This is a genomic window from Bradyrhizobium sp. USDA 223, from assembly GCF_044909005.1.
In the GTDB taxonomy this organism is placed as follows: domain Bacteria; phylum Pseudomonadota; class Alphaproteobacteria; order Rhizobiales; family Xanthobacteraceae; genus Bradyrhizobium; species Bradyrhizobium yuanmingense.
The window spans coordinates 1,647,518-1,758,353 of the sequence record NZ_JBIYDR010000001.1; the positions used below are offsets into that span (position 1 = coordinate 1,647,518).

The window sequence follows — 110,836 nt, forward strand, 5'->3', positions numbered from 1 at the left end:
GTTTATGCGGGCACGCTTGGTATCTGGTTCAAGCGCATCGGTTTGTACGCGCAGCATTATGGCGCCCATTTGCCGACCCTCGGGGAGCTGGCGAGCGGATGGAAGGCGTTCTTCGACGCCGGCTACAGGGACGTCGTGGCCCACGCGATCAGGGCGGCGATCCAGGTCCCGGCTCCCTTTATCCTGGCTGCGGTGCTCGTCGGCGTCGCATTGCTGCTACTTCGTCCCGGCACAGAGGCAACTGCACTCAGACGGGCGACCGCCTTGCCGCTCATCCTCGCCGTTGGTTTGTTCCTCGCGTTGTCCTCGCCCTATCTGATTGCCGGCCTGCGTCCCTCGTCCAAGCATTTCTACGAAAGCCGTCACCTGCTGCTGTTTGGCGTGCCGGCGGGGCTGGCGCTTCTCGCGTTCAAGCGTCAGGCCGAACGTTGGATCGGCCCGACCGCCGCCGTTGCGATGTTGTTCGGATTGGGCTCGATCCTATGGATCGGAATGCTGTGGAATGACTACGTCTTCATGCAGGCGAGAACGCTGAAGCAGGAGGCTCTGACGCGCAGCCTCGCCGACCGAATCCAGCCCACGGCGACGGTCTACGCGCTCGACGACCGATTCTTCGACTATCGGTCACGGGACGTGCCGTTCGGCCTGGCCGAAGTCACCGGTATGCTCCGGCTCGCCTGGGGCAATCAGCCCTTCTTTGGGTTTGCCTTGCGTGCCGAGCGGCCCGACATCCTCCAGGAAATGGAGTGGAAGCGGGCTGCTCCGGGAACTGCATTCCGTCATTTCGATCCGTCGGGACCGCAGGCGACGATCTCGTTGAAGGCGGGCGGCTCTGGAGCTGCGTCGGACCGGGCATTGGTACGAAAGTACTACGCGTGTCGGTTGCTGGCGCGCTGTGACGTTGCAGAGTTTCTGGCTCAACTCGCGGAGGTCAAGATCACGGTCGGCCCGATCGCTGGAATCTTGCCGCTCAACGGCGCCAGCGAAGATGTCTCACCTAGCCGCTAGCGCGCCGCTTCCAGATCGCTTCTGCAAGCGCGATGTCGGTCACCGAGTCTTGGCCAGGCGCAAGGGGCATCCGTCGTTCGGTAACATCGGAGACAAAGGCAGCGGCCTGGCGCCGAAATGCCCAGCTGGTTGCATGCTCGAGCTGCGTGGACTCGTCTTGATGATCGAGGATGACCCGTGCCTCCTCTTCGGCGAAGGGCGCGGGCAATTCGATGGTCAGGGCGCCGCGCTCGAAATCGATCGTCAGTCCCTCGCGCCAGGCTCCGTCGGACCCGTTCACGAGATCCAGCGTACAAGCGATGCCGTCGAAGTCGAGGGTGATGCGCGCGGCTCCCGAAATTTCGACGGAACTATCGGCGACCGTTGGCGATGATCCGAGCAGGTAGCGCGTCAGATTGATGATATGGCTGAAGACGTTCAGAAAGTTGTCGTAGCCGGCCCGCATCGCGCTCGGCATCCAGTCGGGACCGTCCTGCCAGAGCTCGATTCCGTCCGGCCGTGTTTCGCCGGTCATGACGAAGTTGTCGCGCGACCGGCCGGTGTCGCCGCCAAAGCACCAGCCCTTGGCGCGGACCACCCGACCAAGCGATCGGTCGTTGCGCAAGCGCGTCAGCACCTCGAGCGCGCGCGCCACACCGGCATCGTGACGCTTCATGTAGCCGATGCTGTAGACGAGGTTTCGCTGCCGCGCCGCTTCGACCAGCAAATTCGCCTGAGCCGTCGTATAGGCCATCGGCTTCTCCGACAGCACGTGGCGGCCGCTGTTCAACGCGTCCAGCACGATTGGACCGGTGGCTCGCCGCTTCGTCACGACCACGACAGCGGACACCGCAGCGTCCGCGAGCAGCTCCCGATGCGTGCCGTAGACCTGCGAGATGCCGAACTTCTGCGCTGCGGCGGCAGCGAGATCCGGCCGGAGATCGGCGATGGCGACGACGCGGCAGGCGGGATTGGCGACGAAATTGGCGAGGTGGCACATCTGGCCGACCATCCCGGTCCCGATGATGCCAATGCCTGGCCTCACGGCTATGATCCCTTGAAGCGCTTCCGGATGACGAGGAAATGCGCCGGCTGTCCCCAGGTGTTGATGAACGCCGGATCTGTCTGGGTCAGGGCCGTGACCGCGGGCGCATCGCGTCGCCCGATCGCGGCGAAGATGCGGTGGAAACTGTCGAGCGTCGCAACGATGGTTTCGATGTCGGAAGCATCGTCCGCGAGAATGTCCGTCGTTCGGATCGCCTCGCGTAAGGACGCAAGGCTCGCGATCACGCGCGGCAGGCTCTCGCCGAAGGGGGCGTCGATCATCGCGTCGACGTCGAGAACCAGCGTCTCGATCGATGTCGAAATCGCCGCCACGGCATCGGCCTTGCCGACCAGGTAGAGCTTGCGTCCGCCGAGGAAGCTGAGGCGGCTGCGGTCGAGATGGCGCGCCGCACGCCGCAGCTTCTCGTCGGCTGAGAGAACCTTCTTATGCCAGTAGACGTCCAGGCTGTCGCGATAGGCTGGCCACGCCGAATGGATGTCGAATCCCTCTTCATGCGCTGCCGTGCACAAGGCGGCTGCGTCGAGGAAGTACCGATGCCGGACGAACGGGTTCTCGAGCACGTCCATCAGCCAGGATTCGAAGCTGCGGGTGTGCGGAATGCTGTTCCATTTCGCGTCGAAAAGCGTCTTCGCGGTTTCGAGTGCGGGACGGCCCGACAAAGCCTTGCCGGCGGCATGGATTGCCTTGAGCGCGAGCTCGAAGAAGCCGCCATAGCGCTCGTAATAGGACACGACGGCGAAACCGTCGAGATTGAGCAGCCGATGGAAGACGCCGAGCCAAGTTTCGGTCGGCTGCACGGTGTAAATGAAACCTTCGGCATCGATGATGTCGTAGCGGCGCTCGCTGCGAAATCCCTCGACATCGGCCAACGCGAGTTCGCGCAGGCGCTCGCTCAGGCCAAAATGCGCGAAATAGGCCTCAATTTTCGGATGCGCATGCCGGTTCGGTTCGGCAAGCGCCATGTTCGCGCCCCAGCCGGCAAACACCAGCGCATTCTCACCGGAATCTGGACCGAATTCGAGCACCTCCGCATCGCGGAACAGCCGCGGCGGCAGCACGAGCTTGTCGGAAAACAGCTCGCGCCGCTGGCTGGCATATGCATCGAGTTCCGCGGCCGATTTGAAATTCCCGAACGTCGGTAGGACGTCCTGACGTTCGTAGTAATTGAAGAGCTTCTCGTCAGCCATGCCGCGTCCCTAACCCAAGGCCGCCTCGAGCCGGTCGAGCTCGCTCCAGATGTCGGAGGGCGCGAAAATCGAAACGATGTGCAGCGGCCGCTTCACGTTCTCGCGCAGCCGGCCGCTGACCTTGGCTTCGTTTTCCTGGTTCACGGCGAGAAGGCAGACGAGCGGCTCCGACTTGCCGACGAGCTCGTCCGGCGAACGGATCGGTATGCCGGTGCCGGGCAGGAACAGCCCCTGACGCTCCCTCTGGTCGTCGACCGACAGGTCGACGAGATCCGCCAGCTCATGCGCGTTGGTGAAGGTGCAGGCGCGGCAGCCCGCGCCGTAGATCGCGATCTCGGCGCCGCTCGCACGGGCCTTGGCGAGGACCGGACGCAGGCGCGCGCCGTACTCCCTTGCGCGCTGGCCGAATTTCTCACCGACGCCGGAGGGCGCAGGAGGCGGCGTCACGTCGCGGGCTGCACGACGGGCGGCGACCGCGAGGCTGCCGCCGCTGAAATTGTACTTCTTCACCGACACCGCCTCGAAGCCGTGGCGGGCCAAGAGCGCGAGCAGGATCGGCTCGGTGAAGTAGCTGACGTGCTCCTCCCACAGCACGGAGAGGTCTCCGGCCGTCGAACCGGGATCAAAGTCGGGCACGTCGATGAACAGCAGCCCTTCGTCGCTGAGCGCGATCTTCACGCAGTCGAAGAAGTTCTCGAAATCGACGATGTGCTCCAGCACCTGACGGGAGACGACGAGGTCGAACTTGCCGGCCTGGGCGACCGCGTCGTGACACAGCGCCGGGCTGATCATGTCGGCATAGACCTTGATGCCGCGCTCGCGGGCGATCTTGCCCGACACCGGGTTGGGCTCCACGCCCACCAGGACCTTCGCGCCGCGTTCGCGCAGCTTGTCCATGAACAGGCCGTCGTTGCATCCGATCTCGAACACGGATTGATGCTTGGAGAATTTCGCGATGGTGTCGAGCTCGTCGACCTGGTGCGGCTCCGGCTTCCAGCTGCTGAAATTGTAGTTGAACTGGCGATACAGGATGTCCGGATCGATCGGCTTGACGATCTGCGGCAGGCCGCAATCGCCGCAGGCGAGCACCTCGAACGGATAGCGTTCCTCCTGCTCGTTTCGGCTGTGCCGAAGGCGATGCGCAATCGGCATCAGGCCGAGGTCGATGACCGGTCGCAGGTCGGTCGAATGGCAGAGGCGGCAATGGTCGGTCACGGCTCTAGCTCTTGGCAGGACAAGCGAGGAACGTCGGCGCCTCGAAGCGATGTGGGCGCAATTGAAGCCTATATATGGCAACAGGCCGTGCCACAATTCTTAAGTTGCCACGGGCGGGCTATACACAACTGAAGCTGGTACCCCGGGGCCTCTATCGCAGGCTTCGATCTTGCCGAACATGCGCGGAACCGAGGCAATCGCACGCGAGACACGACTCAGTGGCAGGTGGAGAGCTGGTCGAGCGCCCTGATGTCTGCGCGCTGGCCGTCGGGAGGCAGGCGGTGCTTCACCACCTCGAACGGCTCGATCCCGTAGGCCTGCCGGTAGATGTCTTTCGACCTGGTTCGTAGCTCGGAAATACCGGCCTCGACTTGGGGGCTCAATGTTTGCTCGCCATCCCTCCACGTCAACAGCCAGTAGTTCGGGGTCTCGCTGAAAAGGGCGAACCGCTTCTGCAACTCGGCGCCCTGAAAGAGGTCAGAGAAGCCGTTGAGCCAGAAATCGCAATTCTGCTTTTGGACATAGAACAGCTTAACGCCGAGGGATCGAAGGGCGGCCTCTGCCGTGTCGGCGGTCCCCAGTGCGATCTTCCTGAAGTCGCGCGCAACGTCGCTCTCGTAGGTGTGGATGATCTTGCCGCGTGTGAGCAGAAGCGAAAAATAGCACGGCACCATCGCGCGGTAGCCATTAAGAGGGAGAATGCGGTCGGAGCCCGTCGTTTGCTGCAGTTCGTCACAGCGCTGCCAGTTCAGGGTGACGCGGGGCATCTGATCGAGGGGGCGCCCGCGCGCAAAGGCGATGGCCTGGTCCTCTTTGAAGCTCTTCCAGGGAAACGAGATTAATGTCCAGGCGCAAGCGACCAGCAGCGCCAAAATGGCGACACTGGGCGCAAAGCGCCCGACGAACAGCGCCGGGACCAGCCGCCGCACGATGACGAGCGCCCAGCAAGCGATTGCGACAGTTGCGAGCGGGAACAGCGCAGTGACGTGAATGGACAGTCTGATCAGACTCGGAATATTCAGCGTCATGTCCAGCAGTCGCACGCTGGCGATATAGGCGATAATGATGAAAAGTCCGGCAATGCCGGGCAATGCCCGCGATTTCGCGGCGCTGGAGCGATCAGGAAACCGCTTCGAGTCGACGAGAGCGATCGCACAGGTTACCGCCGCGAGGAGAGCTGCAACCAGGAGAACTGACTGGCTTTGCCTGCCGACGGCGACCAATCCCGACTTGCTGAGGAAGTCGGTGACCTCGATCGACTGCGCCACCACGAAGAAATCAAGAATGTCCAGGCTGCCGAATTGTGAGAAACGTTCGACCGACGCGACTTTTCGAAAGAGCGAGTATGGATTGGTCGCGGGGATTCCGAGATAGAAATAGTTGATGGCGAAAGCCAGGATGCATCCGGCAATCGCCCCGAACCCCAGCAGCAGACTAGTGACGAGGCCGGATCGATCTCGCTGAAGCGCCTTGGTGAGCACGCCCAGCGACGAGATCAGGAAGACGAAGGCAGCGTAGAGCGGATAGGAGCCGGCGACGGCAAAGCCACAAATGCCGGCGGCAAACCTGTCGCGACTCTGGGAGGACCGAATGACGACCAGCAGGAAATAGACGAAAAAGGCTGCCGTCTGAAGGTGGTATTTGCCGAACTCCATGATGTAGAGGCCGGCCAAGATGCTCGGCATCGTCCGTGGCCACGCAAGGCCGAGGATTGCCAATCCAAGTGCAATCGGTATCGCGGCGTCTTCCCAGCGGCGTCCAAGGGCCTGCAACGGCACAATGAGACGGGCGAGCTCAAAAACGACCGCGCCGATTCCGACGAAATAGAGAAACGAAATGATCTGGGCGACATGGGGCGGCAGGAACGCCGCCAGGAACAGATGCAGCCCGTTTCCGCGGCCGATCTCGAAGTCGGAAAAGATGGGATTGTCGGCCGCAAGCCAAATGCTGTGATTTCTCGCAACCTCCGCAAGATAGGGCGCGTAAAGCTGCTGAACGTCGGTCGAAATGACGTCGGGTATCACGGCGCGATCGAGGAACACCGTTGCCAGCAGCCAAAGACCCAGCAACAATGTTGCGACTAACGGCAAAGTCACCGTGAGCTTGCGCGGCGTCCTGAGGTCGCGGCTGTCCCACAGCAGAACCGCGATCGCAAATCCGAGAACGATTTGCGGATAGAGGATGGAAAGAGCACCGAGCCCGAATCCCGTCAGGATGAGCGTGGCCGCCCCGACAAAGAACTCGTCGACGCGCTGAGTGGGCTCGTGCCTGATAAGCGAGAACGTCAGGCGTCCGGTCGCCATGATGAGCCAGCCGAGATACGGTGTCAGGACAATCCAGGCGAGGACGTAAAATCGCGTCGTCCAGCCGCCTTCGAACAGCAGGGTACGGTAGGTGCCGGGCCGGTTCACGAACCAGATGGAAAGTGCGACAGGCACGAAAATGAGGATACGCCACCACCAAGCCTCGACGCTGGTGCGCAAACGCACTTCGGCAGTTGCCATCGCTTGTTCTTGTCCAGGGTTACTCATGCTAAACCGGCGCTGCATCCGTTCGCTCGGCGGTGGCCCGCGCCTGCTCGGGACTGAAGCCGGCGCGCTCGGGCGCGAGCAACCAAACCAGCCCGCCGAACAGCCCGACGATCAGGCCGCCAAGTCCAAGTAGGACCGATATTGCGAGCGCCTTGTCGGATCCGATTCCGGCGAGACCAAGCGCGGCCACCATCGCGCCTTCCCGAACGCCCCAGCCTCCGATCGAGATGGGAACCGCGGAAGACAGAATGACGAGCGGGATGAGCGCGAAGGCGTCGAGCGCGGAGAGGGGGGCCTGCAGCCCGATCGCGAGGAGATAGCAGGTCAAGACGGTGATCAGGTGGACGACAATGGCTGATACGACCAGCATGGCTCGCCCATCGGCTGCCAGCAACGGAGCCCGGATCAGCATCGCAAATTGCCTGATCCTGGCCGGCACCGCCGTGATCGGGCGCTGCGGCCAGCGGTTAAGCGTCACGAGGGCGATTGCGCCGAGGCATGCAGCCGCTAGAACGGCCAAGATCGCGAAAAGCAGCGAGTTGTCGCGGACGAGCGGCAGCAGAAACGGCATTCCCGCCAGCACGATGACGCCGAGAGCCAGCAACGCCAGGAAGCGATCGGCCACGATGCTGCTGATGGTCGGCGACCATTGCACGCCCTGCCGCCGCAGCATCCAGATCCGGACCGCGTCACCGCCCGCGGGCAGCACCTGATTGAAAAAGATGCTCACCATGAGAATGCGCCAGCCGGCCAGCCAATCGAGGGGCACGTTCATGGCGCGGAGGATCAGGATCCAACGGTGACAGAGCATGAAGGTCTGGGCGAACAGCAGCAGCACGGCAAGTGCCAGCATGTCCAGTTTGACGGCGAGAAGATCGGCTTGCAGGGACGACAAATCCTGGGCCCGCAGCAACAATGCGAGGATACCGATCGAGACCGCGAACTTGGCCAGAGTAACCAGTGCTTTTGCAGGCAGCTTCATCGGCTAGTGTCGTCCTCGATCATTCACGGATCGTCGATCAGCGACAGCAATCGAAGTCTATTTTCTCGCCAGATGCTCCGCGGCGAGCGTACCAATTCTCGTCACGTAGTCCTGCACCGCGGCAGCGTCGCTGCCATCAGGCGCCCAATCGGGAAATTCGGTGCGCGAAGGATCGAACGGGCCGGCGGTGGTTTCGTGAAATACCAGCCATTCCGAGGTGATCAGGATCGAGTGGAAGACCTGTTCCGGCATGCGATAATAGCAGCGCCTGCCCTGACCGTAAGGCGCCATCTCGAGCACCTCGCGTATGCGGCCGTCGTCCTCGAAGATCACGACCTGCGCGGTCCCCTCGATCACGTGGAACGATTCAGGTTTGCCAAGGTGCTTGTGCGGCCGCACATAGGCTTCGCGATGGTGCACGATCAGCATCTCGTGCAGTCCGGACGAGGGATCGGGATGCGTGCACAGCCGGCTGCGCAGGCGCGGGTTGCCGGCGGCGATGCGTTTCAACTCCGCGATCGTGGCGTCATCCGCGGTGACGATGGCGTCGTCCGAATAGTACACTTCCGGATTTTGCGCGCGCAACGAGGTCGGCCGGTGCAGGCCTGCCTCATTCGAAGAAGATGAACCCATGGTCGCCCCGATACCCGCATTTGTCGTAGATCCAGGCCCATGTTTGCGGACCGTGGAAGCTCAGGCAGGTGAGCTGCCAGTAAAGCAGATTGGCCTTCTCGCGCTCGTTGCGGAAGGATTCGACCATCAGATATTTCGAGGTGCCGCGTCCGACCCGCTCGATTTCAGGTACCGCGCGGAACACGTCCTGGAGCGGAAGGTTGTGCAGCACGCCGAGCGAGACGACGAGGTCGAAGCTGTGGTCGGGGTAGGGGAGCTCGACGGCGCTGCCGACCTTCAAATGCGGCCGCACCTCCTCCTTGGCGTTGGCGATGCCATACTCGGAGATGTCGATGCCGGCGATCCTGAGGTCGGGGACGAGCTGAGTGAACTCGTAGAGCAGGTAGCCCTTGCCGCAGCCGACGTCGAGCACGCTCATGCCCGGCTTGATGCCGTAGCGATCGATCAGGGTCTGGGCGAGCGGGCGCCACCGTCCGTCATAGCGATAGCCGCCGTAGCCGTAGCGCCGGTCGCCGTCCCAATAGTCGCGTCCCCATTGCCGCGCCACGGTGGCGGATTCCGCCTTGTCGTGCTCGACCACGCGCTGGACGTAGTCCCGCCTCGTCGATGCGTGCATCGGCTGGAGCAGGTTGATCTCGGTCATGGGGCCCAACTGCTCCGCGGCATCGTCACAGGATGGTTGCGAACTTGTTGACGAGCAGGATGTCCTCGACGGCCTGGATGTCCTTCTGAGACGCCAGCGTGATCTCCTCGACCGCTGCATGGAGATCGCAGCCCTCGCGCAGCACGCGGTCGTAGATCTGCCGCCGCCGAGCCTCGTCGGGCGGCAGCATGAAAATGCTGTAGAGGATCAGCCCACGCAGCTGCGGCAGCTCGTCCAGGATGTCTTCCAGCACCATGTAGCTGCCGGGCATGGTGTGCTCGGCGGCGCTCAACAGATAGTGCAGGTTCTTGCGCCGCGCATAGTCGCGGATCACGATGTTCTGGACGTGCTGAGGGGTGCGGCTGCCGTTCAGCGGCCTGGCGCCGATATAGCCGCGGTGGCCGGCTCGTTCAGCCATGGAAGCCTCCCGGCAGCTTGTATTGCATCCCGACCCGGGTTGCGGGGCGCAGCAGGATCGGCTCGAAGAACTCGCCGAAGCGCTTGTCTGCGTAGGGCGACATAATGCTCTTGAAGCGGCAGTTCATGCTCCAGCGCGTGCCGGCTTCCTCGTTGACGCGATTGCCGTGCATCAGGGTCTGGTTGAACAGCATGACGTGACCGTAGGGAATCTCGATGAAGGTCGCGTGCGGCTTGATGGTCTTGTAGAGCTCTTCGGCGCTGCGCAAGGCCGCCATCCGGTCCTGCATCTCGCCGTTCAGGGACGGCGGCAGCAGATACATCGACTTGGTGCGGTGGACATCGACCAGGGGCACCCACACCACGACCTCGAACGGCGAGTCGCCCGACCAGACGTCGGAATGGGTGGCGAGCAGCGAAGAGCTGTCGCCGGGAAGCTGGATGCTAAGATTGACGCGGCGCTGCATGCAGAGCTCGTTGCCGACGATGGTCTCGATCGTCGAGCGCGCCAGGCGGAAATAGGTCGGGCGGAACCAGGGCTCGGCGTTGAGGCCGTTGAAGACGTGCAGCCGCAATCCGTTGAGATCATCCACGCTCACCCGCGTGTGGATGGTGTCGAGCATCGCGTAGGGATCGTTGCTGTGCGGCAGCTTCAGGTAGTCGGCCGCGAGCTCGGCGGCACGACGCTGGATCCGGTCGAGCCCGGCGCGATCGTCGGCCGGGGTGGTGACGAAGCCATCGTCGATGAATCGCTGCGCCAGCGCCTGCTCGTCGGCGTGCAGGAAGTCCGTGTCCGTCATGCAAAATACTCCCGGGCGGTCGCGCAAATATAGCTGATGTCGGCGGCCGACAGGAACTGGTTGATGGGAAGCGTGAGGATCTGGTCCGCCTGCCGTTCCGTTACCGGGAAAGCGCCGCGGCCATGGCCGAGATGCGCCGCTGCCGGCTGCAGGTGGATCGGGACCGGATAATGGATTGCGGTCTCGATGCCTTTGTCGGCAAGATATTTCTGGAAGTCGTTGCGACGCTCAGTCTGCACCACGAAAGTGTGGAAGGTGTTGAACTCGATGTTCCTGCAGGGCGGAATGAACAGGGGCAGCCCGGCGAGCTCGGCGCGGTATTGCGCGGCGTTGCGCCGCCGGCGTTCGATCACGGAAGGAAGGTGGCGCAGGCGGATGCGCAGCACCTCGGCCTGGAGCGTGTCGAGCCGCGACACGATCCCCCATTCCCGGACGTCGCTGCGGTTGATCAGGCCGTGATTGCGCAGCCGTCGGATTCTTGCGGCAAGCTCGGCGTCGGCAGTGACGAGGAAGCCGGCATCTCCGGCGGCATTGAGATTCTTCAAGGGGTGGGCGGAGAAGCAGCCGAAGGTGCCGATGGTGCCGCTCATCCGGCCGTCATAGGTCGAACCGACCGCCTGGGCGCTGTCCTCGATCACGGCGAGCGCGTGCTTGGCAGCGATCGCCATCAGCGGAGCCATGTCGGCCATGCGTCCGGTCAGATGCACCGGCATGATCGCCTTGGTCCGCGGCGTGACGGCGGCCTCGACCGCGGCCGGGTCGATGTTCTGGTCCGGCAGCACGTCCGCAAACACCGGCGTGGCGCCGACCGCGATGATCGCGGCGGTCGATGCCACGAACGAATTTGGCGGCGTGATCACCTCGTCGCCGGGACCGATGTCGAGAGCCCGCATGGCGAGGATCAGCGCGTCGGTGCCCGAATTCAGCGTCACGACATGCGGTGAGCCGAGATACGCGGACAATTCTTCTTCGAGCTTTCCAACCGCGGCGCCGCCGATGAAGTCGCCGCGGGAAAACACGCCCTCGACCGCCTGCAGGATCTCGGTGCGCTCTTCCTCGAACTGCGCGGGAAGATTGACGTAGCCGATGCGCCGGCGGCCGGTGTCAGCGTCCATGGCAGAACTTCCTGACGGTCTCGATGACGCGGTCCTGCTGGGCGCGCGTCAGGTGCTGGTCGACCGGGAAGCTGATGACTTCCTTGGCGTGGCGGTCGGTGACCGGGAACGTGCCCGGCGCGTAGCCGAGATGCTTCAGGCCTTCCTGCTGGTACAGCGGGATGGGATAGTGGATCTTGGCCTCGATGCCGTTGTCCAGGCAATATTTGTAGAGCTCGTCGCGACGTTCGGCGAACACCATGTAGAGATGGTAGACGTGCTTCACGTTGGGACGGCGCGGCGGGACGCGCAGGCCGGGCAGGCCGGCGAGACCCGCGTCGTAATAGGCCGCATTTTCGATTCTGCGGCGCGTGATCTCGCTGGTCTGGCCGATCAGCCAGTTGCCGACCACGGCCTGCAAGGAATCGAGCCGCGAGTTGCAGCCGAGGATCGCGATCTCGTCGCGGTTCTTCATGCCGTGGTTGCGGATCAGGCGGAGCTTTTCGTTCATGCCGTCGTCATTGGTGACGACGACGCCGGCATCGCCCCAGACGTTGAGGTTCTTGAGCGGATGCAGCGAGAAGCCGGCCGCGATGCCGTGGGTGCCGGAGCGTTTTCCCGCAAACTCCGACAGGATGCCCTGGCAGGCGTCCTCGACCACCGGCAGGTTGTGGCGCTGCGCGATCGGCATCAGCTTGCCCATGTCGGTGACCTCGCCGGTCAACTGGACCGGCATGATCGCCTTGGTCTTCTCGGTGATGGCAGCCTCGACTTGGTCCACGTTCATGCAGAAGGAATCGTCGCAATCGACCAGGACGGGCGTCGCGCCGGTTTCCGCGATCGCGCCGACCGTGGCGATGAAGGTGTTCGCGGCGGTGATAACCTCGTCGCCATGACCGATGCCGAGCGCCTTGAGCGGCAGCTTGAGCGCGTCGGTGCCGGATCCGACGCCGATGGCATGACGGACGCCGATCAATTCGGCGAAGCGTTTCTCGAATTCGGCGACGGGCTTGCCAAGGGTGAAGTCACCGGTCGCAACCAGCCGGCCGATCTCGGCGAGGATCGGTGCGGGATCCGCGAATTGCTCGAGCAGATAGGAATATCGAACGTCGTACATGTGACCCGTCAGGTGGAATGAAGTTGAGGTGAGGGGGTGTGCGACGCCGCGAGCGCATGCTCGATCGAGGTCGCAATGGCGCCGGCGGAGAGCCCGTGCTTCTTCAGCAGCGAGTCCTGCGAGCCGTAATTGTGCATGAAGCGGTCGGGCAGCGACAGCCGCAGCATCGCAGGGAAACCGGAGCCGAGCTTGTCGATCAGCGCCTCCGCGACCGCGCTGCCGAGGCCGCCGGAGGGCACGTGCTCCTCCAGCGTTGCCACGAGCCTGGTGCCGCGGATAGCCTGCAGCAGCGCTGCGGTATCGAGCGGTTTCACGGTATGCATGTGCAGGATGCCGGCGCGAATGCCTTGCGCGGCCAGCAGGTCGGCTGCGGCGAGGGCGCGCTGGAGCATGATGCCGGTGGTCACCATGAGGACGTCGCCGGGCGGCCGCATCAGGATGGCTTTGCCGATCTCAAAGCCGTGCTCGGCCTTGGACACGATGGCATCGCCGCCCTTGCCGAGCCGGATGTAGATCGGGCCCTTCCAATCCAGCGTCTGCTCCATCATGCGCGCGGCCTCGTCGGCGTCGCACGGGCAGATCACCGTCATGTTGGGTAGCGCCCGCATGATGGCGATGTCCTCGATCGCCTGGTGCGTGGGACCGAGCGGCGCGTAGACAAGGCCGCCGCCATTGGCGATCAGCCGTACCGGCAGATTGTGCAGGCAGAGATCGACCGCGACCTGCTCGTAGCAGCGGCGGGTGAGGAAGGTCGCGATGGTGTTGACGTAAGGCACGAAGCCCTCCATCGCGAGACCGGCCGACATGCCGATGATATGCGCTTCCGAGATGCCCTCGATCAGGTGGCGCTTGGGAAACTCCTTGCTCATCGCGCGCAGCGTGCCGGCACCCGGATCGGAGCCGATGTAAAGCACACGCTCGTCGCGCGCGGCGAGCTTGTGGACCATGTTCATCGCGGTGTTGCGCATGGGGAGCCGATCAAAAATCGCCGACGGCGACGCGAATGGCGTCGAGCTCGCTGTCGGTCAGTTTGTTCTTGTGATGCCAATCGGCATTGGATTCCGCAGCCGGAAGACCCTTGCCCTTGACGGTATGGCAGATGATGGCGGTGGGCTTGCCGGCAACGGCCGGGAGCTGCTTCAGGACCATGCGCAGTGCGCCGACGTCGTGGCCGTTGACCTCCTGCACCGCGAAGCCGAAGCTGCGCCACTTGTCCGCGAGCGGCTCCAGCGGCAGCACGTAGTCGGTGGGGCCGTAGCTCTGCAGCTTGTTGTAATCGATCAGCGCGACGAGGTTGTCGAGGCCGTGCTTGGTCGCGCCCATCGCCGCTTCCCACACCGATCCCTCGTTGATCTCGCCGTCGCCGAGCAGCACGAAGGTGCGGTAGCTGCGCTCGCGCATGCGGGCGGCGAGCGCAAGGCCGACGCCGATCGAGAGGCCATGTCCGAGCGCGCCGGTCGAGGCCTCGACGCCGGGCACCATGCCGTATTCGGGATGCCCGCCCAGAATGCTGTCGGGACCGCAAAAGCCGTCCAGCTCCGACAGCGGGAAGAAGCCGCGGTCGGCCAATAGCGCATAGAGCGCCAGACATCCGTGTCCCTTGCTGAGGATGGCGCGGTCGCGATCGGGATCGCCCGGGTTCTTCGGGTCGATCCGCAGCACGTCGTCGTAGAGCACGCGGACCATCTCGATCAGCGACAGGGCAGGCCCGACATGGCCGCGTCCTGCGGAGCGGACCGAACCGAGGACCAGGCGGCGCAAATAGAGGCTCCGCTCGTCCAGCGTGCAGGTGAGAGCAGCTTCAGCGTGGGGTGAGATCTGGATCACGTTGGCAAATCGTTTGGTGGAGCCGACGGGCTTTGTCGAGCTGGCCGGCAAGGCGGACCGTCAGATCGCCACCTTGCGCAGCCAGGGCACGCCGGGAGCGGCTTTCCGGCAAATAGGCATTCAGGACAATCAGGCACCAAATCGCCCCGAACACAGGATACAGTACGTCAAGGCGGACCGCAAACGCGTCATCCCCAGCCGCGAAGGCGCGCGAGAGCCGCTCGATCAATCGGTTCGCATCGGCCACGGGCAGACCGCTGCCGGGGTGAATCGCGGTGTCGGACACGAGCTTGACCGGGTCGTCCCAGCCGAAATACTCGAAGTCGATGAAGCGCAATTTGCCGTCGTCGGTGCGCAGTGCGTTGTGCAGTCCGCAATCCGACGGGCTCAATGCACGTTGGGCGGGCGCAAGGTCCGCGGCGGGATCCAGGCCCCGTTCCGCATAGCGCCGCCGGAGTTGCCGGATCGCGACGGCAGCGGTGGGAACAAGGCTGCCGTCCATGAACGCGCGCAAGTGCGGATGATCATCCGAAGCCCGCCTCAGGTCGTCGAGGCGTTGCTCGTACTGGGCGATGGCCGCCTCGGCCGAGAAGATGCTGGCTGACGCATTCCGCAGAGTCTGTGCGCCTTCAGCGTCGTACAGCTTTTGCAGCTCGATCAGGAAATCGGCCAACTGGTCGGCGTCGTCGGGCTGCGGATGCAGGACCGCGGGTTCACCGTCTAACCATTGATACAGCGCACAGAACGCGGCCGGATCTTTTGCGATCGGCCGCGGCGTCGCATTGATGCCGTGGCGCGAGAGAAACGAGAGCGCGTCATACTCCTGTCCCAGCCGATCGCGCCCGTCGGACGGGTAGTGCTTGAGGGCGAGGGGCGGGCCTTCCGCCATCTCCAGCCGAAACACCCGGTTGTTGCCGCCGGCCCGCGCCGGTTGCGCCGCCGCGACCCGCGCCCCGGAGAGGCGGCTGCCGATCGAGACCGCATCCTGTACGCTGAGGTCCGGCTGGCTCATGCCCCGAACACTCCGCGGTGGATATCGGCCCAGGTCGCGAGCGGCTCGCAATGCGCCGGATACGGCGGCTGCGACTGCGTGAACAGGATCGATCGCGTCGCCTTCGGAAAATGCGGCTGCTCGAAGACGTCGACGAGATCGTCAATAAAGATGTCGAGCTGTAGGCTTGCCAGCCGCTCGACCTTGGCCGCCAGCGTGTCCTCGAAATGGACATTGCCCGCCGAGATCGCCGCGTCGGCGGTGTCGATGAGGCCCGCGCTCTTCAGCCAGCCACGCGCAGCCTCGCGCAAGTCGACCCGATCGGGATCCTGATGGCCGAACTGCGTCTTGTGGCTGACGATATGGACGCTCGCGCCGGCCTTTCGGCACGCGGCAAGGAACTCGCGGACGCCAGGGTTGATCTCGGCGCCGCCGATTCCCTTGCCGTAGACGAAGCCCTGCAGCCCCTGCCAGGCAAGCTCGCCGCCGGCGCGGGATCGCAAGAAATCCCGCACGTCGGTCTTCAGCCCGTCCCAGCCCTCCGGCACCAGCCCGCGCTGGCGCGCGGCGGCGGCAAAGACCTTGTCGTAGCAGATGATCGTGTTGTCGAAATCGATGCCGATCCGCACGCCGCTCACTTCAGGCTGATGTTCTGCATCATCTTGATGTTGAAATACCTGGGATCGTTGAGCGAGTTCGGCAGGCGGCCCGCCCTGAAGGCGTCCACGAGGCCGGACACGGCCTGCTCGATCGTGTGCGTCGGCGCAAAGCCGAGCTCGCGGCGGATCTTCTCCGACGAGACGTGGTAGGAGCGGAGATCGTCGGTCGGCTCGACGGCCACGTCGACATTGTTGCCGACCACCGATTTGACGATGTCGGCGATCTTCATCAGCGAGTGGTTTTCGTAGCCGATGTTGTAGGTCTTGCCGTCGATCTTCGCATCATCCTGCTGCAGCAGAAACAGATAGGCCGCCGTCATGTCCTGGATGTGCAGATTGGGCCGCTTCTGCGTTCCGCCGAACACGCGGATGCGGCCGGTGTTGACGGCCAGATTGGTCAGGATGTTGACGACGACGTCGAGCCGCTGCCGCGGAGCGTAGCCGCAGACGGTGGCGGGGCGAACCGTGCAGGTGACGAAGCCGGACGCGGCCTCGTCGGCAAGATCGGTCTCGCACATCGCCTTGAACTTGGAGTAGTCGGTGAGCGGCTCGCAGGACAGCTCCTCGGTCACCTCGGCCTCATCCTTGATGCCGTAGACGCTCGAGGAGGAGGCGTAGATGAAGCGCTTGATACCCGCCTTCTTCGCGGCGCGCACCATCGGACGGAAGCAGTCGTAGTTGATGGACTTGCCGAGTGCCGGGTCCAGCTCGAACGAGGGATCGTTGGAGATGCAGGCGAGGTGGATCACCGCGTTGTTGCCGCGCAGGGCCTCGTTGACCGCGGCCTCATCGCGGATGTCGCCCTTGATCAGGCGGAGGTTCGGATTGTCACGAACGGCATCGAAGACGTCCTGGCCATACATGAACAAGTCGAGCACGGTGACCTTGTGGCCCGCGGCAAGCAATTGCGGAACCAGCACGCTGCCGACGTAGCCGGCGCCACCGGTAACCATCACATTCCATTTCCGATCAATCACTGTCGTTCTCCGGATTCTTCGATCGCGCTACTTCAACAACGCGGTGACGAACTTGACCAGCGGCGCCTTCTCGACCGAGTTGCGGTGACCGACGATGCCAACCTTGATCGCGCCCGCCGCATTGCCGATGAAGGCGACGTCCTCGATGTTGCCGCCGGCCGCCACCAGCGGCGCCGTGATTGTCAGGAAGGCATCGCCCGCACCGACGGTGTCGACGACGGTCTTGGTGAAAGCAGGGACGCGCGCAACGCCGGTCTTCGACGAGAAGGGGTAGCAGCCGAAGGAGCCGTGCGTGATGATCATGTTATCGCAATCGATCTTGCGATGCAGGCCGCCCTCGATCACCGATGCGATGTCGTTGAACTTGTCGGTGGCGGCCAGGCGCGCTTCCGGTGCGTCGATGCAGATGTAGTCGGCCCGCGGATACTTCGTGATCAGGTTGTAGCCGTGGTTGCCGCTGTTGCTCTGGGCGTTGACGGCCAGGAACTTGGAGTTCGCGATCAAGGCGTCGATCGTGCTGGATGCGATCATGCCGTGACCGAAATCGGTGACGATGACGACGTCGGCCCCGCGGACGCGCTCGGCGGTGACGCGGTCGATCTCCGTGCGCGCGGCCTCGTCGAGCGGCGTGTCGTCCATCGTGTAGACTTCGAACAGCTTGTGCAGGTAGCCCATCTCGACGTACCGCAGCTTGCGGGTGGTCGGACGGCTCTGAACGCGGATCGGCGTGAGCGTGACATTCGGGCGGATATGCGCGCGGATGAACTCTTCGGGGTAGTCGTTGCCACCCAGCGTCGTGACGATCTCGACAGATTTGCAGAAGCTTGCGACGTGATTGGCCGCGGCAATGACGCCGCCGGCAAACTGCTCGCCGTTCTTGAGCAGGGTCGCGACGATGTTCTCCTTGGAGGCCTTCCCGAGCGCCGTGACGTATTGGTATTCGTCGATGATGGTGTCGCCGACCAGCACGACGTGCATGTCCTGGATCTTGTCGATCAGCTTCAGCAGCCGTTCGGCGCCGCCTCCATCGCGCACCTTCTGGAGGTAGTCGCGCAGCGGGGGATCGTAGATGTCGAAATAGCGGTTCAGCAGCGACGACGAGCTGAACGTCACGTCCCGCGTGAAGACGATGCGCCCGCCGTGACGCTCGACCGCCTCGCGCTCCACCGCGATCTTGCCGGTCACGTCATCCTCGGGATTCTCGTAGTCCGAGCCCTTCACGTAGATGTCGGGGCGCACGGTATCGAGGACCGGCTCGGCGCTGGAGGTCTGATTGATGCCGACCCAGTCGACCGTGCCGAGCGCGGCCAGCATCTCGGCGCGCATGTTCTCCGGAAAGATCGGCCGTCCCGGGCCCTTGTTGACGTAACGGTCCGCAGTGATGGTCACCACGACGACGTCGGCCTCGTTGCGGGCTGCCAGGATGTGCCGGACGTGACCGAGATGCACCAGATCGAACACGCCGTGGCAGAGCGCAACGGTCAGGCCCTCAGCCTGCGCGGCGCGCACAATCTCGCCGAGCTCCTCGATCGTCTTGATCTTCTCGTGCGGTGCCGGATGGCCGGCCGGCCTGTCTGTCGCAGCATTACCCATGTGAATGACCCAAGGCGCCGGTCGGTCTCAGTTGGCCGGCCCGGACGTGATCGGCTGGCGGCAAAATTGGGGGGTGAACGAATCTGCTCAACGGCTTGCCTTCTGCGGGGCGACCTTGTCGTCACCGAGATATTTGAACCAGTCCTTGGTGGCGTCGGCGATCTTGTCCACCGTCCAGAGCGGAGCGTCCTTGTACTGGTCCATCGACTTCAACATCGTCGCGACGCCGTCCTCGAACTTCACCTTCGGCGCCCATTTCAGGACCCGCTTGATCTTGCTGATGTCGGCGTAGGTGCAGTCGGGCTCGCCCGGGCGCTTGGGAATGTGGACCTTGTCGCCGCCGAGAAGCTCGACCAGGCGGTTCACGCTGTAGGTGTTGTCCGAGCCGACATTGAAGATCTCGTGCGAGACGTCGGAGCGCGCAGCGGTCACGAAGGCATCGGCGACGTCGCTGACGAAGGTGAAGTCGCGCGTCTGCTCGCCGTCGCCGACCACCGTGAAGGGCTTGCCCGCGAGCTTCTGTGCCATGAACACGCCGAACACGGCCCCGTAGGTGCCGGTGGTGCGATGGCGCGGTCCGAACACGTTGAACAGGCGCAGCGCCACGGCAGGCAGCTTGTAGACCTGGCACCAGTGCATGACGCATTGCTCGCCGAGATTCTTGGTGAGCGCGTAGGGATACATCGGCCGGATCTCGGCACTCTCCGGCGTGGGATAGACATCCGGAATGCCGTAGCAGGAGGAGGAAGCCGCATAGATGAAGCGGCTGGCGCCCGCGTGCCGCGCCGCTTCGAGAACGTTGACCGTGCCATCGACATTGGCGCGATGATAGGGGATCGGTGATTCGATCGAGGGTACGATGTCCGCCAGCGCGGCGAGATGGAAGACCCAATCCACCCCGTGGAAATACGGTTTGATCGCGTCGAGGTCGGTGACGTCAGCCCGCACGACCTTCAACTGGCTCGAACCGGCGCGTGCGGCGAGGTTTTCAGCGCGTCCGATCACGAAATTATCGAGCGCAATGACCTCATGGCCGTCATCGAGCAGGCGATCGACGAGGTGACTTCCAATGAACCCGGCGCCGCCAGTAACAATGCATTTCATGGGGAACATCCGTGACGCGAATGCCCAGCGCAATAGGCCCGCCAATGTTGAGTGAAACCCGAAAAGCCGACTATCAGCCGCCCGCAAACTTTGCAAGTATTATACCTTTGCAATCCTTGGTAATAGCCGGTATCACCCGGTAATGTTGCAATCGAGCCGTCAGCCCATGCCTGCCGAATCCGTCGATCCCGATCACAAGGCTTTCCTCGACGATTACGTGGGGCGCCTGCATCGCGCGACGGCGGTCGACGACGGTATTTTTGCGAGGATCTCCGCGACGCGCGCGTCCTGGTTGCGCACGCGCGAGCAGGGCGGTCGCGTCATCTTCATCGGCAACGGCGGGTCGGCCGGCATCGCTTCGCATCTGGCGATCGATCTGGCGAAGAATGCGTCGGTGCCCGCACTCTGCTTCAGCGATGCGAGCATGATGTCGTGCCTTGCCAACGATTACGGGTTCGAGGACTGGATCGCGCACGCCGTGCGGCTGAACGCGCGCGCCGGCGATTGCCTCGTCGCGATCAGCTCGTCGGGGCGTTCGAAGAACATCCTCAACGCGGTCGCGCGGGCGCGCAAGATGAAGCTCGACGTGATCACGTTGTCGGGCATGAACGCGGACAATCCGCTGCGCAATCTCGGCGACGTCAATTTCTGGGTCGACAGCCGCAGCTACAACATTGTCGAGACCACGCACCAGTTCTGGATGATGGCCGCAATCGACCTCGTCATCGGTCGCGCGGAATATCCGGCGTCCTGAGGCGGGCATCCGATGCAGTCGCGATTCAAGCATGCGGCCCTGTTTTCGGTGAAGCTGCTGCTGTCGATCGCCGTGCTGGTCTACATCGCGCGTGGCCTCGACCTGCGCCAGCTGCGCGACCATCTCGTCTCGGTCGATCCGGTCCTGTTCGTCGTCGCGCTTGCGCTGATCTTCGTCCAGACCTTCGTGCTCAACGGCCGGTGGGAGCTGATCATGCGCGCGCTCGGCGTGTCGCTGGATTGGCTCGCCGGCTGGCGGATACTGATGACCAGCCTCTGGTTCAATCAGGTGTTGCCGTCATCGGTCGGCGGTGACGCGGTGCGGATCTGGCTACTGCGCCAACGCGGCGTGCAGTGGCCGGAGGCGGTCAAGGGCGTTGCAGCCGACCGCTTCACGGCATTGATCGGACTGGTCGTGCTGATGGTGGCCGGATTGCCGTTTCTGCTGTCGCGCGTGTCGAATCACGCTGCGATCCTGGCGATCGGCGGACTGACGGTGGCCGGCGTCGCCGGTACGCTGGTCCTGTTGACGCTGGACCGTCTGCCGAAACGCTTCATCGCGCTTCCCGCGATCGCGAGCTTCGTGCGGTTCGGAACGCTGGTCAGGTTTTTGCTCCTGCAGTCCGAGCGCCGTGCGCTGCTGTTCGGATCGGCGCTCCTCATCCATCTCGTCACCGCCGCGGCCTGCTACACCTTGGCGCGCGGTGTCGGAGCGCAGCTCTCTGTCCTCGATGCCGGCATCCTGATTCCGCCGGTGGTGCTGTTGACGGCGGTCCCCATCTCGATCAGCGGCTGGGGCGTTCGCGAGGGAGCGATGGTCGCCTGCCTGGGTCTGGCGGGTGTGTCGTCCGAGCAGGCGCTGTCGGTATCGCTCCTGCTGGGCGCCATCAGCGTGATCATCGGGCTCGTCGGTGGCGTAATCTGGCTGGCAAGTCCGGAGCGCGGCTCGTATTCGGCCGACAAGGTGGCCAAGGCAGCGGAGGACGCGCCCAGCTACGGGCTGGGCAACGAGGCCTCGAGCCACCCATGACCCGCTTGAGCCCGTTGCCGATCTGGTCTTCACAGGGTGGGATTATCCCACTCGCGCGCGTATCTCATTCTTCGGTTGCACGATGAAAAACCTGTTCTACGTCCGCAATACTTGCCGCCTCTGTCATTCCAACAAGCAAGAGCTGGTCGTCCCGATGGCAGGCATGCCGATCGGCACGCCGAACTTCCAGGTGCCGAACGCCAGCGTCGACGACCCCGTTTTCCGCGCTGCGGTGCCGATGGCGCTGCATCTGTGCCGGGACTGCGGCCACCTCCAGATCCTCCATGTCGGCAATCCGGAGATCCAGTACCGAAACTACGTCTATACCACCTCGCTCTCGCTCGGCTTGCGCGAGCATTTCGCTACCTATGCCGACGACGTCGTCAGCCGTTTCGGCATTGCGCCGGGTTCGCTGGTGGTCGAACTCGGCAGCAATGACGGATCGCTGCTCGGCTTCTTCAAGGAGCGGGGGATGCGGGTGCTGGGTGTTGATCCCGCCGTCGACATCGCGCGGCGCGCCACGGAGGCGGGCATCGAGACCATCGGCGATTTCTTCACCGATGCCGTTGGTCGCCGCATCCTGCAGAGCCATGGCGCGGCGAGCGTCGTGATCGCCAACAACATGATCGCCAATGTCGACAATCTGGATCCGCTGGTGATCGGGGTTCGCGACGTGCTCGCACCGGACGGATTGTTCGTCTTCGAAACGCAATACGGCGTCGACGTCACCGAGAAGAACCTGCTCGATACCGTCTATCACGAGCATCTGTCGTATTTTAACATCAAGCCCCTGATCCGTTTCTTCGCCCGGCTGGGCATGGAGCTGATCGACGTCCAGCACATCTGGACCAAGGGCGGTTCGATCCGCGTGACCGTGCAGCGCGCCGGCGGCGCCAAGAAACCGTCGGCAGAGGTCGCGCGTTTCGTTGCCGAAGAGGAGCGGCTCGGTGTCGATCAGCCGGCTTATTACGCGCCCTATGTGAAGAGGATCGCCGCCATCCGCGACGAATTGGTCGCGATGGCCGATGCCGCCCATGCGCGCGGTCAGCTGGTCGCCGGCTATGGCGTCTCCGTGGGCACCACGACCCTGCTGCCGCAGTTCGGCCTGGAGAACAAGATCGACTTCCTCGTGGACGACGATCCCAACAAGGGGAAGGTGATGGCCGGCCCCGGCTATGACATCCCGATCCTGCCGCCTGCCGCCCTCTACGAGCGCAAGCCGGCGTTCGTCGTGGTCTTCGCCTGGCGCTATGTCGACCCGATCCGGGCCAAGCACGCCCGCTATTTCGCCGAAGGCGGGAAGTTCGTGGTGCCGCTGCCGGGGATTTCCATGGTCGACCGGGCCGACTGACAGCTGCCGGCTCCCGATAGCCTTGCCGGGGATGGCGCGTTCCGGGCGGTCGACAAGTCCTTGATCCGCATGGCTTCTGCACGGGCGTCCGGGGAAGGGCGGCCTGCTGGCGCGACCTCTCTATACCTTGACCTTTGGCCGCATCCGCAGTAGATACCCCGCACTCGCAGCCGGCCCGTTAGACGCGGATTTCCGGCGCGGCCTTGAAATCCCCGAACAATCGAGCCCGGTTTCCGGCTCATCCTTCGAGACAGAGGGCTGGGCCAACGGCGGCTGTTCGGATCCCTGAAATTCATTTGCGTCTGTCGACGGACGTTGGACCTCAAGCGATGGCAGTCAGCCCGTTCAAGTTCTTGCAGGAAGTGCGCTCGGAGACTGCCAAGGTCACTTGGCCGACCCGCCGTGAGACCACGATCACCACCATCATGGTGTTCGTGATGGTCGCCGTGGCCTCGATCTTCTTCTTCGCCGCCGATCAGATCATCCGCTACCTCATCACCTTCCTCCTGGGCATTCACTGATGGCAACAGCAACCGCTCAAGTGTCCGACAAGCGCTGGTACATCGTCCACGCCTATTCGAACTTCGAGAAGAAGGTCGCCGAATCGATCCGCGAGCAGGCCAAGCAGCGCGGGCTCGAGGAGCTGTTCGAGCTGGTGCTGGTTCCAACCGAGAAGGTCACGGAAGTGCGCCGCGGCCGCAAGATCGACGCCGAGCGCAAGTTCTTCCCCGGCTACGTGCTGGTGAAGATGAAGCTGACCGACGAGGCGTTCCATCTGATCAAGAACACGCCGAAGGTCACGGGCTTCCTCGGCGCCGAGAACAAGCCGATGCCGATCTCGGAAGCCGAGGCCATGCGCATCCTGCACCAGGTGCAGGAGGGCGTGGAACGGCCGAAGGCGTCGGTGTCGTTCGAGATCGGCGAGAACGTGCGCGTGGCCGATGGCCCGTTCGCCTCGTTCTCGGGTGTGGTCGAGGAAATCGACGAGGCGCGCTCGCGTGTGAAGGTCGCCGTGTCGATCTTCGGCCGCGCGACGCCGGTCGAGCTGGAATTCGGTCAGGTCGAGAAGGTCTGATCGGGTAACGCGGGAGGCTTCGGTCTCGCGCAACAAGAGGCCGTGGGAGGGAGGGGCGGTTGCCAGCCGCATCCCACCCAGACCACGAACCTGAAACCGCCGGTCCTGCCGGCACAACAGGAGTGATACATGGCAAAGAAAGTGACCGGATACCTGAAGCTTCAGGTCCCGGCCGGTGCGGCGAATCCCTCGCCCCCGATCGGTCCCGCGCTCGGTCAGCGCGGTCTCAACATCATGGAGTTCTGCAAGGCGTTCAACGCCCAGACCCAGAAGGAAGAGAAGAACACCCCGATCCCGGTGATCATCACCATCTATGCGGACCGTTCCTTCACCTTCGAGATGAAGACGCCGCCGATGTCCTACTTCCTCAAGCAGGCTGCAAAGATCCAGTCCGGCTCGAAGGCGCCGGGCCGTGACAAGGCCGGCAAGGTGACCAAGGCGCAGGTGCGCGAGATCGCCGAAAAGAAGATGAAGGACTTGAATTGCGACACCATCGAATCGGCCATGAAGATGGTCGAGGGCTCGGCCCGTTCGATGGGTCTGGAAGTTGCGGGGTAAGCGGCCATGGCAATCGGAAAGCGTTTGAACAAAGCCCGCGAAGGCATTGACCGCGAAAAGCTTTACCCGCTCGCGGACGCCATCAAGATGGTCAAGGAACGCGCGAAAGCGAAGTTCGACGAGACCATCGAGGTCGCGATCAATCTCGGCGTCGATCCGCGTCACGCCGACCAGATGGTCCGCGGTGTCGTGACCCTGCCGAACGGCACCGGCCGTACGCTCCGCGTCGGCGTGTTCGCCCGCGGCGCCAAGGCCGATGAAGCCAAGGCCGCCGGTGCCGACGTCGTCGGCGCCGAGGACCTGGTCGAGAAGGTGCAGAACGGCACGATCGATTTCGACCGCTGTATCGCCACCCCCGACATGATGCCGCTGGTCGGCCGCCTCGGTAAGGTGCTGGGCCCGCGCGGTCTGATGCCGAACCCGAAGATCGGTACCGTGACCATGGACGTCACCGGTGCGGTGAAGGGCGCCAAGGGCGGCTCGGTCGAGTTCCGCGTCGAGAAGGCCGGCATCCTGCAGGCCGGCGTTGGCAAGGCCTCGTTCTCCGAGGAGAAGCTGGTCGAGAACATCAAGGCTCTGGCTGACGCTGTCTCCAAGGCGAAGCCGGCCGGTTCCAAGGGCACCTACATCCAGCGCGTTGCGGTGTCCTCGACGATGGGCCCGGGCGTGAAGGTCGAGCCGGGCACCATTCTCGGCTGAGGTTTGGAAATTGCATGAGGCGAGGGGCGGGATCGGGTGACCGATTCCGCCCCTCGTCGTTTGTGGCGGCGCTCTTCGGAAACAACAACAATGGCTGACAAGGTCCTGATCTACTCGCGCTTTCCCAAGTCGATGATGGCGCGCTTCGCCGAGCGGTTCGAGCTGCTCGACACCGGCGGCAAGCCCGTGCGGGAGGTGTTTCCGGCGGAGGAGCTGGGCGGCATCCGCGCACTGCTGACTGCTGGCGGCTCGCCACTCGGTGCGGAGGCGATGGACCTGTTTCCGAATCTCGGCGCCATCGTCTGCTATGGGACTGGCTATGATGGCGTCGACCTGAAGGCGGCGGCCAGCCGGAACATCGCGGTCGGTCACAGCCCCGGTGCCAATGCGGCTTCCGTCGCCGACATCGCGATGACCTTGATGCTGGCGACGACCCGGCGGATTTTGGTGGCCGACCAATATGTCCGTAGCGGCGATTGGGCGGCCTCGAAACAGTCGCCGATGATGCGTCCCCAGGCCGGCATGCCCGGCCGCCGCATCGGCATCTACGGCATGGGTGAGATCGGCCGCAAGATCGCCGCGCGCTGTGCTGCTTTCGAGAGCGAGGTCGGCTATTTCAGCCGCACTCGGTACGATCTGCCCTATCAGTACTTTCCGACTCTGGAGGCGCTCGCCGATTGGTGCGGCGTCCTGATGATCGCGGTGCGGGCAGGGGCCGAGACCCAGCATGTCGTCAACGCCGATATCCTCAGGCGCCTCGGGGCGGAGGGCTACGTCGTCAACATCTCCCGCGGCTCCGTCATCGACGAGAAGGCGCTGGTCGCGGCGCTCACCGACAAGACCATCGCGGGGGCGGGCCTCGACGTCTTCGAGAAGGAACCGCACGCGCCTGACGCCCTGACCGAACTCCCCAACGTAGTGTTCGCCCCGCATATCGGCGGCCACACCCTGGATTCGCACATCGCCATGCAGAACTGCGTGCTGGCCAACCTGACCGCGTTCTTCGAGGGCAAACCGCTGCCGTATCGGGTCAAATCAGCCTGAATCGGCCCTTGTTGGGCCATCTCAAGCCCAACCGCCAATCGATTGGAACTGGTGTGAATTTTGCTCTTGGCAAGCAGGCTCCGAGCGGTTAAAGAACCGCCTCCGGACGTGCCGGCCTCGGCTGGCGCGTTCGTGCACGCATTCCGAAAACCGACACGACAGGAGATCATTCCTTTTCAGGACGTCCGTGAGGATTTGCCCGAAAAGGAAGGAAGATCCGTCTTTTGGCAGGGATGCGAGCAGAGGTCGGGCGGTTCGCCGGCTGACCTCGTCCTGTCCAAGACTGCAGGCGCCCGCGGGGAATTTCGATTCCTCAACGGCTTAATCGCATGGCCTGCATAGACGGGTGAAGACCGGATTTCACTTCGCATCCAGCTTTAAGGGCTGGTTTTGCGAAACGGGTCTGGTTCGGACCTCGACACGCCGTGGGCCCTTGGGCTCCCGGAGGGCAGGCTTTGAATTGTCGTCTTGCCCGGCGTGTCCGATGGGTTTTTGGCCCGGAGGTTCAGGTTTGGGCGGGACGATGGGTGCAACCCGGCGGTCCCGCTTCTCGCGATGACCGCCAACCGGAGAGAGCTTGCTGTGGAACGAGCGGCAAAAAAAGAAGCGGTCGAACAGCTCAACGAGGTCTTCAAGACCACGAGCGTCGCGATCGTTGCTCAATATTCCGGCCTCACCGTCGCCCAGATGCAGAAGCTGCGCCAGCAGATGAAGCAGGCGGGTGCCGCGGTGAAGGTCTCGAAGAACCGTCTCGCCAAAATTGCTCTTGAAGGCACTGACGTCGTTGCCATCGGCCCCATGCTGAAGGGGCCGACCGTGATCGCGACTTCGAACGATCCGGTAGCGGCGCCAAAGGTCGCCATCGAATTCGCCAAGGCGAACGAAAAGTTCGTCATCGTCGGCGGATCGATGGGGAAGACCGTCCTGAATGTCGACGGCGTGAAGGCGCTTGCCTCGCTGCCGTCGCTTGACGAACTGCGCGGCAAGATCGTCGGCCTCATCGTGGCCCCGGCGACAAAGCTGGCCCAGCTCGCCAACGCGCCCGCGGGCAAGCTCGCGCGCGTCATCCAGGCTCATGCCTCAAAGGGCGAAGCGGCCTGACGCCCTTCGCAAAACTCAAACCCGAACCAGACTTACAGTTAAGGAAACTGAACAATGGCTGACCTGCAGAAGATCGTTGACGACCTCTCGAGCCTGACCGTGCTCGAAGCTGCCGAACTCGCGAAGCTCCTCGAAGAGAAGTGGGGCGTTTCGGCTGCCGCGGCTGTCGCCGTGGCCGGCCCGGCCGCTGGCGGCGGCGGTGCTGCCGCTCCGGCGGAAGAGAAGACCGAGTTCACGGTCGTTCTCGCCAGCGCCGGCGACAAGAAGATCGAGGTCATCAAGGAAGTCCGCGCCATCACCGGTCTCGGCCTGAAGGAAGCAAAGGACCTCGTCGAGGGTGCTCCGAAGCCGCTGAAGGAAGGCGTGAACAAGGACGAAGCCGACAAGATCAAGGCCCAGCTCGAGAAGGCTGGCGCCAAGGTCGAGCTCAAGTAAGCACTGCTTACTGGCGGGGTCCCGGGCGGGCAACGGCTCTGCCCGGGATCCTGGTCCTCCTTCGAGAGAGTGGACCGGAATGCAAAAGGCGTGCGACGGAACGATCCGACGCAGGCCAAACACGAAAAAGTGTGGGGATTTGAGGGTTTGACCCTCGAATCTGCACTATTGTCGCCCCATATCGGGTCGGCAGCACGAAAGCGCGGTGGGCAGGGATGCCGGATTTCCCTGTAAGCCGTTGGGAGAGCAGGCTATTTCGGGCTTTTGCAGTCCGTGAAGATGATCGTTGTGACGGGCGGGCGCGCATCTGCGCCCCGCGCGTCGTTTTGCGTTTTGAAGGTCTGAAGAACAGATTCAGGACATCGGCGCCTGAAACTGCTGTCTCCGGCCCCCAAGACGGGTTCGAAAATTCAACCCGGAAAGCGGTGGCAGCCGCGGTCCGGACGGTGCGCCCAGGGCGGGCGACGAAAATGAGAGGCCACGATGGCGCAGCAGACATTCACCGGTCGCAAACGCGTTCGCAAGTTCTTCGGACACATCAAGGAAGTCGCCGAGATGCCGAACCTCATCGAGGTTCAGAAGGCGTCCTATGACCAGTTCCTGATGGTGGACGAACCCCAGGGCGGACGTCTCGACGAGGGTCTGCAGGCGGTGTTCCGCTCGGTGTTTCCGATCTCCGACTTCTCCGGCACCTCGATGCTGGAATTCGTCCGCTACGAGTTCGAGCAGCCGAAATACGACGTCGACGAGTGCCGCCAGCGCGGCATGACCTTCGCTGCGCCCCTCAAGGTGACGCTGCGCCTCATCGTGTTCGATATCGACGAGGAAACCGGCGCGAAGTCGGTGAAGGACATCAAGGAGCAGGACGTCTACATGGGCGACATCCCGCTCATGACGATGAACGGCACCTTCATCGTCAACGGCACCGAGCGCGTCATCGTCTCGCAGATGCACCGTTCGCCCGGCGTGTTCTTCGACCACGACAAGGGCAAGACCCATTCCTCGGGCAAGCTGCTGTTCGCCGCCCGCGTCATCCCGTACCGCGGCTCCTGGCTCGACATCGAGTTCGACGCCAAGGACATCGTCTATGCGCGTATCGACCGTCGCCGCAAGATTCCGGTGACGTCGCTGATGTTCGCCCTCGGCCTCGACGGCGAGGCGATCCTGTCCACGTTCTACAAGAAGATTCTCTACAAGCGGACCAAGGAAGGCTGGCGCGTTCCGTTCGACGCCAACCGCTTCCGCGGCTACTCCACGGTCAACGACCTGATCGATGCCGACACCGGCAAGGTCGTGCTCGAGGCCGGCAAGAAGCTCACCGTCCGCGCCGCCCGCCAGCTCCAGGAGAAGGGGCTGAAGGCGCTGCGCATGGCCGACGAGGAGCTGGTCGGCAATTACGTCGCCGAGGATCTCGTCAACCCCAAGACCGGTGAGATCCACGCCGAGGCCGGTGAGGAGATCACCGACAAGCTGATGAAGGCGCTCAACGAGCAGGGCTACAAAGAGCTGCCGCTGCTCGACATCGACCACGTCAATGTCGGCCCCTACATCCGCAACACGCTCTCGGCCGACAAGAACATGACGCGCGAGGACGCGCTGTTCGACATCTACCGCGTGATGCGTCCGGGCGAGCCGCCGACGCTGGAATCGGCGCAGGCCATGTTCCAGTCGCTGTTCTTCGACGCCGAGCGCTACGACCTCTCCGCGGTCGGCCGCGTCAAAATGAACATGCGCCTCGACCTCGATGCGCCCGATACCCAGCGCACGCTGCGCAAGGAGGACATCCTCTCCGTCATCAAGACGCTGGTGGATCTGCGCGACGGCAAGGGCGAGATCGACGACATCGACCATCTCGGCAACCGCCGCGTGCGTTCGGTCGGCGAGCTCATGGAGAACCAGTATCGCATCGGCCTGTTGCGCATGGAGCGCGCGATCAAGGAGCGCATGTCCTCTGTCGACATCGACACGGTCATGCCGCAGGACCTGATCAACGCCAAGCCGGCGGCCGCCGCGGTGCGCGAGTTCTTCGGCTCCTCGCAGCTGTCGCAGTTCATGGACCAGACCAACCCGCTCAGCGAGATCACCCACAAGCGCCGCCTCTCGGCGCTCGGACCGGGCGGTCTCACCCGCGAGCGCGCCGGCTTCGAGGTGCGCGACGTGCATCCGACGCATTACGGCCGCATCTGCCCGATCGAGACGCCAGAAGGTCCGAACATCGGCCTGATCAACTCGCTCGCGACCTTCGCGCGCGTGAACAAGTACGGCTTCGTCGAGACGCCGTATCGCAAGGTCAAGGATGGCCGTGTCACCGACGAGGTCGTGTACCTGTCGGCGATGGAGGAAGGGCGCTATTCCGTGGCCCAGGCCAACGTGCCGGTCGACGCCAAGGGCCGCTTCACCGAAGACCTCGTGGTCTGCCGCTCGAGCGGCACCCGCGACGTCGTGCCGATGACGCCCGACAAGGTCGACTACATGGACGTGTCGCCGAAGCAGCTCGTTTCGGTCGCCGCGGCGCTGATCCCGTTCCTCGAGAACGACGACGCCAACCGCGCGCTGATGGGCTCGAACATGCAGCGCCAGGCGGTGCCGCTGGTTCGCGCCGAGGCGCCGTTCGTCGGCACCGGCATGGAGGGCGTGGTTGCCCGCGACTCGGGCGCTGCGATCGCGGCGCGCCGTTCGGGCGTGATCGACCAGATCGACGCGACCCGCGTCGTCATCCGCGCCACGGAAGATCTCGATCCGACCAAGTCGGGCGTCGATATCTACCGCCTCATGAAGTACCAGCGCTCCAACCAGTCGACCTGCATCAACCAGCGTCCGCTGGTGAAGGTCGGCGACGTCGTCAAGAAGGGCGACATCATCGCCGACGGTCCCTCGACCGATCTCGGCGAGCTCGCGCTCGGCCGCAACGTGCTGGTCGCGTTCATGCCGTGGAACGGCTACAACTTCGAAGACTCGATTCTGCTCTCCGAGCGGATCGTGAAGGAGGACGTCTTCACCTCGATCCACATCGAGGAGTTCGAGGTGATGGCCCGCGACACCAAGCTCGGACCCGAGGAAATCACCCGCGACATTCCGAACGTCTCGGAAGAAGCGCTGAAGAACCTCGACGAAGCCGGTATCGTCTACATCGGCGCGGAAGTGCGCGCCGGCGACATCCTGGTCGGCAAGATCACGCCGAAGGGCGAAAGCCCGATGACGCCGGAAGAGAAGCTGCTGCGCGCCATTTTCGGCGAGAAGGCGTCCGACGTCCGCGACACCTCGCTGCGCGTTCCCCCGGGCGTGCAGGGCACCATCGTCGAAGTCCGCGTGTTCAACCGCCACGGCGTCGACAAGGACGAGCGTGCGCTGGCGATCGAGCGGGAGGAGATCGAGCGCCTCGCCAAGGACCGCGACGACGAGCAGGCGATCCTGGACCGTAACGTCTACAACCGTCTTGCCGAGCTGCTCGAGGGGCGGCAGGGCATTGCAGGTCCCAAGGGCTTCAAGAAGGACACCAAGATCACCCGTGCGGTGCTCGAGGAGTATCCGAAGTCGCAATGGTGGCTGTTCGCTTCGCCGAACGACAAGCTGATGGCCGAGATCGAGGCCATGCGGAAGCAGTACGACGAGTCGAAGAAGGGGCTCGAACAGCGCTTCCTCGACAAGGTCGAGAAGCTTCAGCGCGGTGACGAATTGCCGCCCGGCGTGATGAAGATGGTCAAGGTCTTCGTCGCGGTGAAGCGCAAGATCCAGCCCGGCGACAAGATGGCCGGCCGCCACGGCAACAAGGGCGTGGTGTCGAAGATCGTGCCGATCGAGGACATGCCGTTCCTCGAAGACGGCACGCATGCCGACATCGTGCTCAATCCGCTCGGCGTGCCTTCGCGCATGAACGTCGGACAGATCCTCGAGACCCATCTCGGCTGGGCCTGCGCCGGCCTCGGCAAGCGTATCGGCCAGACTGTCGATGCGTACCTGTCGAAGCAGGACATCAAGCCGCTGAAGGAGACCTTGAAGAAGGTCTACGGCGAGGACGAGACGATCAAGTCACTCAACGACAACGAGCTGCTCGAACTCGGCCATAACCTCAGCCGCGGCGTGCCGATCGCAACCCCGGTGTTCGACGGTGCCAAGGAAGCCGATATCGAGGAGATGCTGAAGCTCGCCGGTCTCGACGCTTCGGGTCAGTCGACCGTCTATGACGGCCGCACCGGCGATCCGTTCGATCGCAAGGTGACGGTGGGCTACATCTACATGCTCAAGCTGCACCATCTGGTCGACGACAAGATCCATGCGCGTTCGATCGGTCCGTACTCGCTCGTCACCCAGCAGCCGCTGGGCGGCAAGGCGCAGTTCGGCGGCCAGCGCTTCGGCGAAATGGAGGTTTGGGCGCTCGAGGCTTACGGCGCGGCGTACACGCTCCAGGAGATGCTGACGGTGAAGTCGGACGACGTCGCCGGCCGTACCAAGGTGTACGAGGCGATCGTGCGCGGCGACGACACGTTCGAGGCCGGTATTCCGGAATCGTTCAACGTGCTGGTCAAGGAAATGCGCTCGCTCGGCCTCAACGTCGACCTGCACAACTCCAAGATGGGACCGGCGCCGACGTCGGAAGCGGCCGAGTAACTCGACCTGTCATGCCCGGCCTTCGCGGCCGGGCATCGGCGCCCCGCCCGAGGCCTTGAGGGCAGGGCGCCATGCAGAAGTGATTTTCGAATTTGCGGCCGGAGGCGACCGGCACGCGAGGAGAAGACGATGAACCAAGAAATTATGAATCTCTTCAACCCGACGACGCCGGCTCAGGTCTTCGACCAGATCCGGATCTCGATCGCGTCTCCAGAGAAGATTCTGTCCTGGTCCTACGGCGAGATCAAGAAGCCGGAGACCATCAACTATCGTACCTTCAAGCCCGAGCGCGACGGCCTGTTCTGCGCCCGCATCTTCGGGCCGATCAAGGACTACGAGTGCTTGTGCGGCAAGTACAAGCGCATGAAGTACAAGGGCATCATCTGCGAGAAGTGCTCGGTCGAGGTCACGCTGTCGCGCGTCCGGCGCGAGCGCATGGGCCATATCGAGCTCGCAGCTCCCGTCGCGCACATCTGGTTCCTGAAGTCGCTGCCCTCGCGCATCGGCCTCCTGCTCGACATGACGCTGAAGGATCTCGAGCGGATCCTCTACTTCGAATATTACGTCGTGCTCGAGCCGGGCCTCACCGCGCTGAAGGACCGTCAGCTGCTGTCGGAAGACGAGTATCTGAAGGCGCAGGACGAGTACGGCCAGGACAGCTTCACCGCCATGATCGGCGCCGAGGCGATCCGCGAGCTGCTCAAGGGCATGGACCTCGAGAAGCTCGAGGCCTCGCTGCGTGCCGAGATGCAGGAGACCGACTCCGACATCAAGCACAAGAAGCTCGCCAAGCGTCTGAAGATCGTGGAAGCGTTCCGCCATTCCGGCAACAAGCCGGAATGGATGATCATGACCGTGATCCCGGTGATTCCGCCGGACCTGCGTCCGCTGGTGCCGCTGGACGGCGGCCGTTTCGCGACCTCTGATCTCAACGACCTCTATCGCCGCGTCATCAACCGCAACAACCGCTTGAAGCGGCTGATGGAGCTGCGCGCGCCCGACATCATCATCCGCAACGAGAAGCGCATGCTTCAGGAAGCGGTCGATGCGCTGTTCGACAACGGCCGCCGCGGCCGCGTCATCACCGGCGCCAACAAGCGTCCGCTGAAGTCGCTCGCCGACATGCTCAAGGGCAAGCAGGGCCGCTTCCGCCAGAACCTGCTCGGCAAGCGCGTCGACTATTCAGGCCGTTCGGTGATCGTGGTCGGTCCCGAGCTGCGCCTGCATCAGTGCGGCCTGCCGAAGAAGATGGCGCTCGAGCTGTTCAAGCCGTTCATCTATTCGCGGCTCGACGCCAAGGGCCTGTCCACCACCGTGAAGCAGGCCAAGAAGCTGGTCGAGAAGGAGCGGCCCGAGGTCTGGGACATCCTGGACGAGGTGATCCGCGAGCATCCGGTGCTGCTCAACCGCGCCCCGACGCTGCACCGCCTCGGCATTCAGGCATTCGAGCCCGTGCTGATCGAGGGCAAGGCGATCCAGCTTCACCCGCTGGTCTGCTCCGCGTTCAACGCCGACTTCGACGGCGACCAGATGGCCGTGCACGTTCCGCTGTCGCTCGAAGCGCAGCTGGAAGCGCGCGTCCTGATGATGTCGACCAACAACATCCTGCATCCGGCGAACGGCCAGCCGATCATCGTGCCGTCGCAGGACATCGTGCTCGGTCTGTACTACGTCTCGATCATGCGCGAAGGCCTGCCCGGCGAGGGCAAGGTATTCGGCGACATGGCCGAGCTCGAGCATGCGCTGCACGCGAAGGTCATCCACCTCCACACCAAGATCAAGTACCGGTGGGAAGGCATGGACGAGACCGGCAAGGTCTCCAAGCGCTGGATCGAGACCACGGCGGGCCGCGTCATGCTCGGCAATCTGCTGCCGAAGAACCCGCGCATCTCCTACGAGATCATCAACAAGCTGATGACCAAGCGCGAGATCTCCGGCGTCATCGACCAGGTCTACCGCCACTGCGGCCAGAAGGAGACGGTGATCTTCTGCGACCGCATCATGGCGCTCGGCTTCTACAACGCGTTCAAGGCCGGCATCTCGTTCGGCAAGGACGACATGGTCGTGCCGCACGGCAAGTGGAAGATCGTCGACACCACCCGTACGCTGGCGAAGGATTTCGAGCAGCAGTACAACGACGGCCTGATCACCCATGGCGAGAAGTACAACAAGGTCGTCGACGCCTGGTCGAAGGCCACGGAAGAAATCGCCAAGGCGATGATGAAGGAGATCTCCGCCACCAAGAAGACGGCGAGCGGAGCCGACGCCGACATCAACTCGATCTACATGATGGCTCACTCCGGTGCCCGCGGTTCGCCGGCCCAGATGCGCCAGCTCGCCGGCATGCGCGGCCTGATGGCCAAGCCGTCGGGCGAGATCATTGAGACGCCGATCATCTCGAACTTCAAGGAAGGCCTCTCGGTGCTCGAGTACTTCAACTCGACCCACGGCGCCCGCAAGGGCCTCGCGGACACCGCGTTGAAGACCGCGAACTCCGGCTACCTGACCCGTCGTCTCGTCGACGTGGCGCAGGACTGCATCATCACGCAGAGCGACTGCGGCACCAAGCTCGGCATCAAGATGCGCGCCATCGTCGACGCCGGTACTGTGGTCGCCTCGCTCGGCTCGCGCATCCTCGGACGCACGGCCTGCGAAGACGTGCGTGACAGCTCGGGCCAGGTGATCGTCAAGCGCGATACGCTGATGGAAGAGAGCCACGTGGATGCCATCCACCAGGCCGGCATCCAGGAGGTGAAGATCCGCTCGGCACTGACCTGCGAGCTCGTCAACGGCATCTGCGGCAAGTGCTACGGCCGCGACCTCGCCCGCGGCACGCCGGTCAACCACGGCGAAGCGGTTGGCGTCATCGCGGCGCAGTCGATCGGCGAGCCGGGCACCCAGCTCACCATGCGCACCTTCCACATCGGCGGTGCGGCGCAGCTCAACGAGCAGTCCTTCGTCGAAGCCAACTTCGACGGCAAGATCGTGATCAGGAACAAGGCCATCGCCCGCAACAGCGAAGGTCACCTTATCGCGATGGTGCGCAACATGGTTGTCGCGATCGTCGATGCCGACGGCACCGAGCGTGCGACGCACCGGATCCAGTACGGTTCGCGTCTGCACGTCGACGAGGGCGACATGGTCAAGCGCGGCCAGCGCATCGTCGAGTGGGATCCCTACACCCGTCCGCTGCTCACCGAGGTCGAAGGAACCATTGGCTTCGAGGATCTGGTCGAGGGGCAGTCGATCTCGGAAACGCTCGACGAGGCCACCGGTATCGCCAAGCGTGTGGTCATCGACTGGCGCTCGACGCGCGGCGGCTCGGACCTGCGTCCGGCCATCGTGGTCAAGGGCAAGGACGGCAAGGTGCTCAAGCTCGCCCGTGGCGGCGATGCCCGCTACATGCTGTCGGTCGACGCCATTCTCTCGGTCGACATCGGAGCCAAGGTCCAGCCGGGCGACATCCTCGCCCGTGTCTCGACCGAAAGCGCCAAGACGCGTGACATCACCGGCGGTCTGCCGCGGGTGGCGGAACTGTTCGAGGCTCGGCGCCCGAAGGATGCGGCGATCATCGCCGAAATCGCGGGCACCATCCGGTTCGGGCGCGACTACAAGAACAAGCGTCGCATCTCGATCGAGCCGATGGACAAGACCGACGAGCCGCGCGAGTACCTGATCCCGAAGGGCAAGCACATCCACCTTCAGGACGGCGACGTCGTCGAAAAGGGCGACTTCATCGTGGAAGGCAACCCGGCGCCGCACGACATCCTCGCGGTCAAGGGCATCGAGGAGCTCGCTGCCTATCTGGTCAACGAGATCCAGGAGGTCTACCGGCTTCAGGGCGTGCTCATCAACGACAAGCACATCGAGGTGATTGTCCGTCAGATGCTCCAGAAGGTGGAAATCACCGACCAGGGCGACACGGACATGATCTCCGGCGAGCAGGTCGACAAGATCGAGTTCGACGCGCTCAACGTGAAGGCCAAGGAAGAGGGCAAGAAGCCCGCCACGGGAACGCCGGTTCTGCTCGGCATCACCAAGGCGAGCCTCCAGACCCGCTCCTTCTTCTCGGCGGCATCGTTCCAGGAGACCACCCGCGTCCTCACCGAGGCGGCGGTCAACGGCAAGATCGACCCGCTCGAAGGCCTCAAGGAGAACGTCATCGTCGGCCGGCTGATCCCGGCGGGCACCGGCGCCTCCATGGCCAAGATCCGCGAAGTCGCCATGAAGCGCGACAAGCTGATCCTGGACGAGCGCGAGAAGCAGGCCGCCGTCGTGTCGCCGGCGCCGGAAGCCGAGCTTCCTGCGCTGCCGCCCGCGGAATGATCGTTCATCCGTAGGAATACCGAGGACAATGAAAAGGCCGGCTTTCGCCGGCCTTTTTGCTGCTTTGTTTGCTTGTTGCGATGCGGGATCAACCTTTGTTCATCTTTCCTTCAGCCGCAAAAGCGCTTGTGCTATGGCGCCTTAGACCGGTGGTCCCGCCAAGGGGGCAGGGCCGGAAGACCACGGAACTCTCATGCTTGATCTCGCAATCGTAGGCGGCGGCCCCGGCGGGCTGATGAGCGCCTGGTACCTGAAGCGCAAGCTCGGCGACCTCTGCCGCGTCACCATCTACGAGGCCTCCGACAGGCTCGGCGGCAAGATCGTCACCCGCAAGTTCGATTCGGCGCCCGCGATGTACGAGGCCGGCGTTGCCGAGATCTACGACTACTCCATGACAGGCCCGGATCCTCTGCGCGAGCTGATCCAGCATTTCGGCCTTCAGACCATTCCGATGGATGCCGAGCAGGTGCAGTTCGGCGGTGAGCTGCTCAACGACGTTCCCGGCATGCGCCGCAAATACGGCGCCAAGACTGCCGCCGCGATCGAAGCCTTCCGCAAGCGCTGCGCCGAGGTGATGTCGCCGGTGGAATATTACGAGGGTGTCGGCGCGCACGACAACGAACATCCCTGGGCCTACAAGACCGCCGAGCAGGTGCTCGACGAGGAGGTCGAGGACGTCACCGCAAAGCGCTTCTTCAAGGTAATGGCGCGTTCCGACATCGCGACCGAGAGCCACAACACCAACGGCCTCAACGCGCTCAAGAACTATCTGATGGACGTCGACGGCTATATCGGCCTCTATTCCATCCAGAACGGCAACGAGCAGCTGATCGAGTGCCTGCAGTCGAAGGTCAATGCCGACATCCAGCTCAATCACCGCGTGCTCACCGTCGGCAAGGCGCCGACCGGCCGGTATCAGCTCAAGATGATGAACGGCAAGGGGCCGGAGACCCGTGACTTCGATCTCGTGCTGGTCTGCCTGCCGCATTCCTGGCTCGCCACTCTCGGCTGGGAGGGCGAGCAGCTGCGCAGGTCGATGGTCAAGCACGTCGCCTATTTCGACCGGCCCGCGCACTATCTGCGCGTCTCGATCCTGTTCGACGAGCCGTTCTGGGGCGACAAGATTCCGGGCGCCTGGTTCATGTCGGAAGCCTTCGGCGGCTGCTGCGTCTACAACGAGGGCGCACGTCACGACGTCGGCAAGCATGGTGTTCTGAACTGGCTCATTCCCGGCTCCGATGCGCTGGCTTTTGCCAATCTGTCGGACCAGGAGCTGATCGATGCCGCCCTGAAATCGCTGCCGGCTTCTCTCGGCGATGCGCGTCTGCACTTCATGGAAGGCAAGATCCACCGCTGGCTGTCCTCGGTGAACGCGCTGCCTGGTGGTTTGCCCGCGCGCGACGTCATGACCAATCACCGGCCCGAGCCGAAGGAGCACCCCGGCATCGTGGTGGTTGGCGACTATCTGTTCGATTCGACGCTCAACGGCCTGCTCGATTCCTCGGACGCGGCGACCGACATCATCCTGACCGAGATGATGCGCCTGCGCCGCCAGCGCGCGCAGGACGACAAGCCGCTCTCGGACAAGATCGATCGCAAATATTTCGAGAATTATCGCGGTCTCGGCCCCTATCACCAGGCGTGGCGGCACTTCACCGATCCCGACTACCTGACGACGCTGATTGGCATTGTCTGGGGCAGGGCGGCGGGCGCCAAGCTGCTGGTCGCGGGCTCCGCCAGCGGCGAACTGGTCGGCGCCCTGCGCGATCGCGGCATCGATGCATGGGGAATCGAGAACAACCCCGCGATCCACGCCAGGACGCCGAAATCGCTGAAGAAGTACAACAAGCTCGGCACGATCACCGAGATGCCGTTCAAGGACGGCACGTTCGACTTCGTGTTCGAGACCAGCCTCTGCCACGTTTCCCCGAAGCAAGTGGTCCGCGCGATCCGCGAGCTCAACCGCGTGGTCAAGACCGGCCTCGTGTTCGGCTCCATCACCTCGGACATGGCGCCGGCATTGATCGACCGCTACGACCTCTTGCGCGGAGTCAAGAAGCTCGGCACCTGGTGGGAATGGTCCGAACTGTTTTTCGGCAACGGCTTCGACCTGTCGATGCACCGCAAGGATTGCACCGATGCGCTGTGGGAGGCGACGCTCGCCGCCAACAAGGGGCCGGGGCAGTGGTACGCCGACGCGGACAGCTTGCGCTATTCCTTCTTCGACAAGGTCGAGGACGAGGACTAGCCTGGGGGACGCCAACCGAATTCGCCAATTGTTTTGCCGAATTCATCTTGATCGCATAAAATCGGTGCAATAGCGGTTGCCGCTATTTCCTGCGTTCTCTGCGGTCATGCCGGCCGTCAGCATCGGTTGGTTTCATGGCATCCAAGCCTTTCTTGCCTGGCGACAAGCCTCTATCTCCCGATCAACAGAAGCTCGCCGCGGAGGAGGCGGCCGGGCTCGATGGCAAGCTCGCCGACGCTGCCAAGCCGGATCTCAAGGACGACGAGGACGCCGAAGACGAGGGGGATGACGAGCTGGAGCTCGACGAGGACGATGAGGACGAGGACCTCGTCGTCTTTACCGCGCGCGAAGCCGCCGGGGCCCTTGCGACCATTGTCGGGTTCGTCAAGCCCTATCTCTCCAACTACAAGCGGATGCTGTCATTCGTGGCATTCGGCGTCGTGGTCGAGACGTTGTTCAACGTCATCATGCCGCTCAGCCTCAAGTTCCTGATCGACGATGCGCTCGGCGAGGAGGATTTTCAAGCGCTCTACAAGATCCTCGGCGTGCTCGCCGTCGCCGGCATCTTCACCTCGATCGTTGCGGTCTGGTACGAACGCTGGGACGCGCGACTCGCCGCTTGCGTCATCTCCGATGTTCGCAAACGCCTGTTCGAGCACGTCCAGGACCTGCCCGCCGCCTATTTCGGCCGCACCAGGCGCGGCGAGATCCTATCGCGCTTCTCGGTCGATCTCTCGGCCTTCGAAGGCTCGGTCAAGACGTTCGCCAACAGTGCCGCGCTGCCGTTCCTGGAGCTGATCGCCGGCATCATCCTGATGCTGTTCCTCAACTGGCAGCTCGCCGTCGTCGCGCTGCTGGTGTTCCCGATCACGCTGATCGGCCCGCGGATCCTGACGCCGAAGGCGGTGCAGGCCAATTACGAACAGAAGCTCAATGAATCGGCGTTGCTGGGCCAAGTCCAGGAGAACGTGGCCGCCCAGGCGGTCATCAAGGCGTTCAGCCTGCAACGCAAGATGTTCGGCTTCTTCCGGTTGCGCAACGACGAGACCCGCAACAAGATGGCCTCGGCCACATTCCTCTCGACCATGGTGGAGCGGACCGTCACCATCTCGGTGCTCCTCCTGCACCTTGTGGTGCTCGCGATCGGCGCGTATCTGGCGACCAAGGGCCATATCACCATCGGCACCTTCGTCACCTTCGAGAGCGCGTTCTGGGAGGTCTCCTACAACATCGCCCATGTGATGCATTTCATCCCGGTGTCGATCTCCTCGGCCGCTGCGATCCGCCACATCCAGGAATTGCTCGACGAGCCGACCCGCAGCGCCGATCGGCCGGGCGCGCCAGATCTGCCGCGCATCACCCACGACATTACCTTCGATCACGTCACCTTCCAGTACGAGGGCAGTCAGACGCCGGTGCTGGACAATCTCAGCCTCAAGCTCGATGCCGGCAAGCGCATCGCGATCGTCGGTCCGAGCGGCTCCGGTAAGAGCACGCTGCTCAATCTGATCCTGCGGCTCTACGTGCCCGACGAAGGCCGCGTCACCATCGACGGCGTCGACGTCCGCAAGGTGACGCTGGACTCGCTGCGCCGGAGCATGGCGGTGGTGTTCCAGGAGAACATGCTGTTCAACATGTCGATCCGCGAGAACATCCGGCTCGGCAAGGAGGGCGCAACCGACGAGGAGGTGGAGGAGGCGGCCAAGAAGGCCGAGATCCACCGCTACATCATGAGCCTGCCGCAGCGCTACGACACGCCGGTCGGCGAGCGCGGCGACACACTGTCGGGCGGCCAGCGCCAGCGCATCGCGATCGCGCGCGCGATCATCCGTAACCCCTCCGTGCTGCTGCTGGACGAAGCCACCTCGGCGCTGGACCAGACCACCGAGGCTGCGATCAACCGTACGCTGCTCAGGGTCGCCAAGGGTCGCACCATGATCTGGTCGACCCACCGCCTGACCTCGGTGGTCGAGATGGACGAGATCATCGTGATTTCAGGGGGCAGGGCGATCGAGCGCGGTTCCCATGCCGAGCTGCTCGCCAAGAATGGCACCTATCGCAAGCTGTGGAACGACCAGATCCACCAGTCCCATGCCGCGGCAGCTCACGCCGACGCCGACCGCGATGATGACGACGAGGACGAAGACCTCGATGACGATGAGGACGACGAGGAGGAGTAACCGCGGGCGGTCAGCTTCGAGGGGCCGCGTCTGATCGCCTCGTCTCACAGGCAACGCGCGGTTCAGCGCCGACTCGTCGATTCTCTGATGCAAGGCGTTCGGCCGCCGCGACGCCGCGTTTTTTTTTCGCACGCATGGTTTGGGGCAAGAGCCATTCGCGGATCGACCAGTCCGGGCTGAAGCCCCGTCACACCGGGCATCGCGGCGGGCGCCTGGTTGACCGGCCACCAGCCAGCAAACTGAGCGCAGGCAGGAGAAACACCCCTGAGCCTGGTAATAAAACTACATTAAGCCCGGGTATAATTGTTTTCAGATCTGGCAGGTCAATCGCCTCGATCCCATATCAGGCAGGTGCGGGGAGTCGGCCAAGAGGCTATTTTTTGCAGGCGCATGAAGCGCTTTGTGACTGTCGTTTCACCTTGACTTGACCGATTCTCACTTATAGAAAGCGCCTCACTTAACGACAGGCGGTGAGCATCGCCAGCGTCGGAACGGGCCACCCGTTGATCCCCAAAGACTAGATCTGCCAGGGGTCGCAAAGACGGGCACCAACCTCGACGAATGCCGCTCAAACGCTGTCGATCATAGCTAGGCAATGCCAGTGCGACTTTAGTTCTCTCGAGCACGTTCTCTTGAGATCGAATTCGGATGCATGACCTCAGTGCGCGGGCCGCGGCGTTACGCTGGAACGGCTTCGAGACTGCGGTCCTCTGTGGCGTCGAAGCGCTTTCCGCTCGTTGATGGAGCGGTTGGCGCAATTTCGCTTTGCGCGGATCATTCGCGCCAGGCGGCCCGTTCGGGCGGGTAGCTCGAGCAGAATTTGCGGACCCGGTGACGGGCCGCGGCAAGACAGCGGACCCGCGAGGGGCCGCGGCAGAAAAAGGGTGAAGGCCAGAATGCCGACGATCAACCAGCTGATCGCTCAACCGCGGGAAGTGCAGAAGTCGCGCAAGAAGGTGCCGGCGCTGCAGCAGTCGCCGCAGAAGCGTGGTGTTTGCACGCGCGTCTACACCACGACCCCGAAGAAGCCGAACTCGGCGCTTCGTAAGGTTGCCAAGGTGCGCCTGACCAACGGCTTTGAGGTGATCGGCTACATCCCCGGCGAGGGCCATAACCTCCAGGAGCACTCGGTGGTCATGATCCGCGGCGGCCGCGTCAAGGACTTGCCGGGCGTGCGCTATCACATCCTCCGCGGCGTTCTGGACACCCAGGGCGTCAAGAACCGTAAGCAGCGTCGTTCGAAGTACGGCGCCAAGCGTCCGAAGTAAGCGGGAACCAAGCCTATGTCTCGTCGCCACTCTGCGGAAAAGCGCGAAGTTCTTCCGGATCCGAAGTTCGGGAACATCATCGTCACGAAGTTCATGAACTCGGTGATGTACGCCGGCAAGAAGTCGGTTGCGGAAGGCATCGTCTATGGTGCGTTCGGCATCATCGAATCCAAGACCAAGCAGAACCCGCTCGGCGTGTTCGAGCAGGCGCTCGAGAACGTCATGCCGACCATCGAGGTTCGCTCCCGCCGCGTCGGCGGCGCGACTTACCAGGTTCCGGTCGAGGTCCGCTCGACCCGCCGGCAGGCGCTCGGCATTCGCTGGCTGATCGCGGCTGCGCGCGAGCGCAACGAGAAGACGATGACCGAGCGGCTCTCGGCGGAGCTTTTGGACGCATCGAACAACCGGGGGAACGCCGTCAAGAAGCGCGAAGACGTGCACCGGATGGCGGAAGCCAACCGCGCCTTCTCGCACTATCGCTGGTAACGGCGAAACAAACGGACTCGCAAGGAACACCCTATGCCCCGCCAACATGCCATCGAGGACTACCGTAACTTCGGTATCATGGCGCATATCGACGCCGGCAAGACCACGACGACCGAGCGCATCCTCTATTACACCGGCAAGAGCCACAAGATCGGCGAAGTGCACGAAGGTGCCGCGACGATGGACTGGATGGAGCAGGAGCAGGAGCGTGGCATCACGATCACCTCGGCTGCGACCACCGCGTTCTGGAACGGCAAGCGCCTGAACATCATCGACACTCCCGGTCACGTCGACTTCACCATCGAAGTCGAGCGTTCGCTCCGCGTGCTCGACGGCGCCGTCTGCGTGCTCGACTCCAACCAGGGCGTCGAGCCTCAGACCGAGACCGTCTGGCGCCAGGGCGACAAGTACAAGGTTCCGCGCATCGTCTTCGCCAACAAGATGGACAAGATCGGTGCCGACTTCTTCAAGTGTCTGGCGGACATCGTCGACCGTCTGGGCGCCAAGCCCGTCGCGATCCAGCTTCCGATCGGTGCCGAGAACAACTTCAAGGGTCTCGTCGACCTCGTGAAGATGAAGGGCGTCGTCTGGAACGATGAATCGCTCGGCGCCAAGTTCGATTATGTCGATATTCCGGAAGACCTTGCCGACCAGGCCAAGGAATACCGCGAGAAGATGGTGGAAGCCGCCGTCGAGCTCGACGACGATGCCATGGCCGCCTATCTCGACGGCAAGGAGCCGGACGAGGCGACCCTGAAGCGCCTGATCCGCAAGGCGGTGCTGACTGGCGCGTTTTATCCCGTGCTGTGCGGCTCGGCCTTCAAGAACAAGGGTGTGCAGCCGCTGCTCGACGCCGTGGTCGACTATCTGCCGTCGCCGCTCGACGTGCCCGCGATCAAGGGCACCGACGACAAGGGCAACGAGGTCGTGCGCAAGGCGGACGACAAGGAGCCGCTGGCGCTGCTCGCGTTCAAAATCATGGACGACCCGTTCGTCGGCACCATCACCTTCTGCCGCATCTATTCCGGCATTCTGCAGAGCGGCACCGGCGTCGTGAACTCGACCCGCGAGAAGAAGGAGCGGATCGGGCGCATGCTGTTGATGCATGCGAACAACCGCGAGGACATCAAGGAAGCCTATGCTGGCGACATCGTCGCGTTGGCCGGCCTGAAGGAAGCGCGCACCGGTGACACGCTGTGCGATCCCGACAAGCAGGTGATCCTGGAGAAGATGGAATTCCCCGAGCCGGTCATCGAGATCGCGATCGAGCCGAAGTCCAAGGCCGACCAGGAGAAGCTGGGCGTGGCGCTGGCCAAGCTCGCCGCGGAGGATCCGTCCTTCCGCGTGTCGACCGACCACGAGTCCGGCCAGACCATCCTCAAGGGCATGGGCGAACTCCACCTCGACATCAAGGTCGACATCCTCAAGCGCACCTACAAGGTCGACGCCAACATCGGCGCGCCGCAGGTGGCGTTCCGTGAGCGCATCACCAAGCGGGTCGAGCACAGCTACACCCACAAGAAGCAGACCGGCGGTACTGGCCAGTTTGCGGCCGTGTCGTTCATCGTCGAGCCGAACGAAGCCGGCAAGGGCTTCGAGTTCGAATCGAAGATCGTCGGTGGCGCGGTGCCGAAGGAATACATCCCGGGCGTCGAGAAGGGCCTGGAGAGCGTGCTGTCGTCCGGCGTGGTCGCGGGCTTCCCCGTGGTCGACGTCAAGGTGCAGCTCGTCGACGGCAAGTATCACGACGTCGACTCGTCGGCGCTCGCCTTCGAAATCGCCTCGCGCGCCTGCTTCCGCGAAGCGCTGCAGATGGGCAAGTCGGTCCTGCTCGAGCCGATCATGAAGGTCGAGGTGGTGACCCCGGAAGACTACACCGGCTCGGTCATCGGCGACCTGAATTCCCGGCGCGGTCAGATCCAGGGTCAGGACATGCGCGGCAACGCCAACGTCATCAACGCGATGGTGCCGCTCATGAACATGTTCGGTTACGTGAACAATCTGCGCTCGATGAGCCAGGGTCGCGCGACCTTCACCATGCAGTTCGATCACTACGCAGAAGCGCCGGCCAACGTGTCGGCAGAAGTCCAGAAGAAGTTTGCCTGATTGTCGTCGGTTGAAAGCTGACGATTGAACGGAGAGTCAAATGGCCAAAGCAAAGTTTGAACGTACCAAGCCGCACTGCAACATCGGCACCATCGGTCACGTCGACCATGGCAAGACGTCGCTGACCGCGGCGATCACCAAGGTTCTCGCCGAAGCCGGCGGTGCGACGTTCACCGCGTACGACCAGATCGACAAGGCGCCGGAAGAGAAGGCCCGCGGCATCACCATCTCGACCGCGCACGTCGAGTACGAGACGCCGAACCGCCACTACGCCCACGTCGACTGCCCCGGCCACGCCGACTACGTCAAGAACATGATCACCGGCGCTGCCCAGATGGACGGCGCGATCCTGGTTGTGTCGGCCGCTGACGGCCCGATGCCGCAGACCCGCGAGCACATCCTGCTCGCCCGCCAGGTCGGCGTGCCCGCGCTCGTCGTGTTCCTCAACAAGTGCGACATGGTCGACGATCCGGAGCTGCTCGAGCTCGTCGAGCTCGAAGTCCGCGAGCTGCTCTCCAAGTACGAATTCCCCGGCGACAAGATCCCGATTATCAAGGGTTCGGCGCTCGCCGCTCTCGAAGACTCCGACAAGAAGCTCGGCCACGACGCCATCCTCGAGCTGATGAAGAACGTCGACGAGTACATCCCGCAGCCGGAGCGTCCGATCGACCAGCCGTTCCTGATGCCGGTTGAAGACGTGTTCTCGATCTCGGGCCGCGGCACCGTCGTGACCGGCCGTGTCGAGCGCGGCGTCGTCAAGGTCGGCGAGGAAATCGAGATCGTCGGTCTCCGCGCCACCCAGAAGACCACCGTCACCGGCGTCGAAATGTTCCGCAAGCTGCTCGATCAGGGCCAGGCCGGCGACAACATCGGCGCGCTGCTCCGCGGCACCAAGCGCGAGGACGTCGAGCGCGGCCAGGTTCTGGCCAAGCCCGGTTCGGTCAAGCCGCACACCAAGTTCAAGGCTGAGGCCTACATCCTCACCAAGGAAGAGGGCGGTCGCCACACCCCGTTCTTCACCAACTACCGTCCGCAGTTCTACTTCCGCACCACCGACGTGACCGGTGTCGTGCACCTGCCGGAAGGCACCGAGATGGTGATGCCGGGCGACAACATCGCGATGGAAGTGCACCTGATTGTGCCGATCGCGATGGAAGAGAAGCTCCGCTTCGCGATCCGCGAAGGCGGCCGCACCGTCGGCGCCGGCGTCGTCGCCTCGATCATCGAGTAACAACGCGAATAGGGAATGGCGAGTGGCGAATAGTTTCTATTCGCTATTCGCTACTCGCCACTCACTAAGAAAGATTCGGCAATGAACGGCCAAAACATTCGTATCCGTCTCAAGGCGTTCGACCATCGTATCCTCGATACGTCGACCCGTGAGATCGTGAACACGGCGAAGCGCACCGGGCGCGCAGGTCCGCGGACCCATTCCGCTGCCCACCCGCATCGAGAAGTTCACCGTCAACCGTTCGCCCCACGTCGACAAGAAGAGCCGCGAACAGTTCGAGATGCGCACTCACAAGCGCCTGCTCGACATCGTCGATCCGACCCCGCAGACCGTCGACGCTTTGATGAAGCTCGACTTGGCCGCCGGTGTCGACGTCGAGATCAAGCTCTAAGATTTTGGATCCCGTTCGCCAAAAGCGGACAAAGAGAACAGGAAGCAAGCCGATGCGCTCCGGAGTGATCGCACAAAAGGTCGGGATGACGCGGGTCTTCACGGAGGCCGGCGAACATATCCCCGTGACCGTGCTGAAGCTCGGCAATTGCCAGGTCGTAGGCCACCGCACCGAAGAGAAGAACGGTTACGTCGCGCTCCAGCTCGGTTCTGGCAGCCGCAAGACCGTTTACATGCCGAAGGCCGAGCGCGGCCAGTTCGCGGTCGCCAAGGTCGAGCCGAAGCGCCGGGTCGAGGAATTCCGCGTCACCGCGGACGCCATGATCCCGGTCGGCGCCGAGATCCTGGCCGACCACTTCGTCGTCGGCCAGTTCGTCGACGTCACCGGCACCTCGGTCGGTAAGGGCTTCGCCGGCGGCATGAAGCGCTGGAACTTCGGCGGTCTGCGCGCCACGCACGGTGTGTCGATCTCGCACCGCTCGATCGGTTCGACCGGTGGCCGCCAGGACCCCGGCAAGACCTGGAAGAACAAGAAGATGCCCGGCCACATGGGTGTCGACCGCATCACCACGCTCAACCTTCGCGTCGTCCAGACCGATGTCGAGCGCGGCCTGATCCTCGTCGAAGGCGCCGTTCCAGGCTCCAAGGGCGGCTGGATCCGCGTGCGCGACGCCGTCAAGAAGCCGCTGCCGAAGGAAGCCCCGAAGCCCGGCAAGTTCAAGGTTGCTGGCGACGCGGAAGCCGCTCCGGCTGCGCAGGAGGCGTGAGATGGAATTGAAGGTCACCACCCTCGAAGGTAAGGAAGCCGGCTCCGTCCAGCTGTCCGACGCCATTTTCGGCCTCGAGCCGCGCGAGGACATCATCGCGCGCTGCGTGCAGTGGCAGCTCAACAAGCGCCAGGCCGGCACGCACAAGGCCAAGGGCCGCGCCGAGATCTGGCGCACCGGCAAGAAGATGTACAAGCAGAAGGGCACCGGCGGTGCTCGTCACGGCTCGGCCCGCGTGCCGCAGTTCCGCGGAGGCGGTCGTGCCTTCGGTCCGGTGGTGCGTTCGCACGCGACCGACCTGCCGAAGAAGGTTCGTGCGCTCGCTCTGAAGCACGCGCTCTCGGCCAAGGCCAAGGACGGCGATCTCGTCGTGATCGAGAAGGCCGCGCTGGAAGCCGCCAAGACCAAGGCGCTGCTCGGCCACTTCTCGGGCCTCGGCCTCACCAACGCGCTGATCATCGACGGTGCCGAGCTCAACAACGGCTTCGCCGCTGCGGCTCGCAACATCCCGAACATGGACGTGCTGCCGATCCAGGGCATCAACGTCTATGACATCCTGCGCCGTCAGAAGCTCGTTCTGACCAAGGCCGCCATCGATGCGCTGGAGGCGCGCTTCAAATGAGCAAGAACATCGAGCCTCGCCACTACGACGTGATCCTGTCGCCGGTCGTGACCGAAAAGGCGACGATCGCCTCGGAGCACAACAAGGTGCTGTTCAAGGTGGCCGCCAAGGCGACCAAGCCGCAGATCAAGGAAGCGATCGAGAAGCTGTTCGACGTCAAGGTCAAGAGCGTCAACACGCTGGTCCGCAAGGGCAAGGTCAAGGCCTTCCGCGGCACCATCGGCTCGCAGTCGAACAGCAAACGCGCGATCGTGACCCTCGAAGAGGGTCACCGGATCGACGTCACCACCGGTCTGTAAGGTCGTACGACGATGGCACTGAAGACATTCAATCCCACGACGCCGGGCCAGCGCCAGCTGGTCATGGTCGATCGTTCGGCTCTCTACAAGGGCAAGCCGGTCAAGGCGCTCACCGAGGGCAAGAAGTCCTCGGGCGGCCGCAACAACACCGGCCGCATCACCGTGCGCTTCCGCGGCGGTGGTCACAAGCAGACGCTGCGTACCGTCGACTTCAAGCGTGAGAAGATCGACGTGCCCGCGACCGTCGAGCGTCTCGAGTATGATCCCAATCGCACCGGTTTCATCGCCCTGATCAAGTATCAGGACGGCGAGCAGGCCTACATCCTGGCGCCGCAGCGCCTGGCGGTGGGCGACACGATCATCGCCGGCAATTACGTCGACGTGAAGCCGGGCAACGTCATGCCGCTCGGCAACATGCCGGTCGGCACGATCATCCACAACATCGAGGTCAAGATCGGCAAGGGCGGCCAGCTGGCGCGCTCTGCCGGTACCTACGCCCAGCTCGTTGGCCGTGACCAGGACTACGTCATCATCCGCCTGAACTCGGGCGAGCAGCGCCTGGTGCACGGTCGTTGCCGCGGCACGATCGGCGCGGTGTCGAACCCGGATCACATGAACACCTCGATCGGCAAGGCCGGTCGCAAGCGTTGGATGGGCCGCAGGCCGCACAACCGCGGTGTTGCGATGAACCCGATCGACCATCCGCACGGCGGTGGTGAAGGTCGTACCTCGGGCGGCCGCCACCCGGTCACCCCGTGGGGCAAGCCGACCAAGGGCAAGAAGACCCGCACCAACAAGTCGACCAACAAATTCATTCTCCTAAGCCGCCACAAGCGGAAGAAGTAAGGAACGCCGGACATGGTTCGTTCAGTCTGGAAAGGCCCGTTCGTCGAGGGTTCTCTGCTCAAGAAGGCAGATGCCGCGCGCGCGTCCGGCCGTCACGACGTCATCAAGATCTGGAGCCGTCGCTCGACGATCCTGCCGCAATTCGTCGGCCTGACCTTCGGCGTCTACAACGGTCAGAAGCACGTGCCGGTGGCCGTGAATGAGGAAATGGTCGGTCACAAGTTCGGCGAGTTCTCGCCGACCCGGACCTTCCATGGCCACTCCGGCGACAAGAAAGCCAAGAAGGCTTGAGGATTAAACGATGAGCAAACCTAAGCGCGAACGGAGCCTCGCCGACAACGAGGCCAAGGCGGTCGCCCGGATGCTGCGGGTGAGCCCGCAGAAGCTCAACCTGGTCGCCCAGCTCATTCGCGGCCGGAAGGCGTCTGCCGCGCTCGCCGACCTGCAGTTTTCGCGCAAGCGGATCGCGGTCGACGTGAAGAAGTGCCTGGAATCGGCGATCGCCAACGCCGAGAACAACCACGACCTCGACGTCGACGATCTCGTCGTGGCGCAGGCCTTTGTCGGCAACGGCCTCGTGATGAAGCGCTTCGCCGCCCGCGGCCGCGGCCGCTCGGGCCGTGTCTACAAACCGTTTTCGCAGCTGACGATCATCGTTCGTCAGGTCGAAGCTGAAGCCGCCGCTTAAGGGCGCAGGAGAACACGATGGGTCAAAAGATCAATCCGATCGGTCTGCGTCTCGGCATCAACCGGACCTGGGATTCCCGCTGGTTCGCCGGCAAGCAGGAATACGGCAAGCTGCTGCACGAGGACGTCAAGATCCGCGAGATCCTGCATAAGGAGCTCAAGCAGGCGGCCGTCGCCCGCATCGTGATCGAGCGTCCGCACAAGAAGTGCCGCGTCACGATCCACTCGGCCCGTCCGGGCGTGGTGATCGGCAAGAAGGGCGCCGACATCGACAAGCTGCGCAAGAGGGTCGCGGACATCACCTCGTCCGACGTCGTCATCAACATCGTCGAGATCCGCAAGCCGGAGCTCGATGCGACGCTGGTGGCCGAATCGATCGCGCAGCAGCTCGAGCGCCGCGTGGCGTTCCGCCGTGCCATGAAGCGCGCCGTGCAGTCGGCGATGCGTCTCGGCGCGGAGGGCATCCGCATCAACTGCTCGGGACGTCTGGGCGGTGCGGAAATCGCGCGCATGGAGTGGTACCGCGAAGGCCGCGTGCCGCTGCACACGCTGCGTGCCGACATCGACTACGGCGTTGCGACCGCGTTCACGACCTTCGGCACCTGCGGCGTCAAGGTCTGGATCTTCAAGGGCGAGATCCTCGAGCACGATCCGATGGCCCAGGACAAGAGAATGGCCGAAGGCGAGACCGGCGGCAGTGGCGATCGCGGTGGCCGTCAGCGCCGCGAGACGGCCGCTGCCTAAGGCCAGACAGGAATTTGAGGGCTTAAAGCCATGATGCAACCTAAGAAAACGAAGTTCCGGAAGGCGCATAAGGGCCGCATCCACGGCGTTGCGTCTTCGGGCGCGACGTTGGCGTTCGGCCAGTTCGGCCTGAAGGCGACCGAGCCTGAGCGCGTCACCGCGCGCCAGATCGAAGCCGCCCGCCGCGCGCTGACCCGCCACATGAAGCGCGCCGGCCGCGTCTGGATCCGCGTGTTCCCCGACGTTCCGGTGTCGAAGAAGCCGGCCGAAGTTCGCATGGGCTCCGGCAAGGGTTCGCCGGAATTGTGGGTCGCGCGCGTCAAGCCGGGCCGGGTGCTGTTCGAGATCGACGGCGTCAACACCCAGACGGCGCGTGAGGCGCTGACCCTGGCGGCCGCCAAGCTGCCGATCAAGACGCGCTTCGTCGAGCGCATTGCGGAGTAATGGCCATGGCACAGATGAAGATCGAAGACATCCGCGCGATGAGCCCCGACCAGCAGGATGAGGCCATCCTGAACCTGAAGAAGGAGCGCTTCAACCTGCGCTTCCAGCGCGCCACCGGGCAGCTCGAGAACACCTCGCGCCTGCGCGAGGCCCGCCGTGACATCGCCCGGATCAAGACCATCGCCGCGCAGACGCGCGCGAAGAAGAAGTAAGAGGCTTACGAAGATGCCGAAACGTACTTTGCAGGGCGTGGTCGTCAGCGACAAGCAAGCCAAGACCATCGTGGTGCGCGTCGACCGCCGCTTCACGCACCCGATCTACAAGAAGACGATCCGCCGTTCGAAGAACTACCACGCGCACGACGAGAGCAACCAGTTCAAGCCGGGCGACATGGTGTGGATCGAGGAAACGAAGCCGATTTCGAAGTTGAAGCGCTGGGTCGTGATCCGGGGCGAACACAAGAAAAGCGCCTGATCTGTTGGCTTTAGCCGACTGACTTCAGGGAAATGTTGAGCGCCGGCTGGGCTGGCGCAAAGAGAAAGAGGACGAGGTGCATCAATGATTCAGATGCAGACCAACCTCGACGTGGCCGACAATTCTGGCGCACGCCGTGTCATGTGTATCAAGGTGCTCGGAGGCTCCAAGCGCCGCTACGCCACGATCGGCGACATCATCGTCGTGTCGATCAAGGAAGCCATTCCGCGTGGCAAGGTGAAGAAGGGCGACGTGATGAAGGCCGTCGTGGTGCGCGTCCGCAAGGACATCCGCCGCGCCGACGGCTCGGTCATCCGTTTCGACCGCAACGCCGCCGTGCTGATCAACAACCAGTCCGAGCCGGTCGGCACCCGTATCTTCGGGCCGGTGCCGCGCGAGCTGCGCGCCAAGAACCACATGAAGATCATCTCGCTCGCGCCGGAGGTGCTGTGATGGCTGCGAAGATCCGCAAGGGCGACAAGGTCGTCGTGCTGACCGGCCGCGACAAGGGCCGCACCGGCGAAGTGTTCGAGGTTCGCCCCGACGCCGGCACTGCGCTGGTGCGTGGCATCAACATGGTCAAGCGTCACCAGAAGCAGACGCAGGCCCAGGAGGGCGGCATCATCTCGAAAGAGGCGCCGATCCAACTGTCCAACATCGCGTATGTCGGTAAGGACGGGAAGCCGACCCGCGTCGGATTCAAGATTCTGGCGGACGGCAAGAAGGTCCGCATCGCCAAGAGCTCGGGAGCTGAGATCGATGGCTGAGGCCGCTTACACGCCGCGCCTGCGCGCGGAATATGACGCGAAGATCCGCACGGCTCTGACCGAGAAGTTCGGTTACGAGAACGTCATGCAGGTTCCGCGCCTGGACAAGGTCGTGCTGAACATGGGCGTTGGCGATTCCGTCAACGACCGCAAGAAGGCCGAGACCGCCGCCGCCGAATTGACCCAGATCGCCGGCCAGAAGGCGATCGTGACCTATTCGCGCATTGCGATCGCGACCTTCAAGCTGCGTGAGAACCAGCCGATCGGCTGCAAGGTCACGCTGCGCAAGGCCCGCATGTACGAGTTCATCGATCGCCTGGTGAACGTCGCGTTGCCGCGCGTGCGCGACTTCCGCGGTCTGAACCCGAAGAGCTTCGACGGCCGCGGCAACTACTCGCTCGGCATCAAGGAGCACATCATTTTCCCCGAGATCGACTTCGACAAGGTCACGGAAGCCCGCGGTATGGACATCACCGTCTGCACCACGGCCAAGACCGACGAAGAGGCGAGGGCCTTGTTGACCGCTTTCAATTTCCCGTTCCGGCAGTGAGACGCTGACTTAGAGCCTCTCAAACGCGGATACCCAGGAGCCAAGCATGGCAAAGAAGAGTTCAGTCGAGAAGAACAACCGGCGCAAGCGGATGGTGAAGAACGCCGCCGCCAAGCGCGAGCGGTTGAAGGCGATCATCGCCGACAAGACGCTGCCGATGGAGGAGCGGTTCGCCGCGACCCTGAAGCTGGCGGAAATGCCGCGCAACTCGTCGGCGACCCGCATCCGCCTGCGTTGCGAGCTGTCGGGCCGCCCGCGCTCGAACTATCGCAAGAACAAGCTGTCCCGTATCGCGCTGCGCGAACTTGGCTCCAAGGGCATGGTCCCGGGCCTCGTGAAGTCCAGCTGGTAAGGAGGGTCGTTTAGATGTCTACGCACGATCCAATCAGCGATCTGATCACCCGTATCCGCAACGCGCAGATGCGTTCGAAGACCAAGGTCTCCACGCCCGGCTCGAAGATGCGCGAGAACGTGCTCGAGGTTCTGAAGGCCGAGGGCTACATCCGCGGTTACGCCACGCTCGAGCACTCCTCGGGCCGCAGCGAGATCGAGATCGAGCTGAAGTATTTCGACGGCGAGCCCGTCATCCGCGAGATTGAGCGCGTTTCCAAGCCCGGGCGCAGAGTCTACGCCTCGGTGAAGAACCTGCCGCGGGTGAACAACGGTCTCGGCATTTCGGTGTTGTCGACGCCGAAGGGGATCATGGCCGACCACAGCGCGCGCGACGCGAATGTGGGCGGTGAAGTCCTCTTCACGGTGTTCTGAGAAGGATTTTCGATCCATGTCACGTGTTGGCAAAAAGCCTGTGACGGTGCCGTCGGGCGTTACCGCGACCGTCGACGGCCAGACCGTCAAGATGAAGGGGCCGAAGGGCCAGCTTCAGTTCATCGTCCACGACGACGTCGAGGTGAAGCTCGAGAACGGCCAGGTCAAGGTCAAGCCGCGGACCGAGACCAACCGCGCGCGGGCGCTGTACGGCACCGCTCGCGCCCAGGTCGCGAATCTGGTCGAAGGCGTCACCAAGGGCTTCGAGAAGAAGCTCGAGATCACCGGCGTCGGCTATCGCGCCGCGATGCAGGGCAAGAACCTGCAGCTCGCGCTCGGCTACAGCCATGACGTGATCTATCCGATCCCCGAGGGGATCACGATCACCGTCCCGAAGCCGACCGAGATCACGGTGGCTGGCAGCGACGTCCAGCGCGTCGGCCAGGTCGCCGCCGAGATCCGCTCCTATCGTCCGCCGGAGCCCTACAAGGGCAAGGGCGTGAAGTATGTGGGCGAATTCATCTTCCGCAAGGAAGGCAAGAAGAAGTAACGGAGCCGGTCATGTCGAAAGCCAAGGTTACGAATGCCCGGCGCAAGCGGAGTGTGCGGCTGAAGCTGCGCCGTTCCGCCGGCGGCCGTCCGCGCCTGTCGGTGTTCCGCTCGTCCAAGCACATCTACGCCCAGGTCATCGACGACCTGAAGGGCGAGACGCTGGCCTCTGCCTCATCGCTCGAGAAGTCGATGCGCGACGGCGGCAAGACCGGCGCCGACATCGATGCGGCGAAGGCGGTCGGCAAGCTGCTGGCTGAGCGCGCTGCAGAGAAGGGTGTCAAGGAAGTCGTGTTCGATCGCGGCAGCTATCTCTATCACGGGCGCGTCAAGGCTCTTGCCGATGCAGCGCGTGAGAGTGGGCTGAGCTTCTAACAGAATTTGAGGATTGGGGCGTAAGCCTCTGAAGGATTGGAAAAACCATGGCAGCTGAACGCGAACAACGTGGTGGACGCGATCAACGCGGCGGCGGACGTGAACGCAGGGAGCGCGAGGAGCGCGACAGCGAGTTCGTCGACAAGCTCGTCCACATCAACCGCGTGGCCAAGGTCGTCAAGGGCGGCAAGCGCTTCGGTTTCGCAGCGCTGGTCGTGATCGGCGACCAGAAGGGCCGCGCCGGCTTCGGTCACGGCAAGGCGCGCGAAGTGCCTGAGGCGATCCGCAAGGCGACCGAGTCCGCCAAGCGCAACCTGACGCGGGTGTCGCTGCGCGAGGGCCGCACGCTCCATCACGACATCGCCGGCCGTCATGGCGCGGGCCGTGTCTATCTGCGTGCAGCTCCCGCCGGTACCGGCATCATCGCCGGTGGCCCGATGCGCGCCGTGTTCGAGACGCTCGGCGTCCAGGACGTGGTGGCGAAGTCGATCGGCTCGTCGAACCCGTACAACATGGTGCGCGCGACTTTCGACGCGCTCAAGCACCAGGATTCGCCGCGTTCGGTCGCAGCCCGCCGCAACATCAAGGTGTCCACCCTCCAGTCCCGTCGTATCGGCGGCGATGCCGAGGCGGCCGCCGACTAACGGAAGCTTTTCGGAGTAGACTCCCATGGCCAAGGCCGCAAAGACGATCAAGGTCGAGCAGACCGGCAGCGCGATCCGCCGCCATCACTCGCAGCGTTCGACCCTGATCGGGCTCAAGCTCAACAAGATCGGCCGCACCAGCGAACTGCCGGATACCCCGGCGGTCCGCGGCATGATCGAGAAGGTTCACCATCTCGTCCGCATCATCGACGAGAAGTAAGCAAAGGCGCACGGTCCCGGAGAGCGGGAAGCGGTTTTCGGTGAAGATCGTGCGCAAGACACAAGGAGAAGGGCGATGAAGCTCAGCGATATCGCCGACAACGCCGGCTCGCGCAAGAAGCGTATGCGCGTCGGCCGCGGCATCGGTTCCGGCAAGGGCAAGCAGTCCGGCCGCGGCGGCAAGGGCCAGACCGCGCGCTCGGGCGTGCGCATCAAGGGTTTCGAAGGCGGCCAGATGCCGATGCATCGCCGTCTGCCCAAGCGCGGCTTCAACAACATCTTCCGCGTCGAGTTCGCCGAGATCAATCTCGACCGGCTCCAGGAAGCGGTCGACGCCAAGAAGATCGACGCCGGCAGCGTCGTCAACGTCGAGGCCCTGGTGAAGGGCGGCGTGCTGCGCCGCGCCAAGGGCGGCCTGCGGCTGCTCGGCCGAGGCGAGCTCAAGTCCAAGCTCAACATCGAAGTGCACGGCGCCAGCAAGACCGCGATCGCGGCGGTCGAGAAGGCCGGCGGCTCGGTGAAGATCCTCGCCCAGCCCAAGGAAGAAGGCGAGGCGGCGTAACAACTGCGTCATTGGCCCGCGGCGCGCGGGCCTTTACGCATGCGGGACGTGGACTTATCGAAGCCGAGCCCCAGATAATGTCCGGCGTCCGCTAAACTAGCCCGGCCGCGGGCATGACGGCGCAACAGGCGGCGGGAGAAAGTCCAAGATGGTCTCTGCAGCGGAACAACTGGCAGCCAATCTCAATTTCGGCGCGTTTGCCAAGGCCGACGAACTGAAGAAGCGCATCTGGTTCACCCTGGGTGCGCTGCTCGTTTATCGGCTCGGGACCTATATCCCGCTGCCGGGCATCGATCCCAACATCTGGGAGCAGGTGTTCCGCTCCCAGGCGGGCGGCATCCTCGGCATGTTCAACATGTTCGCCGGCGGCGGCATCCACCGCATGGCGATCTTCGCGCTGAACATCATGCCGTACATCTCGGCCTCGATCATCATCCAGCTCCTCACCACCGTCTCGCCGCAGCTCGAGGCGCTGAAGAAGGAAGGCGAGGCGGGCCGCAAGACGCTCAACCAGTACACGCGCTATCTGACCGTCATCCTGGCCGCATTCCAGTCCTACGGCATCGCCGTCGGCCTCGAAGGTGCCGGCAACGTCGTCAGCGAGCCCGGCATGTTCTTCCGCCTGTCCACGGCGATCACGCTGACCGGCGGCACCATGTTCCTGATGTGGCTCGGCGAGCAGATCACCTCGCGCGGCATCGGCAACGGCATCTCGCTGATCATTCTCGCCGGCATCGTCGCCGAGTTGCCCGCGGCGCTCGCCGGCATGCTCGAGCTTGGCCGTCAGGGCGCGATGTCGACCGGCCTGATCCTGGTCGTCATCATCATGGCCGTCGTCGTGATCGCCTTCATCGTCTTCATGGAGCGCGCCCAGCGCCGCCTCTTGATCCAGTATCCGAAGCGCCAGGTCGGCAACAAGATGTTCGAGGGCCAGTCCTCGCATCTGCCGCTCAAGCTCAACACGTCCGGCGTGATCCCGCCGATCTTCGCATCCTCGCTGCTCCTCTTGCCGACGACGGTTGCGAACTTCAACACGGGCAGCGGGCCGGAATGGTTCCAGTGGATCACCACCCAGCTCGGCCATGGCCGTCCGCTGTTCCTGATCATGTATCTGGCGCTGATCGTGTTCTTCGCCTTCTTCTACACCGCGATCGTGTTCAACCCGACCGAGACCGCGGACAATCTGAAGAAGCATGGCGGCTTCATTCCCGGCATTCGCCCGGGCGAACGCACCGCGGAATACATCGACTACGTGCTGTCGCGCATCACCGTGCTGGGTGCGATTTATCTCGCCATCGTCTGCTTGATCCCGGAAATCCTGATCTCCTACGCCTCGGTGCCGTTCTATTTCGGCGGCACCTCGCTGCTGATCGTCGTCAGCGTCACCATGGACACGGTGGCGCAGGTGCAAGGCTATCTGCTGGCGCACCAGTATGAAGGTCTGATCCGCAAGTCCAAGCTGCGAGGCCGCCGTAGATGAGCAGGGAGCTCGCGCGCCGTATCGCTTTCACGATCGGCGCGCTGCTCCTTTTCAGGCTCGGTACGCAGATCCCGATTGCGGGACTGAATCTCCCCGCCGTCTCGCCGACGCTGGATATCGTCTCCCGGCTTTCGATCTTTGCGCTCGGCCTCATTCCCTATCTGACTGCGGCAATCCTCATCCGGCTGCTGGCCGTGGTGTGGCGCGGCCCGAATTCGCTCGAACGGTCCGGCGAGGGCGGACGGCGTAAGGTCGCGCGTGCCACGCTCGGGCTTACACTCGGAATTGCGGCCTTCCAGGCCTACGGCATCGCCTCGGCACTGACGTCGATCCCGGGCCTCGTCAAAAATCCCGACGGCTGGTTCGTGACGACGGCTACGGCCTCGATGGTCGGCGGCGTCTTCGTGCTGGTGTGGCTCAGCGAACAGATGACCCGCTACGGCATTGGCAATGGCTTGGCGCTGATCTTGAGTGCCGGCTTCATCGTCGCCATTCCGCAAAACATTGGCGGTATCGCGGATCTCGTGCGGAGCGGGACGATCTCGGGCAATCTTGTGCTCGGCCATGTCGTGTTCTGGATCGCGATCGTCGTCGTGATCGTGCTTGTCGAAGGTGCGCGGCGAGATATCCGGGTCCAGTTCGCAGCACAAAGTGTCGGTACGCGGCAACTGCCTGTGCGCGATGCAATGCTGCCGATCAAGCTCAACAGCGCCGGGTTCGTGATTCCCGTCACCGTAGCGCCGTGGATATTCTATCTGCCGCTTGCCTTTGCGGGCTTCATCCTGGGAGGCGATCATCCCCTGGTTGCCGCAACCTACCGGCATCTCCAGCTGGGGCAGCCGGCGTACCTCATCCTCGTGTCGATCGCCGTGTTCGTGCTCGCCTTCGTCTACACTGCTTATGTGATCGATCCCGAATACACCGCCAAATCCCTGAGCCGCCACGAGGGCGCAATTCCCGGTGTCGCTCCCGGCGAGGCCACCGCGGACTATCTCGATCGCGTCGTGTCATTGACGACAGTCGTCGGAGCCGTCTACCTGACGGCGTTGCAGTTGATTCCGGAGGTGTTCGAGCTTTACGGGATCGGGCTGCCTTATAGTATGGTCGTCAATGGTGGTGCAGTGCTGGTTGTGGTTTGCACCGTTCTTGATATCAAAACGCAGGTGCGCGAGGTGTCGCTCACCAATCCGGGGGGCGTACGCCGATGAGAATTATACTTCTGGGACCGCCGGGGTCGGGCAAGGGGACCCAGGCCCAGCTCCTGGTGCAGCGCTATGGCATCGTCCAGCTCTCGACTGGCGAGATGCTGCGTGCCGCGGTTGCGGCCGGCACCCCGGTCGGGTTGAAGGCCAAGGAGATCATGGCGAGCGGCGGCCTCGTGCCCGATGACGTCGTGGTGGGAATCATTTCCGATCGCATCGAGCAACCGGACGCCAAGAGCGGTTTCATCCTCGACGGTTTCCCCCGCACCGTGCCGCAGGCCGAGGCGCTGGACGAACTGCTCAAGCGCAAGCACCTCAAGCTGGACGCCGTGATCGAGCTCCGGGTCAATGAGAGCGCGCTTCTGAGCCGCGTCGAGACCCGCGTCGCCCAGATGCGGGAGCGCGGCGAGGAGGTCCGGCTCGACGATACGCCGGAGGTCCTGACCAAGCGGCTGGCCAGCTATCGCAGCCAGACGGAACCGCTGATTCACTACTATTCCGAGCGGCGGAAGCTCTCGACCATCGACGGCATGATGACGATCGACGAGGTCACCCGCGCCATCCACCGCCAGCTGCTGGCTCTGGGGGCGGTCGAGCCCAAGACGCATGCTAGGAGCGCCGCCAAGGCGGCGCCGGCCAAAAAGGCCAAGGCGGGGAAGAAGGCGGCGGCAAGGCCGGCAAAAACGGCCAAAAAGGGCGCAAAATCGGTAAAAAAGGCCACGAAATCGGCGGTGAAAGGCCCAAAGAAGGCGGCCAAGAAAGCCACCAAGAAAACCGTCAAGAAAGCAGCCAAGAAGACGGTCAAAAAGGGTGCCAAAAAGGCCGCAAAAAAGGTCACGAAAAAGCGAGCCAAGCGCTAGCAGCGGTTGACGAAAGCCCCCGGAATCCCCTAATAAGCCCCGCATCCAAGTCGGATAGTTTCAGACGATGCCGGGCCCCAGGAAGACCGGGGGTGGGCGTCGTGTTCGCGTTTGTGAACACCTGCCCGAGAAAGCAAGCACTTAAAGCCCGATTCCTGACGAGGGATCGGCAACAGGAGAGAAGGCCGTGGCCCGTATTGCCGGCGTGAACATTCCCACCAACAAGCGCGTGCTGATCGCGCTCCAGTACATCCATGGCATCGGCCAGAAGATCGCTGGTGAGATCCTCGAGAAGGTGAAGATCCCCGTGGATCGTCGCGTCAATCAGCTCAGCGACGCCGAAGTGCTCCAGATCCGCGAAGTGATCGACCGCGACTATCTCGTCGAGGGCGACCTGCGTCGTGAGGTCGGCATCAACATCAAGCGTCTGATGGACCTCGGCTGTTATCGCGGCCTGCGTCATCGTCGCGGTCTGCCGGTGCGCGGTCAGCGGACCCACACCAATGCGCGCACGCGCAAGGGCCCGGCCAAGGCCATCGCCGGCAAGAAGAAGTAAACTGGCGAATTGGACGTGGCGAGTGGCGAGTAGGGGGCTTCCCTGTTCGCCACTCGCTACTCGCTATTCGCTTCCATAGGTGTAGCCGCTGGCATTACGGCGGCGTTTGAGATCTTCAGGAAAGGGACTCAATGGGCAAGGAAGCCACCCGCGTTCGTCGTCGTGAGCGCAAGAACATCGCCTCCGGCGTCGCGCATGTGAACTCGTCGTTCAACAACACGACCATCACCATCACCGACGCGCAGGGCAACACGATCGCCTGGTCTTCGGCCGGCACGATGGGCTTCAAGGGCTCGCGCAAGTCGACCCCGTATGCCGCGCAGGTCGCCGCCGAGGACGTCTCCAAGAAGGCGCAGGAGCACGGCATGCGCACGCTGGAAGTCGAGGTCGCCGGTCCCGGTTCGGGCCGCGAATCGGCGCTCCGCGCGCTCCAGGCCGCCGGCTTCACCGTCACCTCGATCCGCGACGTGACCACGATCCCGCACAACGGTTGCCGTCCCCGCAAGCGTCGGCGCGTTTGATTTTGACGAGCTGCGGGCGCGTCGGCGCCCGCGGCGACTTTGCAAGAAGCCGCGGGAATGATCTGCGGCCTTTCTCCAACGCCAGTATTTGCACCGTCAAATTGACTGGCCTGTATGGGTGAAACAGTGACGATCCAGAAAAATTGGCAAGAACTGATTCGGCCGAACAAGCTCCAGGTCACGCCCGGCAGCGATCCCTCGCGTTTCGCGACCATCGTCGCCGAGCCGCTCGAGCGTGGCTTCGGCCAGACCCTCGGCAATGCGCTGCGCCGCATCCTGCTCTCCTCGCTCCAGGGTGCGGCGGTGCAGTCGGTGCACATCGACGGCGTGCTGCACGAGTTCTCCTCCATCGCGGGCGTCCGTGAGGACGTCACCGACATCGTGCTCAACATCAAGGACATCTCGATCAAGATGCAGGGCGAAGGCCCCAAGCGCATGGTCGTGAAGAAGCAGGGCCCGGGTGTCGTCACCGCCGGCGACATCCAGACCGTCGGCGATGTGGTCGTGCTCAACCCCGATCTGCAGATCTGCACGCTCGACGAGGGCGCCGAGATCCGCATGGAGTTCACGGTCTCGACCGGCAAGGGCTACGTGCCCGCCGAGCGCAACCGTCCCGAGGACGCGCCGATCGGCCTGATCCCGGTCGACAGCCTGTACTCGCCGGTCCGCAAGGTCTCCTACAAGGTCGAGAACACCCGCGAGGGCCAGATCCTCGACTACGACAAGCTGACCATGACGATCGAGACCAACGGCGCGATCACGCCGGATGATTCGGTGGCCTACGCCGCCCGCATCCTGCAGGATCAGCTCAACGTGTTCGTCAACTTCGAAGAGCCGCGCAAGGAAGTCGCCCAGGAGATCATCCCGGACCTCGCCTTCAACCCGGCCTTCCTCAAGAAGGTGGACGAGCTCGAGCTGTCGGTGCGTTCGGCCAACTGCCTGAAGAACGACAACATCGTCTACATCGGCGACCTCGTGCAGAAGAGCGAAGCGGAAATGCTCCGCACCCCGAACTTCGGCCGCAAGTCGCTGAACGAGATCAAGGAAGTGCTGGCTCAGATGGGTCTGCACCTCGGCATGGAAGTGCCGGGCTGGCCGCCGGAGAACATCGACGAGCTCGCCAAGCGCTTCGAGGATCATTACTGAGCGAATGGCGAGGTGGGAGTGGCGAATAGGGGAAGAAGATCTATTCGCTACTCACCATTCGCCACTCGCAGCCTAGGGCGAACGCAGGAAGCCCACCTGAAAACCAGTCGCTGAACCACCGCGACACAATCGAAGAAGGACTACACACATGCGTCACGGCAAGGTTCATCGGAAGCTCAACCGCACGGCCGAGCACCGCAAGGCGATGTTCGCCAACATGGCGGCCGCGCTGATCAAGCACGAGCAGATCGTCACCACGCTGCCCAAGGCCAAGGAGCTTCGCCCGATCGTCGAGAAGCTCGTCACTCTCGGCAAGAAGGGCGGCCTGTCGCTGCGCCGTCAGGCCATCTCCGAGCTGCGCGACGTCGACATGGTCAAGAAGCTCTTCGATACGCTCGCGACCCGCTACAAGGACCGCCAGGGCGGCTACACCCGCATCATCAAGGCCGGCTTCCGCTACGGCGACAACGCCGCGATGGCCGTGATCGAGTTCGTCGATCGCGATGTCGATGCCAAGGGCCAGGATTCCGGCCCGGTGCAGGAGAAGGAAGCCGAGGCGGCGTAAGCCCGACCGGCGTGAAGTTTCAAAAGCGGCGTCTTCGACGCCGCTTTTTTGTTGGAACGGTCGGGTTGGCAAAGGCGCGCTCTTCGCGCGCCGTGCCCGGCATTCACGCTCCTCACGCGTCGGTGAGCCCTGATTGCGGCTGAAGGAGCCGCTTCCGATATCTCCATCCACATCCATGGAGATAACGCATGAAGATCGACCTTTCCGGCAAGACCGCCCTCGTCACCGGCTCGACGGCCGGCATCGGCCACGCCATCGCCAAGGGCCTCGCAGACTCCGGCGCCAGCGTCGTGATCAACGGCCGCAGCCAGGACAAGGTCGATGCGGCGGTGCGCAGGCTGGAAGGGACGGGCGCCAAGGTCCGCGGCATCGCGGCCGACGTCTCGACCGCGGCAGGCTGTAAGGCACTCGTAGCGGCGCTGCCCGAGGTCGACATCCTCATCAACAATGCCGGCATCTTCGAGCCCAAGGATTTCTTCGACATCCCCGACGAGGACTGGAGCCGATTCTTCGAGGTGAATGTGATGAGCGGCGTGCGCCTGTCGCGCGCGTACATGAAGGGCATGCTCGCGCGCAATTGGGGCCGCATCGTCTTCATCTCCTCGGAATCCGGGCTCAACATTCCCGTCGAGATGATCCACTACGGCATGACCAAGACGGCCCAGCTTTCGGTCGCGCGCGGCCTGGCGCAGCTCACCGCTGGCACCGGCGTCACCGTCAATTCCGTGCTGCCAGGCCCGACCATGTCGGAGGGCGTCGAGACGTTCGTCAAGGATCTCGCCAGGCAGAACGGCCAGTCCGTGGATGAAGCCGCCGCCAACTTCGTCAAGCAGCATCGCCCGAGCTCGCTGCTGCAGCGCTTCGCCAGCGTCGACGAGATCGCCAACATGGTGGTCTATGTCGCCTCGAAGGAGGCATCCGCCACAAACGGCGCAGCGCTGCGCGCGGAAGGCGGCATCGTCAACACGATCGCCTGAGAGATGCGCATGGCCGCCTATGTGATCTCGGAGGTCGAGGTGCGCGATCCCGCCGCATTCGAAGCCTATCGCGCGCTGGCTGCCAAGACGATCACGCAGTATGGCGGGCGTTATCTCGTCCGCGGCGGTCAGGCCGAGCTGCTGGAGGGCGGTCCACCACCCAACGCCATCGTCATCGCGGAGTTCCCGACGATGGCGCGGCTGAAGGAGTGGTACGCCTCCTCCGAGTATGCCGAAGCCCTGAAGCTGCGCGCGAGCGCACTGGAGCGCAGGCTGCTGCTTGTCGAAGGCGTATTGACGCCGTAGGCGATCGGCTACTCGTCCTTGATCCCTGCCTTCTGCGCGATCTCCTTCATCTTGGCCGTCTCCTTGGTCACCGCACCGGCCCAGTCGTCGAAGCGTGCGAAGCCGGGCTCGAAACCGACCTTGACGAAGCGCTCGGCAACCGAGGGGCTGTTGATGATCTCCTCCAGCGTCGCCGTGAGCTTGTCGCGAACCGGTGGCGGCAGCCCCTTGGGTGCGACCACCGCGCCCCATGACGAGAAGTCGATGGCGGGATAGCCGAGCTCTGCCAATGTCGGTACCTCGGGCAGGAATGGTGTGCGCTGGCTCGAGAACACGGCCATCACCTTGACGGCGCCGGCCTCGATTTGCGGTTTAACGGCGATCACGGTGTCGACATGGTATTGAATGTGCTTGCCGATGAGATCGTTCATGGCCGGCGCGCTGCCCTTGTAGGGCAGGTGGACCATCTTGATTCCGGCATTCGACTTGAACAACTCGCCGGCGAAATGCGACACCGTGGCGACGCCGAAGGAGGCCAGCGACAGCTTGTCCGGATTGGCCTTTGCCTCCGCGACCAGCGCGGGCAGATCCTTGACCGGATTGTCCTTGTAGGTGACCAGCGCCAGGGTGATCTTGCCGACCCGGCCGAGCGGTTCAAAATCCTTGGCCGCGTCGTAAGGAACGCTCTCCTTCACGGCGGCCGGCAAAGTGAAGCTCGAATTCGAGCTGAAGAACAGCGTGTATCCATCGGGCGCCGCGCGCGCGACCTCCTTGGCGGCGATCGTGGTGCCGCCGCCGGGACGGTTCATGATGATCACGGGCTTGCCGAGCCGCGCTTCGAGCTCGCCGCCGATGATGCGGGCCACCACGTCGGAGGCTCCGCCCGGCGGAAACGGGACGATCAATTGCAGGGATTTCTCGGGATAGGTCGATTGCGCGGTTGCTAGCGAGTTGACGCTGATCGAGCCGATGGCGGCGAGCGCGAGCGTCAGGAAGGTTGTTTTCATCGTGTCGTTTTTCCGCAGGTGAGGTTCAATCGAAGGCGAGAAATCCCGGCTTGCCCGCAATTGGCGGCTGTTTGGCAAGCCATGCAATGTCGGGAACGGGGCGGGCGGTGTCCGGATTGGCGGCAAGCACCGCTTCGATTTCGCGCGCGACCGCGAGCGTTAAGAGATCGCCGCCGCGCGGGCCGATCACCTGGATGCCGAACGGCAGGCCGGCCTCGTCCCGTCCGGCCGGGATTGCGACGGTGGGATGGCCGACATTGGTGACGGCATAGGCGAGCGCGAGCCAGTGGAAATAGCTCTTGGTCGGCCGGCCGTCGATCTCGGCTGGATAGAGCTCCGACCACGGCCGTGGGCTGATGGTGACCGCAGGCGCGAGAATGAAATCGTGATCCGCGAAGAAGGTCTGCCAGCGCCGGTAAAGGTCGGTCTGCATCGAGAGCGCACGCGCCACGTCGGCAGCGGAATAGCCGAGCCCCTCCGCAACATTGTCGCGAACGTTGGGCCCGACCTTGTCCGGAAACTTCTCCACGAGCTCGCGGTGGCGGCCGAGGAATGCGACGGCGCGCAGGATGCTGAACACCTCGTCGGCGCCGGTGCAATCAGGATGGGTCCATTCGACTCCGCGAAATACAGTTTCGAACGAAGTGAGCTTCTGCGCGAAGGCGCGGGCGACCGCCCCCTCGGTCGGCGCAAAGCCGAAATCGGTGGTCGCAGCAATGCGGAGCGCGGAGAGATCGACGCGCAGCGGATTGCGATAGAGCACTGGCGAAGGCGCACCGCCGGCATGAAGGATCGCCGATAATGGATCGCGGGCGTCACGATCCAGCATGCAGGACAGCATGAGGCAAGCGTCCGACACGGTTCTCGCCATCGGTCCGAGTTGCGAGATCTGCAGCCAGGCCATGTTGCGGCTGTTGCTGGCGATCAGTCCTGGCGAGGGCCGGAATCCGACCACGCCGCAAAAGGATGCCGGATTCCGTACCGAGCCGCCGGTATCGGATCCGGTCGCGAGCGACACCATCCCAGTGGCGAGTGCGACGGCCGATCCACCCGACGAACCGGCGGCGGATCGATTGGGATCGAAGGGATTGCCGGTCGCGCCATAGACGGCGTTGCGCGTATTGCCTCCGGCGCCCCATTCCGGCACGTTCGTCTTGCCGATGACGATCGCGCCCTCGCGCTTGAGCATCGCGACGATGGCCTCGTCCTGCGAGGCGACATTGTCCGCGAACAGCACGCTGCCGAAGCTGGTCGGCAATTCTTCGGCGTCGATCAGGTCTTTGACACCGAGCGGCAACCCGTGCACGGCGCCGAGGGTGTCACCGCGCATCACGGCGGCCTCGCGCTCGCGCGCCGACTTGCGCGCGGTTTCGAACGAGCGCGCAACGACGGCGTTGACCGCCGGATCGACCGCTTCGATGCGGCGGATGCAGCTATCCGTGAGCTCGACGGGGGATAGCTTGCGTTGGCCGATCAGCGCGCGTGCCGCGACCGCCGAAAGGTCGCATGGTTCGGTCATCATCAATCTGCTTGTTGCTGGTCCCGGAGGGCGGGGGCGACCCTCTTTTCCGGGACCGCAGATGCATGATGCCTCAATTGACGCGGAGTGCCAAGCCTACCACCCCTCCAGCACGATCTTGCCGCGCGACTTGCCGCTCTCCAGCAGCGCGTGCGCGCGCTTGAGGTTGGCGGCGTTGATCGTGCCGAAAGTTTGGTCGAGTGTGGTGCGCAACACGCCTTTATCGATAAGGTCTGCCACATCATTGAGCAGATGATGCTGCGCGATCATGTCAGGGGTCTGGAACGAGGAGCGCGTGAACATCGATTCCCAATGCACCGAGATCGCCTTGCCCTTGAATGCGGCAATCGTGAACTCCGGAGGATCGTCGATCAGGCCGAACTTGCCCTGCGGTGCCATGAATTCCGCAATCGCCTTGTAGTGCTGGTCGGTAAAGGTGAGGCTGGCCACGAGTGCGACCGGCGGCAGCTTCAGTTTCTCGATCTGCTCCTTCATCGGCTTGCCATGGTCGATCACCGCATGCGCGCCGAGGTCGAGACACCATTTCTGCGATTCCCGCCGCGTGGCGGTGGCAAGCACCGTCAGCCCGGTGAGGCGGCGGGCGAGCTGGATCAGGATCGAGCCGACGCCGCCGGCGCCGCCGGTGATCAAGAGGGTGCGCGGATCGACGCTCTTGCCCGGCACTGCGCCGAGCCGGTCGAACAGCAGCTCCCAGGCGGTGATGGAGGTGAGGGGAAGAGCGGCGGCTTGCGCGAACGACAGGCTCTTCGGCTTGTTGCCGACGATGCGCTCGTCGACCAGGTGGAATTCGGCGTTGGTGCCCTGACGCAGGATCGAGCCGGCGTAGAACACCTCGTCGCCCGGCTTGAACAGCGTCACGTCGGGACCGACGGCATCGACCACGCCGGCCGCGTCGTAGCCGAGGATTTTCGTCTCGCCCTCGGGCGGGGCGGCGCGCTTGCGCACTTTGTAGTCGACCGGATTGGCCGAGATCGCCTTCACGGCGACGCGGATGTCGCGCCCCTTGGGCTCGGGCTTGGCGGTCTCGAAATCGATCAGTGAATCCGCATCCTCAATCGGAAGCGATTTCTTGTAGCCGACGGCCTTCATGGCTTGTCTCCATCAGATGGGCTGTTCGCCTGCCGCTCTAACTGTCGCCCTGGCTTCAAATTGGCAAGTACTGTAAATTCGGGGATATAGTCCCTGTTTGGATACTATTGGGAAAACACGCATGAAACGGCGCGATTTTGCCCGGCGCCCGGGCTGCTCGGTCGAAGCGACGCTGGACCTGATCGACGGCAAGTGGAAGGGCGTGATCCTTTACCACCTGCAGAGCGGCACCCAGCGCTTCGGCGAATTGCGCCGCCGGATGCCCGGCATCACCCAGCGCATGTTGACGAAGCAGCTGCGCGCGCTGGAGGAAGACCAACTCGTCATCCGCAAGGTCTATGCCGAGGTGCCGCCGCGCGTGGAGTATTGCCTGTCCGAGCTGGGCGAGAGCCTGAGGCCCGTGATCGACATCCTGAAGGCCTGGGGCGAGAGCCACCAGGAGCGGTTGTCCTGCGCGCCGCCGCCCATGGTCGTGAAGAAGAAGCGCGCGGCGTGATGAAGGTGAGGGGGCGGTGCCGTCACCTCTCCCCGACGGGGAGAGGTCGAATTGCGGAGCAATTCGGGTGAGGGGGCGCGGCATCCTCAATGGAGCGTAACCCCTCACCCGCGCCTTCGGCGCGACCTCTCCCTGAGGGAGAGGGTGTAAATTTAGAACGCGAATTGCGTGCGCATCGCGACCGCGTCGAACTTCGAGCCGACGTCGGCGGTCGAGATCGGCGAGGCCTGTCGCGATACCGTGCCGTGCAGATAGTCGAGCATGACGCGCACGTTGCCGTTGACGTACCAGTTGAGCGCGAGCGTATAGACGGTCTGCCGGCCGCCTGCGACGCCGCTCGCCGTCGCGAGCTGATCGTTGAGGTCGATCGTCGAGAACCGTCCTGCGATCTCCCACGCGCCCCAGCCGCCGCCGTCGAGCGAGAACGGATGCGCCGGCTTGACGCCGCTATAGGCCGCGTTCGCCGCATTGTAGGACCGGCCTTCGCCGGTCAGCACATAGCCGGCCTGCGCGTAGCCGCCTTGGAATTTCAGGCTCGGTGCACCCGTCAGCGGCACGGCTGTGTTGGCGGTGCGATCGACATTGTACCAGAAATACTCGCCCTGGACGATGAACGGACCGTAGGTCGCCGCCGCCTCGACGCTGTAGACCTGCGCGCCCGAGGCATTGGCGATAGCGCCGGTCGAGATCAGCGTGGTCGGGTCGAGCCGCAATTCCGGACGATCGCTGAGCGTGACCGTCTGGGTGTTGGCGATCAGATTGCGCGGCGGCTGGATCAGCCATTGCGCATTGGCGCCGATATGCACCGAGTAGTCCTTGGTGCTGATCGGATTGCCGGCCACGCGCGCCACGGCACCATATTGCTCGCTGGTGCCGGGCGGCGCCGCGCTTGAGGCGGAATGGATCGCACCGGTCGTCGGTCCCGTGACATAGCCGCCGATCCAGAGCTGGTCGTTGAACCAGCGCGCACCGGCCGCGGAACGGAAGTCACCGGCAGCGATGTTGGTCGCGATCACGCCGGGCGAGGCGCGCTCCATGAACATGATGTCGTTCGAGCTCGTCGCTTCGTCGAGCGTGTATGGCAGATCCATGATGCCGGCCTCGATCGCCATCTTGCCGCCGAACGGTTTCAGGCCGGTATAGCTGATATAGGCGTTTTCGACGCCGGAGACGCCGCCGCCGGGCAGCGATCCCGGCGCGGCGCCGCCAAATCCGTCGGACGAGCCGCCGAAATCGTAGACGAGGGCGAAGTTCCAATCGTGGAAGAACTTGCCGGTGACACCGATGCGCGCGCGGCGGACGTTCTGGCCGCTGTCAAGCTTCTGCGGCACCGTCGCCGCGGTGTTGGGACGATAGTCGTAGCCGCCGACATCCCAATGCAGGCGGCTGGTGATGGCGACGCAGTTGGCCTGGTCGGCGGTGCAGATCGTCGGCCGGTTGTTCGGCATCGTCACGACGACGCCGGATGCCAGCGCGGGCCCCTTGACGGGGATTGCCGCGTTGGCATTGGCCACCGCGGCCTTTGCCTCCGCGCGCGCCTCGGCCTTGGCCTCTGCCTTGGTTTCGGCTTTCGCCTTTGCCGCGGCGGCCGTGTTCGCCGCGGTCTGGCTCTGCAGCTTGTCGAGCTTCTGTTCGAGCATCTTCAACTGCTGCTTCAACAGCGCGATCTCCTGCTCGCTGCTGCTTGCCGACTGGGCCTGGGCCTGCGAGGCCGCCAGCGCGCCGGCGAGACCAATCGCTGCGGCCGCAGTTCTTTTTTTGCTCACGTTACGCCTCCATCGTTTGACTGTTTTCCCCAAGTCGCGAACGGAGAGCCTAGGTGTGATCGATGACTGCCCCGCGACGCTGCGAGCGGTTGCGTCGGTTCCTACTGATGCAAATTCGCCGCAACCGAATCCGCCTCACACCACCATGCAAGATGACGCACATCATGCCAATCCGCCGCTGGGCAAATTGCCGATTCGCACGGCACCCTTGCATCCCGGACACGGCTTCGAGGCGGCCGAATATTGCCCTCCGGCGCTCTTCTATTGGGAGGCGAACGCGCCTATATTCCGGCGTCATTTCCAAGAGGTAGGAATGTTTCGAGCGACCTGGACTGCGGCCCTCACGGCGCTGTGCGTAGCCTTTTCGGCCACCCTCAATCCGACTGCTGCGCAGGACCGTCGGGTCCCGTCGTCGCCGGCCGAGCTGCGGATGTCCTATGCGCCGATCGTGCAGCGGGTGCAGCCGGCGGTCGTCAACGTCTATGCCGCAAAGGTGGTGCAGAACCGCAATCCGCTACTGGACGATCCGATCTTCCGCCGCTTCTTCGGTGTGCCGGGCCAGCAGCCCGAGCAGATGCAGCGCTCGCTCGGCTCCGGCGTCATCGTCGATGCCTCCGGCCTCGTCGTCACCAACGTCCACGTCATCGAGGGCGCCGACCAGGTGAAGGTGTCGCTGTCGGACAAGCGCGAGTTCGAGGCCGAGATCCTGCTCAAGGATTCCCGGACCGATCTTGCCGTGCTGCGCCTGAAGGACAGCAAGGAGAAGTTCCCGACGCTGGACTTCACCAATTCCGATGAGCTCTTGGTCGGCGACGTCGTGCTCGCGATCGGCAATCCGTTCGGCGTCGGCCAGACCGTGACCCAGGGTATCATTTCAGCGCTGGCGCGCACGCAAGTCGGCATCACCGACTATCAGTTCTTCATTCAGACCGATGCGGCGATCAATCCCGGCAATTCCGGCGGCGCGCTGGTCGACATGGGCGGCAAGCTCGCCGGCATCAACACCGCGATCTATTCGCGCTCCGGCGGCTCGCAAGGCATCGGCTTTGCGATTCCCGCCAACATGGTGCGCGTCGTCGTCGCCTCCGCCAAGAGCGGCGGCAAGGCTGTGAAGCGGCCCTGGCTCGGTGCGAAATTGCAGGCGGTGACGCCCGACATCGCCGAGAGCCTCGGCTTGCGCTCGCCGACCGGTGCGCTGGTCGCGAGCGTGGTGTCGAACGGTCCGGCGGCGAAAGCCGGCCTGAAATCCTCCGACCTCATCACCGGGATCGACGGCCAGATCGTGGATGATCCCAACGCGTTCGACTATCGCTTCGCAACCCGTCCGCTCGGCGGCACCGCGCAGCTCGACGTGCAGCGCGGCGGCAAGTCGGTGAAGCTCACGGTAGCGCTGGAGACCGCGCCCGACACCGGGCGCAACGAGCTCGTCGTCACCGCGCGCTCGCCGTTCCAGGGCGCGAAGGTTTCGACCATCACGCCGGCCGTTCGCCGATGAGCTGCGTCTGGATGCCGACACCGAAGGCGTCGTGATCACCGATATCGGCGGCGATACGGCGGCTGCGAGTGTCGGCTTCCAGAAGGGCGACATCATCCTGGCCGTCAACAACCAGAAGATCAGCAAGACCGGTGACCTCGAGAAGGCCGCAGGTGAACGGGCACGGATCTGGCGCATTACGCTGGTGCGCGGCGGCCAGCAGATCAACGTCACGCTGGGCGGATGAGTCCGAAGCGACCAACGGAGACACCGACTCTCTTTGCCGCGGCGGGGCTCGATCACGATGCTCCGCATCCGCTGCCGGACCGGCTGCGCCCGCGCGCGCTGTCAGAGGTCGTCGGCCAGGATCACATCCTCGGCCCGGACGGTGCGCTGACGCGCATGCTGGAGACGCGCACGCTCGGCTCGCTGGTGTTCTGGGGCCCGCCCGGCACCGGCAAGACCACGGTGGCACGGCTCCTGGCTGACGCGACGGATCTGCATTTCGAGCAGATCTCGGCGGTGTTCTCCGGCGTCGCCGACCTCAAGAAGGCGTTCGATGCCGCGCGCGCCCGCCGCGAGATGGGCAAGGGCACGCTGCTGTTCGTCGATGAGGTGCACAGATTCAACCGCGCCCAGCAGGACTCTTTTCTGCCCGTGATGGAAGATGGCACCGTCGTCATGGTCGGCGCCACCACCGAGAACCCGTCCTTCGAGCTCAATGCGGCGTTGCTCTCGCGTGCGCGCGTGCTGGTGTTTCGCTCGCTCGATGCCGCCGCGATCGAAAAGCTGTTCCTGCATGCCGAAGCCGTCGAGGGCAGGAAGCTGCCGCTCGATGCGGAGGCGCGCGCGGTGCTGGTGCGCATGGCCGACGGCGATGGCCGTGCGTCGTTGACGCTCGCCGAAGAGGTCTGGCGTTCGGCGCGGGCGGACGAGATTTTCAATGCCGTGCAGCTGCAGGAGATCCTGCAGCGCCGCGCGCCGATCTACGACAAATCGGCCGACGGCCACTACAATTTGATCTCGGCGCTGCATAAATCGGTGCGCGGCTCCGATCCCGATGCCGCGCTGTATTACCTCGCGCGCATGTTGGACGCCGGCGAGGACCCGCTGTTCCTGGCCCGCCGCGTTGTGCGCATGGCGGTCGAGGACATCGGGCTGGCCGATCCGCAGGCGCTCGTCATCGCCAATGCCGCCAAGGACGCCTTCGACTTCCTCGGCCATCCCGAGGGCGAGCTCGCCATCGCCCAGGCCGTGGTCTATCTCGCCACCGCGCCGAAATCGAACGCGGTCTACACCGCCTTCGGCACCGCGATGCAGGTCGCTAAGCAGGCCGGCTCGCTGCTGCCGCCAAAGCACATCCTCAATTCCCCGACCAAGCTGATGAAGTCCGAAGGCTACGGCTCCGGCTACGAATACGACCATGATGCGCCGGACGCCTTCTCCGGCCAGGACTACTTCCCGGAAGCGCTCGGCCGCCAAACCTTCTACGACCCGCCCGAGCGCGGTTTTGAGCGCGAGATCAGGAAGCGGCTGGATTACTGGGCCAAGCTGCGCAAGGAGCGGGGCGACTCGCGCTAGAAGCGGCCATTTCGTCGTGACGGAAGGCCGCTTTTAGGGTACGCAGGCAACCATGAGCCGCCGCATCAAGAGAATGAACCCAAAGCCGCGGTCGCGTGACGAACGCGACGACTCGCAGGCGCATCAGGCGCGTAGCGCGAAGAGGGCCGGGCCGCGTCCGGGCGGCAAGCCCGGCGGGAAGCCGCAGCGCTTTGTCGGCGAGCGCGCCGAGCGGCGTCCGCCCAAAGCGGTCCAGGAGAGGCCTGCGCCTGAAAAGTCCGTCGAGGCGCTGCTGCCGACCAAGGTGCAGACCGTCACGGTCACGGCGGACGAGAACAACATGCGCGTTGACCGTTTCTTGGAAGCGCGCTTTCCCGGCCTGTCGTTCTCCCACATCCAGCGTGTCGTGCGCAAAGGCGAGCTGCGTGTCGACGGCAAGCGCGTCGACAGCAAAGACCGGCTGGAGGAGGGACAGAGCGTCCGCATTCCGCCGCTGAAGCTCGACGCGCCGAAGGCGGCAGGCCCGCTCTCGGAGGCCGCGCAGAAGACGCTGAAGGCGCTGAAGGAGATGACGATCTGGGAGGACGACGACGTTCTCGTCCTGAACAAGCCTGCCGGCCTTGCCGTGCAGGGCGGCTCGGGCATGACGCGGCACATCGACCAGATGCTTGAGGTGATGCGCGATGCCAAGGGCCAGAAGCCGCGCCTCGTGCACCGCATCGATCGCGAGACCTCGGGGTGTCTGCTGATCGCCAAGACGCGCTTCGCTGCCTCACACCTGACCGGCGCGTTCCGCTCGCGCTCGGCGCGAAAGGTCTATTGGGCCCTGGTGCCGGGCCTGCCGAAGCCGAAGCAGGGCCGCATCTCGACCTTCCTTGCGAAGGAGGAGGGCGAGGACGACACCATCATGCGCATCGCCCAGCATGGCGATGAGGGCGCCAGTCACGCGGTGACGTACTACGCCGTGGTCGAGACCGCCGGCAACAAGCTGACCTGGGTGTCGCTGAAGCCGGTGACGGGCCGCACCCACCAGCTGCGCGCCCACATGGCCCATATCGGCCATCCCATCGTCGGCGATCCCAAATATTTCAACATCGAGAACTGGCAGTTGCCAGGCGGCCTGCAGAACCGGTTGCATCTGCTCGCACGGCGCATCGTCATCCCGCATCCGCGCGGCGGCGTGATCGACGCCACCGCGCCGTTGCCACCGCACATGCAGCAGTCGTGGAACCTGCTGGGGCTGGACGCAACCAGATTTGATCCGATCGAGAACGCGCCGGAAGAATAGCGAGGTTGAATGGGGGCGGCAGGCGCACGAAATGTCCCCCATGAGACGAGCATCGACCTGCTTTGCGCTGTTGGCGGCGCTGTTCGTAGGGCAGGCTGCCCACGCGCAATATGTCTCGCCCGGCGCCTCGCGGCTTGCTCCGCCGCTGCCTGCGCCGCCACCGCCGCCGAAGATCGAGGTGCCCAAGGTTCCGCAATTCGACGCGCCGCCGCGCTACAACTACCAGCCGCTCCCGCGCAATTCGTTCAGCGATCGCGTCACGAAATGTCTCCACGACGGCGCAGCCGCAGGACTGGGCCCGGCCGATCGCGGCACGTACGCGCGCATGTGTGCGAACTAGCTAGCAGCACTCCTGGTCCTACTGGCGAGGCCGTGACGACACTGGTAATTCGACTGACGACAGGAACCAAAAACCGACATGCGCGAATTGTTCGAAGAAGCAGCAAGTCAGCCCGCGCCGGATCCCCAGGAATCGGCGCGCGCGTCCACCCGCACGCCGCTGCGCAAGCGCTTTTATAAGGAAGCCGGCGTCGCCGATGCCGAGGGCGGCTTCGCCATCACTCTCGACGGCAAGCCGATCCGCACGCCCTCCGGCCGCCAGGTGGTGATCCCGACGCGCGCGCTCGCAGATTGCGTCGCCGCGGAATGGGCCGCCCAAGGTGACACGATCGATCCCATGACCATGCCGTTGACGCGCATCGCCAACAGCGTGGTCGAGGGCGTCATCGACCGCGTCGACGACGTCAGCGACGACCTCGCCAAATATTTCGAATCTGACCTGCTATTCTATCGCGCCGGCCATCCCGAGGGACTGGTCGCCCGCGAGGCCGCGCATTGGGATCCCGTGCTGTTCTGGGCGGCGCAGACGCTGGGTGCGCATTTCATCCTGTCGGAGGGTGTGATGCACGTGAAGCAGCCGGACGAGGCGGTGAAGGCCGCACGGGCCGCGCTGCCCGGCAACCCTTGGTCGGTCGCCGCGCTCCACATGGTGACCACCCTGACCGGCTCGGCGCTGCTCGCGCTGGCGCTGGACCAGGGCGTGCGCGATGCCGATCAGGTCTGGGCCGCCGCCCATGTCGACGAGGACTGGAACGTGGAGCAATGGGGCGTGGACGAGGAGGCGGCCGCCCGCCGTGCCGCCCGCTTGAAGGATTTCCAGGCCGCCGTGACGGTTCTGGCGGCGGTGAAGCAGCCGGCCATCTGAGGTCCTTAACGAGAGGTTTACGACGCAGCGGTTACGGTGGCCGGCATTCCCTAAGGCTGCCGAGATGCCGACGCCGGTCACCTCCATTGCTCCCGTCAACGCTGCCGGCCGCCCGGCTGATGCGGCGACGCCGGATCTCATGCTTCAGGCCGGCAGTGTGGTCGATGCCAGGGTGGTCAGCGTGCTCGCCGACAATCTGGTGCGGATCGCGATCGCCAACCTCTCGATGGACGTGATGTCGGAGGTGGCGCTGACGCCGGGGCAGAATCTCCAGCTCGCGGTCTCGCAGAGCAACGGCACCATTCGCCTCGCGGTCATGGGCGGGGCAGGCGAGGCGGCGGGAGATCAGGTCACGCTGACGCCGCGGGCGGCCTCGCTGGTGGAGAGCCCGCCGCTGGCGCCGCCGGTGGCCACGGCACGGAACACCCTCACTCCGTCCGAGCAGGTCGCCGTTGCAACGGCCTCCGCCGAGGCCGCGACCAAGCAGGGCAGCCAGGCGCCGCTGTTCGCCAACCTGGCCTCCGTCGTGACGAGTAGCAATCTGCCCGCTGGGCTGAAGCAGGCCGTGCTCGCTGTGCTGGCGCAGCAGACGCCGCTCAACGCAGCCCTCGACGGCGGCGATATCGAATCCGCGTTCCAGAAGTCCGGACTGTTTCTCGAGGCCTCGTTGGCCGCAGGCACAACGCCGTCCTCCGGCGCGATCCCGGACTTGAAGGCCGCACTGCTGGTGTTGCGCCAGACTCTGGCATCGACCTCCGGCGCGCCGCAGGCAACTGCGCAAGGTGTGGCGCTGCCGGCGAGTGCTGCGGCCACGACGCAGACCGCAGCCTCCGCGCTGGCGGGCGAAACGGCCCAAGCGGCGTTGCCGGAACTGGCCCGGCCGGCGCAAGCGTCGCGCGGTGCACTTGCTGCCGCTCTGCTGGCCGATGTGGCGGGCAACAATCCGCAAGCTTTGACGTCGCGCACCATGTCCGCGGGTCTTGCCGCGAGCCTGCTGCAGGAGGTCACGGAAAATCTGCCGCGCCTGACCGGCAACGTGCCGGGCTCCAACAAGTCCGTGCCGGACGCCCATCTCTTCGAGGCGGCCGCACATCCGACACCTCCGCCGATCCGCGGTGCGCTGCCGGCGCCTCAGTCCATCGCCGCACCGGCGCTCGCGCCGGACGCGCCGCTGGCTGCGACCGTGCATCGTCTGCTCGACGACACCGATGCGGCGATCGCGCGGCAGACTTTGCTGCAAATCGCATCGCTTCCCGATCGCAGCGACGCCAGCGGCCACCGCATCGATCCGGCCGCGCCGCAGTGGAATTTCGAGATTCCGTTCGCGACGCCGCAAGGCACCGCGATGGCGCAGTTCGAGATCTCGCGCGATGGCGGCAACGAATCGGCCGATTTCGCCAAGCGCGCCTGGCGCGCACGCTTCTCTCTTGATGTCGAGCCGGCCGGACCCGTGCATGCGCTGATCACGCTGAACGGCGACAAGACCTTCGTTCGGATGTGGGCGGAGCGGCCGGCCACGGCGCAGCAGCTCCGCGCCGGCATCGGTGAGCTCAGCCAGGCCTTGACGAAGGCCGAGCTCAAGCCCGGCGATATCGTGGTCCGCGACGGCATGCCGCCGCCACCGGCGCCGGCCCGCGCCGGCCACTTCCTGGATCGCGCCACATGAGCGATCCCTCCAAGCTCGCGATCGCGCTGCATTACGAGAAGGGATCCGGCGCGCCCGTCGTCGTCGCCAAAGGCAAGGGCACGATCGGCGAAAAGATCGTCGAGATCGCCAAGGCCCACGATATTCCGATCGAGGAGAACGAGGTCCTGGCCGGCGCGCTGTCGAAGGTCGAACTCGGCGACGAGATCCCGCCGGATCTCTACAAGGCCGTCGCCGAGGTGCTGGTGTTCGTGCTGCGGCTGTCGGGCCGGGGGCACTGAGCGCTGTCATCGTTTGACCAGATATCGTCGGCATTGTAGCCGTCGCTTTCATCGTCTAACGGACACCGCCCTTGCTGACCCGCCGTTCCACCCTCGGCCTCCTCGCCGCAACCGCGATCCTGCCTGGACGCGCGCGCGCCCATGTCGCGCCGCCGCGCAATGAAATCCGCGACGCTCTTGCAAAGCGCTTCACCGATCTCGGCACGTCGGGCACCTTCGTCGGCTACAAGGTCGAGGACTATCTGATCGTCGCCAGCGACAAGGAGCGCTCGGGCGCGGGCAAATTGCCGGCCTCGACCTTCAAGATTCCCAACTCGCTGATTGCGCTCGAGACCGGTGTTATCACTGACCCCGACAAGGACGTGTTTGCCTGGGACGGCGTCAAGCGCCCGATCGAGGCCTGGAACAAGGATCACACGCTGCGCAGCGCAATCGCGGTGAGCGCGGTGCCGGTCTATCAGGAGATCGCGCGCCGCATCGGCGAGGTGCGCATGCAGCAATATGTCGACGCGTTCGACTACGGCAATCGCGACATCGGCGGCGGCATCGACCAGTTCTGGCTCACCGGGGCCTTGCGGATCGATCCGGTCGAGCAGATCGATTTCGTCGACCGGCTGCGCCGCCGTACGCTGCCGATCTCAAAGCGCAGCCAGGATCTCGTTGCCGATATCCTGCCGGCGACGAAGGTCGGCGACGCCGTCATTCGCGCCAAGTCTGGTCTCCTGGGCGCCGAGCGCGGCGAGCCGTCGCTCGGTTGGATGGTCGGTTGGGCCGAGAAGGGCGAGGCACATACAGTGTTCGCGCTCAACATGGATTGCAAGGAGCCGCGCCACATCGAGGCTCGCATGACGCTGACCCAAGCCTGCCTTGCCGAGATCGGCGCGCTCTAGCGCGACCGTGTGCACGTCAAGCCGGCACCTGAACCTCGGTCGTCGCAATCAGACGCCAATCGGCGAGCGCGGCCAAGCGGTGGGGTTCGGCCTCACGCCGGTAATCGGAGCTCAAGACGATGACTCGAAAGGTCGCGAAGTCCGGGGTAGCGAACGATTGCGGCGTCGTGCCAGGCTTCGCCTTGTGCTGCCACCAGCAGAGCTCCGACAGAGCCAAGCCAAGTTGGCGTCACCCCTTGCGGAATCGCGACCTTGCGAAATGTGGGGACATAGCGCGTGTAATAGGCGTCGCGGCCGCTACAGGCCGGAAGCTCGGATTTGTCTGGGTACAAGGCCTCATCCCGATAGCGTAGAAGATTGAGCATGAAGATGGGTTGATCTCCGGGCAAACTCGAGGCTGCCATGTCGAGTGATGCATGATCGATATCGACGAACATTGTTCTCTCCGGTCGTGGGTTCTTGCTGTGCTGATATCGCTTTCGAACGGCCGGCGTTGTAGTGGTTTCGGTGTCACCGCTATGATGACGTCATGGCAACACCAAGCGGCCATCGGCAACTCCTCGGCAATTCTGAGCGCCAACCCGGCGGTCCAGCTCGAGCTGAAAGTCGACGATTTCGGGGACGGAGTTCAGGCGTTGTCGGGTTTTGCCGTGAGCGCCCGGTCAATCGCAAAGCCGCCGATCTCGCTCATGGCCTGCGAGATCGGATCGCCACGCCGGGCAAAGCCGCTGGAGAGATAATCGAATTGCGTTCGCGCCAGCCGCAGCACCTCGATCGGCACCGAGACCGCGCTCTCGTTGAAGCTGTCGACGGAGGCGCGCAAGCTGTCGAGCTCCGTCGTGAGCTTGCCGATATGTCTCTCGGCATGCTGCATCAGCTCAAGCAGCTTGCCGCGCTCGGCATCGAAGGCGGCGCGCTCGGCTGCGGTCGCGGCGGTGAGCTCGGCGAGCTGTGCCCGCAGCGCCGCGATCTGGCCGACCATGGCGTCGGAGGCGAGTTCGGCGGACTCGCGCAGCTCGGCGTTGCGCGTGCTCTCTTCCTGCGCCTGATGATAGAGCCGCTCGGCCGACATCGCCCGCTGGCCGAGCTGCTCGATCATGCCGGCCGCGCGCAGCAGCATCTCGCCGTTCCGTCCTGACACCATGCCGGCCATGCGGCGCAGGAAGTCGATGGTTTCGGACGCTGGGTTCGGCGGCAAGGGGACGACCGTCGCGGACATCTTGCGTGATGCCAGTAGGTAGATGCTGGAGCCAGGGCATGATGATCACCGCCGTACCGATTGGGTTCACGCAACATTCGGCGCCTGATCTGACTCGGAGCAAGCCTGAATCGGTCGGCCCGGTCAACCTGCCGGGCTGCCAAATTTGAGGTCAGGAGTCCTTCTGCCGCCCGATCCGCCCCAGGTGGGTAAAGCCGAATCCGGCGGAATATTTCAGGCCGTAGCCGAGCGCCCGGTCGATGCCGATATGGGCAAGCCAGATCAAGGCGATGGAGAGGGTGAGGGGCGAGGCGAGGGCGAAGCCCAGCGTCAGCAGCGCCACCGGCGCCATGTAGCTGTGGGCGGCGTTGTAGACCATCGCACCGAACCTGGTGTCGGACAGGTAGGCCAGGAAGCTCAGATCGGGTACGAAGAACAGCAGCGCAAACACCAGCCACGACCCGTCCCAGGCCGCATAGAGCGTCACCATCCCAGCAAACAGGGTGAGGCCCTCCAGCCGCAGCAGGATGTTGACGCCGCCTGTCGCAGCGCCCGTCTCGGCCGTTCCTTCGCTCACGCTTGCCTCCCGGGCAAAACTTTGTAATTCCTTGCGCTTTCCCGCTACGGCAGGGCAGCCCTGCGACCGCGAAACCGGCTTTCCGGGCCGCAAAATGCCGTGTTAGAACCCGCCCATCACTTAAGAACTGGCGGGAGCAAATGAAACACATCCTGGACGCCCTTGAAGATCGTCGTGCCGGCGCAAAGCTCGGCGGCGGGGAGAAGCGCATCGAGGCGCAGCACGCCCGCGGCAAGCTGACGGCGCGCGAGCGCATCGAGCTGCTGCTCGACAAGGGATCGTTCGAGGAGTTCGACATGTTCGTCGAGCACCGCTCCACCGAGTTCGGCATGGAGAAGACCAAGGTGCCGGGCGACGGCGTCGTCACCGGCTGGGGCACCGTCAACGGCCGCAAGACTTTTGTGTTTGCCAAAGACTTCACGGTGTTCGGCGGCTCGCTCTCGGAAACGCATGCGCTGAAGATCACCAAGCTCCAGGACATGGCGATGAAGGCGAGGGCGCCCATCATCGGCCTCTATGACGCCGGCGGCGCCCGCATCCAGGAAGGCGTCGCCGCACTCGCCGGCTATTCCTACGTGTTTCGCCGCAACGTGCTCGCCTCGGGCGTGATCCCGCAGATCTCCGTGATCATGGGCCCCTGCGCCGGCGGCGACGTCTATTCGCCTGCCATGACCGACTTCATCTTCATGGTGAAGAACACCAGCTACATGTTCGTCACGGGCCCCGACGTGGTGAAGACCGTGACCAACGAGGTCGTCACCGCCGAGGAGCTCGGCGGCGCCTCGGTGCATGCGACGCGTTCCTCGATCGCCGACGGCGCCTTCGAGAACGACGTCGAGACGCTCCTGCAGATGCGCCGCCTGATCGACTTCCTGCCCTCCAACAACACCGACGGCGTGCCGGAATGGCCGAGCTTCGATGACATCGAGCGGGTCGACATGTCGCTCGACACGCTGATCCCCGACAATCCGAACAAGCCCTACGACATGAAGGAGCTGATCCTGAAGGTCGTGGACGAGGGCGACTTCTTCGAGATTGCGGAAGCCTTCGCCAAGAACATCGTCACCGGCTTTGGCCGCATTGCGGGCCGCACCGTTGGCTTCGTCGCCAACCAGCCGATGGTGCTGGCCGGCGTGCTCGACAGCGACGCATCGCGCAAGGCGGCACGCTTCGTCCGCTTCTGCGACGCCTTCAACATCCCGATCGTCACCTTCGTCGACGTGCCCGGCTTCCTGCCGGGCACCGCGCAGGAATATGGCGGCCTGATCAAGCACGGCGCCAAGCTTTTGTTCGCCTACTCGCAATGCACCGTGCCGCTCGTCACCATCATCACCCGCAAGGCCTATGGCGGCGCCTTCGACGTCATGGCCTCCAAGGAGATCGGCGCCGACATGAACTACGCCTGGCCGACCGCCCAGATCGCGGTGATGGGCGCCAAGGGCGCGGTCGAGATCATCTTCCGCAGCGACATCGGCGACCCCGACAAGATCGCCGCCCGCACCAAGGAATACGAAGACCGCTTCCTGTCCCCCTTCATCGCCGCCGAGCGCGGCTATATCGATGACGTCATCATGCCGCACTCGACCCGGAAGCGCATCGCGCGGGCGCTGGCGATGCTGAAGGACAAGAAGACGGAAATGCCGGCGAAGAAGCACGACAATTTGCCGTTGTGAGCGAAGTGTAGCCCGGATAAGCGCAGCGACATCCGGGTATTTGCCCAGGTCCCGCATGTCGCTTCGCTCATGCGGGCTACTCGCTAAGGATACCAAGTGGGCGATCTTCATCGAAGTGTCTTCCTGAAGGAGCTGAAGGACTCCTTTCCGGACTTAAGGCCCGAGATTGACGCGCAGCACGGCCTGCTGAATCTAGAGATGCACGTGTTTACCGACCTCGTGCAGCGAGGCATCGCCGCGAGAAATGCAAAGGAAGTCGCCTCGTGCTTCAAGCTTGCCGAGAAGTACTTCAGGGATGGGAATGATCATTTGCAAAATGCCATCGGCGTTTCCTTCCTCGAGCACCTGAACTTGCAAAACGCGCAATGGGCATGGGAGTTGCTGGGTCCAATTCTGCAGCGAGAGTATTTGCAGTTGGTCGACGCTGGCATGGCCAAGCCTTTACCCTATCGCCGCTAGCGTCCCGGTTGAGACACGATGACCGAAGACGATCCGACCGACGAAATCTCCGATATCGAAGATCGAATTGAGGCGCTCGCCGAGACCGCCGAGCGGTGCCGCAAGTACATCCTGGCGTCCAAGATCGCCGTCGGAGGCGGGGCGGCGCTGCTGCTCGTGACGATCCTCGGTGTGTTCGGATTCGGTCAGACCGCAGCGCTCGGATCAATCGCCCTGGTGCTGGGCGGGATCGTCTCGCTCGGCTCGAACATCAGCACGCTGCGGCAGACGGAGGAGGCCATCAGTGCTGCGGAGGCGCGGCGGGCGGCGTTGATCGGCAGCATCGATCTGCGCCTCGTCGCCGATGCGCCGCTGAAACTGATGTGAGGTGTAGGGTGGATTAGCGACAGCGTAATCCACCAAGGTTTGCGTCACCGGATAGAGAAGTGGCGGATTACGCTATCGCTAATCCGCCCTACACATCGGACGCCTCCAGCGCCAGCAAGCCTCACGCGGCCTGCTTGACCGTCAGCTCCGACAATTCGGCGCGGCATTCGGCGGCGTAGGCCTGGAGCCGGTCGGCGGTCTGCCGGTCGAGGATGGCCTTGGCCAGCCGCTCGGCGCGGGCGATCTGTCGCTTGAGATATTCGATGCGGACCATGGGTCACCTGTCGAATTGAATCGTTCCGGTGCCGGCGACTCTATGCCAAGCACAGGACCGGTTATGTGAGCCACATCACGTCCCACGCGCCTTATCCGCCGCGGCGAAATGCGCCAGCTGGTCGGCGTGGGCTTTGGCGAACGCCGGACGTCCGGTGGCACGCGCGACGTAGGCGCGGCAGGCAGGACTGTCCGTCAGCCCGTTGAAACTATCGACGACGCGCAGCACGTCCGCCATCAGGATGTCGGCGACGGAGAAGGAGCCCACCAGCCATTCGCGGCTGGCCAGCACCGGCTCGAGGTGCTTCAGGCGCAGCTTGAGGAAGTCATTCACGAACTTCCATGCTGCCGTGTCGGTCGGATGTCCCATGAATTTCGACATGCCCCATGGCAGGCTGGCCATCTCCACCGAATTGAGCGCCGCGAACACCCATTCCGCCGCTTCAGTGCGGCCGCGCTGGTCCTTTGGCATCAGCCTCTCGCTGAGGCCGCCGAGATGCAGCAGGATCGCGCCGGTCTCGAAGATCGAGAGCTCGCCATCAGTCAGCCACGGCACCTGGCCGAACGGCTGGTGGGCGAAGTGCGCAGGCCCGCGGTCGTCGAACGGCACGCTGGCGACGCGATAGGGCAAGGCGGCTTCTTCGAGGGCCCAGCGCACGCGGAAGTCACGCACGAAGCCTCGCGGCGGTTCGGGAACCCAATCGAAGGTGGTCAGGGTCAGGTTGGCCATTTGCTGTCTCCGTCCTGGTTCGATGCAAAGGACGAACGAAGGTCGTTCATTCCGACATCCAGGCCAACTCTTTTGTCGCCGGCGGCTTAACCGGCTAGGCTCGCCCCAAACAACAGGAGGAAATCCGATGCCAGCAGCCTTCTTCGTCGTTCGCGCCGTCGTCTCCGACGCCGAAAAGCGCGCTGCGTTCGACCGGTGGTACGAGACGGAACACTTGCCTGACGCGGTGAAGGCCTTCGGCGTGAGCAAGGCGTGGCGGTTCTGGAGTCTCGACGATCCCTCGCTGCATCAGGCGATGTATCAGTTCGACGACGAGGCCAAGCTGAACGCGATGCTGAAAGGTGACGCGCTGAAAAAGCTCGTCGCCGATTTCAACCGCGACTGGCCCGACGTGAAGCGCTCGCGCGAGACGCTGGTGCTGGCGCAGGAGTTCGCGACGTAGCGAGGTCCTGTAGCCCGAATGGAGCGCAAGCGTAATCCGGGGTCTTCGCGCACGAATCCTGGATTGCGCTGCTCTCCATCCAGGCTACGAAATCCTCATCCGGGCTCGCATGAATCTGAACGCCAGCTTCAGCTTCGGTTCATGGCGTTGCGGCGACATTCCTTCTGCATCACGTGCACGATGATCCAAGAAGGAAGAAACGATGGAGCGCCGGAACTTTTTGAAACTTGCTTTGGGATTGACGGCGGGCGCCGCCGCTTTCGCTGCGACTGCCGCGCAGGCCGCGCCGCTGTCACCGCAGCCGCTCGCTGATCCCGCCCGCACGCCGCAAGGCAATCCCGACGCTCATCCCGCCGTCACCACCAGCGAGGAAGCTGCGCAGCTCGCTCCCGAGCAGGTCCACTGGCGTGGGCGTGGCCGCCATTGGGGCTGGCACCGCCGTCATTGGCGCCGGCATCGCCGGCGCTGGCACCGCCGTCATTATTGGTAAGCTCGCGACCATTCGCGGACTCGACGGGGATCGCCACTGCCGATCCCCGTTTCGATTTTGGGGAGCGCTCGGGTTCCGCGGCGGATGGATCATCAGCAATAAAAAACGGCCGCGCAGGCTTTCGCCGCGCGGCCATTTGCAACGGAATGGAGGAGATCAGTACGGGCGGCAGCGGCCGGCGTACCAGCGAAAGCCGTAGGGGCATACGCGCGCACGGGGTACGACGACGACCGGCGCCGGCGCGACCACCACCGGGGCGGGGCGAACGACGACAGGGGCGCGCATCGGGCGGCAGCTGCCGTAGGGGCCGCGATACCAGCCCGGGCCGCAACCGCCGGCGGCGCTTGCCACCTCGCTGAAACCGACGACCGCGCTCGCGAGCATCACGGCAGCGAAGAGATATTTCATTTGATCTTCCTTCTCGTCCTTGGGGCAGATTCTTGGGGCACGGCGCTTGAGACGCACAATGAATCAACAGACACGATTCGACACGTTAAATCTGGGAGACTCGTGCCGATACGTCGCGATCCAAACCTGCCAATCATGACCTGAATGCGGCATGAACGTTCCCCGCGTCCTGCCTCGGACGACACGCAGGTGTCGCTAGCGGCCGAGAAAGTTCAGCACCAGTTCCCTGTACGTCTCCGGCGCCTCCAGGAAGACGAGGTGGCCGGTGTCGGGGATCACCTCGGCCCGCGCGTTCGGCATCTTCGCGGCGAGCTGCTTCGCAAGCTCCGCGTTCTGCCCCATCTTGGCCCGCAGCGCCTCCGGCGCGAGCGGCCGGCCCGGCGCGTTGTGGTCGTCCGTACCCATGATGAACAGAGTCGGTGTCGCGATCAGCGGGATCTCGTGCGCCACCGGTTCACGATAGATCATTTGGCCGGAAGAGACGAAGGCGCGCAGCCAGCGCGGATAGTCCGGGCTGCCCTTGATATTGAAGCGGGCCTCGATGAACGGCGTGATCGCCTCGGCCGGCAGCTTGATTGCGTAATTGGTCTGGAGCTGCTTGCGATAGCCGTCGGCGGTGAGCTTGTCCTCGGTCTCGATCATCTTCTCGGTCGGCGTCGGCGGCACGTAGAGGCGGTAGTCCTCGAGCCCGATCGGCGCGGTCAGCACCAGATGGGCGAGGCGGTCCGGATAGGCGCGAGCGATGCGCACGCCGAGCATGCCGCCGAGCGAATGCGCGACGATCTCGGCCTTGTCGATTTTGAGGTGATCGAGCAGCGCAATGGTGTTGCGCGCCAGATTGTCGAAATGCAGCTCGCCCGCCGGCTTGGAAGACTTGCCGAAACCGACCTGGTCCGGCACCACGACACGAAAGCCGGCCTCGCTCAGCATCTTGATCACGGGCGCCCAATAGCTCGACGGAAAATTGCGCCCGTGCAGCAGCACGACGGTGCGACCGTTCGGCCGCGCCGCGGCGACATCCATATAGGCCATGCTGAGCTGCTCGCCGTCGTTGACGATGGGGAGCATGTGCACGGGGTAGGGATAGGCAAAGCCTTCGAGCGCGATGCCGTAGGGCTCGCGGGGCGCGGCATCGGCGGCGTGGGTCGATGTGAGTTGGGAAGTAAGAAGGGCGGCGGCGAGCGCGGCCAGGAAGATGCGGTTCATCACAGTCTCCGTCATGCCCGGGCTTGTCCAGGGCATCCACGTGCCAGCCGCAATAAAGACGTGGATGGCCGGGTCAAGCCCGGCCATGACGAGAGTGCGCATTCACACGCAAACGTGCGATCTCACGCAGCTTGTGTGATCAGTCCTTCCCACCGCCGAACAGCGCAGCGAACTGCTTCTCGCCGGTACGGGTGAAATTCACGATACGGCTGCCGGGCGTGGGATCGCGCGCGGCCCATTTCAGCTCGGCGAAGCGCTGCATCATGGCGGCCCCCAAAGTGCCGGCGAGATGGTGCCGCCGTTCGCTCCAGTCGAGGCAGGCCTTGCACACCGGGCGGCGCGGATGGCTGAGCATGTCGGGCGAGATCTGCAAGTGCTTGGCGAGAAAGCGCTCGCCCTCGGCCGTCAGCTCGATCTCCTGCTTCCTCTGCCTGACCAGATGCCGCTCGCGCAAGGAGTCCAGCATCTGCACGCCGAGATCGCCGGCAAGATGGTCGTAGCAGATCCGCGCGCGCCGCAGCGCCGGATCCTTCGGACCGGTGCGCACGCGCATATGGCCGGTCCGCGCGGCAAGGCCGGCGAGCCCCTCGAGCACGCCGGCGACGTCGTCGTCGGTGAGGCGGTAATAGCGATGGCGGCCCTGTTTCTCCGGCTCGATCAGGCCGCCGGCCTCGAGCTTCGACAGATGCGAGCTCGCGGTCTGCGGCGTGATGCCGGCCTCCTGAGCCAGCTCGCTCGCCGTGAGCGCACGGCCGTTCAGCAGCGCCGTGAGCATGTTTGCGCGGGCGGGATCGCCGACCAGCGAGGCGACCATGGCGATGTCGGGTCCTGATTTCATGCTTCGATGGTAACCGAACCGTTGGTGTCGGGCAAGGGCGTAGCGTGTCACCAAGTCGTCATTGCGAGCGTAGCGAAGCAATCCAGACTGCGTCCGCGGAGGGACTCCTGGATTGCTTCGCTACGCTCGCAATGACGGCGAAAACAAGGGAGCCCATCATGTCCGTCACCGTCTTCATCCGCTACCAGCTCGATCCCTTCAAGCGCGCGCAGTTCGAGGAATATTCGAAGCGCTGGCTCACCATCATCCCGAGATGTGGCGGCGAGTTGATTGGCTACTTCATGCCGCATGAGGGTACCAACAACATCGCGTCCGCCCTGATCTCGTTCGATAGCCTGGCCGCCTATGAAGCCTATCGCAAACGGCTGCGCGCCGATCTCGACGGCATGGCAAACTTCAACTTTGCCGAGGCGGAGAAATTCATCCTCGCCGAAGAACGCACCTTCCTGCGCAAGGTGGTATTGTAGGCCCACCAACAGCAGGAGACGCCCATGATCGCCGTGATCTTCGAGGTCTGGCCCAAGCCGGAACACCGCCAGACCTATTTCGACCTCGCAGCCGACCTGAAGCCGCTGCTGCAGACCATCGACGGCTTCATCTCGGTCGAGCGCTTCGAGAGCCTGACCGATAAGGGCAAGATCCTGTCGGTGTCGTTCTGGCGCGATGAGGCGGCGGTCGCCGCCTGGCGCAATACGATGGAGCACCGCCGCACCCAGGCCAGGGGCAGGGCGCAGATCTTCGCCGATTATCACCTGCGCATCGCCACTGTGATCCGGGACTACAGCATGGCCGACCGCGAGCAGGCGCCGAAGGACAGCCGCGTCGTGCACGACGCGCACTAGCGGACTCGAAAACGCAGCCTTATCTCTGCGCGGCCAACAAGGGAGAGAAACATGCACGTGACGACCGCTGACAAGCGCGCGACGTTCAAGAAGATGCACGAGAGCGGCTGCTTCATTCTGCCCAATCCGGTCGATGTCGGCAGTGCGAAAGCCTTGCAGCATCTCGGTTTCAAGGCGATCGCGTCATCGAGTGCCGGCTTTGCCTGGACCATCGGCAAGGCCGACAATCAGGTCACCGTCGAGGACGTCTGTCAGCATCTGGCAGCATTGAGCTCGGCTGTCGACATTCCCGTGAACGCCGATTTCGAGGGTGGCTTTGCGGTCGAGCCCGACAAGGTTGCGGACAATGTCGAGCGCGGTGTGCGCACCGGCGTTGCGGGCCTCTCGATCGAGGATTCCACCGGCGACAAGGACAAGCCGCTCTACGATCGTGCCCTCGCCGTCGAGCGCATCAAGGCCTCGCGCAAGGCGATCGGCGACAGCGGCACGCTGCTGGTCGGCCGCTGCGAGGCGTATCTGTGGGGCGTGACAGATCTCAAGCTCGTCATCGACCGGCTCACCGCTTACGCCGATGCCGGCGCCGACTGCCTCTATGCGCCGGGTCTGAAGAGCCGCGAGGACATCGCGGCGGTGGTCAAGGCGGTCGCACCGAAGCCGTTCAATCTTCTGATCGGCGGCTCCGGCCTGTCGCTGCAGGAAGCCCAGGATCTCGGCGTGCGCCGCATCAGCGTCGGCGGCTCGCTCGCCCGCGCCGCCTGGGGCGGCTTCATGCGCGCGGCCAAGGAGATGGCGGAGAAGGGCACCTTCACCGAGCTCGGCGGCGGCTATCCCGGCGGCGAGCTCAACAAGATGTTCGGCTAGAGCATGATCCGGATCCGAAGGGCCGCGTTAGCGCAAAGTGCGTAGCGGTTTTCCGAAAAGATCATGCTCAAACAATAACCTAGCGCGCGATGACGATTCATCCTAATCCCATCGCGCGCTAGCCAAACGAAAAGCGGCGGGATGTTGCATCCCGCCGCTCTCGCGCTTCATTGCGCAATGTTACTTCGCGCCGTCAGAGGGAGCTGGCGTATTCGGGGCCGGCCTGCTCGGCGCTGCACCCGTGGTCACGCCCGGCTCGGTGTTGCTACGCGGCGTCACGTCACGCATGCCGGGAGGTGCGGCCGGATTGGTTGGCTGCGTCTGCGCAGTCTGTGAGGCCGGAGTGTTGCTGGCCTCGTTGGTGGTGCTGGAATTATTCAAGCCGTAGAACACCGCGCCCAGCACCAGGGCGACTGCGACCGCGAACATCGCGATCTTGCCGCTGGAAGCGGGGCCTTCCCCGAGCTCGGGATCGGCCTGTAGGTCGGCATCCCGGCGCGCCGCGCGAGAATACTCATCGTCGGCGAGGTTCGGGCGGTACGGATCGTTGGGAAGACGGTCGTCTGCCATCGATTGGTCTCCTCGGTTGTGACCCCGGGACAACCCTCAGGTGCGAGATTCTGTTCCGCCTCCTTAATGCTTTCGTCGCATGTTGCCTCCGTGTGGGGAATCGGGAACCTGTTCCATGGGAACCCGCGCCTGAGTTCGAGGAACGCGGAGGAGGGAACTCGGCGATGTGGAGCCTGCCGCCTACAGATAGCGTGCTGCATTTCCTGTCCCTGGTCGCGGTGGCCGCGCAGGGCATGACGGCTGCGCTCGCCGCGGGACGCCGCAGCATGGATTGGCTGGGCGTCTGCTTCCTCGGCTGCATCACCGCGCTCGGCGGCGGCACGCTACGCGATCTCTTCCTCGGACATTATCCGCTGGCCTGGGTGCAGAACCCGATCTATCTCGCGCTCTCCGGCGGCGCCGCCCTCCTCACCATCCTGTTTGCGCGCCTCGTGCACCGGCTGAAGGTCGCCTTCATCGTGCTCGATGCCATCGGTCTTGTCGTTTTCACCATGACCGGCTGCGACGTGGCCTGGCAGATGGGTGCCTCGCTGCCGATCGTCATCGTCTCGGGTATGGTGACGGGCTGCGCCGGCGGCGTGCTGCGCGACGTGCTCTGCAACGACGTGCCGCTGCTGTTTCGCTCCGAGCTCTATGCCAGCGTCTCGGTGGTGACGGGACTGTTCTATGCGACCGCATTCGGTCTCAAGCTCAACGCGGAGCTCTGGACCATTTTGACCTTCGTCCTCGGCATCAGCTTCCGCCTGCTTGCGGTGCGCTACAAATGGGAGATGCCGAAATTCGTGTTCACGGGGGATGAAGAGCGGTAGCGCTGTCGCGCGCGAATGGCGATTTAGCGAATGGTTCTGGGCCATTCGCCACTCGCTATTCCCCATTCGCCTCCCGCTTCCTCGCCTTCGCCACCTGGGCCGGTGTCACCAGCGGGCCTGCATTGCCCCAGGAATTGCGGATGTAGTTCGTCACCGCGGCGATCTCGGCGTCGGACAGCTGCTTGGCGTAAGCCGGCATCTCGCCGGTGTTCGGCGCGCGCGGCGTCGTCACGGTGTGAGCACCGTCGAGGATGATGCGCAAGGTCGAGGACGGATTGTTCGATTGCAGCAGCGCATTGCCCGGCAGCGGCGGATAAATCCGTGGCGCTCCCGTGCCGTCGGCCTCGTGGCAGGCGATGCAGAGCTTTGCGTAGACCGCCTGGCCGGCCTTCATCTCGGCTGCGTCCGGCGGCGTTACGATCGTCTCGCGCCGGGCCGGCGGCAGGCTCTTCAGATAGGTCGCGATCGCGCGCACGTCGGCATCGCTCATCTTCGAGGTCGAGTTGACGACGACCTCCGCCATCGGCCCGCCGGCGTGGCTTTTGGCATTGCGCCCGGTTTGCAGGTACTCCGTGATATCGGCCTCGCTCCAGGATTTCAGCCCGGTGCGGGGGGCGCCATCGAGCCGCGGGGCAAACCAGCCGCCGACCGCGTTGCCGGACAGCGCCTGTGCATCCCGGTCGGCGCCGAAATAATTCTTCGGGGTATGGCAGGCGCCGCAATGGCCGAGCCCGGTGACGAGGTAGCCGCCTCTGTTCCAGGCCGCGCTCTTGGTCTGGTCCGGCGCGAACAGGCCGGGCTGGAAATACATCGCGTTCCAGATCCGCATCAGGCCGCGATAGCCGAACGGCCAGCGCAGCTCCGGCGGTTTGTTGCGGCTGGTGACGGGCGCCAGCGTGCCGAGATAGGCGCGGATCGCCAGCGTGTCGTCCTTCGTCATCTTCGTGAAGTAGGGGTAGGGAAACGCCGGGTAATAGTTTGAGCCGTCGGGCGCGATGCCATAGCGCAGGGCGCGGGTGAAATCGGCATCCGTCCAGCCGCCGATGCCAGTGTCACGGTCCGGCGTCAGGTTCGGCGCATAGATCGCGCCAAAGGGCGTGTCGATGCGCTTGCCACCCGCGAACGGTTTTGCCGGATCGGCGGTGTGGCAGCCCGCGCAGTCGCCGGCCTCGGCCAGCGCCTTGCCATAGGCGATCAGCTCGGGCGATGGTCCGGCGGCGCCGGCCGCGCTTGTGACCGTACTTGCAACCGCACTGCACAATGCCAGGCCCACAAGCGCCAGGCCCGTCAGAATCGTCCGCATCGACAGCCTCTCCTGCGACCCATCGACCCTACCTGCGTGAAGGGAAGCGTCGATTCATTTCGCAACGATGGGGGTATGGTGACACAAACTGAAAATCGCCAACGTGTTTCAGGCCACGAAATTGCGATTTTTACCCGAGGCCTCCTTTGGTCCAGAATTGTGATGCGGATCATGAAATATCCGACATAGAGTGGCGGAGGTGGTCGGCGCGCCCTAGCTAAAAACAACGGGCAGGCAACGACTTAAGTCAGCAAGACCTGAACAGGGCGCGAAGCGAGGACAGCATGGGCATCAACCAGGGTCCGATCAGTCTCGATCAAAAGTACACCCAGCAGACCGGACACGTCTTCACCACGGGCATCCAGGCTCTGGTCCGCTTGCCGATGGCCCAGATCCGGCGCGACCGCGCCAACGGCCTCAACACCGCGGGCTTCATCTCCGGTTATCGCGGCTCGCCGCTCGGCGGCTACGACCAGCAGCTCTTCGCCGCCCGCAAGCACCTCGAGCAGTACAACATCAAGTTCCAGCCCGGGGTGAACGAGGACCTCGCCGCGACCGCGGTGTGGGGCTCGCAGCAGCTCAACCTCTCGCCCGGCGCCAAATACGACGGCGTGGTCGGCATCTGGTACGGCAAGGGCCCGGGCGTCGACCGCTGCGGCGACGTGTTCCGTCACGGCAATGCCGCGGGCTCGGCCAAGAACGGCGGCGTGCTCTGCCTTGCCGGCGACGACCACGGCGCAAAATCCTCCACCGTCCCGCATCAGTCCGACCATGCCTTCATGTCCGCGCTGATGCCGTATCTCTATCCCTCGAGCATCCACGAGATGATCGAGATGGGCCTGCTCGGCATCGCGATGTCGCGCTATTCCGGCTGCTGGGTCGGCATGAAGGTGATCACGGAGACGGTGGAGACCACCGCCGAGATCGACCTCACCGACGAGATGAAGCCTTTCATCATCCCCACCGATTTCGAGCTGCCCCCCGGCGGCCTCAACCTGCGCTGGCCCGACGACCGCTTCGAGCAGGACCGCCGCTTGCAGGACTACAAGGGCTTTGCCGCCATCGCCTTTGCCCGCGCCAACAAGGTCAATCGCGTCACCATGGATTCGCCGAATGCGCGTTTCGGCATCATGGCCTCGGGCAAGAGCTACGAGGACGTGCGCCAGGCGCTGCGCGAGCTCGGCATCACCGAGGAGGTCGCCGCTCGAATCGGCCTTCGTCTCTACAAGATCGGCATGCCCTGGCCGCTCGAGCCGGAAGGCGTGCATGAATTCGCCGTCGGCCTGGAAGAGATCTTCATCGTCGAGGAGCGGCGCGAGATCGTCGAGAACCAGGTCAAGCAGGTGTTGTTCAACTGGCGCGACGACGTGCGCCCGCGCATCGTCGGCAAGATGGACGAGCACGACAAGCGCTTCCTGACCTTCGCCGCCGAGCTCACCGTCGCCTCGCTCGCGACCTCTCTCACCGAGAGGCTGCTTCGACTTGATCTCAACCCTGAAATCGCGGAGATGCTCCGCGCCAAGGCCGACTGGTTCAACGGCCGCCAGGCGACCCAGATGCAGGCGGTCGCTCCTGTCTCCCGAACCCCGTATTTCTGCTCCGGCTGCCCCCACAACACGTCGACGAAAGTCCCCGAAGGCAGCCGCGCGCTTGCCGGCATCGGCTGCCACTTCATGGCGCTGTGGATGGACCGCTCGACCGAGACGTTCACGCATATGGGCGGCGAGGGCGTGCCCTGGGTCGGCATCGCGCCCTTCACCAACGAGAACCACATCTTCGCCAATCTCGGCGACGGCACCTACTTCCACTCCGGCATTCTCGCCATCCGCCAGGCGATCGCCTCCAAGGCCAACATCACCTACAAGATCCTCTACAACGACGCGGTGGCCATGACCGGCGGCCAGCGTCACGACGGCGATCTCTCGCCGCAGCAGATCACCCAGCAGCTGTACGCCGAAGGCATCCGCGAGCTCTATCTGGTCTCGGAAAACCCCGACGCTTACCCCGCCGATACCATCGCGCCCGGCGTGAAGAAGTATCACCGCGACGAACTCGACAACGTCATGAAGATGTGCCGCGAGTTCAAGGGCACCTCGGCAATCGTGTTCGTGCAGACCTGCGCCGCCGAGAAGCGCCGTCGCCGCAAGCGCGGCCTGATGGAGGACCCGGCGCGCCGCGTCATGATCAATCCGGCCGTCTGCGAAGGCTGCGGCGATTGCTCGGTGCAGTCGAACTGCATCTCGGTCGAGCCGCTGGAGACCGAGTTCGGCCGCAAGCGCGCCATCAACCAGTCGTCCTGCAACAAGGACTATTCCTGCCTGAAGGGATTCTGTCCGTCCTTCGTCACCATCGACGGCGGCGCTCCGCGCCACCGCGCGCCAGCCGAGCTCGCCGAAATCGGCGCGCTGCCCGAGCCGGCCTCGCGCCCGACGCTCGACAAACCCTATAACATCGCCGTCGGCGGCGTCGGCGGCACCGGCGTGCTCACCATCGGCGCGCTGCTCGGCATGGCCGCCCACATCGAGGGCAAGGCCTCGATGATCCTGGATATGTCGGGCCTCGCGCAAAAGGGTGGGGCGGTGCTCAGCCACGTCCGCCTCTCCGATCATCCGGCCGAGGTGACCTGCTCGCGCATCGTCACCGGCACGGCCGATCTCGTGCTCGCCGCCGACGAAGTCGTCGCAGTCGCCAAGGACACGATCACCCTTTGTGACAGCAGCCGCACCCACGGCATCATCAACAGCCACGTCATTCCCACCGCCGATTTCATCCTCAATCGCGATTTCAATTTCCAGACCCGCAAGCTGAACGGACTGTTGGAAACCGCGCTGCACAAGGATTCGGTGTTCTTCGACTTCACCAAGCCTGCCGAGCAGCTGCTCGGCGACGCCATCGCCACCAACATGATGATGATGGGCTATGCCTATCAGAAGGGTCTGTTGCCGCTCTCTGCGGAAGCGATCGAGCAGGCCATCGAGGTCAATGGCGTCTCGATCAAGATGAACAAGGAAGCTTTCCGTCTCGGCCGCCTCGCAGTCGCCGATCCCAAGCGGCTGGCCGACATGCTGAAGGGCGGGGACGAAGTGGTCGCGCCGAAGGCGCTGGATGCCATGACGCTGGACGAGGTCATCGAGCACCGCGCCAAGCATCTGACCGCCTACCAGAACGCTCGTCTCGCCAAGCGCTATCGCAAGCTGGTCGACCAGGTCCGCGATGCCGCCGCGAAGGGCGGCTATGGCGACGCACTGCCGCGCGCGGTCGCCGTGAATTATGCAAAGCTCCTGGCCTACAAGGACGAATACGAAGTCGCGCGCCTCTACACCGACGGCGCCTTCGAGCAGCAGCTCCGCGACCAGTTCGAGGGCGACTTCAAGTTCAACTTCAATCTCGCGCCGCCGATCCTCAGCAGCGGTGTCGATGCCATGGGCCGTCCCAAGAAGCGCGCCTTCGGCCCGTGGATGCTGAAGGTCTTCCGCGTCCTGGCCAAGTTCAAGTTCCTGCGCGGCACGCCGTTCGACATCTTCGGCCGCAGCGCCGACCGCAAGCTCGAGCGCGATCTCATCGCCGGCTACGAGAAGGACGTCGCCACCGTGCTCGGCCTGTTGTCGCCGCTCACGATCGACACCGCGGTCGAATTGCTCTCGCTGCCCGACCGCATTCGCGGCTACGGCCCGGTGAAGGAGAAGGCGGTGCACGACGCCAAGGCCCGACACGCCCAGCTCGCCGCCGACCTCGCCAATCCGCCGCCCGCGCCAAGGCAGATCGCGGCGGAGTAGGGAGGTCTCGTAGGGTGGGCAAAGGCGCGCTTGCGCCGTGCCCACCATCTCTCCAAGTCGAGCCAGAAGACGTGGGCACGCTTCGCTTTGCCCACCCTACGACACCACCGCTTGCGCTACCCGTCGGGCGAAACACCCACGCCATGGTCAATCCGGCCGGGCAGAAACATTCCGCTTTACCGAAATTCGGAATTATCGTATCTGTCCGCCACCTCATCCCTCTCAGAGGGGCGTATCGCGATCGTCACGAAACGCGGGGTGAGCGGCGGTGGACGCGGGCTGCGTCGCGCGAGCGGTTGTCTCGTGCACGACGGGCGCGGTCTCGCGTACGGCAAAATCGTGTGGTCCTGACGCCCGGGGTCTGTGCGTCAAGTCTTGCGGGTCGCTCGCAAGGCGACGGGGGCAATAGTGCATCGCTCCCCGGGGAGAGCGCGACATAAGCCGTAAAGCCACTGCGCAGGGAAGGCCGGATGTTTGGCTTCACCTGTATGCCGCTGTGCATCTGTTCTTCGCGCAATTCGCGCACAGCGGACCGTGGGTGCCAGCCGGCACCCGGTCTTCCCTGCGCCCTCTGTTTGGGAGGGTAGCAAGACGGACGCAAAGCTCGGGCGAGATACGCCGCGGGGACGCGGCGCTGTGGCTGCAAGTTAAAGCCTCGTGCCCCGGACGCTGCGCAGCACGAAGTGATGCGCTGCGGAGCCGGGGCCCATGTCGCACTGAGTCCGCGGCCTCCTGGGTCCCGGCTCTACGCAGCAACGCTTAAGCGTTGCAGCGCGTCCGGGACACGAGAGTATCCTTCCCTGGCACCAACCCGCCACCCTCTCGCCCGGCGGAATATTTCCGCGCTTGCCAATCAGCCCGGTGCGGTTCAGAAAAAAGAGCCAAAAAAAGAGCCACGACGAGACGCGAGCGGAGACTGAAGTTTGACCATCAAGGGCAAGGCCTACATTGCCGGGATCTACGAACACCCGACCCGGCATGCGCCGGACAAATCCACCGCCCAGCTCCATGCCGAGGTCGCCAAGGGCGCGATCGAGGATGCCGGGATCAGCAAGGACGATATCGACGGCTATTTTTGCGCGGGCGACGCGCCCGGCGGCGCCTGGCCGATGGTCGACTATCTCGGCCTGAACACCAAGAAGCTTCGCCACATTGATTCCACCGAGACCGGTGGCTGCTCCTACATCATCCATCTCGGCCATGCCGCCGAGGCGATCGCCGCGGGCAAATGCTCGATCGCGCTCGTGACGCTCGCTGGCAAGCCGCGCACCGGCGCGATGCCGCCGCGCGCCGCCGGCGCCGAGGTCGATTTCGAAACCGCTTACGGGGCGACCACGCACAATGCCTACGGCATGTGTGCCATGCGCCACATGCACGACTACGGTACCACAAGCGAGCAACTCGCCTGGATCAAGGTCGCGGCCTCGCATCACGCGCAGTACAATCCGCATGCGATGCTCAAGGACGTCGTCACCGTCGAGGACGTCCTGAACTCGCCGATGATCTCCGATCCCCTGCATCGCATGGATTGCTGCGTCGTCTCCGACGGCGGCGGCGCGCTGATCGTGACGACGCCGGAGATCGCCAAGAGCCTGAAGAAGCCGCTGGTGCGCCTGATCGGCCATGGCGAGGCCATGAAGGGCCCGCGCGGCGGCAAGGATCTCGATCTCACGTACTCCGCCGGCGTGTGGTCCGGCCCGCGTGCGTTCGAGGAAGCCGGCATCACGCCGAAGGACATCAAATATGCCTCGATCTATGACAGCTTCACCATCACGGTGCTGATGCAGCTCGAAGACCTCGGCTTCTGCAAGAAGGGTGAGGGCGGCAAGTTCGTCGCCGACGGCAATCTGATCTCGGGCGTCGGCAAGCTGCCGTTCAACACCGACGGCGGCGGCCTGTGCAGCAACCATCCGGTCAACCGCGGCGGCATGACCAAGATCCTCGAGGCCGTCAGGCAGCTGCGCGGCGAGGCGCATCCGAAGGTGCAGGTCAAGAACTGCGATCTTGCCATCGCCCACGGCACCGGCGGCCTCTTGGGTGTTCGCCACGCCGCCTCGACCGCCATTCTGGAGCGCGTGTGATGAGCGAAGTGAAAAAGTATCCGGCCCCGGTGACGAATCCCGAGACATCAGCGTTCTGGGACGCCGCGAAAGAGGGCAAGTTCATGATCAAGCGCTGCACCGCCTGCGGCGAAGCGCATTACTTCCCGCGCTCGATCTGCCCGTTCTGCTACTCCGACAAGACGGTGTGGGAACAGGCATCGGGCGAGGGCACGATCTACACTTACAGCCTGATGCGGAAATCGCCGACCGGCCCTTACGCCATCGGCTACGTCACGCTGAAGGAGGGGCCGTCGGTGCAGACCAATTTCGTCGACTGCGATCTGGAGAAGCTCAAGATCGGCCTGAAGGTGAAGGTGGTGTTCAAGCCGACCGACGGCGCCCCGCTGCCGTTCTTCACGATCGCCTGACGCGAAGCAAGATGTGACCCTCTCCCCTTGTGGAAGAGGGTGGCAGCCGAAGGCTGCCGGGTGAGGGGTCTCTCTCCACACGAGAAGTGTCACTGCGGAGCCAACCCCTCACCCAAACGAGTTTGCCGCACGGCTCTCGCAGCCCTCTCCCACAAGGGGAGAGGGCACTTCGACTGGCAGCGGCGCACAAGAATCCGGAGAGGAAACCAGAAGAATGTCCGCCAGATACGAAGAGCTCAAAGGCCTGAAAAATCTCGGCCAGAAATACGCCTACACCGATCGCGAAGTCATGCTCTACGCCTACGGCATCGGCCTCGGCGCCGATCCCATGGACGAGAAGGAGCTCGCTTTCGTCAACGAGGGCGCGTTCACGCCGCGGCCGCTGAAGGTGGTGCCGACTTTCGCCTCTGTCGCTGCCTGGGGCTCGGGGCCCGGCGAGATGAACCTCAACCGCGTCATGGTGGTCGACGGCGAGCGCGACATCACCTTCCACCAGCCGCTGCCGGTCGCCGCCAACATCACTGCCGACTCCTCGGTGCTCGAAGTCTACGACAAGGGCAAGGACAAGGGCGTGGTCATCGTTCACCAGACCGTGCTGAAGAACGAGAAGGGCGAGAAGCTCGCAACCCTGGTCGCCTCGCGCTTTGCCCGCGGCGACGGCGGCTTCGGCGGGCCGAACCTGACCCAGCCGGATCCGCACAAGATCCCATCGCGCGAGCCGGACATGACCATCGACATCACCACGCGCCCCGACCAGGCGCTGGTCTATCGCCTCTGCGGTGACCGCAACCCGCTGCACTCCGATCCCGAGTTCGCCAAGAAAGCCGGCTTCCCGCGTCCGATCCTGCACGGCATGTGCACCTACGGCATCACCTGCCGCGGCGTGCTCCAGACCTATGCCGACTACGATGCGAGCGCCTTCCGTCAGCACGTCGCGCGGTTCTCCTCGCCGGTCTATCCCGGCGAGACCGTGACCATGGACCTCTGGAAGGACGGCAACGTGATCTCGTTCGAAGCCAAGGTGAAGTCGCGCGGGGTCACCGTGATCAAGAACGGCAAGACGGTGCTGGGGTGATAGGGCCGCTTGCGCGGCTCTGAGTTATTTCGTCATGCCCGGGCTTGTCCCGGGCATCCACGTTCTTTCGTGCAGTTGGCGCTCAAGTTCGTGGATGGCCGGGACAAGCCCGGCCATGACGGAGCAAGAAACAAAAACAGGGAGACGCCACCATGGGACTACTCGACGGCAAGGTCGCGCTGATCACCGGCGCGGGCGGCGGGCTCGGTGAGGCCTACGCAAAGCTGTTTGCGCGGGAAGGGGCCTCGGTCGTCGTCAACGATCTCGGCGGTCCCCGCGACGGCTCCGGCGCCGACAAGTCCATGGCGCAGCAGGTGGTGGATGCGATCAAGGCCGAGGGCGGCAAGGCGGTCGCCAACGGCGCCGACATCTCCACCATGGAGGGCGGCCAATCGGTGTTCGACGATGCCATCAAGCACTTTGGCCGCGCCGACATCCTGGTCAACAATGCCGGCATTTTGCGCGACCAGACCTTCGCAAAAGCCTCGGAAGCCGACTGGGACAAGGTCATCAAGGTCCATCTGAAGGGCACCTTTTGTTGCACCCTGCCGGTGTTTCGCTGGATGCGGGAAAACGGCGGCGGCGTCATCGTCAACACCTCCTCGACGTCGGGGCTGATCGGCAATTTCGGCCAGACAAATTACGGCGCGGCCAAGGGCGGCATCTGGGGCCTGTCCAACGTGCTCGCGATCGAGGGCCGCAAGTACAACATCCGGATCTGGACGCTGGCCCCGGGCGCCCTGACCCGCATGACCGCAGACCTGCCCCGCTATAAGGAGAACCCCGGCGCCGCGCTCGGGCCGGACGGCATCGCGCCGGCCGTGCTATACATGGTCAGCGACTTGTCGGGCGACCAGACCGGCAAGGTGCTGGGCGTGTCCGGGCCCCGCGGCGTGCGCGAGATGCGGATGATGGAAATGGAAGGCTGGAAGCCGCCGCACTCGGGCTGGAAGGCCCAGGACATCGTCGATCACGCCAAGGAGATCTTCTTCTCCGAGGAGCAGATCAAGATGGGGGCGCGGCGGTTTTAGCCAAAACTGTCATTCCGGGGCGCGACGAAGTCGCGAACCCGGAATCCATAACCACTAGCCGGGGTTATGGATTCCGGGCCTGGCCCTTCGGGCCATCCCGGAATGACGACAATTGATAGGACAGAGAGACCCAATGAAACTCACCGCCGATGCCAAGGGCACCTTCGCAATCGCGCCGACGCCGTTCCATGACGACGGCCGGATCGACGAGCGCTCGATCGACCGCCTGACCGATTTCTACGAGGAGGTCGGCTGCGACGGCGTCACGGTGCTGGGCATCCTGGGCGAGGCCCCCAAGCTCGACGCCGCCGAGGCCGAGCAGGTGGCGGTGCGCTACGTCAAGCGTGCCAAGAAGATGCAGGTGATCGTCGGCGTCTCCGCGCCGGGCTTTGCCACCATGCGCTCGCTGGCCAAGGCCTCGATGGATGCGGGCGCGGCCGGCGTCATGATCGCGCCGCCGCCCTCGCTTCGCACCGACGACCAGATCATCGGCTATTTCAAGCAGGCGGCGGAAGCCATCGGCCCTGATGTGCCCTGGGTGCTCCAGGACTATCCGCTGACCTTGCAGGTCGTGTTCACCCCCGCCGTGATCCGCAAGATCGTCATGGACAATCCGAACTGCGTGATGCTCAAGCACGAGGACTGGCCGGGCCTGGAGAAGATCTCGACGCTGCGCGGCTTCCAGAAGGACGGCTCGCTCCGTCCGCTCTCGATCCTCTGCGGCAATGGCGGCACCTTCCTGGACTTCGAAATGGAGCGGGGCGCCGACGGCGCCATGACCGGCTACGCCTTCCCGGAGCTCCTGATCGATGTCGTGAACCTCTCCAAGGCCGGCAAGCGCGACGCCGCGCATGACATCTTCGACGCGCATCTGCCGCTGATTCGCTACGAGCAGCAGCCCGGCGTCGGCCTCACAGTGCGCAAATACGTGCTGCAGAAGCGTGGCATCATCGCTTCCAGTGCGCAGCGCAAGCCCGGTGCGACCATGACGGCGACGGCGAAGGCCGAGGTCGATTATCTCTTGTCGCGCGTCGCCCGTTTCGACAAGCGCGCCAATCTCGGCCCGCAATCCAGCGCCGCAGGCTAGTTGCATGGCCGAATCATCAGCATCACGCCCGGCCTCGACGATCCTCCTGCTGCGCGACGGCGCGAAGGCCGATGGCAAGAGCCGCGGCGAAATCGAAGTCTTCATGATGGTCCGCCATCATCAGATCGAGTTCAACTCGGGCGCGCTGGTGTTTCCCGGTGGCAGCGTCGATGCCGGCGACAACGAGATCGTTGCTCGCGCCGACCTCTATTCGGGCGGCGAAAGCCTCAGCGAAGCGGACCGCGGCTTCCGGATCGCCGCGATCCGCGAGACCTTTGAGGAAAGCGGCATCCTGCTGGCGCGGTCGAAGGACACCGGCGCGCCAATCGACGCCAAGCGCGCCGGCGAGATCGCGGACGCTCACCGCGTCGCCCTCAACGAGCACAAGATCAGTTTCCTGAAGATCCTCGACGACAACGGCCTCCAGCTCGCGCTCGACACGCTCGTGCCCTATGCGCACTGGATCACGCCGGAGGGCATGCCGAAGCGGTTCGACACCTGGTTCTTCCTGGCCGCGGCACCGCCCGACCAGCTCGGTGCCCATGACGGACGGGAATCCACCGATTCGATCTGGGTCTCGCCGCGCGAGGCGGTGGAGGGCGGGGAGAGCGGCCGCTTCAAGCTGCCGTTCCCGACCACACGCAACCTGATCCGCCTCGCCAAGCAGGGAAGCGTGAGCGCGGCGCTGGAGCACGCCCGCGGCCTCTCGATCGTCACGGTGATGCCGGTGATGACCAAGACCGAAACCGGCCGTCAGCTCCGCATCCCCAGCGAGGCCGGCTATGACGGCGAGGTGTTCGAGGTCGGGGCCGTCGGCTAATACACTTCGACACGCAACGAAGTATCGACGAATCCCGGCCCGCAGGGCAGCCAGCGTCAAACTGTCGTAAACCTGAAGCGGGCGGCAGGTCCTGATATTAACGATATTCCGCGTCCCGAGGCATGTTCCCCCCGGGCAGGAATACGTCGTATATTGGACCTCCAGCAGTCCGGTCCTCAAACCACCAATGTCCGCCGAATTGACGCCGTCCCCTGAGAAAAGGCGAACCTTCTCGCTCTCCATCGGCCAGCTCACCTTCGGTAGCTTCCTGTTGGTGCTGGCGGTGATCATAGTCACCTCGACGGCGAGCGTGATCGCGATCCGGCACATCGATACTACATTCGCGGAGCTGCAGCGGCTGCAGAGCGTCGGCGACCTCGCCGAGGACATCGATCGCCGCATGAACGAACTGCGTCTTGCCGCGCGCGACTTCGTCACGGATCCCGGTGCCGGCATCCAGTTCCAGCAGGTCGGCGAGGCGGCCTCAACGCTCAGCGACATCCTGAAGAAGACCCGCATCGAGCTCGCGCCCGAGCAGCAGGACATGCTCGACGGGGTCACCGAGCGGCTCGCAACCTATCGCTCCGGCCTGGAGCGGATCTCCACGCTGATCGACCGCCGCGCCCAGCTGCTCGCCGGACTGCCGCCGCTGCGCGAACAATTCGACGCAGCGGTTGAAGGCACCGCGGACCGCGAGCTGGCGTCCCGCTTGTCCGAGGCACAGGGCCGGATCGCGATCGGGCTGCTCGCGCGCAACCCGTCCGCAGCCGAGCAGGCTGCACAGGGAATGCGGGGGCTCGATATTGCCGATGCCAAGCTGAAGTCGGCGGTGAACGACTATGCAGAGGCGATCATGGCCGTCGCCGTCCGCGAGCGGCAGATCGCCGACATCGATCGCGAGGTGCTGGGAACCGAAGGCCGGTTGATCGGCCGCGTCACCGAATTGCTGCGCGAGGTCAGCTCCCGGCGCGGCCACGTGCTGTCGCGCGACTTCGCCCGGACACTGACCGAGGCGCGATGGCAAAGCATCGTGCTCGGCACGGTCGGCGTGCTCATCGGCATCGGCGCTGCCTGGTTCGTGGTGCGCAGGACGGTGCGTCCGCTCGCCCAGATCGCGCGATCCATTCGCGCGCTTGCCGCCGGGCGGAAAGACGTCTCAATTCCGTCCGCCGACCTCGGCAACGAGATCGGCGACATTGCGCGGGCGGCCGAAGTGTTTCGCCGCGCGCTGGAGGAGGCCGACACCGCGCGCGAGGCGGCGGTGCGCGCGCTCACCGAGCAGCGGCTCGCCGAGGAGAGCTATCGAAAATTGTTCGAAGGCTCTATCGACGGCATCTACGTGACGACGCCGGCCGGTGACCTCCTCAACGCCAATCCCGCGCTGGCGCGCATGATGGGCTACGACAGCCCGCAGCAGCTGATCGACAGCATCAGCGACATCGCCCACACGATCTACGTCCACCCCGAGGCGCGCGCCGAATACCAGCGGCTGATGGCGCGCGACGGCATGGTGCGCGAGTTCGAGTATCAGGTGCGCCAGCGCAGCGGCGACGTCCTCTGGCTCTCCGACAGCGCCACGGGCGTGCGAGACGAAGCGGGCAACATCATCCGCTACGAGGGCACGCTACGCGACATCACCGACCAGAAGCGGGCGGAGGAAGCCATCGCCGAAGGCCGGCGCCTGCTCCAGCAGGTCATCGACACCGTGCCGGCGGTGATCAACGTCAAGGATCGCAATCTGCGCTACGTGCTGATGAACCGCTACATGGCCGGCATCTTCGGCATCGAGCCCGGCGAGGCGCTCGGCCGCACCACGGCCGACCTGATGTCGCGCTACGGCGCATCCAAGTCCGACGAGAGCGACAAGCGGGTGCTCAAGCTTCGAAAAGGTCTCGGTTTCTATGAGGAGGAGTATCAGGACGCCTCCGGCAACATGCGGCAATGGCTGGTCAACAAGTTGCCGCTGCTCGACGCCGAGGGCGAGATCGAGCGGATCGTGACCGTTGCGCTCGATATCGGCGAGCGCAAGCGCGGCGAGCAGGAGATGCGCAAGGCCAAGGAAGCCGCCGAAACCGCGCTGCGCAATCTCCGCGAGACCCAGGCCTCCCTGATCGAGGCCGAGAAGCTGGCCGCGCTCGGGCGCCTCGTCGCCGGCGTCGCCCACGAGGTCAACAATCCCGTCGGCATCAGCCTCACGGTTGCCTCCGCGCTGGAGCGCAAGACCGCCATGTTCACCGCCGAAGTCGAGCGCGGCGAGCTGCGCCGCTCCACGCTCAACGACTTCCTCAGCACCAGCCGCGATGCGTCCTCGCAGCTCGTCTCCAATCTCAACCGCGCCGCCGAGCTGATCCAGTCGTTCAAGCAGGTCGCCGCCGACCGCAACTATTCGGATCAGCGTACTTTCGATCTCGGTGACCTCACCGAGCAGGTGGTGATGAGCCTGCGGCCGGGCCTGCGTAAGCACAATCTGACGCTCAACGTCGAGTGTCAGCCGGACCTGACCATGAACAGCTATCCCGGCCCGTACGGCCAGGTGCTGACCAATCTGTTTCTGAACTCGGTGGCGCACGCCTTCCCGGACGGCCGGCCCGGGACGATCGAGATCCAGGTGCGCGAGTCCGGCAAGGACAACGTCGAGATCATCTTCTCCGACAATGGCTGCGGCATGTCGCTCGACGTCCGTCGCCGCGCCTTCGATCCGTTTTTCACCACGCGGCGCGACCAAGGCGGCACCGGCCTCGGGCTGCACATCGTCTACAGCATCGTCACCAACCGGCTCGGTGGCCGGCTCGATCTCGATTCCGAACCGGGTGGCGGTACGCGCATCCAGATGATCCTGCCGCGTGTGGCGCCGCTCGAACAGGCCGCGGAATAGCTAATCGACGTCTGCAAGCTTGTGCAGCGTCGCGCCGAAGATCTGGCTGGCCTTGCCGACCAGCGCGGTGCCGGTCATCTGTCCGCGCGTGTCCGTGAACGTGCCGGTGACGCCGATGCCGACCGGGGCAGGGCCGCCGAACAGCGGATTGTCATCGCCTCGAGGCGAGGTGTGCCGCTGCACCAGCACCTCGCCCTTGAAGCTGTTGTTGTCCTTCACCGTGTAGCTGCCGGTGTAATAGAGGTAGGCATCGCCGCCGAGAATCTTGCCGTCGCGGAAGAGAATCACGCCGCTGCCCTTGCCGACTCGACCATCGAGCAGGGTGACATGAATTGAATAGAGGCCGTTTTTCATAACGTCCCGTAGGCCGGCCGCCATCGCCCAATGGCGCAACCGGTCCCGCTTTTATGCCAAAGCCCATCCCTGCGCGCAACGAGGCAGTTTGCCGGTCGCGGCGGCCTGCGAGCCGTAGTTGTTCCAATTTGTCCATGACACCGTCGTGACGCTCTGATGGTGAGGCGAGGCCCGACGTTGCGAATCAGAGTTGGCCCGCGAAATGCATAACCATTGCTGCACTGGCCGCTGGGTGCTGGAGCAAGACGAACGTGACCAACTGGATCGATTCCGGCGGCAATGAGCCGCGTCTGTACAGTGCGCGTCCCACGAATTGCAAAAGCGAACAACGGCGGATTGGCGATGCGATACGCCGGGCAAACCTGACGAGGCTGGCGCCGGCGTTGGCTTTGATCGCGCTCGCAGCCCCCTCGGGGCACGCGCGCGACCGCGGGCAGTTCGCCAACACCAATCCCGAATTGAAGGCTTGGTTCGACAGTCTGCGCAGCGGCAAGGGGCCTTGCTGCTCCGATGCCGACGGTTCGGCGCTCTCGGACTCTGACTGGGACAGCAAGGACGGGCATTATCGCGTCCGCGTCCCGCGCTATGGCTATGCGCTCGATGGCCAGCAGCAGGAGCTCGTCTGGGTCGACGTGCCCGCGGAGGCCGTGATCTCGGAGCCGAACCGGGTGGGACGCACCATGGTCTGGCCGATCTACGGCTACATGGGTGTCACCATCCGCTGCTTTATGCCCGGTAGCATGACTTAGCCTTCGGGCGTGACGTCGTCCCCGGCTCGGTGCCTGGACGGCGGGGCGCCCCGTCGCGTCAGGTATATTTCTTGTCGCGCTCGAGCAGCTCGATCGAGATGCCTTCGGGCCCGCGGATGAAGCAGATGCGTACGCCGGGACGAATGGTCGTCGGCTCGCGCGTGAACGTGACACCCTTGGCCTTGATCTCGGTGGCGACCGCGTCGATGTCCTTCACCGTCAAGCCGAAATGGTCAAGGCCCTGATGTGGGTGCGGAGGTGGCGGGCTGACGGCGCTGTCGCCCTCGAGCGGCGCGATGAAGATGCTGGCTCCGCCGAGGTTCACGTCGATTCGTCCTGGCGCGTGCACGATCTCGCCACCAAGGATGTCCCGCAGCCAGGCCGCGGTGGCCTCCGGATCGGGGCTGCGCAGATGGACGTGATCCCAAGCGACGGCGAACGGCATTTCATAATCTCCCAACGGGTCTATTCGATGCTACGGCGCATGCTAGCAGTATCGCCGGTGGTCACCACCGCCGTTGCCGACTCGCATGACGTTGGGGGAACCTTAGTTCGTCGCCCGAATTAAGGTAAGCTGTGACTAAATCCATCTTCGATGCTGCTTGCGGTCGCGATCGGTGTGCAACCATGAATGCGAGGCTCGACCGACTCGGATTGGGGCGCTTGGCCGGCACCGGCGAACGACTGGCGCGGGCCGTGACGATTGCGAGCGTCTCATTTGGCCGAAGCCTTCTATGGCTGCTGGCGGCAATCATCGTCGGTTGCGGCATTTGGATGCTGCTACCTCTCTCCAAGGGCAACAGTGCTGAGCCGGTGAGGCCTGAGCTGGCGGCTGTTGAAGCGCCTCCCTCCGGCGATGCGTCCAAAGTGGCCTCGCCTGTGTCCGAAGCTCAGGTGCCGGCGACAGCAGGACTTGGTCGTCTCAGGATTTCATCACAGACCTGGCGTCGCGGCGGCCTCGGCTCCAAAGCCCTGGTGACGTTCACGCTGCGAAACGACAACGACTATGCCGTAAAAGATGTCGAGATCGTCTGTGCCTTCACGCGGCGCGACGGAAGTCATCTGACCGACCGCAGCCGCGTGCTGGCGGATCCGGTCAGCATGAAGAGCCGCAAGACCTTCGTGCGTATCCCAATCGGCTTCGTTAACGTGAATGCCGATCAGGCAAAATGTTCCCCGGTTGCAGCACGCCGCGCTTGAAGGCGGCCTGTCCCGGTAGCTGAAAAGTTACCTTCTGCGGTCCTTGGCCGAAAACCATGCATCACCATTTGAACCGAACGGCTGGGCCAGGAACCAATTGGAAGATCGCCTGTTGAGGCGAGCAGAGCCCACGCGGGGATGCGGGGGCGGAGCGCGGCCAATGCCCATCTTTAGGTATCTCATCTTTGTCGGTGGAGCTTTGCTCACACTGCTGTTCGCGGCGGATTTCGTTTTCCCGGCGGCGCCCGTAGCGCAGGCCGTTGCGACCGCAAGCAACGACCAGCCGCTGATCCGAATCCGGTCCGATCGTCATCTGCCTGAGCGCGTCGTCCTCGACACGAGCCAGCCGACGATTGCCGCACCCGCGGTTCAGACTGCCGCAGTTGCGGCTCCCCAGCCGCCGGTACAGGAGAGCCTGTCGCCGGCTTTTGCCGAAATGTCGGCCAAGACGCGGGTGCGCGAGACCTTCGCCCAGTTCACGCCAGAGCCGAGGGCCGGGACCGCCGCAGCCAGGAAGTCCGAGGCCATCCAGCCGCAGACGCCCCAAGCTCAAACTTCTCCGGTCCAGGCCCAGCCCAAGCGTAAGATCGTCAGGACCTATCCGGCGCATCAGCCGGGCCGCCCCATGATGCTGGTCGCTCAGCAGCCGCATTTCGGCCTCTTCAACACGACCTGGTAACAGCGCCTTCGGCTGCCTCGATCGAGGTGGCAAGGGCTTTTTATTGGCCGGCCTCTCTGCTAATTCAAACCAATCCGACCGCCGTCGGGTGTGCTGGCTCCTCGCCAGCGCCGGCCGGCGGATCTCGGTGGCCCGCTACTCGGGCCAGGGCGCTCGTAGCTCAGCTGGATAGAGCATCGGATTTCGATTCCGAGGGTCGGAGGTTCGAATCCTTCCGAGCGCGCCAGTCTTCTTTGTTCCATATATGTTCTAAAGCGGCGCGGGCGGCGGATCGCCGACGATGGGCCGGCGGCGCGTGCATCAGGTTGCCGGGACGCCGGTTTGCCGCCGCGCGCCCGACCGCAGCAATTGCTTCTCGATCTCGTAGTTCGGTGAGAGGCGGTCCCCCTGGTTGTGCGTCTGCGCGGCCTGAGCGCGCAGTCGACGCCAATCGGAGAGATCACCGTCGCCGTGGCCAATCCGGGTCAGCGCCACCCAGATTGATCTCAACATTGAGAGCGTGTGGATGAAGCCCGCGAACTCCGCACGGTGGTTTCGCCGCGCCCACCGCCGCCGCAGCTCAAGTCGTCGTCACCGATGTCCAGAACGACGCCACTCCCCCCGCTTCGCGGTGGGATCACTCGATTTCGAGATGATGAAGAAGACCTTCTCCGGCGAGATCGACAGATATGGATGACTGGCATTCAGCGGCTGCCGAGCCGTGATGTCCCGGTCAGCTCGCCGAAGGTTTGTTCATCTGTATTACATTTCGGTTCGGCCACAATTTGATCAGAACGACCTCGATATCCTGCATCGCGCAAGCGGAGGAAGACATCATGAAACTCAATACTGGCCGATTGGCTACGTCCCTATTCGGCGCTCTCGTTGCGTCATCGACGGCATCCGCCATGCCCATCGCGCCTGCGCCTGCGACACCGCAGGTCTCCGGCATCGAGCAGGTCCGCATGGTTTGCGACGCCTGGGGACGGTGCTGGTGGCGGCCAAGCTACTATGGCTACTACAGGCCGCGGCCATATTACGGCCCGCGGTATTACGCGCCGCGCTATTACGGTCCGCGCCCTTATGGGTACTACGGCTATCGCCGCTGGTAACGTTTGAAGGGGCCCCTCGAGGCCCCTTCGCTTTTGCGAGGTCATGTCTTGCGCAATGATCACTGGCCTGCAGCATCAAAAGATGAGGTCAGCGGATAAGGCCACTTGTCGTGACTTGACCGGTACCATCAACATGAAAGTGCAAACATCTCGAGCCGGCCATGATCCGACGAACATCCTGCGCACGTGCCCAAGGCTTCCATCATCCCGGCGAATTTGCCGCTGGCCAAACAGAGGAGCAGCAGCGGCCGCGGCCCCTCAGTAGCAGGGGTGCCGCCGGCCGTCCTGACCGATATAGGCGGCCGCGCTGCGGTAGCAGTGGTTGGTCGCCGGGCCGTCATAGTAGGCGAAGGTGCCGGGGGTGATACCCGGGCCGTAATTGTGCAGGTAGCTGATCGGGTAGGGCAGCGGGTTGGCGTAGGAGCGGTGGTAGCGGTGGCGGCCGTTCGCCTCCGCGAGGGCGGGGGCCAAGACCGCAGCCGTCAAGGCCGCAACCGCGGCGACACGCGTCAACTTGCTCATCTCGATTCTCCGGAACCCGCTCGAATAGGTCAGCCTGTTATAGCAATTTCGAGCGGCCAAGCATCGCTCCGGAGGCCCGAAATCACGGCCAATCCCGCAGATTTCCGGGTGGGTGTGACAGAATTGCCGGACATGCGGCCAAAGCTGCCCATTTTTGGCCTTTTCGGGATGCTTAACGAATTCCCCACACAAGTATGACCAAAGACTATTCGGTTAAGAATTCTGCCGCCGGCCCCGGGGGATCATTTGCGGGCCCCTCGAGTCCGGTACATTCCTGAAGGCCTTCGTCGTCATCTCGCCATGCGCATCACGCTTCCGAGTCTGCTGTTGCTCTGCTTCGCCGCCGCCACGCCCGCGCGCGCCGAGCTGCACATCACGCGCGACCACGGCGGCTATGTCGAGGAGTACAAGGCCAAGTACAAGCGGGTGCGCGAAAAGGGCGAGCGGGTCATCATCGACGGCATCTGCAATTCGGCCTGCACGCTCGTGCTTGGCATCGTGCCGATGAACAAGATCTGCGTGACGCCGCGCGCGAGCCTCGGCTTCCACCAGGCCTATTACGACAAGGCGTTCACCTTCGGCATCAAGGTCACCAGCGCCGAGGGTACCTCCGATCTCATGTCCTACTACCCCGACACGGTGAAGGACTGGATTCGCCGCAATGGCGGGCTCACCACCGACATGAAGAAGATCAAGAACGGCGTCGAGCTCTGGAAGATCGTCAATCCCTGCCCGGAAGAATGGTGAGCGGCTGAGACGCACCGCGATCCTCCGTCGCAGCGCAGCATATCGTCACCACGAAATTCGCATTGCCGCATGGCCGAGGGTCGGGCAATGAGGGCGGCAATGAACCATAATCAAGAAACCCTGGCCGCCCACGCCGCGCCGATCCTGTTCGTGCTGCTCTGGAGCACCGGATTCATCGGGACCAAATACGTCGTCAACAATGCCGATCCCTTGACCTATCTCGCCATTCGCATGGCGATCGTGGTGGGGCTGATGGCAATCATCGCAGGCATCGCGCGGCCGAAATGGCCTGATAGCGCCGGCATCGCGCACAGCGCGGTCGCTGGCATCCTCGTCCACGGCTTCTATCTCGGCGGCACCGCGATTGCGATCGCGCATTCGATTCCGGCCGGCCTGTCGGCGCTGATTCCAGGTCTGCAGCCGATTCTGACCTCGACCATCGCCAATCGCTGGCTCGGCGAACGGGTCACGCCGCTGCAATGGGCCGGGCTCGTGCTCGGCCTCGGTGGGGTGGTGCTGATCCTGCACAACCGCCCGATGACCGGCGAAGCCGGGCTCGGCTGGCTCGCCTCGGTGGTCTCGCTGGTCAGCATCACGCTCGGCACGCTCTATCAGCGCCGCTACTGCAATCACATCGACTGGCGGTCCGGCAATCTCGTGCAGTATGTGGCAGTCACCATCTTCTTCGCGGTCGGCGCCTTCCTGTTCGAGGATCGCGTGGTGCACTGGACGCGGGAGTTCGTGCTTGCACTCGCCTGGCTCGCCGTCGCGCTCTCGATCGGATCGATCGGGCTGTTGTACTGGCTGATCCGCCACGCCGCGGCGACCTCGGTCGCAAGCCTGTTCTATTTGGTTCCGGCCGTCACGGCCCTGATGGCCTATCTGCTGTTCGGAGAAACGCTGGACGCGATTGCCATTGCAGGCATGGCGCTCTGCGCCGCGGCGGTCTTTGTGGTCAATTGGCGGTCCTGACGGCACGCAGTTCGGCTCGCCGGAAACGCGGAAGTGCTTCAACGCCGAGCAAGCGGCGAGGATAGGTGCGGGCTGTCTCCGGGCGCGCCCGCACCCGGAGACGTCTTCCGGTGCGATCAGCGCTTGGCCTTCTTGGCCTTCTTCTTCGACTTGCCGGCCTTCTTGGCTACCTTTTTCGCAGACTTTTTCGCGGCCTTCTTGGACGACTTCTTTGCGGCCTTCTTCGTCGTCTTCTTCGCAGCCTTCTTGGCTTTCTTCTTGGCCGCCTTCTTCGGCGCTACTTTCTTCGCGACCTTCTTGGCGGCTTTCTTCACCTGCTTGACTGCGGTGACTGCCGCGTCCTTCGTCGTTTCCACGGCAGTGGTGATCGTCTCCATCGCCTGTTCGGTGATCGGCTTCTCGTCGTCCATATCGTCCCCCACGGTTTGTATGGAGCGATGACGATAGCGGGTTTCGAAATTGTGTCAAAGCGACGCTCAACCTTT

General features: G+C 64.1%; 116 protein-coding genes, 1 tRNA gene and 3 pseudogenes (2 of these 120 cut by a window edge). 82 read left to right on the forward strand and 38 right to left on the reverse strand.

Annotation, left to right across the window (positions count from 1 at the left end):
- Positions 1-1,008, forward strand: the 3' portion of a protein-coding gene (locus ABIA40_RS07400) for a hypothetical protein (protein ID WP_404540265.1). Its footprint begins 690 nt before the window's first position; 1,008 of the gene's 1,698 nt are visible here — the last part of the coding sequence; its start codon lies off the left edge, out of view; its stop codon occupies positions 1,006-1,008.
- Here the strand turns inward: ABIA40_RS07400 and ABIA40_RS07405 are convergent.
- The 18 genes from ABIA40_RS07405 to ABIA40_RS07490 all read right to left on the reverse strand — a co-directional run bounded on the left by ABIA40_RS07405 (position 998) and on the right by ABIA40_RS07490 (position 19,823).
- Positions 998-2,032 carry a Gfo/Idh/MocA family protein gene (locus ABIA40_RS07405; protein ID WP_271544556.1) on the reverse strand — a complete coding sequence of 345 codons (1,035 nt, stop codon included), beginning with the start codon at positions 2,030-2,032 and terminating at the stop codon, positions 998-1,000. The two genes, ABIA40_RS07400 and ABIA40_RS07405, sit on opposite strands and share 11 nt — an antisense overlap.
- 2 nt (positions 2,033-2,034) lie before the next feature.
- The gene (locus tag ABIA40_RS07410) at positions 2,035-3,240 is read right to left on the reverse strand and encodes a class I SAM-dependent methyltransferase (RefSeq protein WP_404540268.1); all 1,206 of its coding nucleotides are present in this window, start codon (positions 3,238-3,240) and stop codon (positions 2,035-2,037) included.
- 9 nt (positions 3,241-3,249) lie between these two features.
- Positions 3,250-4,455 (reverse strand): class I SAM-dependent methyltransferase, encoded by a 1,206-nt coding sequence (locus ABIA40_RS07415; RefSeq protein WP_271544552.1) that lies wholly within the window; start codon positions 4,453-4,455, stop codon positions 3,250-3,252.
- A gap of 215 nt (positions 4,456-4,670) precedes the next feature.
- A complete protein-coding gene (locus ABIA40_RS07420; protein WP_404540271.1) occupies positions 4,671-6,959 on the reverse strand; it encodes a hypothetical protein in 2,289 nt (762 codons plus the stop codon).
- A gap of 28 nt (positions 6,960-6,987) precedes the next feature.
- Complete coding sequence (locus ABIA40_RS07425; protein WP_404540274.1) at positions 6,988-7,968, reverse strand: lysylphosphatidylglycerol synthase transmembrane domain-containing protein; 981 nt, start codon at positions 7,966-7,968, stop codon at positions 6,988-6,990.
- Positions 7,969-8,025: 57 nt separating this feature from the next.
- Positions 8,026-8,601 carry a WbuC family cupin fold metalloprotein gene (locus tag ABIA40_RS07430; RefSeq protein WP_271544546.1) on the reverse strand — a complete coding sequence of 192 codons (576 nt, stop codon included), beginning with the start codon at positions 8,599-8,601 and terminating at the stop codon, positions 8,026-8,028.
- The gene (locus tag ABIA40_RS07435) at positions 8,579-9,244 is read right to left on the reverse strand and encodes a class I SAM-dependent methyltransferase (protein ID WP_271544545.1); all 666 of its coding nucleotides are present in this window, start codon (positions 9,242-9,244) and stop codon (positions 8,579-8,581) included. The genes ABIA40_RS07430 and ABIA40_RS07435 overlap by 23 nt, the downstream gene beginning before the upstream one ends.
- Positions 9,245-9,269: 25 nt before the next feature.
- Positions 9,270-9,662 carry an LIC12192 family sporadic carbohydrate cluster protein gene (locus ABIA40_RS07440; protein WP_036027635.1) on the reverse strand — a complete coding sequence of 131 codons (393 nt, stop codon included), beginning with the start codon at positions 9,660-9,662 and terminating at the stop codon, positions 9,270-9,272.
- Positions 9,655-10,461, reverse strand: coding sequence for a sporadic carbohydrate cluster 2OG-Fe(II) oxygenase (locus tag ABIA40_RS07445; protein WP_025037016.1), 807 nt, complete (start codon positions 10,459-10,461; stop codon positions 9,655-9,657). Before ABIA40_RS07445 ends, ABIA40_RS07440 begins: the two co-directional genes overlap by 8 nt.
- Positions 10,458-11,576, reverse strand: coding sequence for a DegT/DnrJ/EryC1/StrS family aminotransferase (locus ABIA40_RS07450; protein ID WP_404540279.1), 1,119 nt, complete (start codon positions 11,574-11,576; stop codon positions 10,458-10,460). The genes ABIA40_RS07445 and ABIA40_RS07450 overlap by 4 nt, the downstream gene beginning before the upstream one ends.
- Positions 11,566-12,672: a DegT/DnrJ/EryC1/StrS aminotransferase family protein gene (locus tag ABIA40_RS07455; protein ID WP_157280570.1), complete on the reverse strand. Its 1,107-nt coding sequence runs from the start codon at positions 12,670-12,672 to the stop codon at positions 11,566-11,568. The genes ABIA40_RS07450 and ABIA40_RS07455 overlap by 11 nt, the downstream gene beginning before the upstream one ends.
- An 8-nt stretch (positions 12,673-12,680) precedes the next feature.
- The gene (locus ABIA40_RS07460) at positions 12,681-13,640 is read right to left on the reverse strand and encodes a transketolase family protein (RefSeq protein WP_036010951.1); all 960 of its coding nucleotides are present in this window, start codon (positions 13,638-13,640) and stop codon (positions 12,681-12,683) included.
- Positions 13,641-13,650: 10 nt separating this feature from the next.
- Positions 13,651-14,499 carry a transketolase gene (locus ABIA40_RS07465; RefSeq protein ID WP_082641499.1) on the reverse strand — a complete coding sequence of 283 codons (849 nt, stop codon included), beginning with the start codon at positions 14,497-14,499 and terminating at the stop codon, positions 13,651-13,653.
- Positions 14,474-15,511, reverse strand: a complete 1,038-nt coding sequence (locus ABIA40_RS07470) for a phosphotransferase (RefSeq protein ID WP_404540283.1) — start codon at positions 15,509-15,511, stop codon at positions 14,474-14,476. Before ABIA40_RS07470 ends, ABIA40_RS07465 begins: the two co-directional genes overlap by 26 nt.
- A complete protein-coding gene (locus ABIA40_RS07475) occupies positions 15,508-16,119 on the reverse strand; it encodes a hypothetical protein (protein WP_271544535.1) in 612 nt (203 codons plus the stop codon). The genes ABIA40_RS07470 and ABIA40_RS07475 overlap by 4 nt, the downstream gene beginning before the upstream one ends.
- 5 nt (positions 16,120-16,124) lie before the next feature.
- Positions 16,125-17,126 carry an NAD(P)-dependent oxidoreductase gene (locus tag ABIA40_RS07480; RefSeq protein WP_271544532.1) on the reverse strand — a complete coding sequence of 334 codons (1,002 nt, stop codon included), beginning with the start codon at positions 17,124-17,126 and terminating at the stop codon, positions 16,125-16,127.
- A gap of 27 nt (positions 17,127-17,153) precedes the next feature.
- The gene (locus tag ABIA40_RS07485) at positions 17,154-18,719 is read right to left on the reverse strand and encodes a PfkB family carbohydrate kinase (RefSeq protein WP_157280567.1); all 1,566 of its coding nucleotides are present in this window, start codon (positions 18,717-18,719) and stop codon (positions 17,154-17,156) included.
- Positions 18,720-18,806: 87 nt separating this feature from the next.
- Positions 18,807-19,823: an SDR family oxidoreductase gene (locus ABIA40_RS07490; protein ID WP_271544530.1), complete on the reverse strand. Its 1,017-nt coding sequence runs from the start codon at positions 19,821-19,823 to the stop codon at positions 18,807-18,809.
- A gap of 166 nt (positions 19,824-19,989) precedes the next feature.
- Here ABIA40_RS07490 and ABIA40_RS07495 point away from each other — a divergent pair, with 166 nt between their 5' ends.
- The 48 genes and pseudogenes from ABIA40_RS07495 to ABIA40_RS07730 all read left to right on the forward strand — a co-directional run bounded on the left by ABIA40_RS07495 (position 19,990) and on the right by ABIA40_RS07730 (position 63,639).
- Positions 19,990-20,577 (forward strand): SIS domain-containing protein, encoded by a 588-nt coding sequence (locus ABIA40_RS07495; RefSeq protein ID WP_246732087.1) that lies wholly within the window; start codon positions 19,990-19,992, stop codon positions 20,575-20,577.
- A gap of 12 nt (positions 20,578-20,589) precedes the next feature.
- Complete coding sequence (locus tag ABIA40_RS07500) at positions 20,590-21,606, forward strand: lysylphosphatidylglycerol synthase transmembrane domain-containing protein (protein ID WP_157280564.1); 1,017 nt, start codon at positions 20,590-20,592, stop codon at positions 21,604-21,606.
- Positions 21,607-21,688: 82 nt separating this feature from the next.
- Positions 21,689-22,957 carry a methyltransferase domain-containing protein gene (locus tag ABIA40_RS07505; RefSeq protein WP_404540289.1) on the forward strand — a complete coding sequence of 423 codons (1,269 nt, stop codon included), beginning with the start codon at positions 21,689-21,691 and terminating at the stop codon, positions 22,955-22,957.
- Positions 22,958-23,286: 329 nt separating this feature from the next.
- Positions 23,287-23,478: a preprotein translocase subunit SecE gene (gene secE, locus ABIA40_RS07510; RefSeq protein WP_007611620.1), complete on the forward strand. Its 192-nt coding sequence runs from the start codon at positions 23,287-23,289 to the stop codon at positions 23,476-23,478.
- A complete protein-coding gene (gene nusG / locus ABIA40_RS07515) occupies positions 23,478-24,032 on the forward strand; it encodes a transcription termination/antitermination protein NusG (protein WP_018647229.1) in 555 nt (184 codons plus the stop codon). Before secE ends, nusG begins: the two co-directional genes overlap by 1 nt.
- A 129-nt stretch (positions 24,033-24,161) precedes the next feature.
- The gene (rplK, locus tag ABIA40_RS07520; RefSeq protein WP_011088164.1) at positions 24,162-24,590 is read left to right on the forward strand and encodes a 50S ribosomal protein L11; all 429 of its coding nucleotides are present in this window, start codon (positions 24,162-24,164) and stop codon (positions 24,588-24,590) included.
- A 6-nt stretch (positions 24,591-24,596) separates the two neighbouring features.
- Entirely contained in the window at positions 24,597-25,289 is a 693-nt protein-coding gene (gene rplA / locus ABIA40_RS07525) for a 50S ribosomal protein L1 (protein WP_025037003.1), read from the forward strand.
- Between the two features lie 90 nt (positions 25,290-25,379).
- Complete coding sequence (locus ABIA40_RS07530) at positions 25,380-26,333, forward strand: 2-hydroxyacid dehydrogenase (protein ID WP_404540294.1); 954 nt, start codon at positions 25,380-25,382, stop codon at positions 26,331-26,333.
- Positions 26,334-26,915: 582 nt separating this feature from the next.
- Complete coding sequence (gene rplJ, locus ABIA40_RS07535) at positions 26,916-27,434, forward strand: 50S ribosomal protein L10 (RefSeq protein WP_036010998.1); 519 nt, start codon at positions 26,916-26,918, stop codon at positions 27,432-27,434.
- A gap of 54 nt (positions 27,435-27,488) precedes the next feature.
- The gene (rplL, locus tag ABIA40_RS07540) at positions 27,489-27,869 is read left to right on the forward strand and encodes a 50S ribosomal protein L7/L12 (protein WP_036027614.1); all 381 of its coding nucleotides are present in this window, start codon (positions 27,489-27,491) and stop codon (positions 27,867-27,869) included.
- A gap of 483 nt (positions 27,870-28,352) precedes the next feature.
- On the forward strand, positions 28,353-32,477 hold the full coding sequence (gene rpoB, locus ABIA40_RS07545; protein ID WP_158668572.1) for a DNA-directed RNA polymerase subunit beta: 4,125 nt from the start codon (positions 28,353-28,355) through the stop codon (positions 32,475-32,477).
- A 129-nt stretch (positions 32,478-32,606) separates the two neighbouring features.
- Positions 32,607-36,803, forward strand: coding sequence for a DNA-directed RNA polymerase subunit beta' (gene rpoC / locus ABIA40_RS07550; protein WP_036011015.1), 4,197 nt, complete (start codon positions 32,607-32,609; stop codon positions 36,801-36,803).
- Between the two features lie 193 nt (positions 36,804-36,996).
- Positions 36,997-39,051, forward strand: coding sequence for an FAD-dependent oxidoreductase (locus ABIA40_RS07555; protein WP_404540298.1), 2,055 nt, complete (start codon positions 36,997-36,999; stop codon positions 39,049-39,051).
- 134 nt (positions 39,052-39,185) lie between these two features.
- Complete coding sequence (locus tag ABIA40_RS07560) at positions 39,186-41,231, forward strand: ABC transporter ATP-binding protein (RefSeq protein WP_271544517.1); 2,046 nt, start codon at positions 39,186-39,188, stop codon at positions 41,229-41,231.
- Positions 41,232-42,127: 896 nt separating this feature from the next.
- Complete coding sequence (gene rpsL / locus ABIA40_RS07565; protein WP_007603006.1) at positions 42,128-42,499, forward strand: 30S ribosomal protein S12; 372 nt, start codon at positions 42,128-42,130, stop codon at positions 42,497-42,499.
- A 15-nt stretch (positions 42,500-42,514) separates the two neighbouring features.
- A complete protein-coding gene (gene rpsG, locus ABIA40_RS07570) occupies positions 42,515-42,985 on the forward strand; it encodes a 30S ribosomal protein S7 (protein ID WP_018647239.1) in 471 nt (156 codons plus the stop codon).
- A 33-nt stretch (positions 42,986-43,018) separates the two neighbouring features.
- On the forward strand, positions 43,019-45,091 hold the full coding sequence (fusA, locus tag ABIA40_RS07575; protein ID WP_036027596.1) for an elongation factor G: 2,073 nt from the start codon (positions 43,019-43,021) through the stop codon (positions 45,089-45,091).
- A 40-nt stretch (positions 45,092-45,131) separates the two neighbouring features.
- Positions 45,132-46,322, forward strand: a complete 1,191-nt coding sequence (tuf, locus tag ABIA40_RS07580) for an elongation factor Tu (RefSeq protein ID WP_025036994.1) — start codon at positions 45,132-45,134, stop codon at positions 46,320-46,322.
- An 81-nt stretch (positions 46,323-46,403) separates the two neighbouring features.
- Positions 46,404-46,713: pseudogene (gene rpsJ, locus ABIA40_RS07585) on the forward strand (30S ribosomal protein S10).
- 52 nt (positions 46,714-46,765) lie between these two features.
- On the forward strand, positions 46,766-47,479 hold the full coding sequence (rplC, locus tag ABIA40_RS07590) for a 50S ribosomal protein L3 (protein WP_271544514.1): 714 nt from the start codon (positions 46,766-46,768) through the stop codon (positions 47,477-47,479).
- A 1-nt stretch (position 47,480) separates the two neighbouring features.
- Positions 47,481-48,101, forward strand: a complete 621-nt coding sequence (rplD, locus tag ABIA40_RS07595; RefSeq protein WP_018647243.1) for a 50S ribosomal protein L4 — start codon at positions 47,481-47,483, stop codon at positions 48,099-48,101.
- On the forward strand, positions 48,098-48,400 hold the full coding sequence (locus ABIA40_RS07600; protein WP_025036992.1) for a 50S ribosomal protein L23: 303 nt from the start codon (positions 48,098-48,100) through the stop codon (positions 48,398-48,400). Before rplD ends, ABIA40_RS07600 begins: the two co-directional genes overlap by 4 nt.
- A gap of 12 nt (positions 48,401-48,412) precedes the next feature.
- Positions 48,413-49,246, forward strand: a complete 834-nt coding sequence (rplB, locus tag ABIA40_RS07605; protein WP_024342450.1) for a 50S ribosomal protein L2 — start codon at positions 48,413-48,415, stop codon at positions 49,244-49,246.
- A 12-nt stretch (positions 49,247-49,258) separates the two neighbouring features.
- Positions 49,259-49,537: a 30S ribosomal protein S19 gene (rpsS, locus tag ABIA40_RS07610; RefSeq protein ID WP_008136357.1), complete on the forward strand. Its 279-nt coding sequence runs from the start codon at positions 49,259-49,261 to the stop codon at positions 49,535-49,537.
- Between the two features lie 10 nt (positions 49,538-49,547).
- A complete protein-coding gene (gene rplV / locus ABIA40_RS07615) occupies positions 49,548-49,934 on the forward strand; it encodes a 50S ribosomal protein L22 (RefSeq protein WP_008549264.1) in 387 nt (128 codons plus the stop codon).
- 17 nt (positions 49,935-49,951) lie between these two features.
- Complete coding sequence (gene rpsC / locus ABIA40_RS07620) at positions 49,952-50,677, forward strand: 30S ribosomal protein S3 (protein ID WP_036011029.1); 726 nt, start codon at positions 49,952-49,954, stop codon at positions 50,675-50,677.
- A 30-nt stretch (positions 50,678-50,707) separates the two neighbouring features.
- Positions 50,708-51,121 (forward strand): 50S ribosomal protein L16, encoded by a 414-nt coding sequence (rplP, locus tag ABIA40_RS07625; protein WP_008136349.1) that lies wholly within the window; start codon positions 50,708-50,710, stop codon positions 51,119-51,121.
- A gap of 5 nt (positions 51,122-51,126) precedes the next feature.
- On the forward strand, positions 51,127-51,333 hold the full coding sequence (rpmC, locus tag ABIA40_RS07630) for a 50S ribosomal protein L29 (protein ID WP_025036989.1): 207 nt from the start codon (positions 51,127-51,129) through the stop codon (positions 51,331-51,333).
- Positions 51,334-51,346: 13 nt separating this feature from the next.
- Complete coding sequence (gene rpsQ / locus ABIA40_RS07635; RefSeq protein WP_024342452.1) at positions 51,347-51,595, forward strand: 30S ribosomal protein S17; 249 nt, start codon at positions 51,347-51,349, stop codon at positions 51,593-51,595.
- 84 nt (positions 51,596-51,679) lie between these two features.
- Positions 51,680-52,048 (forward strand): 50S ribosomal protein L14, encoded by a 369-nt coding sequence (rplN, locus tag ABIA40_RS07640; RefSeq protein ID WP_007603030.1) that lies wholly within the window; start codon positions 51,680-51,682, stop codon positions 52,046-52,048.
- On the forward strand, positions 52,048-52,362 hold the full coding sequence (rplX, locus tag ABIA40_RS07645) for a 50S ribosomal protein L24 (RefSeq protein ID WP_011088142.1): 315 nt from the start codon (positions 52,048-52,050) through the stop codon (positions 52,360-52,362). The genes rplN and rplX overlap by 1 nt, the downstream gene beginning before the upstream one ends.
- The gene (rplE, locus tag ABIA40_RS07650; protein ID WP_025036988.1) at positions 52,355-52,912 is read left to right on the forward strand and encodes a 50S ribosomal protein L5; all 558 of its coding nucleotides are present in this window, start codon (positions 52,355-52,357) and stop codon (positions 52,910-52,912) included. The genes rplX and rplE overlap by 8 nt, the downstream gene beginning before the upstream one ends.
- 46 nt (positions 52,913-52,958) lie before the next feature.
- Positions 52,959-53,264, forward strand: a complete 306-nt coding sequence (rpsN, locus tag ABIA40_RS07655; protein WP_028137018.1) for a 30S ribosomal protein S14 — start codon at positions 52,959-52,961, stop codon at positions 53,262-53,264.
- A gap of 14 nt (positions 53,265-53,278) precedes the next feature.
- Entirely contained in the window at positions 53,279-53,677 is a 399-nt protein-coding gene (rpsH, locus tag ABIA40_RS07660; protein ID WP_024342456.1) for a 30S ribosomal protein S8, read from the forward strand.
- A 16-nt stretch (positions 53,678-53,693) separates the two neighbouring features.
- The gene (rplF, locus tag ABIA40_RS07665; RefSeq protein WP_028177973.1) at positions 53,694-54,227 is read left to right on the forward strand and encodes a 50S ribosomal protein L6; all 534 of its coding nucleotides are present in this window, start codon (positions 53,694-53,696) and stop codon (positions 54,225-54,227) included.
- Between the two features lie 11 nt (positions 54,228-54,238).
- Positions 54,239-54,601 carry a 50S ribosomal protein L18 gene (gene rplR, locus ABIA40_RS07670; protein ID WP_024342458.1) on the forward strand — a complete coding sequence of 121 codons (363 nt, stop codon included), beginning with the start codon at positions 54,239-54,241 and terminating at the stop codon, positions 54,599-54,601.
- A gap of 47 nt (positions 54,602-54,648) precedes the next feature.
- Entirely contained in the window at positions 54,649-55,245 is a 597-nt protein-coding gene (rpsE, locus tag ABIA40_RS07675) for a 30S ribosomal protein S5 (protein ID WP_014494507.1), read from the forward strand.
- Positions 55,246-55,270: 25 nt separating this feature from the next.
- Complete coding sequence (gene rpmD, locus ABIA40_RS07680; RefSeq protein WP_025036984.1) at positions 55,271-55,465, forward strand: 50S ribosomal protein L30; 195 nt, start codon at positions 55,271-55,273, stop codon at positions 55,463-55,465.
- Between the two features lie 75 nt (positions 55,466-55,540).
- Positions 55,541-56,026: a 50S ribosomal protein L15 gene (gene rplO, locus ABIA40_RS07685; protein ID WP_036011044.1), complete on the forward strand. Its 486-nt coding sequence runs from the start codon at positions 55,541-55,543 to the stop codon at positions 56,024-56,026.
- Between the two features lie 148 nt (positions 56,027-56,174).
- On the forward strand, positions 56,175-57,506 hold the full coding sequence (gene secY / locus ABIA40_RS07690) for a preprotein translocase subunit SecY (RefSeq protein WP_157280554.1): 1,332 nt from the start codon (positions 56,175-56,177) through the stop codon (positions 57,504-57,506).
- Entirely contained in the window at positions 57,503-58,714 is a 1,212-nt protein-coding gene (locus ABIA40_RS07695) for a preprotein translocase subunit SecY (protein ID WP_404540308.1), read from the forward strand. The genes secY and ABIA40_RS07695 overlap by 4 nt, the downstream gene beginning before the upstream one ends.
- Positions 58,711-59,568, forward strand: coding sequence for an adenylate kinase (locus ABIA40_RS07700; protein ID WP_275498945.1), 858 nt, complete (start codon positions 58,711-58,713; stop codon positions 59,566-59,568). The genes ABIA40_RS07695 and ABIA40_RS07700 overlap by 4 nt, the downstream gene beginning before the upstream one ends.
- 187 nt (positions 59,569-59,755) lie before the next feature.
- A complete protein-coding gene (gene rpsM, locus ABIA40_RS07705; RefSeq protein WP_008549231.1) occupies positions 59,756-60,124 on the forward strand; it encodes a 30S ribosomal protein S13 in 369 nt (122 codons plus the stop codon).
- Positions 60,125-60,255: 131 nt separating this feature from the next.
- Positions 60,256-60,645: a 30S ribosomal protein S11 gene (gene rpsK, locus ABIA40_RS07710; protein ID WP_007603045.1), complete on the forward strand. Its 390-nt coding sequence runs from the start codon at positions 60,256-60,258 to the stop codon at positions 60,643-60,645.
- Between the two features lie 114 nt (positions 60,646-60,759).
- Complete coding sequence (locus tag ABIA40_RS07715) at positions 60,760-61,791, forward strand: DNA-directed RNA polymerase subunit alpha (protein WP_029674561.1); 1,032 nt, start codon at positions 60,760-60,762, stop codon at positions 61,789-61,791.
- A gap of 148 nt (positions 61,792-61,939) precedes the next feature.
- Positions 61,940-62,356: a 50S ribosomal protein L17 gene (gene rplQ, locus ABIA40_RS07720; protein WP_025036979.1), complete on the forward strand. Its 417-nt coding sequence runs from the start codon at positions 61,940-61,942 to the stop codon at positions 62,354-62,356.
- Between the two features lie 188 nt (positions 62,357-62,544).
- Positions 62,545-63,333: an SDR family NAD(P)-dependent oxidoreductase gene (locus tag ABIA40_RS07725; RefSeq protein WP_157280551.1), complete on the forward strand. Its 789-nt coding sequence runs from the start codon at positions 62,545-62,547 to the stop codon at positions 63,331-63,333.
- Between the two features lie 9 nt (positions 63,334-63,342).
- Positions 63,343-63,639, forward strand: a complete 297-nt coding sequence (locus ABIA40_RS07730; RefSeq protein ID WP_157280550.1) for a DUF1330 domain-containing protein — start codon at positions 63,343-63,345, stop codon at positions 63,637-63,639.
- An 8-nt stretch (positions 63,640-63,647) separates the two neighbouring features.
- Here ABIA40_RS07730 and ABIA40_RS07735 read toward each other — a convergent pair whose 3' ends face one another.
- From ABIA40_RS07735 to ABIA40_RS07745, 3 genes are all read right to left on the reverse strand, one after another.
- Positions 63,648-64,625 (reverse strand): Bug family tripartite tricarboxylate transporter substrate binding protein, encoded by a 978-nt coding sequence (locus tag ABIA40_RS07735; RefSeq protein ID WP_404540313.1) that lies wholly within the window; start codon positions 64,623-64,625, stop codon positions 63,648-63,650.
- Between the two features lie 25 nt (positions 64,626-64,650).
- Positions 64,651-66,144, reverse strand: coding sequence for an amidase (locus ABIA40_RS07740; RefSeq protein ID WP_404540316.1), 1,494 nt, complete (start codon positions 66,142-66,144; stop codon positions 64,651-64,653).
- A 96-nt stretch (positions 66,145-66,240) separates the two neighbouring features.
- Positions 66,241-67,254 (reverse strand): zinc-binding alcohol dehydrogenase family protein, encoded by a 1,014-nt coding sequence (locus tag ABIA40_RS07745; protein WP_404540319.1) that lies wholly within the window; start codon positions 67,252-67,254, stop codon positions 66,241-66,243.
- A 121-nt stretch (positions 67,255-67,375) separates the two neighbouring features.
- Here ABIA40_RS07745 and ABIA40_RS07750 point away from each other — a divergent pair, with 121 nt between their 5' ends.
- Entirely contained in the window at positions 67,376-67,750 is a 375-nt protein-coding gene (locus ABIA40_RS07750) for a winged helix-turn-helix transcriptional regulator (protein ID WP_404540322.1), read from the forward strand.
- A 152-nt stretch (positions 67,751-67,902) separates the two neighbouring features.
- Here ABIA40_RS07750 and ABIA40_RS07755 read toward each other — a convergent pair whose 3' ends face one another.
- On the reverse strand, positions 67,903-69,516 hold the full coding sequence (locus ABIA40_RS07755) for an OprO/OprP family phosphate-selective porin (protein ID WP_404540325.1): 1,614 nt from the start codon (positions 69,514-69,516) through the stop codon (positions 67,903-67,905).
- A gap of 313 nt (positions 69,517-69,829) precedes the next feature.
- Here ABIA40_RS07755 and ABIA40_RS07760 point away from each other — a divergent pair.
- The 8 genes and pseudogenes from ABIA40_RS07760 to blaOXA all read left to right on the forward strand — a co-directional run bounded on the left by ABIA40_RS07760 (position 69,830) and on the right by blaOXA (position 77,858).
- Positions 69,830-71,237: pseudogene (locus tag ABIA40_RS07760) on the forward strand (DegQ family serine endoprotease).
- On the forward strand, positions 71,234-72,571 hold the full coding sequence (locus tag ABIA40_RS07765) for a replication-associated recombination protein A (RefSeq protein WP_404540328.1): 1,338 nt from the start codon (positions 71,234-71,236) through the stop codon (positions 72,569-72,571). The pseudogene ABIA40_RS07760 and the gene ABIA40_RS07765 overlap by 4 nt, the downstream one beginning before the upstream one ends.
- 52 nt (positions 72,572-72,623) lie before the next feature.
- Positions 72,624-73,838, forward strand: coding sequence for an RluA family pseudouridine synthase (locus ABIA40_RS07770; RefSeq protein WP_157280545.1), 1,215 nt, complete (start codon positions 72,624-72,626; stop codon positions 73,836-73,838).
- A 40-nt stretch (positions 73,839-73,878) separates the two neighbouring features.
- The gene (locus tag ABIA40_RS07775) at positions 73,879-74,178 is read left to right on the forward strand and encodes a hypothetical protein (protein ID WP_404540331.1); all 300 of its coding nucleotides are present in this window, start codon (positions 73,879-73,881) and stop codon (positions 74,176-74,178) included.
- A 78-nt stretch (positions 74,179-74,256) separates the two neighbouring features.
- Positions 74,257-75,042, forward strand: coding sequence for an ATP12 family chaperone protein (locus tag ABIA40_RS07780; RefSeq protein WP_404540334.1), 786 nt, complete (start codon positions 74,257-74,259; stop codon positions 75,040-75,042).
- 64 nt (positions 75,043-75,106) lie between these two features.
- Positions 75,107-76,708: a flagellar hook-length control protein FliK gene (locus ABIA40_RS07785; RefSeq protein WP_404540337.1), complete on the forward strand. Its 1,602-nt coding sequence runs from the start codon at positions 75,107-75,109 to the stop codon at positions 76,706-76,708.
- Positions 76,705-76,968: an EscU/YscU/HrcU family type III secretion system export apparatus switch protein gene (locus ABIA40_RS07790; protein ID WP_271544477.1), complete on the forward strand. Its 264-nt coding sequence runs from the start codon at positions 76,705-76,707 to the stop codon at positions 76,966-76,968. The genes ABIA40_RS07785 and ABIA40_RS07790 overlap by 4 nt, the downstream gene beginning before the upstream one ends.
- Positions 76,969-77,039: 71 nt before the next feature.
- Entirely contained in the window at positions 77,040-77,858 is an 819-nt protein-coding gene (gene blaOXA / locus ABIA40_RS07795; RefSeq protein ID WP_271544475.1) for a class D beta-lactamase, read from the forward strand.
- Between the two features lie 92 nt (positions 77,859-77,950).
- Here the strand turns inward: blaOXA and ABIA40_RS07800 are convergent, their stop codons facing one another.
- The 3 genes from ABIA40_RS07800 to ABIA40_RS07810 form a co-directional block, all read right to left on the reverse strand.
- Positions 77,951-78,295: a hypothetical protein gene (locus ABIA40_RS07800; protein ID WP_404540340.1), complete on the reverse strand. Its 345-nt coding sequence runs from the start codon at positions 78,293-78,295 to the stop codon at positions 77,951-77,953.
- Positions 78,296-78,486: 191 nt separating this feature from the next.
- On the reverse strand, positions 78,487-79,077 hold the full coding sequence (locus ABIA40_RS07805) for a hypothetical protein (RefSeq protein ID WP_271544470.1): 591 nt from the start codon (positions 79,075-79,077) through the stop codon (positions 78,487-78,489).
- A gap of 151 nt (positions 79,078-79,228) precedes the next feature.
- The gene (locus ABIA40_RS07810) at positions 79,229-79,633 is read right to left on the reverse strand and encodes a DUF4260 domain-containing protein (protein ID WP_271544468.1); all 405 of its coding nucleotides are present in this window, start codon (positions 79,631-79,633) and stop codon (positions 79,229-79,231) included.
- 140 nt (positions 79,634-79,773) lie between these two features.
- Between ABIA40_RS07810 and ABIA40_RS07815 the strand changes: the two genes are divergently transcribed.
- The 3 genes from ABIA40_RS07815 (at position 79,774) to ABIA40_RS07825 (ending at position 82,131) form a co-directional block, all read left to right on the forward strand.
- Positions 79,774-81,306: an acyl-CoA carboxylase subunit beta gene (locus ABIA40_RS07815; RefSeq protein ID WP_025036964.1), complete on the forward strand. Its 1,533-nt coding sequence runs from the start codon at positions 79,774-79,776 to the stop codon at positions 81,304-81,306.
- Between the two features lie 96 nt (positions 81,307-81,402).
- Positions 81,403-81,765 carry a hypothetical protein gene (locus ABIA40_RS07820; protein WP_275498917.1) on the forward strand — a complete coding sequence of 121 codons (363 nt, stop codon included), beginning with the start codon at positions 81,403-81,405 and terminating at the stop codon, positions 81,763-81,765.
- A gap of 18 nt (positions 81,766-81,783) precedes the next feature.
- Entirely contained in the window at positions 81,784-82,131 is a 348-nt protein-coding gene (locus tag ABIA40_RS07825; protein ID WP_404540344.1) for a hypothetical protein, read from the forward strand.
- Positions 82,132-82,252: 121 nt separating this feature from the next.
- Here the strand turns inward: ABIA40_RS07825 and ABIA40_RS07830 are convergent, their stop codons facing one another.
- Complete coding sequence (locus ABIA40_RS07830; protein WP_193374987.1) at positions 82,253-82,405, reverse strand: hypothetical protein; 153 nt, start codon at positions 82,403-82,405, stop codon at positions 82,253-82,255.
- A 75-nt stretch (positions 82,406-82,480) separates the two neighbouring features.
- The gene (locus ABIA40_RS07835) at positions 82,481-83,134 is read right to left on the reverse strand and encodes a glutathione S-transferase family protein (protein ID WP_404540347.1); all 654 of its coding nucleotides are present in this window, start codon (positions 83,132-83,134) and stop codon (positions 82,481-82,483) included.
- A 127-nt stretch (positions 83,135-83,261) separates the two neighbouring features.
- Between ABIA40_RS07835 and ABIA40_RS07840 the strand changes: the two genes are divergently transcribed.
- Positions 83,262-83,576 carry a hypothetical protein gene (locus tag ABIA40_RS07840; protein ID WP_157280536.1) on the forward strand — a complete coding sequence of 105 codons (315 nt, stop codon included), beginning with the start codon at positions 83,262-83,264 and terminating at the stop codon, positions 83,574-83,576.
- A gap of 202 nt (positions 83,577-83,778) precedes the next feature.
- A complete protein-coding gene (locus ABIA40_RS07845) occupies positions 83,779-84,066 on the forward strand; it encodes a twin-arginine translocation (Tat) (protein WP_109143375.1) in 288 nt (95 codons plus the stop codon).
- Positions 84,067-84,222: 156 nt separating this feature from the next.
- Here ABIA40_RS07845 and ABIA40_RS07850 read toward each other — a convergent pair whose 3' ends face one another.
- From ABIA40_RS07850 to ABIA40_RS07860, 3 genes are all read right to left on the reverse strand, one after another.
- Positions 84,223-84,474 (reverse strand): GCG_CRPN prefix-to-repeats domain-containing protein, encoded by a 252-nt coding sequence (locus ABIA40_RS07850; RefSeq protein ID WP_157280534.1) that lies wholly within the window; start codon positions 84,472-84,474, stop codon positions 84,223-84,225.
- A gap of 195 nt (positions 84,475-84,669) precedes the next feature.
- Entirely contained in the window at positions 84,670-85,680 is a 1,011-nt protein-coding gene (locus ABIA40_RS07855; RefSeq protein WP_404540352.1) for an alpha/beta fold hydrolase, read from the reverse strand.
- A gap of 139 nt (positions 85,681-85,819) precedes the next feature.
- A complete protein-coding gene (locus tag ABIA40_RS07860) occupies positions 85,820-86,518 on the reverse strand; it encodes a metalloregulator ArsR/SmtB family transcription factor (RefSeq protein WP_404540355.1) in 699 nt (232 codons plus the stop codon).
- Between the two features lie 158 nt (positions 86,519-86,676).
- Between ABIA40_RS07860 and ABIA40_RS07865 the strand changes: the two genes are divergently transcribed.
- Genes ABIA40_RS07865 through ABIA40_RS07875 form a run of 3 tightly spaced genes read left to right on the forward strand, consistent with a single transcriptional unit; the run spans position 86,677 to position 88,221 of the window.
- A complete protein-coding gene (locus ABIA40_RS07865; RefSeq protein WP_404540358.1) occupies positions 86,677-86,985 on the forward strand; it encodes an NIPSNAP family protein in 309 nt (102 codons plus the stop codon).
- 24 nt (positions 86,986-87,009) lie between these two features.
- On the forward strand, positions 87,010-87,360 hold the full coding sequence (locus ABIA40_RS07870) for an antibiotic biosynthesis monooxygenase family protein (RefSeq protein WP_404540361.1): 351 nt from the start codon (positions 87,010-87,012) through the stop codon (positions 87,358-87,360).
- Between the two features lie 51 nt (positions 87,361-87,411).
- On the forward strand, positions 87,412-88,221 hold the full coding sequence (locus ABIA40_RS07875; RefSeq protein ID WP_404540364.1) for an oxaloacetate decarboxylase: 810 nt from the start codon (positions 87,412-87,414) through the stop codon (positions 88,219-88,221).
- 180 nt (positions 88,222-88,401) lie between these two features.
- Here the strand turns inward: ABIA40_RS07875 and ABIA40_RS07880 are convergent, their stop codons facing one another.
- Positions 88,402-88,791 (reverse strand): hypothetical protein, encoded by a 390-nt coding sequence (locus ABIA40_RS07880; RefSeq protein WP_404540367.1) that lies wholly within the window; start codon positions 88,789-88,791, stop codon positions 88,402-88,404.
- 164 nt (positions 88,792-88,955) lie between these two features.
- On the opposite strand from ABIA40_RS07880, the gene ABIA40_RS07885 reads away from it, so the two are divergent.
- Positions 88,956-89,600 carry a trimeric intracellular cation channel family protein gene (locus ABIA40_RS07885; RefSeq protein WP_157280528.1) on the forward strand — a complete coding sequence of 215 codons (645 nt, stop codon included), beginning with the start codon at positions 88,956-88,958 and terminating at the stop codon, positions 89,598-89,600.
- 55 nt (positions 89,601-89,655) lie between these two features.
- Here ABIA40_RS07885 and ABIA40_RS07890 read toward each other — a convergent pair whose 3' ends face one another.
- A complete protein-coding gene (locus ABIA40_RS07890; protein WP_404540370.1) occupies positions 89,656-90,903 on the reverse strand; it encodes a c-type cytochrome in 1,248 nt (415 codons plus the stop codon).
- A 284-nt stretch (positions 90,904-91,187) separates the two neighbouring features.
- Between ABIA40_RS07890 and ABIA40_RS07895 the strand changes: the two genes are divergently transcribed.
- From ABIA40_RS07895 to ABIA40_RS07930, 8 genes are all read left to right on the forward strand, one after another.
- A complete protein-coding gene (locus tag ABIA40_RS07895) occupies positions 91,188-94,679 on the forward strand; it encodes an indolepyruvate ferredoxin oxidoreductase family protein (RefSeq protein ID WP_404540373.1) in 3,492 nt (1,163 codons plus the stop codon).
- 923 nt (positions 94,680-95,602) lie between these two features.
- Positions 95,603-96,760, forward strand: coding sequence for a thiolase domain-containing protein (locus ABIA40_RS07900; protein WP_057029662.1), 1,158 nt, complete (start codon positions 95,603-95,605; stop codon positions 96,758-96,760).
- Complete coding sequence (locus tag ABIA40_RS07905) at positions 96,760-97,149, forward strand: Zn-ribbon domain-containing OB-fold protein (protein ID WP_157280525.1); 390 nt, start codon at positions 96,760-96,762, stop codon at positions 97,147-97,149. Before ABIA40_RS07900 ends, ABIA40_RS07905 begins: the two co-directional genes overlap by 1 nt.
- A 214-nt stretch (positions 97,150-97,363) precedes the next feature.
- Positions 97,364-98,224: a MaoC/PaaZ C-terminal domain-containing protein gene (locus ABIA40_RS07910; RefSeq protein WP_404540377.1), complete on the forward strand. Its 861-nt coding sequence runs from the start codon at positions 97,364-97,366 to the stop codon at positions 98,222-98,224.
- Positions 98,225-98,376: 152 nt separating this feature from the next.
- On the forward strand, positions 98,377-99,255 hold the full coding sequence (locus ABIA40_RS07915; RefSeq protein WP_271544449.1) for an SDR family oxidoreductase: 879 nt from the start codon (positions 98,377-98,379) through the stop codon (positions 99,253-99,255).
- A 133-nt stretch (positions 99,256-99,388) separates the two neighbouring features.
- A complete protein-coding gene (locus tag ABIA40_RS07920) occupies positions 99,389-100,342 on the forward strand; it encodes a dihydrodipicolinate synthase family protein (protein ID WP_036011146.1) in 954 nt (317 codons plus the stop codon).
- A gap of 4 nt (positions 100,343-100,346) precedes the next feature.
- Entirely contained in the window at positions 100,347-101,162 is an 816-nt protein-coding gene (locus ABIA40_RS07925) for an NUDIX hydrolase (protein ID WP_271544447.1), read from the forward strand.
- 187 nt (positions 101,163-101,349) lie between these two features.
- Entirely contained in the window at positions 101,350-104,037 is a 2,688-nt protein-coding gene (locus tag ABIA40_RS07930; protein WP_404540382.1) for a PAS domain S-box protein, read from the forward strand.
- On the opposite strand, the gene ABIA40_RS07935 is transcribed toward ABIA40_RS07930, so the two are convergent.
- Positions 104,038-104,391 carry a GrlR family regulatory protein gene (locus tag ABIA40_RS07935; RefSeq protein ID WP_036011154.1) on the reverse strand — a complete coding sequence of 118 codons (354 nt, stop codon included), beginning with the start codon at positions 104,389-104,391 and terminating at the stop codon, positions 104,038-104,040.
- 251 nt (positions 104,392-104,642) lie between these two features.
- On the opposite strand from ABIA40_RS07935, the gene ABIA40_RS07940 reads away from it, so the two are divergent.
- A complete protein-coding gene (locus ABIA40_RS07940; protein ID WP_109143382.1) occupies positions 104,643-105,140 on the forward strand; it encodes a hypothetical protein in 498 nt (165 codons plus the stop codon).
- 58 nt (positions 105,141-105,198) lie between these two features.
- Here ABIA40_RS07940 and ABIA40_RS07945 read toward each other — a convergent pair whose 3' ends face one another.
- Positions 105,199-105,585, reverse strand: coding sequence for a VOC family protein (locus tag ABIA40_RS07945; RefSeq protein WP_404540386.1), 387 nt, complete (start codon positions 105,583-105,585; stop codon positions 105,199-105,201).
- A 182-nt stretch (positions 105,586-105,767) separates the two neighbouring features.
- Between ABIA40_RS07945 and ABIA40_RS07950 the strand changes: the two genes are divergently transcribed.
- The 3 genes from ABIA40_RS07950 to ABIA40_RS07960 all read left to right on the forward strand — a co-directional run bounded on the left by ABIA40_RS07950 (position 105,768) and on the right by ABIA40_RS07960 (position 107,245).
- Positions 105,768-106,340: a hypothetical protein gene (locus ABIA40_RS07950; protein ID WP_404540388.1), complete on the forward strand. Its 573-nt coding sequence runs from the start codon at positions 105,768-105,770 to the stop codon at positions 106,338-106,340.
- Between the two features lie 160 nt (positions 106,341-106,500).
- Positions 106,501-107,019, forward strand: coding sequence for a hypothetical protein (locus tag ABIA40_RS07955; protein WP_404540391.1), 519 nt, complete (start codon positions 106,501-106,503; stop codon positions 107,017-107,019).
- Positions 107,020-107,168: 149 nt separating this feature from the next.
- Positions 107,169-107,245: transfer RNA gene (locus ABIA40_RS07960), tRNA-Arg, on the forward strand.
- A 74-nt stretch (positions 107,246-107,319) separates the two neighbouring features.
- On the opposite strand, the gene ABIA40_RS07965 is transcribed toward ABIA40_RS07960, so the two are convergent.
- Positions 107,320-107,493, reverse strand: coding sequence for a hypothetical protein (locus tag ABIA40_RS07965; protein WP_404540394.1), 174 nt, complete (start codon positions 107,491-107,493; stop codon positions 107,320-107,322).
- Between the two features lie 341 nt (positions 107,494-107,834).
- Between ABIA40_RS07965 and ABIA40_RS07970 the strand changes: the two genes are divergently transcribed.
- The gene (locus tag ABIA40_RS07970) at positions 107,835-108,110 is read left to right on the forward strand and encodes a hypothetical protein (protein ID WP_271544435.1); all 276 of its coding nucleotides are present in this window, start codon (positions 107,835-107,837) and stop codon (positions 108,108-108,110) included.
- 258 nt (positions 108,111-108,368) lie between these two features.
- Here ABIA40_RS07970 and ABIA40_RS07975 read toward each other — a convergent pair whose 3' ends face one another.
- Complete coding sequence (locus ABIA40_RS07975; protein ID WP_036041425.1) at positions 108,369-108,632, reverse strand: hypothetical protein; 264 nt, start codon at positions 108,630-108,632, stop codon at positions 108,369-108,371.
- Between the two features lie 300 nt (positions 108,633-108,932).
- On the opposite strand from ABIA40_RS07975, the gene ABIA40_RS07980 reads away from it, so the two are divergent.
- Together ABIA40_RS07980 and ABIA40_RS07985 are read left to right on the forward strand one after the other, a co-directional pair.
- Positions 108,933-109,379 (forward strand): hypothetical protein, encoded by a 447-nt coding sequence (locus ABIA40_RS07980; RefSeq protein WP_404540398.1) that lies wholly within the window; start codon positions 108,933-108,935, stop codon positions 109,377-109,379.
- 99 nt (positions 109,380-109,478) lie between these two features.
- Positions 109,479-110,351: a DMT family transporter gene (locus ABIA40_RS07985; protein WP_404540401.1), complete on the forward strand. Its 873-nt coding sequence runs from the start codon at positions 109,479-109,481 to the stop codon at positions 110,349-110,351.
- A gap of 116 nt (positions 110,352-110,467) precedes the next feature.
- Here ABIA40_RS07985 and ABIA40_RS07990 read toward each other — a convergent pair whose 3' ends face one another.
- Positions 110,468-110,761: a histone gene (locus ABIA40_RS07990; protein ID WP_404540404.1), complete on the reverse strand. Its 294-nt coding sequence runs from the start codon at positions 110,759-110,761 to the stop codon at positions 110,468-110,470.
- 66 nt (positions 110,762-110,827) lie between these two features.
- Positions 110,828-110,836: pseudogene (locus tag ABIA40_RS07995) on the reverse strand (FAD-binding domain-containing protein) (its annotated part continues 213 nt past the right edge of the window); the annotation flags it as partial.

Bases quoted from the DNA above. Each gene is read 5' to 3' on its own strand.
- ABIA40_RS07410 (WP_404540268.1), bottom strand. From the start codon at position 3,240: ATGGCTGACGAGAAGCTCTTCAATTACTACGAACGTCAGGACGTCCTA.
- ABIA40_RS07420 (WP_404540271.1), bottom strand. From the start codon at position 6,959: ATGGCAACTGCCGAAGTGCGTTTGCGCACCAGCGTCGAGGCTTGGTGG.
- ABIA40_RS07425 (WP_404540274.1), bottom strand. From the start codon at position 7,968: ATGAAGCTGCCTGCAAAAGCACTGGTTACTCTGGCCAAGTTCGCGGTC.
- ABIA40_RS07430 (WP_271544546.1), bottom strand. From the start codon at position 8,601: ATGGGTTCATCTTCTTCGAATGAGGCAGGCCTGCACCGGCCGACCTCG.
- ABIA40_RS07435 (WP_271544545.1), bottom strand. From the start codon at position 9,244: ATGACCGAGATCAACCTGCTCCAGCCGATGCACGCATCGACGAGGCGG.
- ABIA40_RS07440 (WP_036027635.1), bottom strand. From the start codon at position 9,662: ATGGCTGAACGAGCCGGCCACCGCGGCTATATCGGCGCCAGGCCGCTG.
- ABIA40_RS07445 (WP_025037016.1), bottom strand. From the start codon at position 10,461: ATGACGGACACGGACTTCCTGCACGCCGACGAGCAGGCGCTGGCGCAG.
- ABIA40_RS07450 (WP_404540279.1), bottom strand. From the start codon at position 11,576: ATGGACGCTGACACCGGCCGCCGGCGCATCGGCTACGTCAATCTTCCC.
- ABIA40_RS07455 (WP_157280570.1), bottom strand. From the start codon at position 12,672: ATGTACGACGTTCGATATTCCTATCTGCTCGAGCAATTCGCGGATCCC.
- ABIA40_RS07460 (WP_036010951.1), bottom strand. From the start codon at position 13,640: ATGCGCAACACCGCGATGAACATGGTCCACAAGCTCGCCGCGCGCGAC.
- ABIA40_RS07470 (WP_404540283.1), bottom strand. From the start codon at position 15,511: ATGAGCCAGCCGGACCTCAGCGTACAGGATGCGGTCTCGATCGGCAGC.
- ABIA40_RS07485 (WP_157280567.1), bottom strand. From the start codon at position 18,719: ATGGGTAATGCTGCGACAGACAGGCCGGCCGGCCATCCGGCACCGCAC.
- ABIA40_RS07490 (WP_271544530.1), bottom strand. From the start codon at position 19,823: ATGAAATGCATTGTTACTGGCGGCGCCGGGTTCATTGGAAGTCACCTC.
- ABIA40_RS07495 (WP_246732087.1), top strand. From the start codon at position 19,990: ATGCCTGCCGAATCCGTCGATCCCGATCACAAGGCTTTCCTCGACGAT.
- ABIA40_RS07500 (WP_157280564.1), top strand. From the start codon at position 20,590: ATGCAGTCGCGATTCAAGCATGCGGCCCTGTTTTCGGTGAAGCTGCTG.
- ABIA40_RS07505 (WP_404540289.1), top strand. From the start codon at position 21,689: ATGAAAAACCTGTTCTACGTCCGCAATACTTGCCGCCTCTGTCATTCC.
- secE (WP_007611620.1), top strand. From the start codon at position 23,287: ATGGCAGTCAGCCCGTTCAAGTTCTTGCAGGAAGTGCGCTCGGAGACT.
- nusG (WP_018647229.1), top strand. From the start codon at position 23,478: ATGGCAACAGCAACCGCTCAAGTGTCCGACAAGCGCTGGTACATCGTC.
- rplK (WP_011088164.1), top strand. From the start codon at position 24,162: ATGGCAAAGAAAGTGACCGGATACCTGAAGCTTCAGGTCCCGGCCGGT.
- rplA (WP_025037003.1), top strand. From the start codon at position 24,597: ATGGCAATCGGAAAGCGTTTGAACAAAGCCCGCGAAGGCATTGACCGC.
- ABIA40_RS07530 (WP_404540294.1), top strand. From the start codon at position 25,380: ATGGCTGACAAGGTCCTGATCTACTCGCGCTTTCCCAAGTCGATGATG.
- rplL (WP_036027614.1), top strand. From the start codon at position 27,489: ATGGCTGACCTGCAGAAGATCGTTGACGACCTCTCGAGCCTGACCGTG.
- rpoB (WP_158668572.1), top strand. From the start codon at position 28,353: ATGGCGCAGCAGACATTCACCGGTCGCAAACGCGTTCGCAAGTTCTTC.
- rpoC (WP_036011015.1), top strand. From the start codon at position 32,607: ATGAACCAAGAAATTATGAATCTCTTCAACCCGACGACGCCGGCTCAG.
- ABIA40_RS07555 (WP_404540298.1), top strand. From the start codon at position 36,997: ATGCTTGATCTCGCAATCGTAGGCGGCGGCCCCGGCGGGCTGATGAGC.
- ABIA40_RS07560 (WP_271544517.1), top strand. From the start codon at position 39,186: ATGGCATCCAAGCCTTTCTTGCCTGGCGACAAGCCTCTATCTCCCGAT.
- rpsL (WP_007603006.1), top strand. From the start codon at position 42,128: ATGCCGACGATCAACCAGCTGATCGCTCAACCGCGGGAAGTGCAGAAG.
- rpsG (WP_018647239.1), top strand. From the start codon at position 42,515: ATGTCTCGTCGCCACTCTGCGGAAAAGCGCGAAGTTCTTCCGGATCCG.
- fusA (WP_036027596.1), top strand. From the start codon at position 43,019: ATGCCCCGCCAACATGCCATCGAGGACTACCGTAACTTCGGTATCATG.
- tuf (WP_025036994.1), top strand. From the start codon at position 45,132: ATGGCCAAAGCAAAGTTTGAACGTACCAAGCCGCACTGCAACATCGGC.
- rplC (WP_271544514.1), top strand. From the start codon at position 46,766: ATGCGCTCCGGAGTGATCGCACAAAAGGTCGGGATGACGCGGGTCTTC.
- rplD (WP_018647243.1), top strand. From the start codon at position 47,481: ATGGAATTGAAGGTCACCACCCTCGAAGGTAAGGAAGCCGGCTCCGTC.
- ABIA40_RS07600 (WP_025036992.1), top strand. From the start codon at position 48,098: ATGAGCAAGAACATCGAGCCTCGCCACTACGACGTGATCCTGTCGCCG.
- rplB (WP_024342450.1), top strand. From the start codon at position 48,413: ATGGCACTGAAGACATTCAATCCCACGACGCCGGGCCAGCGCCAGCTG.
- rpsS (WP_008136357.1), top strand. From the start codon at position 49,259: ATGGTTCGTTCAGTCTGGAAAGGCCCGTTCGTCGAGGGTTCTCTGCTC.
- rplV (WP_008549264.1), top strand. From the start codon at position 49,548: ATGAGCAAACCTAAGCGCGAACGGAGCCTCGCCGACAACGAGGCCAAG.
- rpsC (WP_036011029.1), top strand. From the start codon at position 49,952: ATGGGTCAAAAGATCAATCCGATCGGTCTGCGTCTCGGCATCAACCGG.
- rplP (WP_008136349.1), top strand. From the start codon at position 50,708: ATGATGCAACCTAAGAAAACGAAGTTCCGGAAGGCGCATAAGGGCCGC.
- rpmC (WP_025036989.1), top strand. From the start codon at position 51,127: ATGGCACAGATGAAGATCGAAGACATCCGCGCGATGAGCCCCGACCAG.
- rpsQ (WP_024342452.1), top strand. From the start codon at position 51,347: ATGCCGAAACGTACTTTGCAGGGCGTGGTCGTCAGCGACAAGCAAGCC.
- rplN (WP_007603030.1), top strand. From the start codon at position 51,680: ATGATTCAGATGCAGACCAACCTCGACGTGGCCGACAATTCTGGCGCA.
- rplX (WP_011088142.1), top strand. From the start codon at position 52,048: ATGGCTGCGAAGATCCGCAAGGGCGACAAGGTCGTCGTGCTGACCGGC.
- rplE (WP_025036988.1), top strand. From the start codon at position 52,355: ATGGCTGAGGCCGCTTACACGCCGCGCCTGCGCGCGGAATATGACGCG.
- rpsN (WP_028137018.1), top strand. From the start codon at position 52,959: ATGGCAAAGAAGAGTTCAGTCGAGAAGAACAACCGGCGCAAGCGGATG.
- rpsH (WP_024342456.1), top strand. From the start codon at position 53,279: ATGTCTACGCACGATCCAATCAGCGATCTGATCACCCGTATCCGCAAC.
- rplF (WP_028177973.1), top strand. From the start codon at position 53,694: ATGTCACGTGTTGGCAAAAAGCCTGTGACGGTGCCGTCGGGCGTTACC.
- rplR (WP_024342458.1), top strand. From the start codon at position 54,239: ATGTCGAAAGCCAAGGTTACGAATGCCCGGCGCAAGCGGAGTGTGCGG.
- rpsE (WP_014494507.1), top strand. From the start codon at position 54,649: ATGGCAGCTGAACGCGAACAACGTGGTGGACGCGATCAACGCGGCGGC.
- rpmD (WP_025036984.1), top strand. From the start codon at position 55,271: ATGGCCAAGGCCGCAAAGACGATCAAGGTCGAGCAGACCGGCAGCGCG.
- rplO (WP_036011044.1), top strand. From the start codon at position 55,541: ATGAAGCTCAGCGATATCGCCGACAACGCCGGCTCGCGCAAGAAGCGT.
- secY (WP_157280554.1), top strand. From the start codon at position 56,175: ATGGTCTCTGCAGCGGAACAACTGGCAGCCAATCTCAATTTCGGCGCG.
- ABIA40_RS07695 (WP_404540308.1), top strand. From the start codon at position 57,503: ATGAGCAGGGAGCTCGCGCGCCGTATCGCTTTCACGATCGGCGCGCTG.
- ABIA40_RS07700 (WP_275498945.1), top strand. From the start codon at position 58,711: ATGAGAATTATACTTCTGGGACCGCCGGGGTCGGGCAAGGGGACCCAG.
- rpsK (WP_007603045.1), top strand. From the start codon at position 60,256: ATGGGCAAGGAAGCCACCCGCGTTCGTCGTCGTGAGCGCAAGAACATC.
- ABIA40_RS07715 (WP_029674561.1), top strand. From the start codon at position 60,760: ATGGGTGAAACAGTGACGATCCAGAAAAATTGGCAAGAACTGATTCGG.
- rplQ (WP_025036979.1), top strand. From the start codon at position 61,940: ATGCGTCACGGCAAGGTTCATCGGAAGCTCAACCGCACGGCCGAGCAC.
- ABIA40_RS07725 (WP_157280551.1), top strand. From the start codon at position 62,545: ATGAAGATCGACCTTTCCGGCAAGACCGCCCTCGTCACCGGCTCGACG.
- ABIA40_RS07730 (WP_157280550.1), top strand. From the start codon at position 63,343: ATGGCCGCCTATGTGATCTCGGAGGTCGAGGTGCGCGATCCCGCCGCA.
- ABIA40_RS07735 (WP_404540313.1), bottom strand. From the start codon at position 64,625: ATGAAAACAACCTTCCTGACGCTCGCGCTCGCCGCCATCGGCTCGATC.
- ABIA40_RS07740 (WP_404540316.1), bottom strand. From the start codon at position 66,144: ATGACCGAACCATGCGACCTTTCGGCGGTCGCGGCACGCGCGCTGATC.
- ABIA40_RS07745 (WP_404540319.1), bottom strand. From the start codon at position 67,254: ATGAAGGCCGTCGGCTACAAGAAATCGCTTCCGATTGAGGATGCGGAT.
- ABIA40_RS07750 (WP_404540322.1), top strand. From the start codon at position 67,376: ATGAAACGGCGCGATTTTGCCCGGCGCCCGGGCTGCTCGGTCGAAGCG.
- ABIA40_RS07765 (WP_404540328.1), top strand. From the start codon at position 71,234: ATGAGTCCGAAGCGACCAACGGAGACACCGACTCTCTTTGCCGCGGCG.
- ABIA40_RS07770 (WP_157280545.1), top strand. From the start codon at position 72,624: ATGAGCCGCCGCATCAAGAGAATGAACCCAAAGCCGCGGTCGCGTGAC.
- ABIA40_RS07775 (WP_404540331.1), top strand. From the start codon at position 73,879: ATGAGACGAGCATCGACCTGCTTTGCGCTGTTGGCGGCGCTGTTCGTA.
- ABIA40_RS07780 (WP_404540334.1), top strand. From the start codon at position 74,257: ATGCGCGAATTGTTCGAAGAAGCAGCAAGTCAGCCCGCGCCGGATCCC.
- ABIA40_RS07785 (WP_404540337.1), top strand. From the start codon at position 75,107: ATGCCGACGCCGGTCACCTCCATTGCTCCCGTCAACGCTGCCGGCCGC.
- ABIA40_RS07790 (WP_271544477.1), top strand. From the start codon at position 76,705: ATGAGCGATCCCTCCAAGCTCGCGATCGCGCTGCATTACGAGAAGGGA.
- ABIA40_RS07800 (WP_404540340.1), bottom strand. From the start codon at position 78,295: ATGTTCGTCGATATCGATCATGCATCACTCGACATGGCAGCCTCGAGT.
- ABIA40_RS07805 (WP_271544470.1), bottom strand. From the start codon at position 79,077: ATGTCCGCGACGGTCGTCCCCTTGCCGCCGAACCCAGCGTCCGAAACC.
- ABIA40_RS07815 (WP_025036964.1), top strand. From the start codon at position 79,774: ATGAAACACATCCTGGACGCCCTTGAAGATCGTCGTGCCGGCGCAAAG.
- ABIA40_RS07825 (WP_404540344.1), top strand. From the start codon at position 81,784: ATGACCGAAGACGATCCGACCGACGAAATCTCCGATATCGAAGATCGA.
- ABIA40_RS07830 (WP_193374987.1), bottom strand. From the start codon at position 82,405: ATGGTCCGCATCGAATATCTCAAGCGACAGATCGCCCGCGCCGAGCGG.
- ABIA40_RS07835 (WP_404540347.1), bottom strand. From the start codon at position 83,134: ATGGCCAACCTGACCCTGACCACCTTCGATTGGGTTCCCGAACCGCCG.
- ABIA40_RS07840 (WP_157280536.1), top strand. From the start codon at position 83,262: ATGCCAGCAGCCTTCTTCGTCGTTCGCGCCGTCGTCTCCGACGCCGAA.
- ABIA40_RS07845 (WP_109143375.1), top strand. From the start codon at position 83,779: ATGGAGCGCCGGAACTTTTTGAAACTTGCTTTGGGATTGACGGCGGGC.
- ABIA40_RS07850 (WP_157280534.1), bottom strand. From the start codon at position 84,474: ATGAAATATCTCTTCGCTGCCGTGATGCTCGCGAGCGCGGTCGTCGGT.
- ABIA40_RS07855 (WP_404540352.1), bottom strand. From the start codon at position 85,680: ATGAACCGCATCTTCCTGGCCGCGCTCGCCGCCGCCCTTCTTACTTCC.
- ABIA40_RS07860 (WP_404540355.1), bottom strand. From the start codon at position 86,518: ATGAAATCAGGACCCGACATCGCCATGGTCGCCTCGCTGGTCGGCGAT.
- ABIA40_RS07865 (WP_404540358.1), top strand. From the start codon at position 86,677: ATGTCCGTCACCGTCTTCATCCGCTACCAGCTCGATCCCTTCAAGCGC.
- ABIA40_RS07870 (WP_404540361.1), top strand. From the start codon at position 87,010: ATGATCGCCGTGATCTTCGAGGTCTGGCCCAAGCCGGAACACCGCCAG.
- ABIA40_RS07875 (WP_404540364.1), top strand. From the start codon at position 87,412: ATGCACGTGACGACCGCTGACAAGCGCGCGACGTTCAAGAAGATGCAC.
- ABIA40_RS07880 (WP_404540367.1), bottom strand. From the start codon at position 88,791: ATGGCAGACGACCGTCTTCCCAACGATCCGTACCGCCCGAACCTCGCC.
- ABIA40_RS07885 (WP_157280528.1), top strand. From the start codon at position 88,956: ATGTGGAGCCTGCCGCCTACAGATAGCGTGCTGCATTTCCTGTCCCTG.
- ABIA40_RS07890 (WP_404540370.1), bottom strand. From the start codon at position 90,903: ATGCGGACGATTCTGACGGGCCTGGCGCTTGTGGGCCTGGCATTGTGC.
- ABIA40_RS07895 (WP_404540373.1), top strand. From the start codon at position 91,188: ATGGGCATCAACCAGGGTCCGATCAGTCTCGATCAAAAGTACACCCAG.
- ABIA40_RS07905 (WP_157280525.1), top strand. From the start codon at position 96,760: ATGAGCGAAGTGAAAAAGTATCCGGCCCCGGTGACGAATCCCGAGACA.
- ABIA40_RS07910 (WP_404540377.1), top strand. From the start codon at position 97,364: ATGTCCGCCAGATACGAAGAGCTCAAAGGCCTGAAAAATCTCGGCCAG.
- ABIA40_RS07915 (WP_271544449.1), top strand. From the start codon at position 98,377: ATGGGACTACTCGACGGCAAGGTCGCGCTGATCACCGGCGCGGGCGGC.
- ABIA40_RS07920 (WP_036011146.1), top strand. From the start codon at position 99,389: ATGAAACTCACCGCCGATGCCAAGGGCACCTTCGCAATCGCGCCGACG.
- ABIA40_RS07925 (WP_271544447.1), top strand. From the start codon at position 100,347: ATGGCCGAATCATCAGCATCACGCCCGGCCTCGACGATCCTCCTGCTG.
- ABIA40_RS07930 (WP_404540382.1), top strand. From the start codon at position 101,350: ATGTCCGCCGAATTGACGCCGTCCCCTGAGAAAAGGCGAACCTTCTCG.
- ABIA40_RS07935 (WP_036011154.1), bottom strand. From the start codon at position 104,391: ATGAAAAACGGCCTCTATTCAATTCATGTCACCCTGCTCGATGGTCGA.
- ABIA40_RS07945 (WP_404540386.1), bottom strand. From the start codon at position 105,585: ATGCCGTTCGCCGTCGCTTGGGATCACGTCCATCTGCGCAGCCCCGAT.
- ABIA40_RS07950 (WP_404540388.1), top strand. From the start codon at position 105,768: ATGAATGCGAGGCTCGACCGACTCGGATTGGGGCGCTTGGCCGGCACC.
- ABIA40_RS07955 (WP_404540391.1), top strand. From the start codon at position 106,501: ATGCCCATCTTTAGGTATCTCATCTTTGTCGGTGGAGCTTTGCTCACA.
- ABIA40_RS07970 (WP_271544435.1), top strand. From the start codon at position 107,835: ATGAAACTCAATACTGGCCGATTGGCTACGTCCCTATTCGGCGCTCTC.
- ABIA40_RS07975 (WP_036041425.1), bottom strand. From the start codon at position 108,632: ATGAGCAAGTTGACGCGTGTCGCCGCGGTTGCGGCCTTGACGGCTGCG.
- ABIA40_RS07980 (WP_404540398.1), top strand. From the start codon at position 108,933: ATGCGCATCACGCTTCCGAGTCTGCTGTTGCTCTGCTTCGCCGCCGCC.
- ABIA40_RS07985 (WP_404540401.1), top strand. From the start codon at position 109,479: ATGAACCATAATCAAGAAACCCTGGCCGCCCACGCCGCGCCGATCCTG.
- ABIA40_RS07990 (WP_404540404.1), bottom strand. From the start codon at position 110,761: ATGGACGACGAGAAGCCGATCACCGAACAGGCGATGGAGACGATCACC.